Here is an 89,008-nt window from a genome sequence, read left to right as displayed (position 1 = left end):
CAGGTCCGGTACAGGGCGTAGGCCCTCCACCACGGCCCGTAGCGGGATGGTATGTCGCGCCAGGGCGCCCCCACTCTGGTTCTCCACCGTACGGCGTTGATCATGTCCCGCAGCGGATACACCCGCGGCCTGCCACGAGCAGGCGGGGCGGGCAGCAGGGGCGCAAGCAGCCCCCACTGGGCATCGGTCAGGTCATGGCGGGCACAGGCGTCTATACTCAACGGCCGAGGCCTTTGGCGGTGTCACGGTCTGCTTTCACACCACCCGTGATACCCCGAAGGCCTCACCCCGTCCCGCACCCCACGCCGACCACCCCACCCGACTTACGCAACACGCCCTAGCGGGGGGACGAGTGGCCGAAGCGCTTGTGCGCGGCTCTCCCGGGGCCTTCGGGCCGATAAGCTCGTCTGCGGGTGCGGGTAGCGGCCGGTGCGTGAGTCCGGATGAGGCGGGCTTGCGGGTTCATGTATTCGTGCATGCCCGCCGCTCGATTTCAACCCCGAGCCAGTTGGGAGACTCGCTGGGTACTGACACCCATGAGGGTGGCGATGTCGCGCAGCGGTAGGCCGTCGGCGCGCAACAGGGCGACGGCGCGGCGTGAGGCGACTGCCGCGGCCGCACCGGCTTTTGCGGATGCTTGCGCTGCTGCCTTGTACTGTTCTACGGCATCTACGTAGTCGGCGTTGCGAACCTTGCAGTGCACCTCGAAGTCGTCGGCGGGCTGTCCTGTCATGAGGGCGGCATCTGCGACCATAGGAACGACCTCATCGAGGCGGCGCGCCTGGGTGGAGTACTCATGCCCTTGGAGGGTGAACTCCACTGCCCACCAGCTGTCGCAGTACTGCGCTGTGGCTTCAATCCTGGTCATCGTCTGCTCCTTCGTCTGTCCCTTCTGACGGGCGACCTCCTCCAACTGCCGGATGAGATCTCTGCGCGTTATTGCTCAATCCCCCTTTCGGTGAGTAGTCAAGAGGTATTGCGGGTGGTTCCTCCTTTCAACTCGAGTGTCCGCCAGGGGGCCGACATGAATTCGGGTGCATCGACGTCCTGCGCCTGGATGCCGGGCAGACCATTCTCATCACCGCTGGAGCGGGGGGAGTGGGCGGCTACGCCGTGCAGATCATCCACCACCTCGGCGCCCGCGTGCTCGCCACCGCCTCGCCCGATAATGTCCAGGCCGTCCGCGCCCTCGGCGCTGAGGAGGTCATCGACTACCGCGCCGCCGGCGGTCCCGACGCCGTCGCCGCGGCGGCTCGACACCCGCGTGGCCGAGGTGGTGCCGCTTGACGTGGTGCCCGCCGCCTACGCCCGCTTGGCTCAGGGGCACCAGGCCGGCAAGCTCGTGTGCTGCGTGGCCGGATCGGTTTGGCGGCGGCCTCCTGAAGTCCGGCGGTAATGAGGACACCGCACGTATCCTTCGACTCGTCAATAGTCGCGCAGGAGGGGCGAGATGGGCACGCGGGGTCGTAGGCGGGCCGGGAGCCCGGATGCTCGGCGGGCGATTCTGGGCGCGGCCCGCGCCGCCTTCGCCCGCGACGGCTACAACGCCTCGCTGCGCGGTATCGCCCGGGCGGCCGGCGTCGACCCCGCTCTGGTGCACCACTACTTCCCGGAGCGCTCCCAGCTGTTTGTCGAGGCGGTCTATGACGGGCCGGACGGGCCCGCCATGGATCCTGCGGTACTGGACGAAGTGCGCCACCTGCCCGCCTCCCGGCAGGGAATCGCACTGGTGCGCCTGTTCGTGACCCAGTGGGACCGCATGGGGGCGGACCGTTTCGCCGCGGTGGTGCGCGCGGCGCTGGCCAACGAGGGCGTCGTCGCCCGCATTCGGGATCTGGTGGTCGGCGCCCTGGTGACTCCGCTGGTCGAGCGCGTGGCGCCCGATCGGGTCCGGCTGCGGTCCCAGTTGATCGCCGGACATCTGGTCGGGCTGGGTATGACCCGCTGGATCGCCCGCCTTGACGCCGTCTCCGCCGCGGAGCCGGATGAACTCGCCGCCGCCGTCGGCCCGGTGATCCAGCACTACCTGACCGGCGACCTGGGCGAACCGAGCGGCCGTTCCGCCTCGCCGCTGGGGGCACCCGAGTAGATCAATGCCGGGCAGTAGGTCTTGTCTTGATGAGTCAGCCGCGATATATTCATCATATGATGAAAAACGGGCGGGGTGCCGAGGTGGGCCGACGTGTGCTCGCCGACGCGGCCGCACCCCCGAGCGCCGTCCACGCTCGTGGGCTGCGAGTCTCACGCGGCGGCAGCGAGATCCTCCGGGGTCTGGACCTGGATCTGCGACCCGGTTCAATCACCGGCCTGCTCGGCCCCTCGGGCTGCGGCAAGACCACGCTGATGCGGGTGCTCGTTGGGGTACAGCGCTACGCCGGTGAGGCGAGGGTCCTGGGGGAGCGGCCGGGCGCGCCCGCAGTACGCGGGAGGGTTGGCTACGTCACCCAGGCGGCGGCCGTATACCGGGACCTGACCGCCCGCCAGAACCTGCGCTACTTCGCCGCACTTGCAGGAGCGCGCGCCCGCGACCTCGACGAGGTACTGGACGCGGTAGGACTGACCGCGCTGGCCGACCGGCGGGTGAGCACCTACTCCGGGGGCGAGGTCGGCCGGGTCTCGCTCGCCTGCGCCCTGGTGGCCGGGCCGGAGCTGCTGGTGCTTGACGAGCCGACCGTCGGCCTGGACCCGCTGACCCGGGAGGGGCTGTGGAAGGTGTTCCGGAACCTGGCCGACGCGGGCGCGACCCTCCTGATCTCCAGCCACGTCATGGACGAGGCCTTCCGTTGCGACCGCGTGCTGCTCATGCGGGAGGGGCGCTTCTTAGCCTCCACTACAGCGGACGAGTTGCTGGCGCGCACCGGCGCCGACACGCTCGATGCCGCCTTCCTCGATGTGGTCCGGCGGGCGGAGCGGATGGCGGCCGACGCACAGGCGGGCGCCATCCCGCTGGGCGACCACGGCGGGGAGGGACGCCGGTGAACGCGCGCACCTACGCCGCCACCGTCCGCCGAGTGCTGGAGCAACTGGCGGCAGACCGTCGCACGCTCGGGCTGATCATGATCGTGCCCGCCGCCCTGCTGACCCTGCTGTACTTCGTCTACCACGACTACCCGCACGGAGCGCAACTGTTCAACCGGATCGCCGTGGCCATGATGGCGATCCTGCCGATGCTGGTGATGTTCCTGGTCACCAGTGTGGCCATGCTGCGCGAGCGCAGTTTGGGGACGCTGGAGCGGCTGTGGACCACGCCACTGCACCGCGCCGACCTGCTGCTCGGCTACGCCACCGCCTTCACCGCCACGGCAGCGGGGCAGTCGCTGGTGCTGTGCGCGGTGGCGGCCTGGTGCCTGGGTGTGGAGATCGGCGCCTCCTGGGGGTGGGTGGTGCTGGCCGCGCTGGTGGTCGGCTTCCTGGGCGTGGCGCTGGGGCTGTTCGTATCCGCCTTCGCCCGCACCGAGTTCCAGGCCGTGCAGTTCTTCCCGGTGGTAATCGGCCCGCAGATCTTCCTGTGCGGGCTGCTGGTGGCCCGCGACCAGCTGCCGCGCGCGCTGGAGCTGTGCAGCAATGTGCTACCGATGAGCTGGGCCGTCGACGCCGTCGGCGAGCTGAGCACGAATACCGAGCCGACCGCCGCCTTTGCCGCCGGCCTGGGACTCGTGGCCGGGGTGGGAGTGGCGATCCTCGCGGTGGCCGCCCTGACCGTGCCGCGGCGGGTGCGATGATAAGCGGCTGCGGGTGGCGGCGTAGCTGGGACGGCCGGGTTCATTGGCTCTTCTGATTGGGAGTGTGTTCGCGTTCCCACGTACCTGCTCGACGATGTAGGTAGCGGTAATGGTCCACCCGGGCGGCGTCGTCCTCGCCTCCGTCGTGGGTCTGCACACTCAAGAAGTCAGCCCCGAGGATGAATCCGCGAGACTGTGCGGATTTGATCTGCGGCCCTGGTGTCATGACAGTGCTCCTGTGTGCAATGAGGAGCTCGTTGCACACGGGAGCAGGGCCACTCGATTTGGGCCGAGAAGCGGTTTTCGCGTGCTTCCAAGGAAAAACGGGTATCAGTCGAGTTGGCTCGGACAGCTCCCGTGTGCAAACGCGCTGCGGCGATCCAGTCACGTCGGGCAATGTGCAGCATCGGACCAGGCCTGACACCGCTGATCTCGGTACGCAAGCGCTGGCGGCCCCGACGTGGGCCGCCAGCTGTGGCTGGCGGCCCCGACGTGGGCCGCCAGCTGTGGCTGGCGCCACCGACCACATCCCCAGACCGGAAGAGCCTCATTCGGCATCTCCCGTGAGGGTGCTCAGGTAGGCGCGGCCGGCTTCGGTGATCCGGTAGCGCTGAAGGCGGCTCTGGGACTTGTCCGGGATCGTGCGTTCGACTAACGCGGCGGCGAGCAGAGGGTCAAGATGGCGACGCACATTGCGCGTCTCGTTGCTCAGCCCAATTTGGGATAAAACCTCTGCACGAGTCCTGTCTCCGGTGCTAAGAAACGAGAGAATCGCGGCACGGTAGGCTTCAGGGTCTATGTCTGACTGACTTGGTGACTCGACTTGGTGATCCGACTTAGTGACTTGGTGCTCCGACTTAGTGACTCGACCCGCTCGCTTGGGAGACCGCCGTCCGCGCCCGATTTGCTCGCTTGCTCACTGACCTTGGCCGGGTCGTGGCTGGGCACGTAGATCGTTACCCTCACACGGTCCTGGACCTCTTCGATCACAGGCTCGGGCAGGTCGGCCTCGGCCACCTGCGCGAAGACGCGCTGGACGCCGGTGCCCCACTGCTCCATGATCCCGGCCTCGCGGAAGATGCGCGCGAGGGCGGGGTTGCATAGGCGGGACACGTGCCGGATGGAGTCGATGGTCATACCCGTAAGCAGCAGTCCCAGACGGTCCACCTGGATGCGATCGTCGTAGAAGCTGATACGGATGGGCGTGCCGCGTTCCGCGTATGAGGCGTGCACGAGGGCGTCGACGATCACCTCGCGGATCGGCTCGATGGGGATCGAGTAGACATCCCGGCGCCGAACCTCTCCGAAGACCGCGGTCTTATAGGCGTCCTTGAGCAGGAACTCCACGGCGCGATCAGCGGCCAGGGGTATTGGTCCGTGAATCTCGGTCTGGACGAAGATGTCAGTGCCGTGCGGACCGCGCAGGCGCCCGCACTGGGCCCAGGCGGAGGGGAGGAAGCGGGCGGGATCAGAGCAGGCGGCGAGGATGCCCGCATAGCTGGCGCGTGGTTCGGGCAGGTCTTCGAAGGCGATGCCGCGCGTGTTGCGTTCGAGCTCGGCACTAGCGCCGGGTCCGCCTGCCTCGTGGTGGAACCGAACTGCACGTAGACACCGGCTTCCGCACCCTGGCGGGTGATGTAGTGAGGACGGCGAGTACTGAGCGGCACACCGACGACGAGCACCGTCTTGTCTCCCAGCGTCACCAGGTCTATGGCAGGAACGAGCTGGGGCGAGAGCCGGTCATAGATGAGGTCGGCGAGCATTTGTTCTCGGAAAGCTGGGCGTATTGACAGCAGGACATCGGTAATGACCTAGCCGTGACCGGCAGGTGGCTGGTTATCGGCTAGCCGACCTGTGCCAGCACCTCGCCGTGGACGACGACGAACCAGCCGTCGTCCGCCTCGGCCCAGGCGTGCCAGGCCTCAGTCATTTCCTGCAGCCCCTCCAGCGTGGTAAGGCCCAGCTCGACGGCCTGCGGACCGAAGGAGGACAGGCACCGCTGTGCCCACGTGCCTCCCCACCAGCGGCGCTGCGACCGCGTGGCGAAGCACCAGGTGGAGGTGGAGCAGGTGACCTCGGTGAGCCCGGCCTCCCGGCACCAGGACAGGAGGCAAGCACCTGCGTCCGGGTGCCCGCCGTTGTGGCGCGCCGTGGCGGTATACACGCGCCGCCACTCCTCCAGGGGGCCGGGCCGGGGGAACCATGCCATGGCCGAATAGACAGCGTCGCGGGCCGCGACCATTCCGCTGGGACGGGTTACTCGGGCCATCTCACGCAGGGCGGCCACCGGGTCAGCCACGTGCTGGAGTACCTGGTGGGCGTGGACGACGTCGAAGGAGACGTCGTCGAAGGGCAAGCTGAGCACATCCCCGGCGAAGAGCTCCACACTGCCTGCCGCTGCGCCGTCAGCCGTGCCGCCCTGTTCACGTGCGGCCAGAGTAGCGCGTGCCGCCTCCAGCGCCGCCGGGGCCGGGTCCAGACCGACGACGCGCCCGGGAGCAACGGCCTGGGCGAGGTCCGCAGTGATCGTCGCCGGCCCGCAGCCGACATCCAGCAGGTCCTGGCCCGCTCGCAGGTGGGGCAGGAGGTACGCGGCACTGTCCTGCACCGAACGGCGGGAGTGATTGTCCAGGACCGCCGTGCCATGCCCATGGGTGTAGCTCATGGGGCCAGCCTATTGGGGCCTGCACGCAGTAAGATCGGGCCCACGATGACGAAATCGCCCATCACACCAGTAGCCGCTACGGCGGCGATGACCTCCTCAACAACCAGCAACTTGACCGCTACCGATCAGACCAGCAACGCCGCCGGACCCGCCGACGTCACCCGTACCCTGGCCGTGCCCGACGACCTCGCCCCCGTCGCCCTGCTGGGCGCCCGCGACGAGGTGCTGCGCGCCGTCGAGCGCGGCTTCCCCGACGTCAACGTTCACGTGCGCGGCACCACCGTCACCGTCACCGGCCCCGCCGCCCGCGTGGATGTCGTGATCGTGCTGCTGTCCGAACTGATCGACATCGCCCGCGCCGGCACGCCCCTGACCGCCGACGCCGTCGACCGCGCCATCCTCCTCCTGGACGCCTCCGCCCGCCCGGCCGAGGTCCTCACCGACGAGGTCCTGACCACCCACGGGCGCTCCATCCGCCCCAAGTCGCTCGGCCAGAAGGCCTACACCGACGCCATAGAGAACTCCACCATCACCTTCGGCATCGGTCCGGCCGGCACCGGCAAGACCTACCTGGCCATGGCCAAGGCCGTCGACGCCCTGGCCCGTCAGCGGATCTCCCGCATCATCCTCACCCGCCCGGCCGTGGAGGCGGGGGAGAACCTGGGCTTCCTGCCCGGCACCCTCACCGACAAGATCGACCCCTATCTGCGGCCTCTGTACGACGCCCTGCACGACATGCTCGACGCCGAGGCCCTGCCGCAGTTGATCGCCGCCGGCACCATCGAGGTCGCCCCGCTGGCCTACATGCGCGGGCGTACCCTGAACGACGCCTTCATCATCCTGGACGAGGCACAGAACACCAGCCCCGAGCAGATGAAGATGTTCCTCACCCGCCTCGGCTTCGGCTCCAAGATGGTCATCACCGGGGACGTATCCCAGATCGACCTGCCCGGCGGGCGCCCCTCCGGGCTGCAGGTGGTGCGCCGCATCCTCGACGGCCTGGACGACATCAGCTTCTGCGAGCTGACCGCAGCCGACGTGGTGCGCCACCGGCTCGTTGGCCAGATCGTCGACGCCTACGCCCGCTACGACGCAGACCGTGCCGAACACGCCGACCGGTCCGGAGCCGCCCCGGCAGCCCGCCGCGCCGGCCCCCGCCGCCGCACCCCCTCCGAATTCCGAGACAGGAACCGCCCATGACCACCGAGGTCGTCAACGAGACCACCACCCCCATCGACGCCGCCGAGTTCGCCGCCCTGGCCGACCACGTGCTGTCCGCCATGCACGTGAATCCCTTGGCCGAGCTCAACATCCTGTTCATCGACCCCGAGCCCATGGCCGAGCTTCACCTGCGCTGGCTCGACCTGGAGGGGCCCACGGACGTGATGAGCTTCCCCATGGACGAGCTGCGCCCCGGCACCGCCGAGAACGAGACCCCGCCGGGCACGCTGGGCGACGTGGTGCTGTGCCCGCAGGTGGCCGCGAAGCAGGCCCTGGAGGCCGGTCACAGCGCCGTGGAGGAGATGCTGCTGCTGACCGTCCACGGCATCCTGCACCTGCTCGGCTACGACCACGCCGAGCCGGAGGAGAAGCGGGAGATGTTCGACCTCCAGCGCAGGCTGCTGCTGACCTTCCTGGCGGAGCGGGGCAAGTGACCACCGCTCCCGCCGCGCTGCTCCTGATCACCGGCGTGGTCGTCCTCGGCTTCGGGGCGGTGCTGTCGGCGGGGGAGGGGGCCCTGACCCACATGACCCGGGCCGCCGCCGAGGACCTGGCCGAGGCCGGACGCCGTGGCGCCGGCCGCGTGGTCTCCCTGACCGCCAAGCGCAACCAGGTGCTGGGCGCCATCGTCGGCCTGCGCGCCGGCGTCGACATGCTCGCCGCCGTGCTGATCACGCTGGCGGTCGCGGGCTGGTTCCGCCAGTGGTGGCAGGTGCTGCTGGTTGCCGCCGGGGCGAACCTGGTGCTGCTCGGGCTGCTGGTCGGCATCTCCCCGCGCTCCGCGGGACGCCGCAATCCCGCCGGCACCCTGCTGGCACTCGCCGGCGTTCTGGAGAAGGTCTATGCGCTGGGAGCACCCTGGCGGTGGGTGGAGTCGAGGTTCGGACACTCCTCCACCCTTACCGACGCCGAGGTGCGCGCCGAGATCACCGAGGACCTGCGCGAGATGATCGACGAGATCGGCGACTCCGAGACCATTGAGGACGAGGACCGCGAGATGCTGCGCAGCGTGGTCGAGCTCGGCCAGACCCTCGTGCGCGAGGTCATGGTGCCCCGCACCGACATGGTCACCATTGATGAGCACAAGCCCGCCTCCGCCGCCATGCGCCTGTTCATCCGCTCCGGCTACTCGCGCGTGCCCGTGATCGGGGAGGACGCCGACGACGTGCGCGGCATCCTCTACCTCAAGGACGTGCTGCGGCGCCTGTCCGACCACCCCGAGCACGGGGAACGCCCCGTGTCCGCGTTCGTGCGCGAGGCCGTCTACGTGCCCGAGACCAAGCTCGCCGACGACCTGCTGCGGGAGATGCAGCTCGGCCACTTCCACATCGCGCTGGCCGTGGACGAATACGGTGGCATCGCCGGCCTGGTCACCCTGGAGGACCTGCTGGAAGAGGTCGTCGGCGAACTCACCGACGAGCACGACCACGCCGAGCCGGTGGCCGAGGACCTCGGGGACGGCACCTTCCGGGTGCCCGTCCGCCTGGGCCTGGACGCCCTCGGCGAGCTCTTCGACCTGGAGATCGAGGACGACGACGTCGACACCGCCGGCGGCCTGCTCACCAAGGCCGTGGGCCGGGTGCCGCTGCCCGGCGCCAGCGGCGACGTGCAGGGCATCCACCTGGTGGCCGAGGAGGCCACCGGCCGCCGTCGACAGGTCGCTACCCTGCTGGCCTCCCGCAGTGACACCGGCCCCACCGCAGCGACCCCGGCCGCCCCCGACCAAATCGAAGACTCCGAGGAATGAGGCACAAGCGATGACCAACATGACCGACGCCGACGGCTTTCCCATCCTGCCCGACGACCCGGATACCGACGTCGACGACCCCGCCCGCGCACCGATCGCCGTGCCCGACTACCCCGAGGACTTCCGGGCCGGCTTCGTCTGCCTGCTCGGCCGCCCCAACACCGGCAAGTCCACCCTGACCAACGCGCTGGTCGGCACCAAGATCGCCATCACCTCCGGGCGGCCCGAGACCACCCGCCACAATGTGCGCGGCGTGGTCAGCCGGCCAGACTCTCAGCTGGTGCTGGTGGACACCCCCGGCTTCCACCGCCCCCGCACCCTGCTCGGCAAGCGCCTGAACGACCTGGTGCGCGAGACTCTAGCCGGGGTGGACGTCATCGCCTTCTGCATCCCCGCCGGCGACAAGATCGGCCCCGGCGACCGCCTCATCGCCCGGGAGCTGGCCGACCTGGGCAAGCCGGTCGTCGCCGTCGTCACCAAGACCGACACGGTCTCCCGCCCCAAGCTGGCCCAGCAGCTCCTGGCAGTCAGCGAGCTCGGCGACTGGGCCGACATCGTGCCCGTATCCGCCCTCAAAGGGGAGCAGATCGACGTCCTGCAGGAGGTGCTGACCTCCCACCTGCCGCCCTCCCCACCCCTGTACCCCACCGACTCCGTCACCGACGAGCCCCAGGCCGTCATGGTCGGCGAGCTGGTGCGCGAGGCCGCCCTCGAGCGCCTGCGCGACGAGCTGCCGCACTCCCTGGCCGTCGTGGTCGACGAGATCGTCGACCCGGCCACCGCCGAGCACGCCGGCCGCATCAAGGGCACCGGGAACCGCCTGCAGGTGCGCGTCAGCCTGCTGGTCGAGCGCGACTCGCAGAAGGCCATCGTCATCGGCCGGGGCGGGGCGAATCTCAAGGCAATCGGCACCGAGGCCCGCCGCGGCATCCAGCAGCTCCTGGGCCGCAAGGTCTACCTCGACCTGCATGTGCGCACCCTCAAGGACTGGCAGTCCGATCCAAAGGCCCTCGCCAAGCTCGGATTCTGAAGCCCCCGCCTATGCACCCGCTCCCCGACTCCCACAACCGGCCCGAACGCGAGACGCGTCGCGAGCGCCCTAAGGCTCTCCTGCCCCGCCGTGTAGGGCCCAAGCGGCAGCCCGCACGCATTACCAGGGCTGAATTGCGCTCCGGCTGGGCCTGGCTGCGCGAGTTCCCCCACCGCGCCTGGGTGCTGCTGGCCTGGCTGTGGCGCACCGAGCGGCGCCGCACCCTGATCGTGCTGGCGGCCGCCATCGGCGTCGCCGCGTTCATGGGGCTGCTCGGGACCGGCGGCCGCGAGATCTGGGAGATCCTGCTCACCCTCGCTCTGGGCGCCCTGGTGCTGGCGGTATCCACCGACCACCGCATCATCGGCGGCGTCGTGGTCACGGTTCTCGCCCTCAGCCTCGTCGGCACGCTCGCCGGGCCGCGCTGGAACCCCCAGCCGGTCACCGACTCCCTCACCCCGGTCACCGCCGACACCACCATCGGCGGGACGGTCGCGACCGCCGCCGTCGGCACCTACGAGTTCGAGACCACCACCATCACCATCACCCAGGCCGACGGCGAGGAGGTTCCCGCCCTGCTGCGCCGCCCGATCGGCGTCGAGGGGGACACACCCGGCGTCGTCTTCATGCACGGCGCCGGCACCCACGGCATCTGGGGCTTCACCGAGCAGGGCGAGGCCCTAGCCTCCGCCGGCGTCACCACGCTCGTGCCCTCCAAGCCCATGGAGGACTACTCGACGACCGAGCGCAACTACCTCACCATGGCCGCCGACTACCAGCGCAGCCTCGACTACCTGATCGCCCTGGACGGCGTGGACAGCGAGGCCGTCGGCATCTACGGAGAATCCGAGGGCGCCATCCCCGGGGTGGTGCTGACCGCCGAGGACGACCGCGTGGCCTTCCTCATTCTGGCCAGCGCCCCCGTGGTGCGGCTGCGCGAGCAGGCGGCGCTCGCCGTAGACACCTACATGCGCAATGTCGGAGTGCCCGAGGCCATGCTCACCCTGATCCCGCGAGTGCTCGGCTCCGCGAGGATCCCCGGCGGCGGCTTCGAGTACGCCGACTTCGACTCCGTGGCCTACCTGGAGACCATCTCCGTTCCCATCCTCATGCTTTACGGCACCGCCGACGCCTCCATGCCCCTGGTGCAGGGGCCGACCACGGTCTGGAACGCCCTGCAGACGGGCGGCAACGATCAGTTCACCGTCCGCTACTACGACGGCGCCAACCACGGCCTCAAACTCGGCATCACCACGGACGGTTCCCTCGCCCCGGGAGTGACCCGCGACCTGTCCCGCTGGGTGGCGGGCCTGCCGGAGACCGCCGACGCCGAGCCCCACGTAGCCGGCGCCACCCCCACCCAGGCGTACTGGGCGCAGACGCCCGACCCCACCCGCTGGTACGCCTCCGGGGACCTGATGCTGGCCACCCTCATCGTCGGCTTCGGGCTGATGGTGCTGGCGGGACTCGTCTGGCTGCTCGGCCAGGGGCCGCGGCTGCGCGGTCGCCGCGGCCTGCACCTGCCCGACCCCATCGGCCGCTGGGCCGTGTCCCTGTGCCTGAGCGTGACCGCGGCCTGGGTGCTGTACGTGGTCTACATCCTTGGTGTGGCCTCCCTGGCCACCAGTTACCGCACCAACCACCTGTTCTCCTACGGCGGCTGGGTGGTGGTCCAGCTGGTGGCGGTGCTCGCCGTCGTGATGCTGGTCAAGGTCGTCTACCGCGCCCGGCTTATGCGGGCGGCGGCGCACGCCGCCAACCGGGAGCGCGGTGAGAAGGGCCGCTGGCTCACCATCCCCGCGGCGGGGGTGCTCACCGCCGTACTGATCGGCGCCGCCGTGCTGCTGGTGGCAATCGCCTACTGGGGCCTGTTCCCCATGCTGGTATAGGTGCCTCCGGACGGGGAGGAGGATGCACCCTTGAGAGCGCTTACGCCTGATAGGCGTCGTTTGCAGGCTGCGACGCCCCGGCGTGGTCTTGACCCGCGCGGTGCGCTCGCTGATGGTGGTGCTGGTCTGCGTCTTGGTCTGGGCTGCCACTTGGGGCGCAGTCATGGTGACCGGGGGTATTTCCCAGTCGCTGACGGTGGCGGGAATCGCCGTGGTTGTCGCGGTGATGAACGCATCGGTTTTGCTGCGGGATCTCGATCCCATCAGGCGTGGGGCGCTGCGTTACTACGGATTCACCGGGACGGATTTCTGTGTGCTGTACGCAGTCATGTCCCTGCCGCTGACGGTGTTGGAGGCCGCGTGCGGAATGCTCGCACTGGGCTTCCCGGAATGGTCCGACGCGAGCCGCTTCGGTCTGTTGCTGGCGGCGTGGACGGTGACGACGGCGCTGGTGACGGTTGCCGTGGACTGGCTTGGACGCGTCGGCATTGCACCTGGGCTCCCAATGCTGCGTCTAAGGCTGCGGATTGGTGGCGGGCCGCGGAACCGCATCGCTTCGCTGCGCATGGTCTACCTGTGTTCGGCCTCCTGGTTGCCGCCGATTCTGGTGGCAGCTGTGGGCGTGGTGATCGCATACGCGCTGGGACGCTTCGGTCAGTCGGCCTCCGTCGGCGTGTTCGTCGCGGGCGGCTACCTGGCTGCGACGGTGATCGGCGTTCTCGCCGAGGTCGATGACACGCCCGCGGCCCGCTATGCCAGGAGCCGCTACGCCGTCGCCGACGCGGAGTTGCGGCGAGTCAAGCTCACGCTGGCGCTGCCGCTGCTGGCCGCCGAATGCCTGGCGGCGGGCTCGCTCGGCGTGGTCGCCGGGGCCCGCACCGACGCCGTCCACCTGCTGGCGTGCCTGGTATACCTGCCGCTACTGGCGATGGCGCTGGCCGACGCCGCCACCGCCTACACCCGGCGGCATCGCATGCTGCCGGCCGCAGAGATCGGTGGGATGCTGATCGCGTTGACTCCGGGCCTGCCCCTGGTGCTGTTCCCACTCACCGCCCGCCTGTTGCGCAGGAGCGAACATGCTTGAAGTCATCGACGTACAGCGCCGCTACCGCAGCGGGCGCGGCACCGGGCCGCTGACCCTGGAGGTGGCAGCGGGGGAGGTGCTCGGTGTCGTCGGGCCCAACGGGGCGGGCAAGACCACGCTCTTCGGCGCCCTGTGCGGAGCGGACGACTTCCAGACCGGCACCGTCCGCCTGGACGGACGCGAGCTGGGGCGGCGCCTGCCCGCCGAGGCCTGTGGCTTCCTGCCCGAGCAAAGTCGGCTGTTCCCACAGCTTACCGCCCGTCAGGCGTGCCGCTTCGAGGCCGCCATGCGGGTCCTGGACCTGGACGACACTGCGCTGGAGGAGCAGCTGGACCGCTTCGGCTGCGCCGACTTCCGCGACACCGAGGTACGGCACCTGTCCCAGGGAATGACCCGCCGCCTGGGGATCGCCTGCGCCTTCCTCGGCACCCCGCGGGTGGTGGTGCTCGACGAGCCGCTCAACGGGCTCGACGTGGAGGGCGTGCTGCTGTTCCGACGCGCCCTGGCCGACTACCTGGACAGCGGCGGCATCGCCCTGATGTCCAGCCACATCCTCAGCGTGCTCGACGAGGTGTGCGAGCGGATGGTGCTGCTCAAGGACGGGCTGGTGGCCGCCACCGTGGACGTGCGCGAAGGCGGCGCCGAACGGGCCTACCTCGAGATCTTCGGGCACTGATCCAGTGTCAGCGGCGTTCCAAGCGGTCAGGTCAGGGGCGGGAACTCCTCCAGGGAGAACACCGACTCCACAGGCACGTCGAAATAGCGGGCGATGCGCAGCGCCAGGTACAGGGACGGCGCATACTCGCCGCGCTCCAGATAGCCGACCGTCTGGTAGTGGACGCCGAGCGCCTCCGCCAACTGCCGCCTGCTGACCCTACGGTCCGCGCGCAGCACGGCGATCCGGTTGTGAACGACCTCTCCGGACATCTCACAGCCCACTTTGGGAGCGGAGCTTCGACTGGGTGCGGCTCAGCCCGCCGATCGTCTCCGTGCGGAAGCTGCGGCGGATGACCGGCGGCACCAGCGCGAAGCCGACGACGACCCAGGCCAGCAGCACCCCGACGCCGAGCACCGGATGGAAGCTGCCGCCGATCTCCCAGGACGGATCGCCGACTAGAGTCCACCGGGTCAGGTGCCCGGACCAGTAGGTGGGCAGCAAAGCCTGAATCGCCTGGACCCAGGCCGGCATCGCTGAAACCGGATAGCAGAAGCCGGTCACAAGGAGTGCGCCGCAGATCAAGAAATTCACCATGAAACTGTAAATGCCACGTACGAATGCGCTGAGGATGAATCCGAGGGGCGCGCACGCCAGCGAGGCCAGTGCGGCAATGAGCAGGCAAAGCAGTGCGTTTCGGGGCGAGGGCATGGTGATATCGACGAAGACCGCGGCGCCCAGAAGGATCATTACCTGCATGACGACCACGAGTGCCACGGTGGACAGCGTCTTGCCGATCGCCCAGGTGAGCGGTCCGTGCGGAAGGATGCGCACCCGCAGTAGTGCGCCGCCGATGCGGTCGGTATAGGTCTCCCCGCCGATCTGCATCATGACGAGACTGGCGAAGCCGCCGACGGCGCTGGCCGCGAACATGGTGCCGAAGGCATTAGTGGAGTCTAATCCCTGGAGCGGGCCATCGTTTATCCGGGAGACGACCAATATGGCGGCCACTGTAAACAGGATAGACGCCGCTCCGGCTCCCATGAGGTTCGGTCGCAGATCGCCGTAGGCCTGACGTGCCGCCGCGCGCAGTACGGACAGGGGTAGGGAACGAGTGGGGGTCATGGTCTAGGCTCCTTGGCGGTGGTGGTTGCCGGATCGCTCTGGATGGTCAGGTGATCTATGCCGCTTTGCTCGGCCTCCGCGGGTTGGGAGACCAGGGCGAGGTAGGCCTCCTCCAAGGTGGGGCGGGTGACGGTCAACCCGCTGATCGCGTCCAGGTCCAGCTGCTGCAGGAAGCGCTCGGGGGACGCGGTGGCATGCACGTGGTGCTCGCCGTCCTGCATCCAGGTCACCTCTGCCTTCCTGCCGACGCGCTCGCGCAGCTCGGTGACGGGGCCGTCGGCAATGATCCTGCCTGCCGCCATAATGATCACCCGGGAGGCCAGGCGTTCGGCCTCGGACAGGTCGTGCGTGGTCATGAGCACTGTGGCATCGTCGTCGACGCGCTCCATGATCAGATCGTGCAGGCGCGCCTTGGAGGCGGGGTCCAATCCCGTCGTCGGCTCGTCAAGAATCAGCAGGTCCGGACGGCCCATCAGCGCCGCCGCGAAGTCAAGCGTGCGCCGCTGTCCTCCCGAGAGCCGGGACAGGCGCGAGCCCGCTTTGTCAGTCAGGCCGACGGCGTCGAGTACCTCGGCCACGTCGGCCACCTGCGCCGATGCCGTCAACTGCATGGAACGGATCCACTCCAACTGATCCTTGACCCGCCACTTGGCGTGATCGGACCAGTTCTGCTGCACCAGCCCGATCCGCGCCCAGAAGGCGGCGCCAGCGCGGCGCGGATCGGTGCCAAACACGCGGACGCTGCCCGTGCGCGGGCGCAGTGAGCCGAGCAGATTCTCCACCAAGGTGGTCTTGCCGACGCCGTTGGGGCCCAGCAGGCACACGACCTCGCCGGGATGCACCGTGAGGGTGACGTCGTGCAGCACCGGGAGCTTGCCGTAGGCGAAGTCGACGCCCCGGGCGGTGATGACGGGCGGGGCAGGGGACATGTCCGCTCCTTCCTGGTAGGTACGCTACTGAATATAGCAGATCTACTACATAATGCGTGCGTTGATGACGACTGTTGTGGCCGTGAGTCGCGAGAGGTGCTCGCCGTCGCGCCGTCCACACTGTGACCTGGCATGGCATTGCCGCCGATTCGGGGTACGGTGTCCCCGTGCGCGCGACCTGTGTCCGGGAGCGGAGCCTCCTGCTTAGTCGCCGCGGCGGGGCCTGACCAGGCCGGCACCCCGACCGCGGCTTACTTCGCGTAGCCAGCCACCCCGGCGCGCCGGGCCCCGGCGCCGGGAATCAGCAAACCCGCACAGGAGAACCCATACTCATGCGTACCGCCCGCCCCGCACCCCAGCAGCCCTCCGGCATGCCCTTCACCAAGTACCGGCCCTTCCTCGACACCGTCGACACCTCTCTGCCGGACCGCACCTGGCCGAACCAGCGCCTGACCCACGCCCCCCGCTGGCTGACCACCGACCTGCGCGACGGCAACCAGTCCCTCATCGAGCCCATGGGCCCGGACGCCAAGCGCGCCATCTTCGACCTGCTCGTGCGCATGGGCTTCAAGGAGATCGAGGTCGGCTTCCCCGCCGCCTCCCAGACCGACTACGACTTCGTGCGCTCCCTGGTGGAGGACGACGCCATCCCCGCCGACGTCACCATCTCAGTGCTCACCCAGTCCCGGGGAGACCTGATCGACCGCACCCTGGACGCCTGCGTCGGCGCCCCGCGCGCCACCGTCCACCTGTACAACGCCCTGTCCCCGCTGTTCCGGGAGGTCGTCTTCCGCATGGACCGGGACGATATCCGCGAGCTCGCCGTCGAGGGCACGCGCCAGGTCATGGCCCGGGCGGAGAAGGTGCTCACCGATGACACCATCTTCGGCTACGAGTACTCCCCGGAGATCTTCGTGGACACCGAGCGCGAGTACGCCCTGGAGGTCTGTGAGGCCGTCATGGGCGTGTGGCAGCCCGAGGGCGACCGCGAGATCATCCTCAACCTGCCCGCCACCGTCGAGCGCGCCACGCCCAACGTCTACGCCGACCAGATCGAGTGGATGAGCCGCAACCTCTCCCACCGCGACGCCGTGTGCCTGTCCATCCACAACCACAATGACCGCGGCTCCGGCATCGCCACAGCCGAACTGGGCATGCTCGCCGGCGCCGACCGCGTGGAGGGCTGCCTGTTCGGGCACGGCGAGCGCACCGGCAACGTCGACCTGGTCACCCTGGCGCTCAACCTCTTCAGCCAGGGCGTCGACCCCATGCTCGACCTGTCCGACATCGACGAGGTGCGTCGCGTCGTCGAGCAGTCCACCCAGATGGACGTGCCCCCGCGCACGCCCTACGCCGGCGAACTCGTCTACACCTCCTTCTCCGGCTCCCATCAGGACGCCATCAAGAAGGGCTTCGCCGCCCGCGCCGAGAAGGTCGCCGCCAAGATCGCAGGCGGCCTGAGCCAGGCCGAGGCCGAAGTGGCCGTGCCCTGGTCCATGCCCTACCTGCCCATCGACCCGCACGACGTCGGCCGCTCCTACGAGGCCGTCGTGCGCGTCAACTCCCAGTCCGGCAAGGGCGGGGTCTCCTACCTGCTGCGCACCACGCGCAACCTGGACCTGCCGCGCCGCCTGCAGATCGAGTTCTCCAACATCGTCCAGCGCCACGCCGACACCTACGGCGGCGAGATCGGCGCCGACGACCTGTGGTCGATCTTCGCCGACGAGTACCTGCCCGCCGCCTCCGCGCCCGGCGCCGACCTGCCCACCTGGGGCCGCTACAGCCTCAAGGGTGCCACCCTCACCTCCGTCGGCGACGACGAGTCCATCCTCACCGTCACCATCTCCGACGGCGACGAGCGCAAGCTGCTGACTGCCTCCGGCTCCGGCCCGCTCGACGCCTTCGTCACTGCCCTGGAGCAGACCGGTGTGCAGGTGCGCATCCTCGACTACGCCGAGCACGCGCTCAGCGAGGGTCGCGACGCCCGCGCCGCCTGCTACGTAGAGTGCGAGGTTGGCGGCCAGGTGCTGTGGGGCGTCGGCATCGACCCCTCCATCACCACCGCCTCCTTCAAGGCCGTCATCTCCGCCGTCAACCGCGCCATGCGCTGACCGGGGGCGCCGTTGGGGAACAGGCTCTACCGGGACGAGGCGATCGTCCTGCGCACCTACAAGCTGGGTGAGGCCGACCGCATCATTGTCATGCTCACCCGCGCCCACGGGCAGGTGCGCGCCGTCGCCAAGGGAGTGCGGCGCACCACCTCGCGCTTCGGCGCCCGCCTGGAGCCCTTCTCCATGATCGACGTGCAACTGCACGCCGGACGCAACCTGGACGTGGTTACCCAGGCGGAGACCATCGACCCCTTCGGCCGCGCCATTGCCGCGGACTACGCCATGTTCACCTGCGCCGAGACCATGGCGGAGACGGCCGAGCGTCTCACCCGCGACGACGGCGACCTGGGCACCACCGACTCCCCCCAGCAGTTCCTGCTGCTGTACGGGGCACTGTCCGCCCTGGCACGCCGCCGCCACGCCCCGGGGCTCGTGCTCGACTCCTACCTGCTGCGGGCCCTGGCCCTGGCCGGGTGGGCGCCGTCGTGCTACGACTGCGCCCGCTGCGGTGCCACCGGGCCCCACACCGCCTTCCACGTGCAGGCGGGAGGCGCCGTCTGCCCCGGCTGCCGGCCCGCCGGCGCCGTCGACGTCGAACCGGGCAGCATGGCCCTGCTCGGCGCCCTGCTCTCGGGCGACTGGGGGCTGGCCGACGCGTCCACTTCGCGCCAGCGCGCCCAAGCCTCCGGGTGCGTGTCCGCCTACCTGACCTGGCACCTGGAACGGCGCCTGCGTTCCCTCTCCCTCGTAGAAAGGGCCTGACATGCCTGACACGACGGACTCCGCCCCCGGCGGGGGTGCCGCCCCGGATCCGCGCCCGCTCGACGTCGTCCCCCTGCACCGCGAGGGACTCACCCCGCCGGCGCTGGACCCGGCGGCCGTGCCCGCACACGTCGCCTGCGTCATGGACGGCAACGGCCGCTGGGCCAATGCCCGCGGCCTGCCCCGCACCGAGGGGCACCGGGTGGGGGAGTCGACCATGATGGACGTGATCGCCGGCGCCGTCGAGCTGGGCGTCAAGGAACTGAGCGTCTACGCCTTCTCTACCGAGAACTGGAAGCGCTCACCCGCCGAGGTGCGCTTCCTGATGGGCTTCACCCGCACGGTGCTGCGCGCCCAGACCGACGATCTGCTGGAGTGGGGCGTGCGCGTGAACTGGGTGGGGCGCGAGCCGAAGCTGTGGAAGTCGGTGCTCAAGGAGGTGCGCCGCTCCGAGCGCATCACCGCCGGCAACGACACCATGGTGCTGAACATGTGCCTGAACTACGGCGGCCGGGCCGAGATAGCCGACGCCGCCCGCGCCATGGCCCGCGACGTGGAGGCGGGGCGGCTGCGGGCAGGGTCGATCAACGAGAAGACCGTGCAGCGCTACCTGTACTCCCCGCACATGCGGGACGTGGACCTGTTCATCCGCACCGGCGGGGAGCAGCGCACCAGCAACTTCCTGATGTGGTCCTCGGCCTACGCGGAGCTGTACTTCTCCGACCTGCCCTGGCCCGAGTTCGACCGCACCGAGCTGTGGCGCGCCTGCGAGGCCTACGCGCACCGGGAGCGCCGCTTCGGCGGCGCCGTCGACCGGGTCGCCGGCGCCTAAGCACCGCGGCGCTACTCCGACCGATCTCGGCACGTAACTTCTACCGATCTCGGCGGTTATCTGGAGCAGGCGGGGCACAGGCCGAAGAACTCCACCGTGTGCTCCATGTCGGTGTAGCCCTGTTCGGCCGAGACCCGCCGGATCCACTCCTCCAGTTCGCCGCCGGCCACCTCCACGGTGCGCCCGCACGAGCGGCACACGATGTGGTGGTGGTGCTCGTGGCGCTCGCACTCCCGGTACAGGGCCTCGCCGTCGGCGCTGCGGATCTGGTCGACCTCCCCGGCCTCGGCCATGGCGGTCAGGTTGCGGTACACGGTCGCCAGCCCCACCTTGGTGCCCTCAGCCTGCAGGGCGGCGTGAATCTGCTGGGCGGAGCGGAACTCGTTGGTGCGGGCCAGTATGTCGGCCACCGCGGCTCGCTGCCAGGTGGACCGATGCCGCGACGAATTGCCTCCGGCTGCATTCACACTCATGCACGCACCTCCTGCTCGCTGTGGTCGCTGACTTCCGAACGGTGCCGGTGCCTGCCGCGGATCGCACGTGCCAGGCCGCCCAACAGCGCGACGAGCGCGTAGGCTCCGACGAGGAGCACGACGATCATGGCCCCCGGCGAGGCGGCGAGGAAATAGGTGATCGTCAGCCCGGCCACGCAGGCGACCACGCCGATTCCCATCGCCAGGTGCATGGTGCGTCCGAAGGAGTAGGAGACCAGCTGGGCGATCGCCACCGGCACGATCATCACCGCCGACACCAGCAGCGCGCCCACCACCCGCATGGAGACCGAAACGGTCAGTGCCGCCACTACGGCCACCGTCACGTTCAGTACACCCGTGGGCAATCCGATGGCGCGGGCGAATTCCTCGTCGTGGCACAGGGCGAACAGGGGGCCGCGCAGGCCGAGCCCCACCGCCAGCACAACGGCGGCGAGCACCACCGTGAACCAGGTATCGGAGGCCGACACGGTCGCGATCGAGCCGAACAGGTAGCTGGTCAGGTTCGTCGTCGTCCCGCCGGCCAATTTGATGAGGATGACGCCGCCGGCGATGCCCCCGTAGAACAGGATCGCCAGGGCCACGTCGCCGCGCGTGCGGCCCCGGGCGCGGATGACCTCGATGAGCACGGCGCCGACCACGGAGGCGACGATGGCCCCCGGAATGGCCCAGGCATCGTGGGGGGTGACGTTCGCAGCGGCGCCGGCGATCCAGCCCAGCGCCACCCCGGTCAGGGCGATGTGGCCGATGCCGTCGCCCAGCAGTGCCAGGCCCCGCTGCACCAGGTAGGTGCCCACCACCGGCGCCGACAGCCCTACCAGCACCGCCACGATGTAGGCCCGCTGCATCAGCGGGCTGGCCAGCATCTGGCCGAGTGCGGTGATGAGGTCGCTCACTTCACTCCTCCTGCCTGCCGCACGGAAGTAGTCAGCACCGGAGCGTGGTGGGCGGCCGGCTCGGTGGCGCCGTGCTCATGCTCGTGCTCGCAGTCATCGGGGCGGTCGTGACCGAGCTCGTCGTGGCGGGCGTGGTCATGGGCGAGCTCGCTCTTCGGTCCGTCGAAAACCACCCTGCCCTCGGCCAGGACGACGGCGCGCTCGATGACGTCGCTCAGCTCACCCATCTCATGCAGGACGGTCAGCAGCGTCAGTCCCCGGCGGCGCAGGTCGGCCAGGGTGACGGCCAGGGACTCGCGGGAGGCGCGGTCGATGCCGGCCAGCGGCTCGTCGAGCAGCAGCAGCTCGGGGGAGCGCACCAGTGCCCGGGCGATCAGTACCCGTTGGGACTGGCCGCCGGAGAAGACCTGCACATGGTCCCGGGCGCGGTCGGCCAGGCCCACGGCGTCCAAGGCCTCCAGTGCCCGGCGTCGGGCACTCCGGCCGCGGTCGGCGAAGGGGCGCCCCGGCGAGAGTAGTCCGGAGCGGACCACTTCCAGTGCGGTGGCCGGCACACCCGAGGACGCCCCGACCCGCTGGGGAACGTATCCGACCCGCCCCCACGGCACCGTGCGGCGCTCGCGGGCGTCGTGCCCGAACAGCCGCACTGTGCCCGAGCGGACCGGCAGCAGCCCCAGGATCGTCTTGACCAGGGTGGACTTGCCCGATCCGTTGGCACCCAGCAGCGCGACCGACTCGCCCCCGTACACCGTCAGGTCGACCGCGTCCAGGATGAGGTTGGATCCGAGCACAACCGAGGCGTCATTCACTTCGATCGGTGGGGCGCTCGCGCGTGCGGGAACCGATGGCGATGTGGAGGTCATGAAGTCCTTCTGGCGATGATGGGAACCGTGATCACTGGCAGGATAGCGCGGTGCGCAGCTCCTGCAGGTTCGTGGACATGGCGTCGGCGTAGTCTCCGGAGGCAGGGGCGGACTCGATCGGGTCGAGCACGGCGGTGGTAGTGCCGGTCTCGGAGGCGAGTGCCTCGGCGGTCTTGGCCGAGACGAGCTCCTCGGTGAAGATCGTAGTGGTCCCAGTCTCCTGCACGATCTGCTTGACGGCCGCGAGCTCGGCAGGGCTGGGTTCGGACTCGGGGTCGATGCCGGATACAGATGCCTGGGTCAGCCCGTAACGGTCGGCCAGGTAGCCGAAGGCGGCGTGCGAGGTGACGAAGGTGGTGCGCTCGCACTGGGCCAGGCCCGTGGAGTAGTCGCTGTCCAGGCCGCTGAGGGTCTCGGTGAGGGCGGCCAGATTCGCCTCGTAGTCCGCCGCGTGGTCGGGGTCGGCCTGGGTCAGGGCGGTCTTGATCGCCTGCGCGGCGGACTGCATGCGCACGGGGTCGAGCCAGAAGTGTGGGTCGGCGGCGTCGTCGGAGTGGCCAGCGGCGTCGGCGTCCTGGGTGGCGGCCCCCGCGTCGTCCGCGTCCTGTGCGTCGCCGTCCTCGTGATCGTGTTCCACGCCGTCGTGATGGGTGAGATCGACCGCGTCGGACAGGTCTATAACGGTGGGGCCGGACACCTCCTTCAGGGCGTCGTCCAGGGACGGCTGGAATCCGGCCACGTAGGCCACCAGATCGGTTCCCGACAATGCGGTGACGTCCTTGGGGGCGAGTTCGTAGTCGTGCGGCTCCACATTGGTGGGCGTGACCGAGCTGACGGTCACGTGCTCGCCGCCGATGGCCTGCGTCAAGTACTGGATCGGGTAGAAGGAGGTGGCGACGGACAGGCCTTGCCCGCCGTCGGCGTCGCTGCCGGAGTCGGTGGAGCAGGCGGCCAACGGAAGACAGGCGAGTCCGAGCACGGCGGTGGAGATCGTGGCGAGTCCACGACGGCGGCGGGAAGAAACGTTCATGGGAACCATTTTCATCTCGTGGTGAGCGGATCGTCAAATCATGCGGCGTTGACCCGTAGACTGGCCCCCGTTCGTCCCACCGACCGCGTGCGGACAGTAGACGACATCAGCATCAGGACCTACGGAGAAACACAGTGGCAGCAACTCCCTCAACGCTCGACCGCGTCATCAACCTTGCCAAGCGGCGTGGTTTCGTCTTCCCCTGCGGCGAGATCTACGGCGGTACGCGCTCGGCCTGGGACTACGGGCCGCTCGGCGTGGAGCTGAAGGAGAACATCAAGCGCCAGTGGTGGCAGTACATGGTCCGCTCCCGTGACGACGTCGTCGGCCTGGACTCCTCCGTCATCCTGCCGCGCGAGACCTGGGTCGCCTCCGGGCACGTCGCCGCCTTCACCGACCCGCTGATCGAGTGCACCTCCTGCCACAAGCGGCTGCGCGAGGACGAGCTCCAGGAGGCCTACGCGGCCAAGCACGGGATCGACAACCCCGACACCGTCACCCTGGAACAGCTGGTGTGCCCAAACTGCGGCACCCGGGGCGCCTTCACCGAGCCCAAGGCCTTCTCGGGCCTGCTCAAGACCTTCCTCGGCCCGGTCGACGACGAGGCCGGCCTGCACTATCTGCGCCCCGAGACCGCCCAGGGCATCTTCATCAACTTCACCAATGTGATGAGCGTCGCCCGCAAGCGGCCGCCCTTCGGCATCGGCCAGGTGGGCAAGTCCTTCCGCAACGAGATCACCCCCGGCAACTTCATCTTCCGCACCCGCGAGTTCGAGCAGATGGAGCTGGAGTTCTTCGTTGAGCCGGGCACCGACGAGCAGTGGCACCAGTACTGGATCGACTACCGCAAGGCCTGGTACACCGACCTCGGCATCTCCGAGGACAACCTGCGCCTGTACGAGCACCCCAAGGAGAAGCTCTCCCACTACTCCAAGCGCACCGTCGACCTGGAGTACCGCTTCGGCTTCGTCGGCGGCGAGTGGGGCGAGCTGGAGGGCATCGCCAACCGCACCGACTTCGACCTGTCCACTCACGCCGAGCACTCCGGCAAGGACCTGTCCTACTTCGACCAGGGCAAGAACACGCGCTGGACCCCCTACGTCATCGAGCCGTCCGCCGGGCTGACCCGCTCGCTGATGGCCTTCCTCGTGGAGGCCTACACCGAGGACGAGGCCCCCAACACCAAGGGCGGGGTGGACAAGCGGGTGCTGCTGCGCCTGGACCCGCGCCTGGCTCCGGTCAAGGCCGCCGTTCTCCCGCTGAGCCGCAAGGAGGAGCTGACCACTCCCGCGCGCGAGCTGGCCGCCCGGCTGCGCCGCAGCTGGAACGTCGAGTACGACGACGCCGGCGCCGTGGGCCGCCGCTACCGCCGCCAGGACGAGGTCGGCACCCCCTTCTGCATCACCTACGACTTCGAGTCGCTGCAGGACGGCGCGGTCACCGTGCGCGAGCGCGACACCATGGCCCAGGAGCGCATCCCGCTCGAGGGCGTGGAGCGCTACCTGGCCGAGCGCCTGGTGGGCTGCTGAGCGCGGCGCGTCTTATGACCCCGGTGGCACTGCACGACCTTGGGGTACAGATCACGACCACCCGGGGGTCGTGGAACGTACCCCAAGGTCGTGATTTGCAGGAGGCGGGACGATTCGGGTGCGGCTGCTGACGGCTCGCTCAGCGACGGCGTATCCCCAGCATCGACCCCTCGCGCAGTCCGGACTCCAGGCTAGTCCCGGGCCACAGCAGATCGCGGTTGGGCCTGAGCGAAGCGACAGCTCCGGCGGGGAAGGCCGCGAGAACCTTGTCGGCCAGTGCACGCAGATCGCGGAACTCGCCGTAAGTCACGCGAACAAGGCGCCACCCCATCGCCTGGATGGAGTCCTGACGCAGCTTCTCCTGCCAGGCGTCCTCACGGGTGCTGTACTTGAGGCGCCCGTCCACCTCGATGACGATCCTGTAGTCGGGCCAGCACAGATCGACCCACCACCTATTCGCGCCGGTGTCTATCCGGTACTGCACCTGGGCCGGCACGACTCCGAGCACGAGCGTCAGCCAGCGCATGACGGACTCACCCGGCGAATCGGCCAGTGGCGTCGCCGCGCTCAGTACGGCGCGCGCCTGGGCGATACCGCGCCTGCGGGGTGAGCGTCGCAGCCACTCCTGCCAGGTGTCCCGGGCCCTCTCCTCGGCATCCGCGAACGCGTGGCGGTCGCCCGGCTGCGATCGGCAGTACAAGCGCAGTGCGGCATCCGCGATCGACAGGGCGTTGTGTGCGGGCTCGTCAAAGGCACAGTCGAAAGCGGTACGCAGCACAGTGGTGACCGGGACTCCGCCGACTACGGTGACCTCTTCCTCGGACAGGTCCAGCTGGCGCCGCCAAAGCATGATCTGGCGGCAGTAGAAGTCCTCGTGCGCATTCGGGCGGGGCGGCCCCGAGGGCGGCACGCTGATCAGCGGCAGTCGCATGCCGACCTGCTTGGGGGTGCTGGGGACCGCCAGGTACACGTCCGGCTCCTGCGTCATCATCGGCAGGCCGAGGACTAGCGCTGCGGAAGTGTGGGTGAGGCAGCGCGCGGACCGGTGCGCGGTCTGCGCGGTTATAGCGCGCGCCAGCGCCAGGGTGTATCGGTGCTGCCAGCGCTTGGCATCCGGAGTGGGAACCCAACGAATGCCGGGAGCCAGTCGCAATGTCGAATCGAGGACGCCCGCGCCGGTTCGGGCACTGCGCCCGGAGCGGACCAGGACGGGGAGCAGGCTGCGGTCGAGCGGCTGATGGAGCGGGGAGGACATGCCTTGAGCATCCGCCGCGGGTCGATTGGGAGCCACCTCGGAGGCTTCCACCTGTGGATCGGATGGTGCCTGGGCTGCTTCGAACGCCGCCTGTGGACTTCGGCGTCCGTGAGGGCCTCCGGGTTTTCGCTGCGCTCCGCGACCCCGGTGGCACTGCACGACCTTGGGGTACGTTCCACGACCCCCGGGTGGTCGTGATCTGTACCCCAAGGTCGTGATTTGCGGGATGAGGTGCCGATGGGTCGGCCAGTGCCTGCGCGGCACCCGTGCTCCGGCGCCGACGACGGGCATGATGGCCGCGTGAACGACGAGACGACGCCGACCGCCGCCCCGACTCCGCACCACCACTCCGGGCCCCTTGACCTGGATGCGGTCGAGGCCCGGCGGGTGCGCCTGGTACTGGCCGCGATCGTCCTGCCCCTGGTGGCGGCTACGCTCATCGGCCTGATCGTGTTGTGGCCGGGCGGGAGCTCACTGGTCGGCTCCCAGTCCTTCACGGCAGAAGGCGCCACGCTCGAGTCCGCCACCATCACCTCCCTGGATTCCTCCGCCTGCGCCGATGCCACCGACGCGCTGGTGGGGGTGTCCAACGACGCTCTGCTGGCCGACGCCGTCTGCGCCGAGATCACCTCTGGCGACGGCGCGGGGCTGATCATGCCGGTGCACATCCCGGCCGAGTCCCTGACCGCGGCCGACGTCGGCGACCACCTGCAGGTGATGTACACGCCCGCCGCACTGGCCTCCGGCACCCCCTACGTGTTCGTCGACTACGCCCGCCAGGTGCCGGTTGCCGCGTTGGCGGTGGTGTACCTGGTGCTCGTCGTCGCCGTCGCCGGGCGCAAGGGGGCGCTCAGCGTGCTGGGCCTGCTGCTGGCCACGGCCGTACTGCTCGGCTTCATGATCCCGGCGCTGCTGGACGGCGCCTCACCCATGTGGGTGACGCTGGTAGGCGCCTCGGCCATGATGCTGCTGGCCGTATACGTCGCCCACGGCATCTCCGTGCGCACCACCACCGCGCTGTTGGGCACCTTCGCCGGCGTGGTCATCACCGTGCTGCTGTCCCTGTGGGGTGTGGGAGCCGCCAACCTGACCGGCGCCACCGAGGAGACCGCCCTGACTCTGACGGCCATGGTCGGCGGCATCAACCTGCAGGCACTGCTGACCTGCGGCATGGTGGTGGCGGCCCTGGGCGTCCTCAACGATGTGACCATCACCCAGGCCTCCGCCGTTTGGGAGCTGCACGCCGCCAACCCCGCCCTGGGCCGCGCTCGCCTGTTCACCGGGGGCATGCGGATCGGCCGCGACCACATCGCCTCCACCGTGTACACCCTCGCCTTCGCCTACGCCGGCACCGCCCTGCCGCTGATCCTGTCGGCCTCCCTGATCGACCGGTCCTTCGCCGCCACGCTCCTGTCCGGGGAGATCGCCGAGGAGGTCGTGCGCACCCTGGTGTCATCCATCGGATTGGTGCTGGCCATTCCGGCGACGACGGCGATCGCCGCGGCCCTGTGCCGCACCGGCGAGCCGACCGGTCGGTAGTCCCGCTCAGCCGCCGGAGACGTCCAGTTCGGCGTCGGCCAGCAGTGCCCGATCCGCCTCGCCCAGGCGGGGGGAGTCGAGCCAGCCGTCGGGCAGATGCGGCGCGCGCGGGTTGCCGGCCCGCCCCCGCGGCCCCTCGGCCGCCGCTCCCGGGAAGGGCACGTCCTGCGGCAGCCGCTGCCGCATGCGCGCCAGGGCGGCGTCGAGCTCGGCGAGGCTGGACACGCGCATCAGCTCGGCGCGCGCCGACCCGCCCACCGGATAACCCTTTAGGTACCAGCCGATGTGCTTGCGCAGGTCGCGCACGCCTCGCTCCTCTCCCAGCTCCGCGGCCAGCAGCCGCCCGTGCTCCTTGATGACCGCAATGACGGCGTCCAGGTCGGGCCGGGTGCGCTCGGCCCGACCGTGCATGGCCGAGACGATGTCGGCGAACAGCCACGGGCGCCCCTGACAGCCGCGCCCCACCACGACGCCGTCGCAGCCGGTCGCGTCCAGCATCGCCACGGCGTCGTCCCCGCTCCACACGTCCCCGTTGCCGAGTACCTGCAGCTTCGTGGCCGCCTTGAGCCGGGCGATCTGCTCCCAGCGGGCCTTGCCGGAGTAGTGCTGCCGGGCGGTGCGCGCGTGCAGCGCCAACGCCGCGATTCCGGCGTCGGCGGCGATGCGGGCCGCATCCAGAAAGGTCTCGTGGGCGTCGTCGATCCCCAGACGCATCTTGACCGTCACCGGCACCTCGCGCTCCCGTCTGGTGGCGGCCGCGGCGGACTGGCAGGCCTGCACCGCCGCGCGCATGATCGCCTCCAGCAGGTCGCGCTTCCACGGCAGGGCGGCGCCCCCGCCCTTGCGGGTCACCTTGGGAACGGGGCAGCCGAAGTTGAGGTCGATGTGGTCGGCCAGGTCCTCGGTCACCAGGATCCGCACCGCGGCCGCGACCGTGGCCGGATCCACCCCGTACAGTTGGATGGACCGCACCCGCTCCGTGGGGTCGGTGCGCACCATCGCCAGGGTCTTGGCATTGCGCTCTACTAGCGCCCGGGTGGTCACCATCTCGGTGACGTACAGTCCGGCGGGCGCCGCCAGCCCGCCGTCGGCGGTGGGAACCGGACCCTCATGCGCCGGGCGCAGCGCCTCGGGCAGTGCCCGCTCCCCGTAGCGGCGGCACAGGCGGCGGAACGACGCGTTGGTCACCCCCGCCATCGGTGCGAGCACCACTGGCGTGGCGATCTCCAGCGGGCCGATGCGCAGCGGCGGAGCGGCGGGACTGCGCCGACCTGTCTGCGTGGGGGAGGGGTACGCCGGAGCGGGCAGGTCGGTCAGCGGCGGGAGCGGGTCGGGCGATGCGGTCACCGGCACATGCTGGCACATCCGGGCCGTGGTCGCCGCCGCATGCGAGGCTGGTGCCATGAGCGAGCAAACGGCCCGGACTGCGGGCCTACTCCAAGGCCGCACCGTCCTCATCACCGGGGTGCTGCGGCCCGCCTCCATCGCCGCGGCCATCGCGGTCGTCGCCAGGGAGCAAGGGGCGCGCGTGGTGCTCACGGGACATCCCCGCACGCTGGCGCTGACCCGGGCCACCGCCCGCCGCATCGGCGATGCTCATGCGGTCCTCCCGCTGGACGCCGCCGACGCCGCCTCTCGGGCCGCACTCCTGCCGCGGTTGGCGCGTGAGGGAGTGGAGCGCCTGGACGGCGTCGTCCACGCCATCGCCCACGCCGATCCCGCCCTGCTCGGCACGCTGCTGCCCGCCGGGGCCGACACCGACGCCGCCGCGGGTGTGGATGCGGACGCGCACAGCCGGGTGCTGGCCGAGGCCTTCACCGCCTCGGCCGCCTCTCTGCCCGCGCTCGTCGATGCCGTGCGGTCCCTGCTCACACCCCGCGCGTCGGTGGTTGCCCTCACCTTCGACACCGGGCACGTCCACCTCGGCTACGGCTGGATGGGGCCGCTCAAGGCCGCCCTGGAGGCGAGCGTGCGCGGCCTGGCCGTGGAGCTGGGGCCCGCGGGCGTGCGCGTGAACGCCGTCAGCGCCGGGCCCCTGGTGACCCCCGCCGCCTCCGCCATCCCCGGCCTCGAGGCCCTGGCAAGTCGTTGGGAGGCAGCGGCTCCGCTCGGCTGGGACCGGCACGACGCCGCCGCCGTCGCCCGCACGGCTGTCGCACTGCTGTCCGACTGGCTGCCGGCCACCACCGGCCAGGTCATCCACGCCGACGGCGGCGCCGCCCTGTGCCTGCGCTAGAGACCGCGCCCTCGTACGCAGCCGTATCGACCAATCTGGTTGCGGTACCGGCGCCGTTTGGGCATTTTGCCGGAGCCGGTCTGGTGGAGACGGGGGTCGAGTGCCGTTGGGCATCCGCCTGACGGTAGGGTATCCGCGTGACGACTGACTCCCCCGGGAAGATCCTCGTGCTGGTCCGGCACTCGAAGGCGTCCCACAACGCTCCCACCGATCTTGAGCGTCCGCTCACCTCGCGCGGACGCCTCCTGGCCGACGAGCTCGCCCGCTCCCTGGAGCGCCGGGTGCCCAGCCTGGATCTGCTCCTGGTCTCGCCGGCCGCCCGCGCTCGGCAGACCGCCGGTCCCATGCGTGAGCGCCTGGTTCCCACGCTCACGCGGGTGGAGCCCGAGATCTACCACGAGGGCCCCGGCGGCATCCTCCGCCTCCTGCAGCCCCTGCCGGAGACGACACGGCAGGTGCTGGTAGTCGGCCACGAGCCGACCGTTTCGGTGCTGGCGCACCTGCTGCACGACACGGTCGACGACCTGGCCAACCAGGTCTCCTTCGGCGTCCCCACCGCGACCGCGCTCGTACTGCGCGTGTCCGGCGTGTGGGCCGCCCTCGGACCGCAGACCGCCCACCTCAGCGAGATCGTCACCGCCCCGCGCTGAGCGCCCCGCGCGGCGCCATTTCTACCGATCTGGGCACGTAACTTCTACCGATCTCGGCGGGGTTGGGTTAGAGCAGGTCCAGCACCGCCGTCAGGTCGCGCACGTGCACCGCGGCGGGCGCCGCCTCGGCGACCACCGGCTTGGCGCAGAACGCCACCCCCAGGCCCGCCTCGGCGATCATGCCCAGGTCGTTCGCGCCGTCTCCCACCGCCACGGTGCGGGCCATGGGAACCCCGTCGGCCTCCGCCCAGGCGCGCAGGCAGCGGATCTTCTCCTCACGGTCCACGATCCGCCCCAGCACCCGCCCGGTGAGCACGCCGCCCGACACCTCCAGCCGGTTGGCGGCCACGTGGTCTATGCCCAGGCTCCGGGCCAGCGGGCACACGACCTCCTCGAAGCCGCCGGAGACCACCCCGACCCGGCAGCCGCGCGCGTGCAGCGCGGCGATGAACTCGCGCGCTCCGGGGGTCAGCTCGACCTCCTCCAGCACCTCGGCGAACACGGTCTGCGGCACCCCGGCGAGCGTCGCCACGCGCTCGCGCAGGGAGGCGGCGAAGTCCAACTCGCCGCGCATGGCCCGCGCGGTCACCTCGGCGACGCGCTCGCGGGTGCCGGCGCGCTCGGCGATCAACTCGATCACCTCCTGCTCGATCAGGGTCGAGTCGACGTCCATCACCAGCAGGCCGGGCCCCAGAGATGCCAGCTCGCCGTCGGCGCGGGCACCGGACACGCGCGGCGCGTCTGCGGTGCGGGTGGGCGGGGGCGTGTAAGAACGCATGGCCGGATGCTAACCAATGCCCGCCGGCCGCATACGACGCCGCCCCGGGACCCAGGGTCCCGGGGCGACGCGGTCGATCGGTGGTCGTCCTGAGGCAGGCCCGTCAGCGCACGACCCGGTGGCCCTTGGCGACTACGGTGATGCCGGACTCGGTCACCGTGAAGCCGCGCTCGCGGTCGTGCTCCGGGTCGATGCCGACCATGGCGCCCTCCTCGACGACGACGTTCTTGTCCAGGATGGCGCGGTTGATCACCGTGTTGCGGCCGACGTTGACGCCGTCCATCAGCACCGACTCGCGCACCGAGGACCAGGAGTTCACTCGCACCTCAGGGGAGAGCACCGAGGAGATGACCTCGCCGCCGGAGACGATCACGCCGGGGGAGACGATGGAGTCGACGGCGTGTCCCAGGCGCTCGTGGTGCCCGTAGACGAACTTCGCCGGCGGCATGGAGCCCGAGTAGCCGGCGAACAGCGGCCACCGGCTGTTGTAGAGGTTGAACACGGGACTGACGCTGATGAGGTCCTGGTGGGCCTCGTAGAAGGCGTCGACCGTACCCACGTCGCGCCAGTAGTCGCGGTCGCGCTCGGTGGCGCCGGGCACCTCGTTGTCCTTGAAGTCGTAGACGCCGGCGGCGCCCTGGCCGACGAACCAGGGCACGATGTTGCCGCCCATGTCGTGCTTGGAGGACTCGTCGGCGGCGTCGATGGTGACCGCCTCGGTCAGGGCGTCGGCGTCCATGATGTAGTTGCCCATGGAGGCGAGCACCTCGTCGGGGGAGTCGGGCAGGCCCGGCGTCTCCTTGGGCTTCTCAACGAAGGCCTTGATCTTGCCGCGGGAGTCCGGGTCCGACTCGATGATGCCGAACTGGTCCGCGAGCGCGCGCGGCTGCCGGATGCCGGCGACGGTGCACGGCAGTCCAGAGGCGATGTGGTGGTCGAGCATCTGGGAGAAGTCCATGCGGTAGATGTTGTCCGCACCGGTGATGACCACGTAGTCCGGGCGCTCGTCCTCAACCAGGTTGAGGGACTGGTAGATGGCGTCGGCGGAGCCGAGGAACCAGTGCTTGCCCACGCGCTGCTGCGCGGGGACCGGGGCGATGTAGTTCCCCAGCATGTCGGACATGCGCCAGGTCTTGGAGATGTGCCGGTCCAGCGAGTGCGACTTGTACTGGGTGAGCACGACCACCTTCAGGAAGCCCGAGTTGATCATGTTGGACAGGGAGAAGTCGATGAGCCGGTAGATGCCGCCGAAGGGCACTGCGGGCTTGGCACGGTCGACCGTAAGCGGCATGAGGCGCTTGCCTTCACCGCCGGCGAGGATGATTGCGAGGACGCGAGGAGAAGCCATGAGCCCACCTTACGGTGATTTTCGTCATCTCGGGAGTCGATTGGGCCGATTGGAATGAAGTGCTTCGGAACAGCCTGCGCCGATCAACCGGCAGATCGACCGGCGTGTCCCCGGATGCAGCCGGGCGGCTCGGCGCCCGGACCCCGCCACGCCAAAACTGCGCGCCGGGCCCCGGTCGGCGATACTGTGTGACCTACGACAAGGCCCGCCGGACGTGCATGGGTGCACGACCAAGAAGGAGAGCGCTGTGACCGAGGAAACCACCATCAGTGACGGACTGCGAGTCGACCTGCTGACCAAGGAGTATCCGCCCTTCATCTACGGCGGTGCCGGCGTCCACGTCAACGAGCTCGCCAAGGTGCTGCGGCCGTTGGCCGACGTGCGCGTGCACGCCTTCGGGGGCCCGCGCGAGCCCGGCACCGAGGGCGCCGACGCGGGCGTGACCGGCTACCCGGAGGTGGCCGAGCTGGAGGGCGCCAACGCCGCCCTGCGCACCTTCGGCGTGGACCTGGAGATGGTCCCCGGAGTCGAGGGCGCCGACATCGTCCACTCCCACACCTGGTACGCCAACCTCGCCGGGCACCTGGCGGGTCTGCTCTATGGCATCCCCCACATCCTGTCCGCACACTCCCTGGAGCCCATGCGTCCCTGGAAGGCCGAACAGCTGGGCGGGGGCTACGCGCTTTCCTCCTGGGCGGAGCAGCAGGCCTACGAGGGCGCTGCTGCGATCATCGCCGTGTCCAACGGCATGCGTGCGGACATCCTCAAGTCCTACCCGAACGTCGACCCCGAACGTGTCAAGGTCGTGCACAACGGCATCGACCTGGCCGGCTGGGCCAAGCCGGACGACGCCGAGTTCGAGGCGCTCGCCGCGGAGGTACGGGACCGCTACGGCATCGACACCTCCCGGCCCACGGTCGTGTTCGTCGGCCGCATCACCCGGCAGAAGGGACTGCCGCACCTGTTGCGCGCGGTGGAGAAGCTGCCCGAGCAGGTCCAGGTCATCTTGTGCGCCGGTGCCCCGGACACCCCGGAGATCAAGGCCGAGGTGGACGCCGCCGTCGCCGCCCTGCAGGGCCAGCGCACCGGTGTGATCATGATCGAGGAGATGCTCCCGCACCGCGAGCTCCAGGCGGTCCTGGCCGCCTCGGACGTGTTCGTGTGCCCCTCGGTCTACGAGCCCCTCGGCATCGTGAACCTCGAGGCCATGGCCATGGGTCTGCCCGTGGTCGGCTCGGCGACCGGCGGCATCCCGGACGTCATCGTCGACGGCGAGACCGGCTACCTGGTCCCGATCGAGCAGCTGCAGGACGGCACCGGCACGCCCATCGACCCCGAGCAGTTCGCCACCGACCTGGCCGAGCGCCTGAGCGACCTGGTTATGGATGCGGACAAGGCCCAGCAGATGGGGCGGGCCGCACGCAAGCGGGTGGAGGAGCACTTCTCCTGGACCGCCATCGCCGACCGGACCATGGAGGTCTACCGGTGGGCGCTGGCCAACCCGCGCTGACGCCGCCGCGCTGACGGCCCGCAGGGCGCCGCGCCGCGTCGAGGGCGCCGCCACCGTTCACGGGTGGCGGCGCCCTCAGTGCCATCGGAGTACGGATGAGCGCCCCGGGCCATAATGGTTGATCTGTTAAACAAATACCTATAGGGTGGCTTCGTCCGGCACAGCAGCCGGAAGCGCAACGGAGCGAGCGATGGAGACGTGTTATGACAGCACCCGCGCAGGCCACCCCGGCAACGGCATTCACCAAGGCGGTAGACGCGGTCAAGTCCGGGACCGATCCCTTTGACGAGGCCGCCGCCCTGTACGACCTGCTGACCGACGATGAGCGCCTGGGGCTGCTCGACGGCGACCAGCCCTTCTGGGAGGGCATGGCGCAGATGATGCAGGTCGGCTACAACACCGTCCCCTATGTTCACGGAGCCGTCGACCGCCTCGGCATTCCCGGCACGCGCTTCGTGGACGGTCCACGCGGCTGCGTAGCCGGACAGGGGACCGCCTTCCCCGTGTCCATGGCTCGCGGCGCCACCTGGGACGTCGGACTGGAGGAACGCATCGGCGGCGTGATCGGCACCGAGGTGCGTGCCGTGGGCGGCAACTTCTTCGGCGGTGTGTGTATCAACCTGCCCCGCCACCCCGCCTGGGGCCGCGTCCAGGAGACCTACGGCGAGGACACCTGCCTGCTGGGCGAGTTCGGCGCCGCCCTCACTCGCGGCGTCCAGCGCCATGCCATGGCCTGCGCCAAGCACTACGCCCTGAACTCCATGGAGAACAAGCGCTTCCAGGTGGACGTCACCATCGACGAGGCAACACTGCACGAGCAGTACCTGCCGCACTTCAAGCGCGTCGTCGACGAGGGCGTGGCCGCCATCATGAGCGCCTACAACTCCGTCAACGGCCAGTGGGCGGGGCAGAACCGCTACCTGCTCCACGAGGTCCTGCGCGAGCAGTGGGGTTGGGACGGCATCACGGTGTCCGACTTCATCTGGGGCCTGCGGGATGCCGCCGCCTCGCTCAACAATGGGCTCGACCTCGAGGAGCCCTTCGCGCAGCAGCGTGCCCGGGACCTCGGGCGGCAGCTTGAGAGCGGTGAGACGAGTTGGGAGATGGTGCGGCGTGCCGGGGTGCGGCTGCTCGCCGCCCAGCTCCGTTCCTACGCCTCGCGGGACCGCGTCCCCGAGGATGCGGCCCTGCTGGCATGCCCCGAGCACCGCGCCCTCGCCCGCGAGGCCGCCACGCGCGCCATGACGCTGCTCAAGAACGAGCGGGTCGACGGCGCCCCGGTGCTGCCGCTGCCCGCCGACCTGCGGACGATCGCCGTCATCGGCAGACTGGCGACCGCCGAGAACATGGGCGACTCGGGCTCGTCAATGGTCCGTCCGCCCAGCTACGCCACCCCGCTGGAGGGCATCACCGCGGCCTACCCGGACGCCGAGATCCTCCTGGTCGAGGAGGACGACCCGGACGCTGCCGCCGGTGCCGCGGCCCGGGCGGACGTCGCGATCGTCGTCGCCGGGTTCGACAAGCACGACGAGGGCGAATGGGTCGGCGGTGACACCATGAACGACCCGGTACTGACCAGTCTCTTCCCGGCCCTGCCCGACGGTGCCGCGGCGCCGACCGGGCAGGCCAACGCGATCATGACCGCCGGCTACGGAGGCGATCGCTCCCGCCTGACTCTGCGCGACGTCGACGAGGAGATCATCAAGGCCGTCACGGCCGTGAACCCGCGCACCGTCGTCGCCCTCGTCGGAGCCGGCACCACCATGATGGAGAACTGGCGCCACAGCGTCCCGGCGATCCTCATGATGTGGTACGCGGGCATGGAGGGCGGACACGCCCTGGCCGACGTGCTCACCGGCAGAGCGAACCCCTCCGGCCGACTGCCCTTCTCCATCCCCACCAGCGAGGCCCACCTGCCCCCATTCGATCGCGAGTGGACGGCGGTGACCTACGACCGCTGGCATGGGCAGCGCCTGCTGGATCGACTCGGCGTCAAGGCGGCCTACCCGCTGGGCTGGGGCCTGTCCTACACCACCTACCGTCTGGAAGGCGCAGAGGTCACCGCCTCGACCGGCGAAGGCGCCGAGCGCGTGCTCTCCGTCCGTGCACGCGTGGCGAACACCGGCGCGCAGGACGGAATCCAGGTGGTCCAGGTCTACGGCCGCGGCGGGGCACACGCCGAGGAGACCCAGCTGCTCGGCTTCGCGACGGTGGAGGTCCCCGCCGGAACGACTCAGGAGGTGGACGTACCGGTGCGCCTGACGCAGCTGGGCTCGTGGGACCCGCGGGCCCAGCGGATCGTCCTGGCTGACGGTCCCGTATCGCTCGATGTCGCCTTCCACGCCCACGACCCCGGCGCCATCACGTTCACCGTCTGATTACGGGGCGGCGGCTCAGCGCGCCCACCACTCGGTGGCCGCCGCCACCCCGTGCCGGGCGGTGGCCAGCAGCGGGCGCAGAATGGCGGCCCGCCGGTCGGCCTGCTGCGCCGTGGTCGCCGCGCCGTCGTCCTCCAGCGCCAGGGTGCAGATCGCCCGCAGCCGCAGGGACCGCTCCAGCAGGGTGCGACGGCGGGAGTCCAGGCCGGGCGGCAGCAGCCGGGGATCGACCACGGCGGTGATCAGGTCGTTGAGCGCGTCGGCCAGTTCGGGTCGCTCACGGGCCAGGTCCAGTTCGATCAGTGCGTCGATCGCCGCCTCGGTGGCGGAGTGCACGTCGCGTCGCGCCTGAGAGGCGTCCAGCGGCGGCAGCGGCGCCAGCATCTCCTCCACCCGCCAGCTCACCGACGTACCGGCGGCCCACGGCACCAGCAGCACGCTCCGGCCGGTAACGGCCTGCAGGACGACGCCCTCGCCGACCTCGACGGCGGCCGCCAGGCCGGGCAGCGGATCCGCGGGGGAGGGCAGCACCGCGCTGGCGCGTGCGAGCGGACCGAAGTCGGCCACCCACTGCTCCAGGGGCGAGCGCCCCAGACCCCACGGGGAGGCATCGTCCACGGCCTCGTGCACGACATCGGGGCCCTGTACGACGGCACGCCCCTGTGAGGAGGGCAGCGGCGCCCACAGGGCCAGCAGGACGGACAGCGGCGGCGCGAGAGGATCCACGACATCGCACCCTAGCGCCAAATGGCGGGGAGCCGAACCGTTGCGCAGGATAGGGTGGGCGCATGACCAGCGTGCTCCGTTTTGACGACGTCTCGCTCCACCGCGGAACCACCCAGATCCTGTCCCATGTGACCTGGAGCGTGGAGGAGGGCCAGCACTGGGTGCTGCTCGGCCCCAACGGCGCCGGCAAGACCACCATCTCGCGCATCGCCTCGGCCCGCCTGTTCCCCTCCTCGGGCGGGGTCGAGATCCTCGGAGAACGGCTGGGACGCGTCGACGTGGCCGAACTGCGCCCCCGCATCGGCCTGGCCTCCACCGCCCTGGCCGGCCGGGTCCTGGGCGGCGAGACCGCCCTGTCCGTGGTCCTGTCCGCCTCCTACGGCAGCATCGGCGTGTGGCGCGAGGAGTACGACGACTTCGACATCGAGCGCGCCCGGGCGCTGCTGACGGCGCTCGACGCCGGCCACCTCGCGAAGCGGACCTGGGCGAACCTGTCCTCGGGGGAGCGCAAGCGCATCGAGCTCGCCCGCGCGCTCATGCCCGACCCCGAGCTGCTGATCCTGGACGAGCCCGCAGCCGGACTCGACCTGGCCGGCCGCGAGCAGCTGCTGGCGGCCCTGACCGACATCCTGTCCGCCCCGGGCGCGCCCTCCATGCTGCTGGTCACCCACCATCTGGAGGAGATCCCCGTAGGCTTCACTCACGGCCTGGCGCTGCGGCGGGGAGAGGCCGTCGCCGCCGGCCCGCTGGACGCCGTCCTCACCGGCGACGTCGTCACCACCACCTTCGGTCTCCCGCTGGAGATCACCAAGGACCGTGGACGCTACACCGCCCGTGGCGCTTGACACGCCCGCATCAATACCGCCCCGGGTCGCCGGGGCGCAGCAGACCAGAGGAGAACACGATGATTTGGCTGTGGTGGATCGGAGCCGCCCTCATCCTCGGCGTCATCGAGATGGCGACGGCGGACCTGACGTTCCTCATGCTTGCCGGCGGCGCCCTGGGCGGCGCCCTGACCGCAGCCCTGGGCGGCCCGGTGTGGGTGCAGGTGATCGTTTTCGCGGTTGTCGCCACGGCGCTGCTGGTAGCCGTACGCCCCTGGGCCAAGCGGCACCTGGCCGCCACCACCCCCGAGATGCGCACCAACGCCGAGGCGCGCATCGGGCGCGAGGCCACCGCCCTGACCGTCGTCGACGCCCGCGACGGCCGCATCAACCTCGACGGCGAGGAGTGGAGCGCCCGCCTGGCCGAGGCCCCGGAGGCCTACGGCACCAACGCCACGGCCCACGTGGAGCCCGGGGCGGGCGTGCGCGTGGTCGCCATCGACGGCGCCGTCGCCGTCGTCGTGCCGCTGCCGCCCCGCCGATAGCGATCAGCGGGCGGTAACGATTCGCCCCGCATTCACGTATGCTGCCGCTCACAACCGAACGAAAGGCCCGCCAGTGCTAGAGACCACAATCCTCGTCATCCTCCTACTGATACTGCTACTCGTGATCGTAGCCCTGTTCCGGGCGGTGCAGATCGTCCCCCAGTCCTACGCGATCATCGTCGAGCGCCTGGGCAAGTTCCAGGCCGAGTACGGGGCGGGCATGCACCTGCTGGTGCCATTCATCGACCGGGTGCGCACCACCGTTGACCTGCGCGAGCAGGTCGTCTCCTTCCCGCCGCAGCCAGTGATCACCTCCGACAACCTGGTGGTGTCCATCGACTCGGTCATCTACTACCAGGTAACCGACCCCAAGCGCGCCACCTACGAGATCGCCAACTACCTGCAGGCCATCGAGCAGCTGACCGTCACCACACTGCGCAACGTCATCGGCGCCATGGACCTGGAGCAGACCCTGACCAGCCGCGACCAGATCAACGGTCAGCTGCGCGGAGTCCTGGACCAGGCCACCGGCCGCTGGGGTATCCGCGTATCCAACGTGGAGCTGAAGTCCATTGACCCGCCTGCATCCATCCAGGGCGCCATGGAGCAGCAGATGCGCGCCGAGCGCGACCGGCGCGCCGCCATCCTGACCGCCGAGGGCGTAAAGCAGTCCCAGATCCTGACCGCCGAGGGCGACAAGCAGTCCGCGATCCTGCGCGCCGAGGGACAGGCCCAGTCCGCGATCCTCAAGGCCCAGGGCGAGTCCCGCGCCATCCTCCAGGTCTTCGACGCCATCCACCGCGGCAACGCCGACCCGAAGCTGCTGGCCTACCAGTACCTGCAGACCCTGCCGAAGATCGCCAACGGCTCCTCCTCGAAGATGTGGATCGTCCCCACCGAGTTCACCGCCGCGCTGGACGGCATCGCCGGTGCCCTGGGCGGCAAGTCCGCCGCCGACGGCCCCGGATCGGCCGCCTTCAGTGGCGACGCCGACGTGAAGGTCGATGTCTCCGGCATGGAGTCCAGCCTCGACATCGCCGGCGACCTCGCCGAGACCAGCCTGCAGGCCCCCGAGGAGGCCCTGGCGCAGGCCCGCGGCGAGGCCGCCTCCGCCTCCCAGGAGGCCGAGGCCGCGGACACCCCGGCTCCGAGCCGCTCGGCCAACCCGCCCGCCGCCGCCCGGGCGGCGGGAGACCAGGGCGACCAGACCACGACGCTGCCGGCCCCGGGGCGGCACGCGGATCCCGGTCCGGCAGACGTGCCGCCGTCCATTCCGCCGTCGGCCCGTCCGGAGTGAGACGCGCCCGAGCCGTGTGCCGACAGTGAAATAGGCGCCTGTCTCCCGGGGCAGAGGTTGTAGCCTCTGCGGGTGCTGCTCAAGACACTGCGTCACTACCTGCGGCCCTACGCGGGTCCTCTGACGATCGTCTTCCTGCTGAAGATTGTTGAGACGATCGCCGTTTTGTCGCTGCCCACCCTCAACGCCGACATCATCAACGATGGTGTGGTCACGGGTGATACGCACAAGATCTGGAGCCTGGGCGGGGTGATGCTGGCCATCACCGTGCTGCAGGGCATAGTTGCGATCGTCGGCACCTACCTGTCCGCCAAGGCGGCCATGGGGCTGGGGCGCGAGATGCGCAGGGACATCTTCAACCACGTCCAGCACTTCAACCTGGAAGAGGTATCCCGCTTCGGGGCGCCCTCGCTGATCACCCGCTCCACCAACGACATCCAGCAGGTGCAGATGGTGGTGTTCATGGCCTCCACCATGATGCTCATGGCGCCGATCATGCTGGTGGGCGGCACCATCATGGCGCTGCGGGTAGACGTTCCCCTGTCCGGCCTGCTGCTGGTGCTCATCCCGCTGCTGCTGGTGGTGGTCGGATCGATCATGGGGCGGCTGCTGCCGCACTTCCGGGTGATGCAGAGCCGCATCGACCGCGTCAACCTGGTCATGCGCGAGCAGATTCAGGGTGTGCGCGTCATCCGCGCCTTTGTGCGGCAGAAGCAGCGGCGGCAGGTGTTCACCGAGGCCAACGACGCCCTGACCGACACCTCGCTGCGTATCGGCCGCCTGTTCGCCATGCTGTTCCCGTCGGTGACGGTGATCATGAACCTGGCCTCCATCGGCGTGATGTGGTTCGGCGGGCTGCGCATCAACGACGGGCAGATGGAGGTCGGCGACCTGACCGCCTTCCTCAACTACATCATGCAGATCCTCTTCTCGGTGATGATCGCGGTCATGCTGGTGACGATCCTGCCGCGCGCCCAGGTAGCCGCCACCCGCTTCCAGGAGGTCATGGCCGTCGACCCGGCCATCAAGGCCCCCGCCCAGCCGCTGCACCTGCCCGCCCCCGGAGGTGCCGCCGCGGGCGCCCGCGGCCGCCGGGTGCGCCTGGACAACGTCACCTTCCGCTACCCGGGCGCGGACTCCCGGGTGCTGGCCGAGATCAACGTCGACATGCCGCCGGGCACCACCACCGCCTTCATCGGTTCCACCGGCTCCGGAAAGACCACCCTGGCCAACCTGCTGCCGCGGCTGCTCGACGTGACCGAGGGCTCCGTCAGCGTCGACGGCGTCGACGTGCGCGACCTGGACCCGCACGAGCTGCGGGAGAATGTCGCCACCGTGCCGCAGAAGGCCTACCTGTTCTCCGGCACCATCCGCTCCACCCTGCTGCACGGCCGGCAGGACGCCACCGACGCCGAGCTGTGGGACGCCCTTGAGGCCGCCCAGGCCGCGGGCTTCGTGCAGGCCCTCGACGACGGCCTGGACCACAAGGTCGACCAGGGCGGCGTCAACTTCTCCGGCGGGCAGCGCCAGCGGCTCGCCATTGCCCGCGCCCTGGTGCGCCGGGCCGGCGTGTATGTCTTCGACGACTCCTTCTCCGCCCTCGACTACGCCACCGACGCCCGCCTGCGCGCGGGCCTGCCGCGGGCCACCGGCGGGGCGACCATCGTCGTCGTCGCCCAGCGGGTCGCCTCCGTGCGCAACGCCGACCAGATCGTGGTCCTGGACGAGGGGCACATCGTCGGCATCGGCACCCACAGTGAACTCATGGACGCCTGCCCCACCTATGCGGAGATCGTCCTGTCCCAGATCAGCGCCGAGGAGGCCGCATGAGCCACGGACCCGGGCCTCGGCAGGCCCCCAACCAGAAGGCACAGAACTTCCGCGGCACCTGGCGGCGCCTGCTGGGCGAGTTGCGCCCGGAGCGGCTGCGCATCTTCGTCGTCATGTTGCTGACGACGGCGGCGGTAGTCCTGAACGTGGCTGCGCCCAAGGTGGTCGCCCGCGCCACGAACGTCATTTTCGAGGGCGTCCTGGGCAAGCTGCTCGCCTCCTTCGGGCTGCCCGACGGGCTCTCCGGGCAGCAGCTCGAGCGGGTGCTGCGCGGCGCCGGCCAGGACACCTACGCCGACATGCTCTCCGCCTACGACGTCGTCGTCGGCCAGGGCCTGGACACCCACGCCCTGATGATGATCCTGGCCCAGACCCTGTCCCTGTACGTGCTCTCCGCCCTGTTCCTGTGGCTGCAGGCCCGTATCCTCGCCGGCGTCATCCAGCGCACCGGACGGCGCATGCGCGCCGAGGTGGCCGCCAAGCTCGACCGGATGCCGCTGTCCTACATCGACCATGGCTCTCGCGGCGACATGCTCTCCCGCGTCACCAACGACGTCGACAACATCACCCAGACCCTGCAGCAGACCATCTCCCAGGCGCTGAACTCCATCATCACCGTGATCGGCGTATTCGCCATGATGCTGACGGTCTCCGTGCAGCTGTCGCTGGTGTCGCTCGCGACGCTGCCGGTGGCGCTGATCATCACGCTGCTGATCGCCTCCCGCGCCCAGCCGCACTTCACCGAGCAGTGGGACGCCACCGGTGACGTCTCCGGCGTGGTCGAGGAGGCCTTCACCGGACACGAGGCGGTGACGCTGTTCAACTCCGAGGAGACCTTCAACGCGCTGTTCGAGAAGGAGAACAACCGGCTGTACCACGGCTCCTACAAGGCGCAGTGGATCTCCGGCACCATCCAGCCGGCCATGCGCGTGGTCTCCAACCTGAACTTCGTCATCATCGCCGTCATCGGCGGCGTCAAGATCACCAGCGGCCAGATGACCCTGGGCGATGTGCAGGCCTTCATCCAGTACTCCCAGCAGTTCACCCAGCCGATCACGCAGCTCGCCTCCATGGCGAACCTGCTGCAGTCGGGCGCGGCCAGCGCCGAGCGGCTGTTCGAGATCATGGACGCCCCCGAGGAGGCGGAGACTGCCACCCGCGCCCTGCCCGAGCGGGTAGCCGGCCGGGTCGTCTTCGACCATGTGCGCTTCTCCTACAGCCCCGATACGGAGCTGATCACCGACCTCAACCTGACGGTGGAGCCGGGGCAGACGATCGCCATCGTCGGCCCCACCGGCGCCGGCAAGACCACGCTGGTCAATCTGCTGCTGCGCTTCTACGACCCGCAGTCCGGGTCGATCACGCTCGACGGCATCGACACCCGGGAGCTGTCCCGCGACGAGCTGCGCGAGCAGATCGGCATGGTGCTGCAGGACACCTGGCTGTTCGAGGGCACGATCGGGGAGAACATCGCCTTCGGCGCCTCCCACGCCACTGCCGAGCAGGTGCGCGAGGCCGCCCGGGCCGCCAGCGTCGACCACATTGTGCGCTCCCTGCCCGACGGCTACGACACCATCATCGACGACTCCGGGGCGGGCGTGTCCGCGGGCGAGAAGCAGCTGATCACCATTGCCCGCGCCTTCCTCGCCGACCGGCAGATCCTGGTGCTGGACGAGGCCACCTCCTCGGTGGACACCCGCACCGAGCTGCTGGTGCAGAAGGCCATGGTGCAGCTGCGCCAGGGACGCACCAGCTTCGTGATCGCCCACCGCCTGTCCACCATCCGCGACGCCGACACCATCCTGGTGATGGAGCACGGCGACATCGTCGAGCAGGGCAACCACGAGGCGCTCATGGCCGCCCGGGGCGCCTACTACGAGCTCTACCAGAGCCAGTTCGCCGGCCCGGAGGCGGAGGAGGAGGCGGCCGTCGAGGCCGACCCGCTGCTGGCGGCGGTGGGGCGGGACGCCCGGGGCAAGACCCGCTCGTGATCGTCCCCCTCGAAACGCTCGACGACGCCGCAGACCCCCGCCTGGCCGACTACACCGCCCTGACCGACGTGGCCCTGCGGCGCCGCCTGGAGACCGAGCGCGGCCTGTACATGGCCGAGTCCACCAAGGTGATCACCCGGGCGGTGGCGGCCGGGCACGCCCCACGCTCATTCCTGATGGCACCGCGCCACCTGGAGCAGATGCGCCCGGTGATCGCCGCCGCCACCGGCTGCGGCGGGCGCGAGGACGGCGGCCAGGTGCCGGTGTTCGTAGCCCCGGAGGAGCTGCTGGAGTCCATCACCGGCTTCCACCTGCACCGCGGCGCGCTGGCGGCCATGCACCGTCCCGCGCTCGCCTCCGTCACCGAGCTGCTGGCCGGTGCCCGCAGCGGGGCGGGGGCACGGCGCATCGCCATCCTGGAGGATCTGGTCGACCACACCAATGTGGGCGCCGTCTTCCGCAGCGCCGCCGCCCTGGGAATCGATGCCGTGCTGGTAACGCCACACTGCGCCGACCCGCTGTACCGGCGCAGCGTGCGCGTGTCCATGGGCACCGTCTTCCAGGTGCCGTGGACGCGCATCGGGCGCTGGCCCGCCCTGGATGAGCTGCACGCGGGCGGCTGGACGGTGGCGGCCCTGGCCCTGACCGATGCCGCCGTGCCCCTGGACACCTTCGCCGCCTCCCCGGCGTGTACCGGCCCCGCGGCGAAGGTGGCCGTGGTCCTGGGCACCGAGGGCGACGGGCTGAGCCGGCGCACCATTGCGGCGGCCGACACCGTGGTGCGCATCCCCATGGCCGGAGACGTGGACTCCCTCAACGTCGCCGCGGCCGCCGCCGTCGCCTTCTGGGAGCTGCGGGCGCGGGCCTGAGGGGCCGGGCGCAGAGAAGTGCAGTTGGCCGGCGTCCTTGAAGGACGCCGGCCAACTGTTCGTGCTGAGCACTGGGCCAGTCCCGTCGAAGACGGGAAGCAGCCCGGATCAGGCGGTGATGCGCAGCAGCGGGTCGCCCGGGGCCACCTCGCCGGAGGCGATCGTCTCCACGGAGGCGAAGGCCGCCGTGTTGGTGATCAGGATCGGCGTGGTCAGCGGGTGCCCGGCCTGCTCGACGGCGGCCCGGTCCACGCGCGCCAGCTCCTGGCCCGCCTCGACGCGGTCGCCCTGCTTGACCAGGACCTCGAAGCCCTTGCCCTCCATCTCGACCGTGTCCAGGCCGACGTGGATGAGCACCTCTACACCCGAGTCCAGGTTGATGCCGTAGGCGTGCCCGGAGTCGGGCGCCACCACCACGGTACCGGCCGCCGGGGCGACGACCACGATCTGCTGCTCGGAGGGTTCGATGCCCGCGCCCTGGCCTACGGCGCCCCCGGAGAACACCGGGTCGGCCACTTCGGCGAGCGGCACCACAGTGCCGCGCACGGGGGAGACGAGCTCGGTGACCGCGCCCGCGACCAGCGCCGGCTTGGGCTCGGTGGCGGCCTTGGCGGCCTCCTCGAGAGCCAGGTCCGCGGCGGTCTCCTCCGGGGAGGCCTCAACCACGCCGCCGGCGGCGGCACGGGCCTCCGCCTTCTGCTCCGGCGTACGGTAGTCGGAGACGAGGATGAGGATGAAGGCGGTGAAGAAGGCTCCGGCGATGGCGATCGCGTACAGGGCCATGGGGGAGAAGATCGGGATGGTAAGCAGCGAGGTGAAGGCGAAGGTGCTCGCGTTCACGCCGCCACCCAGGCCGACGATCAGACCACCCACGGCGCAGCCGACGAGCATGCGCGGGTAGATGCGCTTGAACCGCAGGTGAATACCGTAAAGGCTCGGCTCGGAGATACCGCCGAACAGACCGGCCGCCAGCGCACCGGAGGCGGTCTGACGCATCTCGTTGTCCTTCTCCCGGATGGAGATGGCCAGCACCGCCGCGGTGGCGCCGAAGCAGGCGAAGTTCCAGGTACCCATGGGGCCCTGGATGAAGTCGTACCCGAGGTTGTTGATGTTGGCCAGCATCAGGGCGTTCAGCGGCCAGTGCAGGCCCAGCGGTACCAGGAACGGGTACAGCAGCGGAATGATGATCGCGAAGACGATCGGGGCAGTGTTGTTCAGCCAGGCCAGCCCCGTACCCAGGGCGGTACCGAGCCAGATGCCGAGGGGGCCCAGGAGGAAGGCGGTGATCGGCATCATGATCACGAAGGACAGGAAGGGTACGAAGACCATCTGCAGGTTGGGGGAGATGATCCGGGTCAGGCCCTTGTAGATCGGGGCGAGGATCGCCACCATGATCAGTGGCACGAACACCTGGCCGCCGTAGTCGTTCAGCTGCATGGTGATGCCGAATACGTTGGCGGTGCACATGTCGGTGCCGAGCGTCTCGTTGACGGTGCAGGTGACGCCGCTCGTAATGCTGGGATCGCTGAGGGCGAGGTAGTTGGGGGTGAGCAGGGCGGCCATGATGGCGGTGCCCACCCACGGGTCGATCCTGAGCTTGTTGGAGGCGTTGTACGCCACCATGATCGGCAGGAAGTAGAACACCGACCTGAACATCGCGTCGACAAAGGTGAGCGATGCCGGTTTGACGGCGGCGTGCGTGTCGATCAGCCCGAAGGCCTCGCACACGGCCTCGCCGGCGATGATCAGAGAGGTGCCCAGCAGCACCGGCAGCAGTGGCCGGAAGGAGTCGGACAGGTACTCGAAGAATGCGTCCACAAAGGCGTTCTTGCCGCGGGCCTTGGCCCGGGCGGCGGCCTTGACATCGGCGTTCGAGGGGCTGCCGCCGCCATTCTTCATGGCGGGCAGATTCATGATCTCGTCGTAGACGCTCTGAACGGCACCGCCGATGATGATCTGGTAGCGGTCGCCGCCCTGGGGGACCGCGCCCATCACGCCGGGGATCTTCTCAACCGTGTCCTTGTCGACGACGGAGGCGTCATTCAGCTGGAACCGCAATCGGGTTGCGCAGCGCGTGAGGCTGACGATGTTCTCGGGCCCGCCTACGGCCTCGAGAATCGCTTCTGGAGCGGATGTGGTAGTTGCCATGTTGACCTTACCGTCGGCCGCCGACCTCGCCCCGAGGACAGGGAGCGGCGGGCTGGGTGGAGGGGTCCAGTCGCATAAGACCCTGCACGCCAGCGTAGCGCCCCTGAAGGTGATCCGGTGCGTATTGCCGACCCCGTCCGTGCGAGGCCGGGCAACACGCCTGAGAAGCCTGGAAGCCAGCATGTAAGAGGGATGGCTTGTTCTGATCGCTGGCCGACGCTCCACCGAAATCCACCGTCATGCTCGGGCACACCCCCCAGAAGTCCCATTCACAGGCGGTCGGCGAAACAATGCCGACTCGGCGCACGCTGAAGCCGACGGCGAAGCCGCCGTCGCCCAGACAAGCCGACGCCGCGCCCCGGGCAGCGCTGGATTCAGCAACCGCCCACGCCGCTGCGGCGCCCAGCCAGAGGAGACCCGCTATGACTACGCTCTCATCCACCACTCCCGCAGCGGACCCGAGCGCCCTTGCTGCCGGCTCGCCGACGCCGCGCCCCGCCCCGAGCCCTGTGCGGGACCCGGAAGCCGAAGCCGGCCTGTACGGGCCACGCGGCTGGACGGTGCGAGCCGGCGTGTGGCACGCGCTGGCCGACTGCCGCGACGAGCTGCGCTCCACCGTGATCCCCGCGCAGTTCGGCTTCGCTCCCGCCGGCATCATCACCGCCGACGGCACCCCGGAGGACGACTACACGCCCTTCCACGACCTGGGTCCGGCCACTGCGCGCCGCCTGCTCGAGATCCTGCCCGCCCAGCAGCTGACCGACCGGCAGAACCTCGGCCCCACCCTGGGGGCATTGCTGCGCGCCTGTGTACGCGCCGACGGGCGGGTCCGCCTGTCCGGCTACGGCATCGGGCCACAGCGCCGGGACGAGCGCATCAGCGTCGAGGGGCTGTGGATCGAGGACCCCGACCTGCTTGACACTCTTTTCGATGCGGTCGATGCGCTCGTCGGCGATGACTGCGACTACCGCGACGGCTATGACGAGTGCGATGAGTGGGAGGACCGTGACCCCGCCGACGCCGAGGAGCTGGAGGCGCTGGTGGCGCTGGGCCTGCAGGAGGTATGGCGCTGCGTGGCCGAGCGGTACGAGCTGGACGCCCGCAGCGGTCCCGACGAGCTCAAGCCGCTGCGCCGACACTGGACTCACGGACCAATGGGCACCTGGCTGTGGTGGGACTGAGGCGATCCGGGAGACGGTGCTGTCCGGCCCGCCTACGGCCGGTGTGACGCACAACCGTCCTGGGTGACCGCCGTCGGCGAACGGAGCGCGGCCCGGATGCCCGTAGCATGCGGGCGTGATCAACGTCCAGGACCTCACCATGCGCATCGGCGCCCGGCAGCTGGTGTCCGGTGCCTCCTTCCGGGTGGACAAGGGCATGCGCATCGGGCTGGTCGGGCGCAACGGGGCCGGCAAGACCACCATGACCAAGCTTCTGGCCGCCGCCTCGGTGGCGCAGGGCACCAGCCAGGCGGTCGCCGACGCCGACGAGCGCCACGGGCTTGAGGCCGTAGAGCACGAGGGCCTGATCACTTGCAACGGCTCGGTCGGCTACCTGCCGCAGGACACCCGGGTCGGCGACTTGAATGAGATCACGCGTGACCGCGTCCTGTCCGCCCGCGGGATCGATGCGCTGCTGGCCCGCATCCGCCGGGCCGAGCAGAAGATCGCCACCACCAGCGGCAACGCCCAGGCCAAGGCCCTGGACCGCTACACCCGGCTGGATCACGAGTTCACCATGGCCGGTGGCTACGCCGCTGCCAGCGAGGCCGCCCGTATCTGTGCCTCCCTGGGGCTGCCCGACAGGGTGCTCGACCAGCCGATCGGCACCCTGTCGGGCGGGCAGCGGCGCCGGGTCGAACTCGCCCGCGTACTGTTCCAGCAGCCCGACACGCTGCTGCTGGACGAGCCCACCAACCACCTGGACTCGGACTCGATCCTGTGGCTGCGCGACCACCTGCGCACCTATGCGGGCGGCTTCATCGTCATCAGCCACGACGTCGAGCTGCTGCGCGACACCGTCAACCAGATCATGCACCTGGACGCCGGCCGCGGCATCCTGGACGTCTACCACCTGGGGTGGGACGCCTACCTGAGGCAGCGCGCCGACGATGAGAATCGCCGCCGCCGTGAGCGCGCCAATGCCGAGAAGAAGGCCGCGGCGCTGCGCGCCCAGGGGGAGAAGATGCGCGCGAAGGCCACCAAGGCGGTCGCCGCCCAGCAGATGCTCAAGCGCGCCGACCGCCTGATGGAGGGCCTGGATGCCGAGCGCGCCCAGGAGAAGGTCGCCCACCTGCGCTTCCCCGACCCCGCCCCCTGCGGCAAGGTGCCGCTGCGCGCGGCCGGACTGTCGAAGGCCTACGGCTCGCTGGAGGTGTTCGCCGGCGTCGACCTGGCCATCGACCGCGGCAGCCGCGTGGTGGTCCTCGGGCTCAACGGCGCCGGCAAGACCACGCTCCTGCGCCTGCTCGCCGGCATCGAGGAGCCCGACTCCGGGCGGGTCGTGGCCGGTACCGGGCTGAAGCTCGGCTACTACGCCCAGGAGCACGAGACCATTGACGATTCGCGCACCGTGGTGGAGAATCTGCGCAGCGCCGCCCCCGGGCTCAATGACACCGAGGTGCGCAGCGTGCTGGGCTCCTTCCTGTTCTCCGGCTCCGACGCCGACAAGCCCGCCCGCGTCCTGTCGGGCGGGGAGAAGACCCGCCTGGCCCTGGCGCTGCTGGTGGTCTCCAGCGCCAACGTGCTGCTGCTGGACGAGCCGACCAACAACCTCGACCCCGCCAGCCGGGAGGAGATCCTGCGCGCGCTGGGCACCTTCACCGGCGCCGTCGTCCTGGTCACGCACGACGAGGGCGCCGTCAAGGCGCTGGACCCCGACCGGGTGCTGCTCCTCCCCGACGGCGACGAGGACCTGTGGAACGAGGACTACCTCGAGCTGGTCACGCTCGCCTGACCCGCCCGCCACGGTGAGTGCCATCACGCCCGCCGGTATTCCCGTCCGCCATGCGGCACGACGTAGGGTGAGGGGAACATTCTGGACCGTCGGCGTGTTCGCCCCGGTGCAAGGCACCCCTTAGGAGGAGACAGATATGGCTCAGACCACCGTGACCGACGCCGGCGGCGACGCAACCACCGATGCCCCCGCCCACGAGGTCATCCTCACCGAGACTGCCGCCGCCAAGGTGGCCAGCCTGCTGGTCCAGGAGGGACGCGACGACCTGCGCCTGCGCGTGGCCGTGCAGCCGGGCGGCTGCTCCGGGCTCGTGTACCAGCTCTACTTCGATGAGCGCGTACTCGACGGCGACGCCATCCGCTCCTTCGCCACCGATGACGCCGAGCTGGCGACCGTCGAGGTCGTGGTGGACCGCATGAGCGTGCCGTACCTGAACGGCGCCACCATCGACTTCTCCGACACGATCGAGAAGCAGGGCTTCACCATCGACAACCCCAACGCCGTGGGCACCTGCGCCTGCGGCGAGTCCTTCCACTGAGCGCTGACCACCCAGCCCCACGTGCAGCCGGCCCTGCGGGCGCCGGTGCCGTCAAGCGCCGGGGTGGCGCAGCGGACGCACGTCTCCCGCCTCACCCCGTCGCCATCCGCACGCACCCGAGGAGAACTACATTGCGCCGTGCCGCAACCGTCCTGCCCGCACTGGCTGTTTCCGCCTGCTTGGCCCTGGCGGGCTGCTCCGACTCGTCCGGGGGCGCCAGCGCCTCCGCCTCGGCCGAGGCCACCGTCACTCCCTTGAGCGCCGTCGACTGCTCTACGTTGACCATTGACGACGACGCCGACTCCCTGCCCACCCTGGAGGGGGAGGCCGGAGCCGAGCCGACCATCACCTGGGGTGACGGCGACGCCCCCGCGAACCTGACCGTCAAGACGCTTCAGACGGGTGACGGTGCGGAGGTGACCGAGGACTCCATCGTCGTGGCCGACTACGCCGGCTGGGAGTGGGGCGCCACAGAGGTATTCGACTCCTCGTATGCACGTGGAGAGTCGACGCCCTTCAGCCTGAGCGGGCTGATCTCCGGCTGGCGCTGCGGGCTTGTCGGGCGTCATGCCGGGGACCGGCTGGAGCTGTCCATCCCCGCCGAGCTCGCGTACGGGAGCTCGGTCGCCGAGGGCTACCCCTCGGGCGATCTGGTGTTCGTAATCGAGATCAAGGGCGTGGTGACCGCCGATGAGGCCGTGTCCGCAACCAAGGACGCGCAGGTCGTCGCCGAGGCGCAGCAATTGCTGGCCGACCGCGGCGTCACCGTCAGCGGCGATCTGGGCGCAGCAGCCACCGTCTCCGTGACCGACGGCGCCGAGGCGCCTACCGAGCAGGAGAACATCGTCCTGGCGCGCGGCAGCGGTGATGAGGTGGCCGAGGGAGACCAGGTGGTACTGGAACTGGCTTTCGTCAACTGGGGCGACAACGGCTCGCTGCAGTCCTCCTGGGAGGCTGGTACACCTCAGCTCATGACCGTCGCGTCGGGTGCGCCGGTCGGTGGCCTGGCCGGCGTGCCGGTCGGCTCACGCGTCGTCATCCTCATCCCCGGGGACGAGACGCAGGGGACCAAGGCTTCCGCCTACGTGGTTGACGTCGCCAAGATCCTGTAGGCGCCCACCGCAAGCGTCGGTATAGCGAGGGCCGCCCGGGCACCACTGGTGCCGGGCGGCCCTCGCGCGCATGCGGCTACAACGGCCGCGCTTCCCTCAGGCGGCGTGGAGCGTCAGCGCACGATCAGGCCCTCGGCGTGGGCGACGGCGTTCGCCAGGCGCTCGGCGACGTCCTCCCAGTTGACAATCTGCCAGATGGCGGCCAGGTAATCCGCCTTGACGTTGAGGTAGTCGAGGTAGAAGGCGTGCTCCCACATGTCGATCTGGAACAGCGGGATCGTGCCCACGGGCACGTTGCCCTGCTGGTCGAACAGCTGGAAGGTGACCAGGCGGCCGGAGACCGAGTCGTAGGCCAGCACCGCCCAGCCGGAGCCCTGAATACCCAGCGCGGCGGCGTTCAGCTGCTGCTTGAGGGCGGCGAAGGAGCCGAAGGAGTCCTTGATGGCCTCCGCCAGCTCGCCCTCGGGCTCGCCGCCGCCGCTGGGGGACAGGTTCTTCCAGAAGATCGAGTGGTTGAGGTGTCCGCCGAGGTTGAAGGCCAGGTTCTTCTCCCACAGGTTGATGGCGGCGAAATCCCCCTCGGCGCGGGCCGCGGCCAGCTGCTCCAGGGCGGCGTTCGCGCCGGTCACGTAGGCGGCGTGGTGGCGGTCGTGGTGGAGCTCCATGATGCGCCCGGAGATGTGCGGCTCGAGCGCGGCGTAGTCGTAGGGGAGCTCGGGAAGCGTGTACTTGGCGGTATCGGTCGGTGTGGTCATGGCGGTCCTGCCTCGCGGGTAGTGCGGTTCGTATGACGGTGTTGCTGACTGCTATTGACAGCCGCAGATACTTGCTGTCGGTCCCGGAGCAACAGAATCATGAGTGAGACTGAAGTCCTAGACAAGATTCATCGTAGACGGTGATCGGTCGGCATAGAAGAGTACGACGTGCCTCGGCGGCACGATTACACTGACCGCTAAAGCCCCGTCGTCCACTGGAGGACCGCATGACCGACCAGGCAGATGCCGCCACCCTCGACCTCCTCGTCTTCTCCGATGACGCCACCGTGCGCCGACAGGTGATCGACGGCGTCGGCCGTCGGCCCGCCAAGGGACTGTCGCGCGTGTCCTGGACCGAGGCGGCGACCGCCGAGGGCGTCCGCCTGGCCATCAAGGATCGCGAGAAGGCCGGCAAGGCGCCCTTCGCAGCGCTAGTGCTGGACGCCGAGACCAAGAAGCTGGGCGGCATGGGTCTGGCCCACGAGCTCTTCACCGAGCTGGAGCGGCGGCCCCCGGTGGTGCTGCTGACTGCCCGCCCCCAGGACGACTGGCTGGCCGCCTGGGCCAAGGCCGAGGTCGTGGTGCCGCGGCCCCTGGATCCGCTCAGCCTCCAGGAGGGCGTCGCCAGGGCGCTGCGGGTGCGCCGCGGCTCTGTCACCCCCGCAGGCTGACGGCCGACCGACGCCGACCACCGGGAGACCCGGGGCCCAGCGGAGGCGACCGCCTCACCCCTCGGCGTCAATGACGCGCCGGTGCCTCGCTGCGGCTCCCACCGGCCAGCACAGCGTCGCGGGCTCCCCACCCGCGTCGCCGTCGTCGCCTTCAATCTCCACCAGCCGCGCCCCGGCATCCAGCACCCAATCGGCCAGCAGCGCGGTCTCCTCCACGCTCGTGTCGGCCCCGACACGCGCGGGCCGGTCCACTACCTGTGCGGTGGCGCGCAGCGTGGCGATGGTGGGGCGCGGGTCCGCCCCGGGTGGGGTGACGGCCGAGCCGGCCAGTCGTCCCCAGCGCACGTCCACCAGCTCCCAGCCGCCGCCCTCGCGGCGTCGGGCCGCCAGCAGGTGCGGGCAGGTCAGCAAAGGCCGCGCCTTCTCCGCCCGGCACGCCCCCAGCAGCAGCGCGCGCAGCCGCCGGGTCCACAGCCCCGCCTCCTCATAGCGCTCCGCCGCGGACAACTCCGCGATCCGTGCCAGCAGCGGGCCGGCCACCAGGTCTATCTCGCCGGACAGGGCCCGCAGCGCAGTGTCGGCGTCGGCGGGGGAGTCGTTGCGGCGCACGGAGCGGGCGGCGCGCCCGTCCCAGGCATCCAGCCGCAGCACCGACTCGGCGGCACGTTGCGCCTCCCGGGCCGCTGTGCGCGAGGGGAAAGGGCCGACGGCGCAGCCGGCCTCGGCCAGGGGCAGCGCAGTGGTCAGCGCCAAATGCGGGTGCGGCGTGGCGGACAGGCACAGCCAGGGGCGGCGCCGCGGGGAGCGCGAGCGCCGGTTGACCGGCGGGTCCAGCTCGGCGATCAGCCGCAGCTCGCGCACGCGGGCCTCCAGCTCGGTGGGCGTCTCGATCGTCCGTACCGCCACGGTCGTGTCCAACATGCGGGCCACCTTGGTGCGCTTCTCCGCGGCCGTGAAGTAGGAGCGCACCCGGCGGTGCAGGTTGACCGCGCTGCCCACGTACAGCACCTGCCCGGCGGGGGAGAGGAACTGGTAGACGCCGGGTGCGGCGGGCAGGCCGTCGGCCAGGCGACTCTTGACCCGGCGGGAGGAGGGCACCGGGTCGGTGGCGGTGGACAGGTCCTCAAAGTGGGTGACTCCCTGGGGGCCGAGCGCCTCCAGCGCGGCGTGCAGCACGTCCATGGTGGCGCGGGCGTCGTCCAGGGCCCGGTGCGCGGGCGTGGTCGGCGAGCCCACGAAGGCGGCGAGTGTGCCCAGCTTGTGGTTGGGCACACTCGTGCGGGGCCAGGCCCGGCGGGCCAGCGCCAGCGTGTCCAGCACGGCGGGCTCGTGCCAGTCCAGGCCGAGGGCGCGGGCCGCGCCGCGCAGGTGGCCAAGGTCGAAGCGCGCGTTGTGGGCCACCGCCACCGTGGTCGGAGCGGTCAGATCGGCCCAGTCCAGGAATGCCGCCAGTGCCTGGCCGACCGGCGGGGCCCCGGCGACCATCGCATTGGTGATGCCGGTCATGACGGTGATCTGCGCGGGGATCGCCGCCCCCGGGTTTACGAGCGTGGAGAACTCCGAATCCACCACGCCGCCGCGCACCTTCACCGCGCCGATCTCGGTGATGGCGTGGGCGCCCGGTCCGCCCCCGGTGGTCTCCAGGTCGACGACGACGAAGGTGACTTCGCGCAGCGGCGTGCCCATGTCGGTGAAAGAGGCCTGAACCGGGTGCGGTCCGCCCGGCGCACTGGCGTCGCCCGGGAGCCGGCCGGCGCGGGCAATACCGGGCGGTCGGGTCGAGAGCGCATCAAGGGGCACATCGCGAGGCTAGACTTTGTGCGCAGCCGATCCAGCCGTGGACACGCCCGGCGGGCGTACCCGGACGGCCCGGCGACTTCCCGCCCGCCGCAGCACAGGAGGTCCCACATGGGATACCGAGGTATCAAGGCCGCCGTCGGCCCGGCCATGGAGATGCTGTACCAGCCCTGGATCCGGGGTGAGGAGAACATTCCCGCCGAGGGTCCCGCCATCCTCGCCTCCAACCACCTGGCGGTCATCGACTCCTTCTTCCTGCCGCTGCTGATGGACCGCGAGGTGGCCTTCATCGGCAAGTCCGACTACTTCACCGGCAAGGGAATCAAGGGCTGGGCGGTGAAGAACTTCATGACCGCCGTCGGCACCATCCCCGTGGACCGCTCCGGGGGCAAGGCCTCCATGGCGGCGCTGCAGGCAGGCATCGACCGACTGCGCTCGGGGGAGCTGTTCGGCATCTACCCCGAGGGCACGCGCAGCCCCGACGGGCGCCTGTACCGCGGTAAGACCGGAGTGGCGCGCGTCGCCCTGGCCACGGGCGCGCCCGTGATCCCGGTTGCCATGATCGGCTCCAACCTGGCTCAGCCCATCGGCCAGGTGGTGCCCTCGACCCGGCACCGGGTGGGCATAGTCATCGGTGAGCCGCTGGACTTCTCCCGCTACAAGGGCCTGGAGAACGACCGCTTCGTGCTGCGCTCCATCACCGACGAGATCATGTACGCGCTGATGTCGCTGTCCGGCCAGGAGTACGTGGACCTGTACGCCGCGGACGTCAAGAAGGCGATGGACGCGGAGAAGAAGACGGCCGAGGAGGTCGTCAACGAGATGCTTGAAGAGCTGGCCGCCAAGCGTCCCGCCGCCGCGCCGGTCCAGGCCCCCGGCGGCCGCCCCGCCCCCGACGTCGAGGTCCCCGAGCCCCCGGCCGAGCCCGATGAGGCGGGAGCAGGGGAAGAGGCGGAAGACGCCGAGGAGGCGCCCGAGGCGAACGCGGCGGAGGGTATGGAGCAGACCGACGAGCCGCATGCCGGGCCCCTTCCCAGCGGCGACTGACGGTCTGCGGAGCCGGAATGTCCGAGATCGGCACAAACGCCGGGTCTGACCGCCCAGCCCGACAACGAAACCGCATGATTCCAACGATTGCCGCGATGCCGTTCGGCGCGAACGGCGCGTTTGTGCCGGATTCGGACACTTTCACCCGGGCATGGCCGCGAGCTTGCGCGGTAACCGAGTGAACATGGCGGTGGAGAGCACCAGAAGACTTGCCATCGCTAGGCAGGCGGGAGCGAAGCCGATCCGCTCGGTGAGTGTGCCACTCAGGGTAGGGCCGATGAATAGACCTCCGGCGTAAGCCAGGTTGTAGAGGGAGTATGCGCCGCCGATGGCGGGAGGTGTGGCCTTGGCTCCTTGGACGCCTACCAGTGCACTTGCCGGCGCCACTAGGAGCGCGATTGCAGCGCCGAGGCACACAAGCCCGGCGGCTATTACCGGGAGGTTCGGTCCAGCCCCGACCAGCAACAGGCCTGTGGCCGCGGCGGCGACGCCTGTCAGTGCCGGCAGCCTTGGCGATACGCGTGGTAAACAGGCACCGACCAATGGGTTGAGACAGGCGCCGACGAGGGTCAGCAGCGCGAACAGCAGGCCGATGCCGGTAGCACCTACACCGAACCCCTGAGCCAGTTGCATAGGGAGCACCGGCTCAATGCAGGAGGTAACGGCGGCACCTATGAGAATCAGTGCGACGACTGACCAGCATCCGGGCGTCCGCAATACATCCATGGCGGTGGCGGGGTCGTCGCAGGGCGGTGGGGTTGGTCGGACGAAGGCGAGTCGGAGCGCGCCGTCGATCATGAGCAGCGTCGCCGCGAAAAGGAAGGGGGCGGAGTGTCCACCGAGTTCAGCCAACCAACCCGCTAGGGGAGGGCCTGCCAACACGCCGACCGAAACCATACTCATCGCCAGTCCGAGGCAGGCCCCGCGTCGCTGTAGCGGAACGGTTGCGGCGATCAGTGACAGCCCGGCCACCCAGCTCAACCCGGCGGCGGCTCCTTGGAGGGACCGCGCGGTCAGAAGCAGCCAGTAGGGACCCCCTATCGTGAACAGCAGACATGCGCATGCCAGGCCCGCTAATGCGGCGAGCAGCGGCCCGCGAGGACCGCGTCTGTCCACGACTCGCCCGGCGACCGGCGTGACGATGACCAGTGCGGCTGCATAGGCGGCGAAGAGCAGACCGGTTGCCGAGGGGCCGACCTCAGTCACGGTGGGAAGCAGGGGGAGCACCGGGATGAGAATCCCGTAGACGAGCATATCGGTGAACAGGGCGACGCAGGCGACCACGACGGCCATGCGTGGGCTGGTTGTGGTGTCGGATGACGATGGTTGCATGTGTGGTCCCTCTTCTCTCTGCGGTGGGTGTCAGGCTGTTTCCACGGCAATCAGTCCCGCGACTAGGGCATGCGCCGTCGCCCAGCAGCACTTGGGCTCGGGCAGGTCGCCTGGCGTGAGCGCCGCGGTCAGCGTGGCGCCGTGCAGGAACGCCGTGATGCTGAATCGGGCTACGTCAAGCGGAGCGCGCAGCTGTGGCTCGCACTCGGGCAGGAGCCGGGCGACCCGCTCCGACCACTGCGCGAGCACCGCCGTCTTCTGCTCCAATCCGGACTTGAGTGCCGGTGCCTGTGGCGCGACGACGACGGTGACGACGGCGAGCTCGCGGAAGGCGGTGTCCTCACTGAGCCTGCGCAAGTAGTCCGCCAGGAGCATTGTGAGCCGTTTCTCTGGCGGAGCGGAGGCGTCGAGCACGGCGAAGAGCGCCTCGCCCTGGCGGCGCCAGTGCTCGGACAGGACGGCATCAAGCAGGTCGCGCTTGCCGGTGAAGTGGTGGTAGATGGCGCCACGAGTCACATCGGCGCCGCGCGCCACCTCGACGAGAGAGCACGCCTCCCAGCCGTCCTGTGCGAAGCGGTGCAGGGCGGAGCTAATGATGGCTTTACGGGTCTCGGCGGCCTCGGCGGCGGTGCGGCGCATGCTTACAGACAAGCCTGTATGTATAACTTCGTCAAGTGTCCGTACGGCGCACGAGTCGCGCACACGCCGGTGCTGTGGCTGCCGCTGCTGCCACGGCGGTTGACGCTGTCATGCCAAGGCGTGAGGTGAAGAACCGCCTGTCCAGGGTGTCGGCTCCAGCGGCCGGTTTGGGCGGGTACGCACTTGTTGCGCCGTGTTGTTGAGCCGTCTTAGTTGCACCGTGACTGGCGGGGCCGTGGCCGGGTGCGTCTGCTACGCCAGTTGGCCGTCGGCGACGCCGGTTAGCGGTCTGCTGTATACCTCGGAGGCCTTCAGCAGACGGAGAAGTGGCGTAGTAGACCCCGAACAGGCGTAGCAGACGAATTCGCCGGCGGGGCCGGGCCCGCCGGGTGCAGGCAAGCCGAACCGCCGAGCGTGCCCCGCAGGGGTCTGCCGCGCGGGCCGTAGCGGGACGGCGTCGCGGAGCGCGAGGGTGGGCGTGCTCGCTGAGGCACTTCAGTGACGGTTCGTCTGGTAGCGCTGACGATTCGCTGTGAACGCGACGGTTCGTGCACCTACCCCGCGAACCGTCGCTGCAAGTGGTCAGCCGTCGCCCCGAGCAGACGCGCCGCCACCCCTGATCCACCGTGGTTTACCGCGCACGTCCCCACCCATAGCGCCATGTACCGCGCCCGCCGGGACGCGCACGCCAGACACCACCCGCCATACCACGACACCCTCAGACACGAAGAGCCGGCATAGCGGGCCTCGGCGACCCCAGCGGCGGTGCGGCGCATGCTTACAGACAACTCTGTATGTATATGATCTACTTCCGGCGAGGTTCGTAAGTGGTGGGTTGGCCAGGCGTGGATGATTCGGGCGTGGGACGGGGCGAGGCTCCAACGAGGATGAGCTGCTTGATTTGTTGAAGGGATGAGCCTGTGCTTTGCGAGACCGTTCTGGCAACAGGCGCGGCAGTCTGAGTTACGGTCCGAGGCGTGCCAGTTTGGTTGGAACTCGGGTCGCCAGGGCGTGGAACATCAGGTCGTCGTTGACCCTGTCGCGGTGGTGCGTGATCAGGTTGCGCATGCGCATGATCCCAACCCAGCCGACGTGCGGAAACTGTTTCTTGTAGCTCTGGGGCAGCTGCTCGACGACGAAGGCGGCCTCGTTTCCGAAGCGTCTCAGATCCGCAAGTCGTCGCTCAAGCCGATCCGCGGGCGATGGCGTTGTGCTCATATCCTCACCGGTTCTGGGGAAGCTCCGGTCGTCGTGGCTGGGCCGCCCTCGCCGCCGGCTATGGAGCCGAACACGCCGACAACCGCGCATCCATGCGAATCGGCCAACGCGATGACCTCTTCGCGCGCAGCACGCAGCAGGGCTGAGGGGCGCGCCTGTAACGCCTTTCGCAGCCGCTCGCGTGTGTCATCGGACGGGCGGTGCGCGCCGGACTCGATAGCGGCAATGAGTTGCTTGCTGACACCAGTGCGATCCGCGAGCTCACGTTGGCCAGCCGCGCCGCGTGCCGACGGAAGCGGATCCAGTCACGCTCGGTGCGCTGCGTCACGTACCCATGATGAGGCACGTGTGATCGGCGGTGGCGCTCGGCTAGGTATCAGGTGTAGGTAGCAGGGCGAGCGCGTCGACCGCTCTCGGCATGTAACTTCCGCCGGTCTCGGTGTGTTAGTTGTGCCGGTCTCGCGGGATGTTGGGTCTGGGGTGGAACGATCTGGCCGCGCGGCGGCGGCATCCCGGTAGGATGACCGCGTCAAGCCCCATCAACTGACGAAAGGTTTCCGATGTCGATCCGTCGCGTCGCCCTTCTCACCGCGGGCGGCTTCGCCCCCTGCCTGTCCGCCGCCGTCGGCGACCTCATCGAGCGCTACACCGAGGTCGCCCCCGAGGTGGAGATCATCGCCTACCAGTACGGCTACCACGGCCTGCTCACCGGCAACTACGTCGTCATCGACGACGAGGGCCGTAAGAACGCCGGTGTGCTGCGCCAGTACGGCGGCTCCCCGATCGGCAACTCCCGGGTCAAGCTGACCAACGCCAAGAACCTGGTCGAGCGCGGCCTGGTCGAGGAGGGCGTGGACCCGCTCGCCTTCGCCGCCGAGCGGCTGCGCGAGGACGGCGTCGACGTGCTGCACACCATCGGCGGCGACGACACCAACACCACCGCCGCCGACCTGGCCGCCTACCTGCACGAGCACGACTACGACCTCACCGTCGTCGGCCTGCCCAAGACCATCGACAACGACGTCATCCCGATCCGCCAGTCGCTGGGCGCCTGGACCGCCGCCGAGCAGGGCGCCGGCTTCGCCCTCAACGTCATCGGTGAGCACCGCTCCAACCCGCGCATGCTGATTGTCCACGAGTGCATGGGCCGCAACTGCGGCTACCTCACCGCCGAGACCGCCCGCCGCTACCACGAGCTGCTCAAGGACCGCCAGTGGGCCCCCTCGCTCGGCCTGACCAAGGAGCGCTGGGACGTGCACGCCGTATTCGTGCCCGAGGCCAAGCTGGATATCGCCGCCGAGGCCGAGCGCCTCAAGGCCATCATGGACGAGCAGGGCAACGTCAACATCTTCCTGTCCGAGGGCGCCGGCGTCCCGGAGATCATCGCGGAGATGGAGGCCAAGGGCGAGGAGGTCCAGCGCGACCCCTTCGGCCACGTCAAGCTCGACACCATCAACCCCGGCCAGTGGTTCGCCCGCCAGTTCGCCGAGCTGATCGGCGCCGAGAAGGTCATGGTGCAGAAGTCCGGCTACTACTCGCGCGCCTCCGCCGCCAACGCCGAGGACCTGGCACTGATCAAGCAGATGTGCGACCTCGCCGTCGACTGCGCGCTGCGCGGTGAGCCCGGCGTCATCGGCCAGGACGAGGAGAACGGTGACCAGCTCGGCGCCATCGCCTTCGAGCGGATCGCCGGCGGCAAGCCCTTCGACATCACCCAGCAGTGGTTCGTCGACCTGATGGCCGAGCTCGGCCAGAACCTCGAGCCCGCCGCCCCCAGTGACGGCGAGGCCTGAGCCAACGCCTCCGCGCACCACCGATAGACGGCTCGGCCGGACGCAACCCAGCGCGTCCGGCCGAGCCGTCTATCGGTTCAGTTCCCTCCTCGCCCGGAGCACCCCGCCGTGCCACGCCTTCCTCGGCCGGTCCTGGACGTGCCCTGCGTCCCACCTGGTGGTGCGACGCCCAGGCGGACGCCGCGCTCGCCTATGCTGGCCCCGTGATGAACGAGCTCCAGGTTCCCGGTGCGGCGGCCGGCTGGCGCCAGCACCACGCCGCCCAGCAGCCCCGCTACCCGGACCCGCAGGCGCTCGCCGCCGCCGCGGCCGACCTGCGCACCCGCCCGCCGCTGGTATTCGCCGGCGAGGTGGACTCGCTGCGCGAAAAAATGGAGTCGGCCTCGCAGGGGCGCGCCTTCGTACTCATGGGCGGAGACTGCGCGGAGTCCTTCCATGACAATACCGCCATCAACATTCGGCTCAAGCTGCAGACCATCCTGCAGATGGCGGCGGTCCTGACCTACGGCGCCTCCACCCCGGTGGTCAAGATCGGCCGTATGGCCGGCCAGTACGCCAAGCCGCGCAGCTCGGACACCGAGACCCGCGGCGGCGTGACCCTGCCCTCCTACCGCGGCGACTCGGTCAACGACCACGCCTTCACCGCCGAGGCCCGCGTCCCCGACCCGCAGCGCATGGTCGACGCCTACCTGCGCGCGGGCACCACCCTGAACCTCATCCGCTCCTTCACCATGGGCGGCTACGCGGACCTGCGCGAGGTCCATTCCTGGAACCGGGGCTTCACCGCCAACCCCGCCTACAAGCGCTTCGAGTCCTTCGCCGAGGAGATCGACCGGGCCATGCGCTTCATGGAGGCCGCCGGCGTGGACTTCGACGCCCTGCGGCAGGTCGACTTCTACGCCGCCCACGAGGCCCTCCTGCTGGAGTACGAGGACGCCATGACGCGTGAGGACTCCCGCAGCGGCCGCCTGTACGACACCTCCGCCCACTTCCTGTGGGTGGGGGAGCGCACCCGCGGCGCCGACGACGCCCACGTGGCCCTGCTCGCGGGTGTCCACAACCCGGTCGGTGTCAAGATCGGTCCGACGACGACGCGTGACGAGCTCCTCGCCCTCGTGGATCGCCTCAACCCCGAAGGCGACCCCGGTCGGCTCAGCCTCATCACCCGCATGGGCGCCGACCGCATCCGGGACGTGCTGCCGCAGCTGGTGGAGATCATCCGCGCGGACGGCCGGCCCGTCACCTGGATCACCGACCCCATGCACGGCAACACCATCACCTCGGACAACGGCTACAAGACCCGTCGGTTCGACACCATCATGGAGGAGGTGCGCGGCTTCTTCGAGGTGCACCGCTCCCTGGGCACGGTGCCCGCCGGCATCCACGTGGAGCTCACCGGCGACGACGTCACCGAGGTCCTCGGCGGCGGCGAGCACATCGACGAGGCCGGCCTGGCCCGCCGCTACGAGACGCTCGTGGACCCGCGACTGAACCACCAGCAGTCCCTGGAGATGGCCTTTGAGGTCGCGGAGATGCTCCGCAGCTGACGCCTGCGTCCTGACGGAGAAGCACCGGGTCCGTCGCCCGGCGCTCCGCGCTCCCCATGGCGGGAGCGCTAGACCACGTTCAGGGTGACCTTCGAGCCCTTGCGCACGCTGGTCCCGGCGGCCGGGTCGGTGGAGTGGGCGGTGCCGAACAGGCCACCTAGAACCCGGGACACCTCCACCTCCAGCCCGGCATCCTTCAGCGCGGTGGTGGCCTCCTGCTCACTCATGCCGGCGACGTTCGGCACAGTGACCATTTCCGGGCCCTTGGACACGGTCACGTCCACAGAGTCGCCGTGGTAGTAGCCCTCGGCGCCGGAGGCGGGGCTGGAGGAGATGACCAGCCCGGAGGCGACGTCGTCGGAGAAGGCCTCCGACTGCGCGCCGAGCGTGAGACCGGCCGCCTCCAGCGTGGTGGTGGCGTCCTCCACGCTCATGCCGGTCACGTCCGGGACGACTGCGGGCTGGCGTCCCAGGGACACCACGATCGCAACGGCCGAGGAGTGATTGACGGTGGTGCCCGCAACCGGCTCAGAGGAGATGACCATGCCGGAGGCCACCGAGTCGGAGTAGGTCTTGGTGACCGCACCGAGCGACAGGCCCGCGTCCGTGATGGCCGTGGTGGCGTCGTCCTGGCTGGAGCCGACGACGTCGGGCACGGTCTTCTGCTCAATGCCGCGGGAGATGACCGGCGTCACCGCATCGCCCGGATGCAGGCGGGTGGCGGCATCGGGCGAGGAGGAGATCACCGAGTCGGCCGGCACCGTGTCGGAGTAGGCGCGGGTGGGGGCGCCCCACACCAGCCCGGCCGCCTCTACCTCCGCCTGTGCGTCGGCCGCTGTCATCCCGGCGATCTGCGGCACCGGGACCGTGCGCCCCGGGCCAGTGGTGAAGTACCAGGCGCCGCCACCGGCCGCGGCCGCCAGCAGCAGGGCGGCGGCGACTACCGTGCGCCGCCGCGGGCGCCGTCTGGAATGGCGCGCCACCTTCGCGGTCTCCTCCTGCGCGCCCGCCGCGCGGGCCGCCTGACGTCGGTCCAGGGAGCGGGTCGTGCCGTCCCGGCTGCCCGCGGCCTCGTCCGGGGCGATGGAGCCGATGGGCAGGGACACCGTGCGCAGGCCGGCCCCCGGTGTGGCCGCATCCGCGGGGGCGTCGACGTCGTCGGGCTCGTTCTCAGCCCCGTCCGTTGCCAGCATGGCGGTGCGGGCGGCCTCGGCATTCGCCGCCAGCACCTCCTGGGTGCGCACCGAACCGGTGGCGCCCCCGCGCTTGACGGCCAGTTCGGCGTCGCTCAGGGCGGAGACGACCTCCCGCAGCCGCGTCAGTGCCGCATCGGCGTCGGCCAGGCGGTCCTGGGGGGAGCGGCGCGTCATCGCCGCCACCAGGGCGTCCACGCGCTCGGACAGGTCGGGCAGCTGCAGCGACGGCGCGGGCACGTCCTCGTGCACGTTGCGGAAGGCGATCTGGATCGGGGTGTCCGCCGCGAAGGGCTGGCTGCCGGTGAGCAGCTCGTACAGGATCACGCCGACGGAGAAGACGTCCGCACAAGGGGCGGAGGAGCCGGTGGTGATCAGCTCCGGCGCCAGGTAGGCGACGGTACCCAGCACATTCCCGGTGGTCGTCTGGGTGACCTCGGTGACGGCGCGGGCGAGACCGAAGTCGGCGACCTTGGCCACCGAGCCGTCGGCGGGCAGTAGCACGTTCTCCGGCTTGATGTCACGGTGGACCAGGCCGGCGCGGTGGGCGGCGCCCAGGGGCCCGAGCACCTGTGCCGTCAGTCCGAGCGCCTCGCGCACGGTCAGCGGGCCCGCCGCGATGAGATCGCGCAGGTTGGGGCCCTCCACGAGTTCCATAACCAGGTAGGCGACCCCATCCAGGCTGCCCTGGTCGTAGACCGCCACCACTCCCGGGTTGGACAGCCGCGCCGCCGCCCTGGCCTCCCGCCGGAACCGGGCCACGAAGTCGGGGGAGTCCGCCAGGTGCGGGTGCATGAGCTTCAGCGCCACCAGGCGATCCAGGCGACGGTCCTGTGCCCGGTAGACGGTGGCCATGCCCCCGCGGGCCACCCGGTCGACGATCTCGTAACGAGAGTCGACCAGTCGGCCGATGAGAGGATCCTTGGTCACGGGGCCGAGTGTACGGGGCCGTCGACCTCCCGGCGCATTACGCCGCCCGGTGGCGCCCACAATCAGCTCCGGCGGGCCGTCAGCAGGTGGGCGAGGGCGGTGAGTGTTTCTCGCGGGGCGTCGCTCAGTGCGGAGGGGACAGCGTCCAGGGCGCCGAGGCCGGTAGCCGTGTGGGCGGCGATCTCCTCCTCGTGGGCGGCCAGGGCGCCGCAGTCGCGAATGATGTCGGCGGTGGCCGCCACATCCGCAGCGGAGGCCGCGGCGCCCTGCGTCAGCACTCGGGTCAGGAGCGCGCGACCGGCGTCATTGCATCGCTGCCAGGTCAGGGCCAGCAGCACCGTGCGCTTGCCCTCGCGCAGATCGTCGCCGGCCGGCTTACCGGTCAGGGCGGGGTCTCCGAATACTCCCAGGACATCGTCGCGCAGCTGGAAGGCGATCCCGATCTCCTCGCCGAAGACCTTTAGCGCCTCCAGTAGTTCGCTGCGCGGATCCACCCCGGCCAGCAGCGCCCCGACCACCAGCGGGTACATCACCGAGTACCGCGCCGATTTGTGGCGTACCACTTCCAGTGCGGCCTCGCGCATGGCGGTGCCCGCCGCCACCGGATGATCCGTCGGGTCCGGCAGGGGCAGCACTTCGTGGTGCACATCGAGGAACTGGCCGACGGCGACCTCCGTGGTCATGGCGTCGAAGGCGTCCCGGGCGGCTCGTGCGGCGCCGCGCTCAGCGGTAGCGGCCGCGGCGCCCATCTCCGTCGCGGACGCCGCCATGAGCAGGTCGCCCAGGAGGATCGCGGCGCTCACCCCGTAGCCATCCGCTGAACCGCGCCAGCCGGCCTGACGGTGGCGGGACGCGTACCGGCGATGTGCGGAGGGCTGGCCCCGGCGGGTGTCGGCGGCGTCGATGACGTCGTCGTGCACTAACGCGCTCGCCTGGTACAGCTCCAGCGCAGCGCCCAGCCGGGCCGCCGTCGGGCCGGCCAGCACCGCGACGCGGTCGGCGGTCCCGCTGCTGTCGTGGCGCTCGCGGCTGACCTGGTCCACGCTGCCCGCATGGTCCTCATTCAGCAGGGCCAGTCCCACGGCGCCCAGCACCGCCCGCATGCGCTTGCCTCCGGTGAGGGCGGTGGCGGCGGCGTCGAACAGCTCGTCCGCCGCAGTGGACGGGGCAGGCCACTGGGCGCGCAGCCGCGCCAGTACGTGCTCCAGGCGGGCATCGACGGCCCCGCGCACGAGTGGCAGCAGTACGTCAACCTCGGTCATGGGCCCAGGCTAGATGATTGATTCCGAAGGCGCGGGTTGTGGCGTTGTTCCGGGGCGGGGCTGAGGCGGAAGGCACGAATCGCCGAGGGAGCGCGTCCGCGGCCTCCGGTGGGGGCGTGGCGTCGGCTCCTCCGGCGGTGGATCGAGTGCACTAGTTTGCGTCGGGGACACGGGTTCTGCTCGATGACACGAGTTTTGGAGGTGTGCATGGGTTATGCCCGTGTAGGTCGTCAGGAACTCGTGTTGGTGGCGTGAACTCGTGTTCATGACGGCTCCGGGCGGGCGCGTCCGCGGCCGCGTCCGGGCCCACGGCCTGGGCAACGGGGGGCCGGGCACCGCATCAACCGATCTGGGCACGTAACTTCTACCGATTTGGGCACGTGACTTCTACCGATCTCGGCGAAGGGGGCAGGCGGGGGTGGCGGGCGTTCCGTCTCGGCGCTGTCCCCGTGGCCGGGCACGCCCCGACCCCAACGGTGCCGCCCCGCGGCAATGAGCTGGATGCGTGCCGTGGGAATAGACGGGCTGTCATCATCGTTGATCTTCGCGCTGGTGGTGGTAGCCGAGGTCTTGCTCGAAGTCTCTTGGCGTGCTGCGAGCACGCCTGCGGGACCGCTTGAGATCCTCGCGTAGACTTCTCCACGGCTTTGTGCGCCCCTCCGGCTTAACCGTCCGCCCCGTGAAAGGAAATCCGTGGCTACTTCCACAGTTGCTCCTACTCCCAGAACCACGCGGGAGCGTGTCGAACTCGCCGACGACGTCGACGAGGTCCTTGAGGACAAGGAGGAGGTCGACCTGGACGAGGAAGACGACCTCGACGCCGAGGACGACTTCGACGCCGAGGATGAGGACGAGGACGAGGACGACTTCGACGGCGACGCGGATGAGGCGGAGACCGAGGACAACGACGAGGACGAGGAGGATGACGCCGCCGACGCCCCCGCCCCCGAGCTGCGCGACTACTACCTGGACGTCTCGCTCGAGGAGAACGGCGACGGCACCAAGCGTCACCCCTTCAACACCCCCGCGGCTCTGAAGGACGTGCGGCTCGCCCCCGGCGCCACCCTGTTCGTGCGCAGCCGTACCGTCGTCGAGGGCCTGGAGATCTCCGGCGACGGCACCCTGGAGGACCCGATCACCCTGGCCCCCTACGGGCACGGCCCGGTGCCGCGCTTCATCATCCCCGGCGAGGAGGAGCCCGTCGTCGCCCGTGAGTTCCTCACCCACAACGGCTACATCTTCCGCGGCTGGGTCATCAAGGGCATCAAGATGAACCCCTCCATCGCCGCCCTCACCGGCGAGCTGGACCGCCTTCGCCGCGAGGAGGCGGAGAAGGCCGCGGGCAAGAAGTCCAAGAAGTCCAAGGGCGGGGAGAAGAACAAGGACGGCTCCTTCACCGTCTCCGACTCCGACGAGGGCGACGAGCCCGCGCAGAAGGTCGTCACCGCGGGCGCCACCGCGGACCCGGTCAAGGACTACCTCAAGCAGATCGGCAAGGTAGCGCTCCTCAACGCCGCCCAGGAGGTCGAGCTCGCCAAGCGCATCGAGGCGGGCCTGTACGCCGAGCACCTGCTGGCCACCGAGGGCAACGACCTTGATGCGAAGTACCGCCGCGAGCTGCACTGGGTGGCTCAGGACGGCCAGCGCGCCAAGAACCACCTGCTGGAGGCCAACCTGCGCCTGGTCGTCTCGCTGGCCAAGCGCTACACCGGTCGCGGCATGCTCTTCCTGGACCTCATTCAGGAGGGCAACCTCGGCCTGATCCGCGCCGTGGAGAAGTTCGACTACACCAAGGGGTACAAGTTCTCCACCTATGCCACCTGGTGGATCCGCCAGGCCATCACCCGCGCCATGGCGGACCAGGCGCGCACCATTCGCATCCCCGTCCACATGGTCGAGGTCATCAACAAGCTCGCCCGCGTCCAGCGGCAGATGCTGCAGGACCTGGGGCGCGAGCCCACCCCGGAGGAGCTCGCCGTCGAGCTGGACATGACGCCCGAGAAGGTCGTCGAGGTGCAGAAGTACGGGCGCGAGCCCATCTCCCTGCACACCCCGCTCGGGGAGGACGGCGACAGCGAGTTCGGGGACCTGATCGAGGACTCCGAGGCCGTCGTTCCTGCGGATGCCGTCAGCTTCACGCTGCTGCAGGAGCAGCTGCACGCCGTCCTGGACACCCTGTCCGAGCGGGAGGCGGGCGTGGTCTCCATGCGCTTCGGCCTGACCGACGGCCAGCCCAAGACCCTGGACGAGATCGGCAAGGTCTACGGGGTGACCCGTGAACGGATAAGGCAGATAGAGTCCAAGACCATGAGCAAGCTGCGCCACCCCAGCCGCTCCCAGGTGCTGCGCGACTACCTGGACGACTGAGCCTCCCGGGAGCGGCCGTACGGCCCGGTCCCGTCCGCCGCCCGCTTCGCCGCCCCGGAACCGCCCGGTTCCGGGGCGGCGAGCTGTTTGCTACCGTTGAGCCCACGACACGGGGTGCCGCAAGGCTGAGAACAGACCCGTAGAACCTGTCCAGATAATGCTGACGAAGGGATGTCGCATGATGCGGTGCACGCACCAGACTGCTGTACCTTCCGCCTCGACCGGATCCGCGGCCTTGCTGGAGGCCCTGCGCTCCACCGGCCCATTGGTGGCCTGCATAACCAACTCGGTGGTCACGAACTTCACCGCCAATGTCCTGCTGGCCGCGGGCGCCGTCCCCGCCATGGTTGACATCACCGGGGAGGCCGGGCCCTTCGCCGCCGTCGCCTCGGCGCTGCTGATCAACCTGGGCACGCCCCAGCCCGAGCAGCGCGCGGCCGCCGCGGAGGCCTGCTCCGCAGCACGGGCGGCGGGCGTGCCCTGGGTGCTGGACCCCGTCGCAGTCGGCACCCTGGTGCACCGCACCGAGCTCGCCCAGCGGCTGGCGGAGGAGCGCCCCACCGTCATCCGCGGCAACGCCTCGGAGATCATCGCCCTGGCCGGTTCCGGTGCGGGCGGCCGAGGCGTGGAGACCGCCGACGCCGTGGACGCCGCGCTCGACGCCGCCCGCGCACTGTCAACCCGCACCGGTGCGGTCGTCGCCGTCTCCGGGCCCGCGGATGCCATTGTGGACGGCGAGTGCCTGGCCCGCGTGGGCGGCGGCTCGCCGCTGCTGACCCGCGTCACCGGGGGCGGGTGCGCCCTGGGCGCCCTGGTGGCCGGTTTCGTTGCCGCCGGGCGCTCCGTGGGTGCCGACGCCTTCACCGCAACCGTGGCCTGCCACGCCGTCTACAGCGCCGCCGCGGAGCTAGCGGCCGAGACCGCCTCGGGCCCCGGCTCCTTTCAGGTCGCCGTGCTCGACGCCCTGTACTCCCTGGACGCCGACGACGTCGCCAGGATCCCCGTCTCATGAGGCCCGTACCCGACCTGCGGATCTACCTGGTCACCGATGCCGGCCAGTGCCGGCGCCGCGGCCGCACCGTCACCGACACCGTCAGGGACGCCGTCGAGGGCGGAGCCACCTGCGTACAGGTGCGAGACAAGCATGCCGACGGCGCCGAATTCCTGTCTCAGGTGGTCGATGTCGCCCGTACCGTCGGCGAGGTGGTTCCGGTGATCGTGAACGACCGCATCGACGTGTTCCTCGCCGCCCGCCGTCTGGGCGCCCCGGTCGCGGGCGTGCACGTGGGCCAGAGCGATCTGCCTGCCGCCGTGGTGCGCGATCTCATCGGAGACGATGCCTATCTGGGCCTGTCCGCCGCCACTGCCGAGGAGCTGATCGCGGCGCAGGAACAGGGCGCGTGTGATCACGTGGGCATTGGCGCGGTGCGGGCGACCGCCACCAAGACCGACGCTCCGGCCGGGCTGGGCGTAGGCGGTATCGCGCAGCTGGCCGCCTCAACCGCACTGCCCTGCGTCGCCATCGGCGGCGTCGGCGCCGCCGACCTGCCCGCGCTGCGCGCCGGGGGACTGTCCGGGGCCGCCGTCGTCTCCGCCATCTGCCTCGCGGACGATCCGCGCGCGGCCGCCCGAGCGCTGCGCCGGGCCTGGGAGGAGGGCCGATGAACGCCGCGATTCCCAAGGTTCTCACGATTGCCGGCTCGGACCCCGCCGGCGGCGCCGGCATCCAGGCCGACCTGAAGACCATGGGGGCGCTGGGCGCCTACGGCATGAGCGCGGTCACCGCACTGACCGCCCAGTCCACCCGCGGGGTGACCGGCGTGCACGCGGTTCCAGCGGACTTCGTGCGCCTGCAACTGGACACGCTGCTGGCGGACATCGCTCCCGACGCCACCAAGATCGGCATGCTCGCCACCGCCGAGCTGGCCGACGCGGTGGGGGAGTACCTGCCAGCGCTGCGCCACACCGTTCTGGACCCGGTGATGGTGGCCACCTCCGGGGACCGGCTGCTCGACGCCGACGCCATGGACGCCGTCAGGCGCCTGTGCGCCCGGGCGGAGCTGATCACCCCGAATCTGCTCGAGGCGGCCGCCCTGCTGGGCCGCGCCCCGGCGGCGGACCTCGACGAGCTGTGCCTACAGGCGGAGCTGCTGCTCGCCGCCGGCGCCCGCCGGGTGCTGCTCAAGGGCGGGCATCTGGACGCCGGGGCCACCGACGTGTACGCGGACGCCGACTGCACGGTGCCGCTGCCGGGGCGGCGGGTGCACACCCGCAATACCCACGGCACCGGCTGCACGCTGTCCTCGGCGATTGCGGCGCTGCGCGCGCAGCGGGACAGCTGGATCGCGGCCGTGCGCGACGCCAAGACCTACCTGACCGGGGCGCTGGAGCACGCCGACTGCCTCGCAGTGGGCGGCGGGCACGGCCCCGTCCACCACTACTACGCCCTCTGGCCGAATCGGCCAGAGGGCGAAGGGACAAAGCGAAGGATGGATGAGGAATCCGGTTAGTCGGCCTCCGGGCGGCTCAGCCGCGCGGACTCGTCCTGGATGAACAGGGCCTGGCGCTCCAGCGCCTCCCGGTGGGCACGGCCGTGGTGGGCGCAGAACAACAGCTCGCCGGAGGCGAGCACCACGCGCAGGAACGCCTGCGCGCCGCAGAGGTCGCAGCGGTCGGCGGTGGTGAGCGGACGCGTCTCGGTTGCCGCGGCGGGGCCGACGGTCTGCTCGGGTGCGGCCGCCGGATCGGCGACCGCGGGGGAGATGGGAGTTGTCGTGCTCATGGCTCAATCCCACCACCACCGGAGAGCCGCGCCAACGGCCCCGGGCCGCTTTCCGCCCCCGGCGCACCGCCTGCGCCCACGGCGAACGGTGGGAATCGGGCGCGGTGCCGGCCTGTAGCGCAGGCCGGCCTCCGGCAAAGACCACATTCGCTCCGGCGGCGCGGGATGCCGGACCGGCTGCCGCCATCGGCTAGATTTCAGCTGTGCCGGACTCCTCCCAGTCATACTCCGCCCGCCACCTCTCCGTGCTGGAGGGGCTCGAGGCCGTACGCAAGCGCCCGGGCATGTACATCGGCTCCACCGACCAGCGGGGCCTGATGCACTGCGTGTGGGAGATCATCGACAACGGCGTGGACGAGGCCCTGGAGGGTTACGGGGACCACATCGCCGTGGTCGTGCACGCCGACGGCTCCCTTGAGGTGCGCGACACCGGGCGCGGCGTGCCCGTGGACGTGGAGCCCTCCTCCGGCCTGACCGGCGTCGAGCTGGTCTACACCAAGCTGCACGCGGGCGGGAAGTTCGGCGGCGGCTCCTACGGCTCCGCCGGCGGCCTGCATGGGGTGGGCGCCAGCGTGGTCAACGCCCTGTCCGCCCGTATGGACGTGGAGGTCGACCGCGGCGGCAAGACCTACGCCATGAGCTTCCGCCGGGGCGTGCCCGGCGTCTTCACCGATCCTTCGACCGGCCCCACCCCCGCCGCCCCATTCGCGGAGTACACCGAGGCCACCCAGTTGCGCGTGGTCGGCAAGGTGCGCCGTGGCGTCACCGGCACCCGGGTGCGCTACTGGGCAGACCCGGAGATCTTCCCGGCTCCCGCCCAGTACGACATCACCGCCCTGCGCGCCCGGCTGCGGCAGACCAGCTTCCTGGTGCCCGGGCTCACGCTCACCCTGACCGACGAGCGCGCCCCGGACGCCGTCGCCGCCGCGGCCAGCGGTCCTGCGGCCGGAGACCCGGCCCTCAGCGCCAAGGCCGCCCACGCCTCAGCGCCCGCGGGCGACCTGTTCACCTCCGGCGCCCCGGAGGAGGAGGGCACGGAGGTCTTCCGCGCCGAGGGCGGCACCGCCGACTTCGTCGACTTCCTGGCCACCGACGGCTCCGTCACCGACACCTTCCGCCTGACCGGCGAGGGCACCTACACCGAGACCGTGCAGCAGCTCGACAAGCGCACCGGTCACCTGCGGCCCACCGAGGTTGAGCGCACCTGCACCGTGGACGTCGCCCTGCGCTGGGGCATCGGCTACGACACCACGGAGCGCTCCTTCGTAAACATCATCGCCACCCCCATGGGCGGCACCCACCTGACCGGCTTCGAGCAGGCCGTCACTAAGGTGCTGCGCAAGCAGATCGACGCCAACTCCCGCGCGCTGAAGGTCACCAGCCGCGACGGGCGCATCGAGAAGGACGACATCCTCGCCGGGCTGACCGCAGTGGTGACGGTGCGTGTGCCCGAGCCCCAGTTCGAGGGGCAGACCAAGGAGGTGCTCGGTACCGCCCCCGTGCGGCAGATCGTCGCGCGAGTGGTGGAGAAGGAGCTCACCGCACTGCTGACCTCCTCCAAGCGGGATCTGAAGACTCAGTCGCGCGCCCTGCAGGAGAAGATCGTCGGGGAGATGCGCGCCCGCGTGTCTGCTCGCATGCACAAGGAGATCACCCGCCGCAAGACCGCCCTGGAGACCTCCACGCTGCCCGCGAAGCTGGCGGACTGCCGCTCCGACGACGTCGCCTCCTCCGAGCTGTTCATCGTTGAGGGCGACTCCGCCCTGGGTACCGCCAAGAACGCCCGCAACAGTGAGTTCCAGGCGCTGCTGCCCATCCGCGGCAAGATCCTCAACGTGCAGAAGGCCTCCCAGGCGGACATGCTGCGCAATGCCGAGTGCTCGGCGATCATCCAGGTGGTCGGGGCCGGCTCCGGGCGCACCTTCGACCTGGATGCGGCCCGCTACGGCAAGGTCATTCTCATGACCGACGCCGACGTCGACGGCGCCCACATCCGCACCCTGCTGCTGACCCTGTTCTTCCGCTACATGCGCCCCATGATCGAGGCCGGCCGGGTCTTCGCCGCCGTCCCCCCGCTGCACCGCATCGAGGTAAGCGCCCAGGGGCGCCGCAAGAAGGAGGTCATCTACACCTACTCAGACGACGAGTTGGTGACCACGCTGCGCAGGCTGGAGAAGCAGGGGCGCAGCTTCAAGGAGCCGCAGCGCTACAAGGGCCTGGGGGAGATGGATGCCCACCAGCTGGCCGAGACCACCATGGAGCCCGAGCACCGCACCCTGCGGCGCATCACCTTGAGCGATGAGGCCGAGCTGGCCGAGGCGGAGAACGTCTTCGAGCTGCTCATGGGGTCCAACGTGGAGCCGCGGCGCGACTTCATCATCGAGGGTGCCGCCGACATCGACCGCGAGCGCATCGACGCTTAGGACGTGCACCCGGCTCGGGTACCGGCACCGCTGGCGCACGTCGTGACCGGGTCGGCTCGGGTAACCTGGCCGCAGCCATTTGCTCGCATGCCGAAGGTCGGGCCCTGTCCCGTCGAAGGAGACGCATATGACACCGGTTTACGGCTCAACCCGCCGCACCGGCCCGGGCGGCCCGTGGGCCATGTTCCGCCCTGGCCCGCGCTCCGCGTTGCCCCGCATTCTCACCTGGGCGCCGCTCGGTCCGCGCGACAATGCCGAGCTCGCTGACCTGATCGCCCGCTCGGAGGAGGTGGACAATCCGCCCTACCGCACCACCGCCCAGGAAACCGCCGAGTACTTCGTGGATCCCACCTACTCCGGGGTGGCCGGCCGGGACGAGCACGGCGTCATGCGTGCCTTTGGACTGGTGCGGCTGCGGCCGGCGGCGGAGATCTACGCCTCTATGACGGGGACGGTGGATCCGGAATGGCGCCACCGCGGCATCGGTGTGGCGCTACTGCACTGGCAGACCGAGCGGGCCCGCCATCTCATCGGTGCCGAACGTGCCGGCGAGCCTTCCGGCTCCCTCGCCGCCACCGCGCCCGCTCACATCGTCACCACCGTCCTTGAGGATGACGAGCGCATGAAGGACCACCTGGCAGAGCTGCGCTTCGAGCCGCGCCGCTGGTACCGGGAAGTGCGTCGTCCCCTGGCAACGCCGATCCCCGAGGCGGACCTGGACGGCTTCCTGAGCATCGAGCCCTGGTCGGAGGAGCTCGACGACGCCGTGCGCCGCGCCCACAACCAGGCCTTCGCCGATTCCGGCGGCGGCTCCATGAGTCCGGAGGAGTGGCGGGCCGGGCGCGCCTACTTCGCCCCCCAGTGGAGCTTCGTGGCACTGGACCGATCGGGTGACCGCGCTCGAGTAGCGGGATATGCGCTCTCCAGCCGCTACGAGCAGGACTGGGAGGCGCTGGGTTGGTGCGAGGGCTACACCGACGTCATCGGGGTGCTCGCCGATTATCGGTCCCGCGGGGTCGGCCGGGCGCTGTTGAGCGCGGTAATGCAGGCCTATGCCGCCGACGGCATGGAGTATGCGGCGGCCGGCTTTGAGTCCGACGATCCGAGCGGCGCCGTGGACCTGTTCCGGGAGCTGGGCTATACCGCTACTCGTGGCACCATCCTGTACGGCCTGGACGTGTGAGTCGGCCCCGACGGTGAATGCGACGGGTGCGTTTCGCGGCATCAGCTACGTTGAAGGTCCGTGAACAACGCACCTGCACGTCCGGGCGGAAAGAAGTCCGCCGTACCCCGCCATGTCTTCGTCACCGGTGGCGTCGTCTCCTCTCTCGGCAAGGGCCTTACCGCCTCGAGCCTGGGCCGCCTGCTGCGCTCCCGCGGCATCAGCGTGGCCATGCAGAAGCTGGACCCCTACATCAACGTCGACCCGGGCACCATGAACCCCTTCCAGCACGGGGAGGTGTTCGTCACCGAGGACGGCGCGGAGACTGACCTGGACATCGGTCACTACGAGCGCTTCCTCGATGTCAACCTGTCCGGCCGGGCCAACGCCACCACCGGCCAGATCTACTCCACGGTCATCGCCAAGGAGCGGCGCGGAGAGTACCTGGGGCACACCGTGCAGGTCATCCCCCACATCACCGACGAGATCAAGCGGGTCATGCGCGCCCAGGCCGAGCCGGACGCGGACGGGGCCGCCCCCGACGTGATCATCACCGAGATCGGTGGCACGGTGGGCGACATCGAGTCCCAGCCCTTCCTGGAGGCCGCCCGACAGGTCCGCGCCGACCTGGGCCGGGAGAACGTCGCCTTCGTCCACGTCTCCCTGATCCCCTTCCTGCCCGCCGCCGGCGAGTTGAAGACCAAGCCGACCCAGCACTCCGTGGCGGCACTGCGCAGCATCGGCATCCAGCCCGACGCCTTGGTGCTGCGCACCGACCGCCCCCTGTCCGAGGGAATCAGGGGCAAGGTCGCGCTGATGTGCGACGTCGAGCGCGACGCGGTGATCGAGTGCCGGGACGTGGCCAGCATCTACGAGGTGCCGCCCACCCTGCACCGGGAGGGCCTGGACGCCTATCTGGTCCAGCGCCTGGGACTGACCTTCCGGGACGTCGACTGGACCGAGTGGAACGCCCTGCTGGAACGGGTCCACACCCCGAAGCACCGGCTGGAAGTGGCCCTGGTCGGCAAGTACATCGACCTGCACGACGCCTACCTGTCCGTCACGGAGGCGATCCGCCACGGCGGCTTCGCCTGCGACGCCCGAGTGGACATTCGTTGGATCGCCTCAGACACCTGCGAGACCCCCGAGGGCGCGCAGCGGTCGCTGGCCGGGGCCGACGCCGTCGTGGTCCCGGGGGGCTTCGGGGTGCGCGGCATTGAGGGCAAGGTCGGCGCTCTGCGCTGGGCGCGTGAGCACCAGGTGCCCACGCTCGGACTGTGCCTGGGACTGCAGTGCATGGTCATTGAGGCGGCTCGCAACCTGCTGGGCCTGAGCGGCGCCTCCTCCACCGAGATGGAGCGCGACACGCCGGACCCGGTCGTCACCACCATGGACTCTCAGCGCCGCTTCGTGACGGGTGGGGGAGACCTGGGCGGCACCATGCGTCTGGGCGCATACCCGGCTGTGCTCACACCGGGCTCACTGGTTGCGGAGGCCTACGGTGCCACCGAGGTCTCCGAGCGACACCGTCACCGCTTCGAGGTCAACGGCGCCTACCGCGAGCGGCTGGAGGAGGCGGGCCTGCACATCTGCGGTACCTCTCCCGATGGGCACCTGGCCGAGTTCGTTGAACTCGACCGTGAACTGCATCCCTACTACGTGGCCACCCAGGCCCACCCCGAGTTCAAGTCGCGTCCCACCCGCGCACACCCCCTGTTCGCCGGACTTGTCCGGGCCGCCCTGGAGCGGCGGCGGGGTGTGTGCGCCTCCCATCGGGCGGCCGACGTCGTGCCGGCAGGCCGCCACGGCCGAGCCGGCGCCGGAGGCGGGCAGTAGCGCAGTGACGGGGCGGAGCCCCCGGAGTTAAGGGCACGATACAGGGACTGCGCCGACGGGTACCTTCTACGGCCGCACGCCCCGCCCCACACTCATAATGGGTATATATATCCGTGACGTTAATCGATTGACTTAACGTCGGCGGAGACCGCACACTCGTGTCAACGGGCGAATCAGCCCGGCTCACTGATGAGCTGACAGGAGGGGATGATGACGACTCTCGCCGATGTCGCGGACGCCGCGCACGTCTCCACCGCCGCCGCCTCCCTGGTGCTGTCCGGTAAGGCGAAGGGGCGGGTCTCCGAGGCGACTGCCGCGCGTGTGCGCGCGGCGGCCGAGGACCTCGGCTACGTGCGCGACGCGCTCGCCGGCGGCATGCGCAACCGCCGCACCCACACCGTCGGCGTGCTCGGCGAGAGCGTGCTGTCCACCCCCTACGCGGTCGCCATGATCGACGCCATCCTCACCGCGAGCCGGGAGCTCGGCTGGTCCGTGCTGCTCACCGACTCCGGGGGAGAGCCGGAGCAGACCCGCCGGGCCGTGCGCGAACTGCGCTCCCGGCGCGTCGACGTCATTGTCCACGCCGCCATGTACCACCAGCAGGTGCACATTCCCGCTGAGGCGGCCAACGTCGCCGTGCTGAACGGTTTTGCGGACCGGGACGGCGTAATCGGTGTCGTACCGGATGAGGAGACCGCTGCCCGAGACGCCGTCACTCACCTGCTGGACCTGGGGCACCGCCGGATCGGGCACATCACCCATGACGACACCACCATCGCCATCGGGCTGCGGCGCACCGCCTACGAGGACGCGCTGCGCGAGGCGGGGATTACCCCGGATCCCTCGCTGGTGGTCAGCGGCGGCAACGACCCCGCAGGGGCCGACGCCTCCGCCGGGCGTCTGCTCGAGCGGGCGGATCGCCCCACCGCCGTGTTCTGCTACAACGACGGCATGGCCGCGGGCGTGTATCGCGTGGCCGCCGCGCTGGGCATCTCCATACCGGGGGACCTGTCCGTGGTCGGCTTCGACGACCTGAGGCTGATCTCCACCAACCTGTCGCCGCAGCTGACCACCATGCGGCTGCCGCACTACCAAATGGCCGACTGGCTCGTGCGCCGCCTGATCACGGGCGACCTGCCCAGCCCCGCCACCACCCACCGCTTCCACTGCGACTTGATCGTCCGCGGTTCCACCGCGCCCGCATCCGCCTAAGTTTCGGGCGGGACCCACAAGCCCCGGGATCACCCCGATCCCGGTCAACCATCCCGGTCAACCATCCCGGTTAACCATCGCAATGACACACGAAGGAGTGTCCATGTCCACCTCCCGCCGCACCTTCCTCGGCCTCGGCGCCACCGCCGCCGTGGCCGCCACCCTTGCCGCCTGCTCCTCCCAGCAGGGCGGCTCCGGATCCGCCTCCTCCGGCACCATCAGCCTGTGGACCCACAACGGCGGCAACGAGGAGGAGCTCGCCGTCGTCAATAAGGCGGTCGCCGCCTTCAACGCGGCCAACCCCGACACCCCCGTTGAGGTGAAGCCCTTCCCGCAGGCCTCCTACAACGACGCCATCGCCGCCGCGGCCGTGGCCGGCGACCTGCCCGACATCCTCGACCTGGACGGCCCGATCATGCCCAACTGGGCCTGGGCGGGCTACCTGGCGCCGCTGCAGATCTCCTCCGAGCTGGAGGAGAGCATCATCGACTCCGCCAAGGGCTACTGGAACGACACCCTGTACTCGGTGGGCCCCTACGACACCTCCCTGTGCTTCCTGGGTCGCAAGTCCGCCTTCGAGGCCGCGGGCGTCCCGATCCCGACGATTGACAAGCCCTGGACCAAGGACGAGTTCGACGACGCCCTGGCCAAGCTCTCCGAGCTGCCCGACTACGAGTACGCCATCGACTTCTCGGTAGCGGACACCGCCGAGTGGTGGCCCTACGCCTACGCCCCCATGCTCCAGTCCTTCGGCGGCGACCTCATCGACCGGGAGACCTTCGAGACCGCCGAGGGCTTCCTCAACGGCGACGCCGCCGTGCAGTGGGGCGAGTGGTTCCGCTCCTGCTTCACCAAGGGCTATGCCTCCGAGACGCCCGCAACGGACGGGCAGGACTTCCTGCAGGGCAAGGTCCCGCTCTACTACGCCGGTGGCTGGAAGGTGCTCCAGTCGCAGGAGACCTTCGGCGAGGACGAGGTCCTCATCCTCCCGCCCGTCGACTTCGGCCAGGGCGCGCACGTCGGCGGCGGCTCCTGGCAGTGGGGCGTCTCCGCCACCAGCTCCAACCCGACGGCGGCCAACGCCTTCATCGAGTTCCTCATGCGGGACGAGTACCTGGTCGAGTACTCCAATGCGATCGGCAACTTCCCCTCCGTGCCCTCGGCTACGCCGGGCACCGACTACTACAAGGAGGGCGGCGCGCTCGAACCCGTCTACGAGATCGGCACCAAGTACGCGCTGCTGCGCCCCGCCACGCCCGGCTACAAGGTCATCTCCTCGATCTTCGACAAGGCCGCCCGCGACATCGTGTCCGGCGCCGACGTGAAGTCCACGCTCGACCAGGCGGTCAAGGACATCGACGCCGATATCAAGTCCAACAACGGCTACCAGCAGGGCTGACGCTCATGTCCAACGCATCCGCGAAACCTACGAAGACGCGCGGCAGTCGCTCCGCCGCGCTGCGCAAGGAGGCACGCACGGCCTGGCTGATGTCCTCGCCGGCCCTGCTGCTGCTCCTGCTGTTCCTGGGCATCCCCATCGTGCTGACATTCGTGCTGAGCTTCACCAACGCACGCCTGATCTCACCCAACCCGCCCGAGTTCATCGGACTGAACAACTTCATCCGCGCCTTCAGCGCGGACCCGACCTTCATCCGCTCACTGACCAACACGGCCTTCTTCGCGCTCATCGTGGTGCCGTGTCAGTCGGGGCTCGCCTTGGCACTGGCGATCCTGGTCAACCAGAAGGTCAAGGGGGTGACCGCCTTCCGCACCATGATCTTCATGCCGGTGGTCACCTCCATGGTGGTCGTCTCCATCCTGTGGAGCTTCTTCTACCAGGACAACGGCCTGTTCAACTCCGTGCTCAACACCCTCACCGGCGGCGGCTGGTCCGCCGTCGCCTGGCTGAACAACCCCGGCACGGCGATGCCCGCCATCATCGTGCTGTCCATCTGGCAGGCCGTCGGCCTGCACATGATCATCTGGCTGTCAGGGCTGCAGGGCATTGACCCGGCCCTGTACGAGGCCGCCGCGCTGGACGGCGTCAACGGCTGGCAGCGCTTCCGCTACGTGACCTGGCCCGGACTCCACTCCACCATGGTGTTCATCATCGTCACCATCACCATCGCCGCACTCGGGCTGTTCGTGCAGGTCGACGTGATGACCTCCGGCGGCCCGCAGGACGCCACCTCCACACTCGTCTACCACGCCGTGCGCAAGGGCTACCGCGAGCAGGACATGGGCTACGGCAGCGCGATCTCACTGATCTTCTTCATCGCCGTGCTCGTGATCAGCCTGATCCAGCGGCGCCTGACCCGGGGGGATGACTGACATGACCACGGCAGTGACCACAAGTAGCACCGCTCCCTCCGCGGGGCGTGCCCCGCGCCGGCGCGGCCGCCAGGCCACCAAGCGCCGCTCCAAGATCCTGACCTACATCGGGCTGACCGCGGCCGCCGTCGTCGCCGTCTTCCCCCTGCTGTTCATGATCTTCTCCTCCTTCAAGAGCGACAGCCAGATCTTCGCCGACCTCGGCTCGCTCAAGGCCTTCCTGCCCGTGGGCGACCTCAGCCTGGACAACTACGCGGGCGTATTCGAGCGCGTTCCCGCCGGGCGCTTCATCGCCAACTCGGTCATCGTCACGGTGGCGATCGTCGGCCTCGGGTTGATCGTCAACTCCATGATCGGCTTCGCCATCTCGCGCATGCGGTGGAAGGGCAAGAACATTGTGCTCTCCCTGGTGCTGGCAACGCTGATGGTCCCCTTCGAGACCATCGCCGTCCCGCTGGTGTTCTGGGTGGCGAAGCTGCCCTCCATCCAGTGGGCCGTCGACGGCTTCCTGCTCAAGCAGGGCATGCTCAACACCTACCAGGTGCAGATCCTGCCCTACATTGCCAACGCCCTGGCGATCTTCCTGTTCGCCCAGCACTTCGGCGACATCCCCAAGGAGATTGACGAGGCGGCGCGGGTGGACGGCGCGAGCTGGTGGACCATCTACCGCAAGATCATCGTGCCGCTGTCAGGCCCCACCTTCGCCACGGTAGCGATCATCACCATGCTGCCCGCCTGGAACTCCTACCTGTGGCCGCTGATGGTGGTGCAGCAGGAGTCCATGCGGCCGGTGAGCGTCGGCATGCAGTACTTCTTCCAGCTCAACCCCGTATGGGGGCAGATCATGGCCTACGGCACCCTGATCACCCTGCCGGTGCTGGTCATCTTCGTCATCTTCCAGCGGTCCTTCGTGCAGTCGCTGGCCGGCACCGCGGTCAAGGGGTGAGCTATGGCGCTGGCACTGGCAGACCACTGGCTCTGGGATCACTGGTTCGCCGACGACGGCGAGCACTACCACCTGTTCTTCCTGCGTGCCTCCCGGGCGCTGCATGACCCCAACCGGCGCCACTGGCGCGCCGCCCTGGGGCATGCCGTCTCCGACGATGCGCGTACCTGGCGGCTGCTTCCCGACGCCCTGGTGCACTCAGACGGCCCGGCCTTCGACGACCAGGCCATCTGGACCGGCTGCACCGTCATCAAGCCCGACGGCGGCATGCGCGTGTTCTACACGGGCATCTCGCGCGCGGAGGGCGGCATGGTGCAGCGGATCGGCTGGGCGGACTCCTCCGACGGCGTCACCTTCGAGCGCTGCTGCGTGCAGCCGCTCGAGGCGGATGGGCGCTGGTACGAGAAGTGGAATCCCGGCTACGCCTTCGACGAGCCGTGGCGGGACCCCTTCGTGTTCCGCCACGACGGGCGCTGGCACATGCTGATCACCGCCCGCGCCCGCGGCGTGGACCGCAAGCGTGCTGGGGTGATCGGCCACGCCGTCTCTGACGATCTCGATCATTGGGAGGTACTGCCCCCGCTGACCGAACCGAGCGCCTTCGGCCAGCTGGAGGTCAGCCAGTCCCGTTGTGTGAATGGCCGGCACCTGCTGGTGTTCTCCTGCGGGCAGGACATGCAGGCCGACCCGGGTCCCGGGTGCGTGTGGATCGCCGAGGGAGAGGGGCCGCTGGGCCCCTGGAACGTCGGCGCCGCGCGGTACGTGCGCCCCGAGCACCTGTACGCCGGCCAGCTGTTCCGGCTGCGTGACGGGCAGTGGATTCTCACGGGATTCAACGACGTCGTCGACGGCGCCTTCGTCGGCACCGCGCCCGATCCGATCTCATGGCAGGACATCGAGCTCACAGCACGCACGTAGCGCAACCGCGCTGCCGCGCACCCGCCGTGTGCTCGCCGCGACCCAGGATGAGGATTCCCGGCCCCGGACGATCCGGGGCCGGGAATCCTCGTCGCTACGGCGGGGCGACGGCGCACTCAGCCGACGAGCGCGTCCTGTTCGACCGGCTCGTAGATGCGCTCACGCTCGGGCCGAGGCGGAGCGGAGGCCAGGTCGTGGCGGTCATGAGCGGTCTGCGTGTGCGCACGGACCGGTATAGGAAGCCGGTTACGGGCACCATGATGGCGGCGGCGAGGTGCTGCTCGAGGGGCGCCCGCCTTCGGGCGGGCAGACCATCGCGCCCACCGAGCAGCACAACCACTTGGGGTGAAATGCCTAATGCCGGTGGGTCAGCGCCAGTGGACGCCGGCGCAGGAACCGGGCGGGGGTGCCGACGTCGAGGCTGCTGCCGGGCGGAAGGGCCGCTCCTCCCGGGCGCGTGAATCCGTTGAGAACTCGACAAAACCTGCAACGTGCTCCATCGCACGTCCCGCCGCGGCGCCAGGAACTTGCCATCACGGAATTTCGGAACAAAGATGTTCGTTAAAGTCTGGTGTGCGCAGACGGACCCGCCGACGGCCCGTCGCCCGCCCCAAGCAGCAGCGGAGAGGAGTAAACCATGAGCCCGGTCGACGACGACTCCACCCGCTCACGGGTGCTCGACCTCATCGCCGAGAAGGGGCCTGTATCCGCCGCACAACTGGCCAAGGTCCTTGACCTGACTCCCGCCGCCGTGCGCCGTCATCTGACCGCTTTGGAGCAGTCCGGCGAGATCGAGGTCCACAATCCGGCCGTGAGTGGCAAGCGTCGCCGGGGCCGCCCCGCGCGCTTCTACGTCGCCACCGCGCAGGCGCACACCAGCTTCGGCGAGGGCTACTCCGAACTGGCCAACCGCGCCCTGTCCTACCTGTCGCAGGTCGGCGGAGACAAGGCCATCGACTCCTTCGCCGCCTCCCGCGGTCGCGACCTGGAGCGCCGCTACATGCCGGTCGTGGAGGCCGCCGGCAAGAACCCCGCCGACCGGGCGCGCGCACTGGCGGACGCCCTGACCCTGGACGGTTACGCCGCCACCGTCCGTGCTGTCGGTGACGGCACCTACGCCGTTCAGCTGTGCCAGGGCCACTGCCCGGTGCGCGATGTCGCCGGGCACTTCAGTGCGCTTTGCGACGCCGAGACCCGCACCTTCGCGCGCCTGCTCGGCGTCCCCGTGCAGCGCCTGGCCACCCTCGCCGGCGGCGAGCACGTGTGCACCACCCATGTGCCGATCGCCATGCCCACGCTGCGCAAACGCGCGGTGCGGGCGGCGGATCAGCGCAGCCGCAAGCCCCAGAGAATGGAAGGAAACTGATGACAGCGCCCGTGACCGAGACTGTGCGCAGCAGCGACGACGAGATCATCGAGTCGATTTCGGAGACGTACGAGTACGGCTGGCGTGACTCCGACGCCGCCGGCCTGTCTGCCAGGCGTGGTCTGGACGAGCAAGTTGTCCGCGAGATCTCCGCACTCAAGGGTGAGCCCGAGTGGATGCTGCAGAAGCGTTTGAAGGCCTACGAGATCTTCCAGCGCAAGCCCATGCCCACCTGGGGTGTGGACCTGTCCGACCTGGACATGGACCAGGTCAAGTACTTCGTGCGCTCCACGGACAAGCCCGCCAACTCCTGGGAGGACCTGCCCGAGGACATCCGCAACACCTACGACCGGCTCGGCATCCCCCAGGCGGAGCGCGACCGCCTCGTCGCCGGCGTCGCCGCGCAGTACGAGTCCGAGGTCGTCTACGAGCAGATCCGTGAGGACCTTAAGGAGCAGGGCGTCATCTTCCTGGACACCGACTCCGCCCTGAAGCAGCACCCCGAGCTGGTCAAGGAGTACTTCGGCACCGTGGTCCCCGCGGGCGACAACAAGTTCGCCGCCCTGAACACGGCCGTCTGGTCGGGCGGATCCTTCATCTACGTGCCGCCGGGCGTGCAGGTGGAGATCCCGCTGCAGGCCTACTTCCGCATCAACACCGAGAACATGGGCCAGTTCGAGCGCACCCTGATCATCGCCGACGAGGGCTCCTACGTGCACTACGTGGAGGGCTGCACCGCCCCCATCTACTCCACCGACTCACTGCACTCGGCCATCGTGGAGATCATCGTCAAGAAGAACGCGCGCGTGCGCTACACGACGATCCAGAACTGGTCCAACAACGTCTACAACCTGGTCACCCAGCGCGCCACCTGCGCCGAGGGCGCCACCATGGAATGGGTGGACGGAAACATCGGCTCCAAGCGGAACATGAAGTATCCGGCCGTCTTCCTCATGGGCCCCCACGCCCGCGGCGAGGCCCTGTCCATCGCCTTCGCCGGCGCCGGGCAGCACCAGGACACCGGCGCCAAGATGGTCCACATGGCTCCCCACACCTCCAGCCACATCGTCTCCAAGTCGATCTCCCGCGGCGGCGGCCGCTCCGGCTACCGCGGCCTGGTGCAGGTGCAGAAGAACGCCCGGCACTCCAAGTCCAACGTGCTGTGCGACGCCCTGCTGGTCGATGAGATCTCCCGCTCGGACACCTACCCGTACGTGGATGTGCGGACCGACGACGTCGAAATGGGGCACGAGGCCACCGTCTCCAAGGTGAGCGCAGACCAGCTGTTCTACCTCATGCAGCGCGGACTGACCGAGACCGAGGCCATGGCCACCATCGTGCGCGGCTTCGTCGAGCCGATCGCCCGCGAGCTGCCCATGGAGTACGCCCTGGAGCTCAACCGGCTCATCGAGCTGCAGATGGAGAACTCCGTCGGCTGACCTCGCGGCCGGCTCAATGGCCGACGCCGCCGCCCGCCCGCATTCCTTCCCGACCACGAGCCGCCGGAGCAGATCCGGCAAGGAGCACCAATGCACGAACTGAAAACCGACCACTCGCGAGCGTCGCTGGAGGGCGCCCACGCACACGGTGCGCGCCGCTATGTCTCCTCGCGCGCCGAGAGGCCCACCTCCTTCGACCCGGCCGACATCCCCGTCCCCCGCGGCCGTGAGGAGGAGTGGCGGTTCACCCCGATCAGGCGCTTCGCCCCCCTGTTCGACCTCGACGCCGTCGCCGTCGGCACCGCCTCAGGCGCGCTCACCGTCGACGTCGACGCCCCCGCGGGAGCCGACGTCGAGACCGTCAGCCGTGAAGACCCGCGCCTGGGCGTAGTCGGCGCCCCCGCGGACCGCACCGGCGTGGTCGCCTGGGCCGCCTTCCGGTCCGCAACCGTGCTGACCCTGCGGCCCGGCGCGGTCCTGGAGCGGGCCGCGCGCGTGACCACCACCGGAGGCGACCCGGACCTGGCCCACCCCGCCGCCCAGCACATTCTCGTGGAGGCGCAGCGGGACGCCGTCGGCACCGTCGTACTCGACCACCGCGGCACCGCCGCACTCACCCAGACGGTTGAGGTGACCGTGGCCGCCGGGGCCGAGCTGACCCTGGTGACCATCCAGGGATGGGAGGACGCCGCCGTCCACGCCTCCAGTCACCGCGTGCGCGTGGAGGGCCGCGGCATCCTCAAGCACGTCGTCGTCTCCCTGGGCGGGGATGTGCGCATCAGCTCCGACCTCGGCTTCAAGGGTGAGGGCGGACACATCGACGCCTACGGCGTGTACTTCACCGATGCCGGCCAGCACCAGGAGCACCGCCCCTATGTGGCCCACACCGAGCCCCACTGCTACTCCCGGGTCGCCTACAAGGGCGCCCTGCAGGGGGAGGGGGCCCACTCCGTGTGGGTGGGGGACTGCTTCATCGGGGCCGGCGCCCGCGGCACCGACACCTATGAGCTCAACCGCAACCTGGTGCTCACCGAGGGCGCCAAGGCGGACTCCATCCCCAACCTGGAGATCGAGAACGGCAACATCGAGGGCGCCGGCCACGCCTCCGCCACCGGTCGCTTCGACGACGAGCAGCTGTTCTACCTGCGCGCCCGGGGCATCCCGGAGAAGGAGGCCCGCCGCCTGGTGGTGCTGGGCTTCTTCAACGAGATCGTCGCCGAGATCCGCGTGCCCGAGGTGGAGGAGCGGCTCATGGCCGCCATTGAGAAGGAGCTCGAGCTGACCGGACTCGTCTCCGCCCGTGAGCAGACCGCGCAGGCTCTCTGAGCCGTACCCCGACCAGTTTCCCCGAAGACCTCAACCCAAAGAAGAAGACAAACACCAATGAGCACCCTCGAGATCAAGAACCTTCACGTCCAGGTAGACACCAACGACGGCCCCAAGCCCATTCTCAAGGGCGTCGACCTGACAGTCGCCTCCGGCGAGGTGCACGCCATCATGGGGCCCAACGGCTCGGGCAAGTCCACCCTGGCCTATTCCATCGCCGGTCATCCCGACTATGAGGTCACCGAGGGGGAGGTGCTGCTCGACGGCGTGAACATCCTGGACATGAGCGTTGACGAGCGCGCCCGCGCCGGCCTGTTCCTGGCCATGCAGTACCCCGTCGAGGTCCCCGGCGTGACGGTGGCCAACTTCCTGCGCACCGCCAAGACCGCCATCGACGGCGAGGCCCCGAAGGTGCGCCAGTGGATCGGCCAGGTCAACCAGGCCATGGAGAACCTGCGCATGGATCCCGCCTTCTCCCAGCGCGATGTCAACGCCGGCTTCTCCGGCGGTGAGAAGAAGCGCTTCGAGATTCTGCAGATGGAGCTGCTGCGCCCCCGTTTCGCCATCCTGGATGAGACCGACTCCGGCCTGGACATCGACGCCCTGCGCATCGTCTCCGAGGGCGTGAACCGGCTCCACGACGCCTCGGACGCGGGTTTCCTCCTGATCACCCACTACACGCGCATCCTGCGCTACATCAAGCCCAGCCACATCCACGTGTTCGTTGACGGCCGGGTCGCCGAGGAGGGCGGCCCCGACCTGGCCGACCGCCTGGAGGAGGAGGGCTACGACCGCTTCCTCGCCTGAGGCGCCATGCCGACGCCCCGCCGCAAACCAGCACCATTATCCTCAGGGGGCACCAAACACATGACTGAACCGACCCGGTCCCAGCCGCGGGCGGCGGCCTTGCCGCTGACCGCCGGGGAGATCGCCGCCGTGCGCGCCGACTTCCCCTATCTGGAACGGCCGGCCCGCAACGGGCAGACACTGGCCTACCTGGACTGGGCGGCCACCAGCCAGAAGCCGGCCGGAGTCATCGCGGCGGAGGCGGACTTCTACCGCCGCTCCAACGGCGCCGCCGGACGCTCGACTTATCAGCTGGCCGATGAGGCCACGGCCGTGTGGGAGGACGCCCGGAAGGCCGTAGCCGGCTTCGTCGGCGCCCGGAGCGGCCAGCTGGTGTTCACCAAGAACGCCACCGAGGCGGTCAACCTGGTGGCGCTGGCCATCGGGCACGCCAGCCTGGGGCGACCCGCAGGGCGCGGGGGCGGTGCCGCGGCCGCCACGGATGCCAGCGCCCGCCTGCGCCTGGGGGCTGGCGACGAGATCGTGGTGACCGTGGCCGAGCACCACGCCAACCTGGTGCCCTGGCAGGAGCTGGCCGCCCGCACCGGCGCAACCCTGCGCTGGCTCGGCCTGACCGAGGACGGCCGCATCGATCCGCAGACCGCAGGTGTGATCAACGATCGCACCCGGGTGCTCGCGCTCACCCACGCCTCCAACGTGACCGGGGCAATCACGCCCCTGGAGCGGATCCTGCCCGCGGCCCGCAGTGCCGGCTCCCTGGTGGTGCTGGACACCTGCCAGTCCTCCCCGCACCTGCCCCTGGACTTCGCGGCACTTACCGCCGCCGGGGTGGACGCCATGGTGCTGTCCAGCCACAAGATGCTGGGGCCCACCGGCGTCGGCGCCCTGGTGGCCACCGAGGAGCTGCTGGACGCCATGCCGCCGGTGCTCACCGGCGGCTCCATGATCGAGACGGTCACCATGACCTCGTCCACCTATATGCCCGGCCCCGCCCGCTTCGAGGCCGGCAGCCAGCCGCTGGCCCAGGCCGCAGGCTGGCACGCCGCCGTGGACTACCTGGCTGCGGTGGGTCTCGACCGGCTCCACGCCGGGGAGCAGGTCCTGCTCGACCGCGCTCTGCGGGGCACGCGCGAGATTACCGGCCTGCGCATCCTCGGGCCGACCACCGCACGGGACCGCCTCGGCGTCATCGCCTTCACCCTTGAAGGGGTGCACCCGCACGACGTCGGCCAGGTGCTGGACGCCGCGGGCGTGGCGGTACGCACCGGCCACCACTGCGCCCAGCCGATCCACGCCCATTTCGGGGTGCCCTCCTCCTCACGCATATCCTTCGGTCCGGTGACCACGCCCGAGGAGATCGACCGCTTCCTCGACGCCGTCGCCTCAGTCCGCGGCTACTTCCAGAGGTGAACATGAACGACCTCGACCAGCTCTACCAGCAGGTCATCCTCGACCACTCGCGCGAGCGCCACGGCTTCGGCGCCCTGGAGGCGCCCGACGCCACCTCCCACCAGGTCAACCCGACCTGCGGTGACGACGTCACCGTGGGCGTGCGGCTCGACGACGGGCGCATTGCAGCCGTCGGCTGGGAGGGCGACGGCTGCTCGATCTCCCAGGCGTCCATCTCGGTTATGCACGACCTCGTCGACGGGGCGGACCTGGCCACCGTGGCCCGGCTCGAGGCGGACTTCGATGCGCTCATGCACTCGCGCGGACGCGGCGTGGACGCCGCCGTCCTGGATGACTTGGAGGATGCCGCCGCCTTCGAGGGCGTGTCCAAGTACCCCAACCGGGTCAAATGCGCCCTGCTGGGATGGATCGCGCTCAAGGACGCGTTGCTCAAGGCGGGCGTCCCACTGGACGCCACCCAGGCCGGCTGACCGCCGCGGCCCCACGAACAACCCGGCCCACCAGCCACCCACCCTGCCAGACCCCAACAGGAGGAGACATGAGCGAGTCATCCGCGCAGACCAATCCGATGGCTGCGCAGCAAGCGCCCACAACCGTCGCCGACGTCGATGTTGCCGCCATCGAGGAGGCGCTGCGCGACGTGATCGACCCTGAGCTGGGCATCAACGTGGTGGACCTCGGCCTGCTGTACGGCATCTCGATCGAGCCGGACGGCACCATCGTGCTCGACATGACCCTGACCACCGCCGCCTGCCCGCTCACCGACGTCATCGAGGAGCAGGCGCAGCAGGCCCTCGGACTGATCGCGGACAAGGTGCGCGTGCAGTGGGTGTGGCTGCCGCCGTGGGGCCCGGACAAGATCACCCCCGAGGGCCGCGAGCAGCTGCGCGCCCTCGGCTTCAACGTCTGAGCCGCGGGCTCTTCGCGTCGAGGAGCGGTGGATTCGCTCCTGCCGAGCCTAGATGGTGTCCATCTGTCGCCACTTTCACGGTCATGGCGCACGGCGACTTGCCCGCAGAATCGCATTTGCCCAGGTCAGCGCCGGTTTCTGTCGGATACCTGACCCGTGCCCGTGTTGAAAGTGGTCACGGATGGACACTTTTGGCGCCGGGACCGCCGCCCGTTCCCGGGTGCAGATCGCGGTGGTGCGCCGCCACCGCGCCCAGCACGACCCCGGCCGCGCCGATCAGCAGCAGCCAGGTAGACGCGGCCTTGCCCGCCTGCGCGAACAGCCCGGCATCGACGACCCGCTGCGGCAGGTCCAGACTGGGACCGAGCTGGGCGATTCCCAGGCCGACTAGGGCGTGTTATGTAAGTCGTTTGAGCCAGTGGTCGATGCTGGCGATGTGGGTGGTGGCTTGGTAGCGGACGGCGAGTTTGTCGTATCTG

81 protein-coding genes and 1 riboswitch are annotated in these 89,008 nt (G+C 69.9%); of the genes, 53 read left to right on the top strand and 28 right to left on the bottom strand.

What is annotated here, in order from left to right:
* The 3 genes from BLR49_RS09945 to BLR49_RS13300 form a co-directional block, all read right to left on the bottom strand.
* Positions 1 to 221: transposase (locus BLR49_RS09945; RefSeq protein ID WP_143013744.1), on the bottom strand; the 221-nt coding region annotated here is incomplete at its 3' end.
* 272 nt (positions 222 to 493) lie between these two features.
* Positions 494 to 868 (bottom strand): hypothetical protein, encoded by a 375-nt coding sequence (locus BLR49_RS09940; protein ID WP_092537192.1) that lies wholly within the window; start codon positions 866 to 868, stop codon positions 494 to 496.
* A 98-nt stretch (positions 869 to 966) separates the two neighbouring features.
* Complete coding sequence (locus BLR49_RS13300; protein WP_176765840.1) at positions 967 to 1,260, bottom strand: hypothetical protein; 294 nt, start codon at positions 1,258 to 1,260, stop codon at positions 967 to 969.
* 190 nt (positions 1,261 to 1,450) lie between these two features.
* Here BLR49_RS13300 and BLR49_RS09930 point away from each other — a divergent pair, with 190 nt between their 5' ends.
* Genes BLR49_RS09930 through BLR49_RS09920 form a run of 3 tightly spaced genes read left to right on the top strand, consistent with a single transcriptional unit; the run spans position 1,451 to position 3,722 of the window.
* Positions 1,451 to 2,089, top strand: coding sequence for a TetR/AcrR family transcriptional regulator (locus tag BLR49_RS09930; protein WP_092537187.1), 639 nt, complete (start codon positions 1,451 to 1,453; stop codon positions 2,087 to 2,089).
* A 56-nt stretch (positions 2,090 to 2,145) separates the two neighbouring features.
* Entirely contained in the window at positions 2,146 to 2,979 is an 834-nt protein-coding gene (locus tag BLR49_RS09925) for an ABC transporter ATP-binding protein (protein WP_245690598.1), read from the top strand.
* On the top strand, positions 2,976 to 3,722 hold the full coding sequence (locus BLR49_RS09920; protein ID WP_092537184.1) for an ABC transporter permease: 747 nt from the start codon (positions 2,976 to 2,978) through the stop codon (positions 3,720 to 3,722). Before BLR49_RS09925 ends, BLR49_RS09920 begins: the two co-directional genes overlap by 4 nt.
* 547 nt (positions 3,723 to 4,269) lie before the next feature.
* On the opposite strand, the gene BLR49_RS13940 is transcribed toward BLR49_RS09920, so the two are convergent.
* From BLR49_RS13940 to BLR49_RS09910, 3 genes are all read right to left on the bottom strand, one after another.
* The gene (locus BLR49_RS13940) at positions 4,270 to 4,440 is read right to left on the bottom strand and encodes a Fic family protein (RefSeq protein WP_342706651.1); all 171 of its coding nucleotides are present in this window, start codon (positions 4,438 to 4,440) and stop codon (positions 4,270 to 4,272) included.
* 77 nt (positions 4,441 to 4,517) lie between these two features.
* Positions 4,518 to 5,069, bottom strand: a complete 552-nt coding sequence (locus BLR49_RS13700; protein WP_245690597.1) for an ATP-binding protein — start codon at positions 5,067 to 5,069, stop codon at positions 4,518 to 4,520.
* 496 nt (positions 5,070 to 5,565) lie between these two features.
* Positions 5,566 to 6,387: a methyltransferase domain-containing protein gene (locus BLR49_RS09910; protein WP_092537181.1), complete on the bottom strand. Its 822-nt coding sequence runs from the start codon at positions 6,385 to 6,387 to the stop codon at positions 5,566 to 5,568.
* Positions 6,388 to 6,474: 87 nt separating this feature from the next.
* Here BLR49_RS09910 and BLR49_RS09905 point away from each other — a divergent pair, with 87 nt between their 5' ends.
* The 7 genes from BLR49_RS09905 to BLR49_RS09875 all read left to right on the top strand — a co-directional run bounded on the left by BLR49_RS09905 (position 6,475) and on the right by BLR49_RS09875 (position 14,034).
* The gene (locus BLR49_RS09905; protein ID WP_245690596.1) at positions 6,475 to 7,587 is read left to right on the top strand and encodes a PhoH family protein; all 1,113 of its coding nucleotides are present in this window, start codon (positions 6,475 to 6,477) and stop codon (positions 7,585 to 7,587) included.
* Positions 7,584 to 8,042 carry an rRNA maturation RNase YbeY gene (ybeY, locus tag BLR49_RS09900; RefSeq protein WP_092537175.1) on the top strand — a complete coding sequence of 153 codons (459 nt, stop codon included), beginning with the start codon at positions 7,584 to 7,586 and terminating at the stop codon, positions 8,040 to 8,042. Before BLR49_RS09905 ends, ybeY begins: the two co-directional genes overlap by 4 nt.
* Positions 8,039 to 9,355, top strand: coding sequence for a hemolysin family protein (locus BLR49_RS09895; RefSeq protein WP_092537172.1), 1,317 nt, complete (start codon positions 8,039 to 8,041; stop codon positions 9,353 to 9,355). Before ybeY ends, BLR49_RS09895 begins: the two co-directional genes overlap by 4 nt.
* 19 nt (positions 9,356 to 9,374) lie before the next feature.
* A complete protein-coding gene (era, locus tag BLR49_RS09890; protein WP_092537204.1) occupies positions 9,375 to 10,385 on the top strand; it encodes a GTPase Era in 1,011 nt (336 codons plus the stop codon).
* Between the two features lie 11 nt (positions 10,386 to 10,396).
* Complete coding sequence (locus tag BLR49_RS09885; protein WP_245690594.1) at positions 10,397 to 12,274, top strand: alpha/beta hydrolase family protein; 1,878 nt, start codon at positions 10,397 to 10,399, stop codon at positions 12,272 to 12,274.
* A gap of 82 nt (positions 12,275 to 12,356) precedes the next feature.
* A complete protein-coding gene (locus tag BLR49_RS09880; protein WP_092537166.1) occupies positions 12,357 to 13,358 on the top strand; it encodes a hypothetical protein in 1,002 nt (333 codons plus the stop codon).
* Positions 13,351 to 14,034 (top strand): ABC transporter ATP-binding protein, encoded by a 684-nt coding sequence (locus BLR49_RS09875; protein ID WP_092537163.1) that lies wholly within the window; start codon positions 13,351 to 13,353, stop codon positions 14,032 to 14,034. Before BLR49_RS09880 ends, BLR49_RS09875 begins: the two co-directional genes overlap by 8 nt.
* Before the next feature lie 26 nt (positions 14,035 to 14,060).
* Here BLR49_RS09875 and BLR49_RS09870 read toward each other — a convergent pair whose 3' ends face one another.
* From BLR49_RS09870 to BLR49_RS09860, 3 genes are read right to left on the bottom strand one after another with little or no spacing between them, the layout of a single operon-like run.
* Positions 14,061 to 14,285, bottom strand: coding sequence for a helix-turn-helix transcriptional regulator (locus BLR49_RS09870; protein ID WP_092537160.1), 225 nt, complete (start codon positions 14,283 to 14,285; stop codon positions 14,061 to 14,063).
* Between the two features lies 1 nt (position 14,286).
* Positions 14,287 to 15,138, bottom strand: a complete 852-nt coding sequence (locus BLR49_RS09865) for an ABC transporter permease (RefSeq protein WP_092537157.1) — start codon at positions 15,136 to 15,138, stop codon at positions 14,287 to 14,289.
* The gene (locus tag BLR49_RS09860) at positions 15,135 to 16,067 is read right to left on the bottom strand and encodes an ABC transporter ATP-binding protein (RefSeq protein WP_092537154.1); all 933 of its coding nucleotides are present in this window, start codon (positions 16,065 to 16,067) and stop codon (positions 15,135 to 15,137) included. Before BLR49_RS09860 ends, BLR49_RS09865 begins: the two co-directional genes overlap by 4 nt.
* 332 nt (positions 16,068 to 16,399) lie before the next feature.
* On the opposite strand from BLR49_RS09860, the gene leuA reads away from it, so the two are divergent.
* Genes leuA through uppS form a run of 3 tightly spaced genes read left to right on the top strand, consistent with a single transcriptional unit; the run spans position 16,400 to position 19,772 of the window.
* On the top strand, positions 16,400 to 18,178 hold the full coding sequence (gene leuA / locus BLR49_RS09855; protein WP_092537151.1) for a 2-isopropylmalate synthase: 1,779 nt from the start codon (positions 16,400 to 16,402) through the stop codon (positions 18,176 to 18,178).
* Between the two features lie 12 nt (positions 18,179 to 18,190).
* On the top strand, positions 18,191 to 18,940 hold the full coding sequence (gene recO / locus BLR49_RS09850) for a DNA repair protein RecO (RefSeq protein WP_092537148.1): 750 nt from the start codon (positions 18,191 to 18,193) through the stop codon (positions 18,938 to 18,940).
* A gap of 1 nt (position 18,941) precedes the next feature.
* Positions 18,942 to 19,772 carry a polyprenyl diphosphate synthase gene (gene uppS / locus BLR49_RS09845; protein ID WP_092537145.1) on the top strand — a complete coding sequence of 277 codons (831 nt, stop codon included), beginning with the start codon at positions 18,942 to 18,944 and terminating at the stop codon, positions 19,770 to 19,772.
* Positions 19,773 to 19,828: 56 nt separating this feature from the next.
* Here uppS and BLR49_RS09840 read toward each other — a convergent pair whose 3' ends face one another.
* Genes BLR49_RS09840 through BLR49_RS09825 form a run of 4 tightly spaced genes read right to left on the bottom strand, consistent with a single transcriptional unit; the run spans position 19,829 to position 23,061 of the window.
* The gene (locus BLR49_RS09840; protein ID WP_092537142.1) at positions 19,829 to 20,245 is read right to left on the bottom strand and encodes a Fur family transcriptional regulator; all 417 of its coding nucleotides are present in this window, start codon (positions 20,243 to 20,245) and stop codon (positions 19,829 to 19,831) included.
* The gene (locus tag BLR49_RS09835; RefSeq protein ID WP_176760841.1) at positions 20,242 to 21,129 is read right to left on the bottom strand and encodes a metal ABC transporter permease; all 888 of its coding nucleotides are present in this window, start codon (positions 21,127 to 21,129) and stop codon (positions 20,242 to 20,244) included. Before BLR49_RS09835 ends, BLR49_RS09840 begins: the two co-directional genes overlap by 4 nt.
* A gap of 26 nt (positions 21,130 to 21,155) precedes the next feature.
* Complete coding sequence (locus BLR49_RS09830) at positions 21,156 to 22,022, bottom strand: metal ABC transporter ATP-binding protein (protein ID WP_092537136.1); 867 nt, start codon at positions 22,020 to 22,022, stop codon at positions 21,156 to 21,158.
* A gap of 31 nt (positions 22,023 to 22,053) precedes the next feature.
* The gene (locus BLR49_RS09825; RefSeq protein WP_425425769.1) at positions 22,054 to 23,061 is read right to left on the bottom strand and encodes a metal ABC transporter substrate-binding protein; all 1,008 of its coding nucleotides are present in this window, start codon (positions 23,059 to 23,061) and stop codon (positions 22,054 to 22,056) included.
* Positions 23,062 to 23,186: 125 nt separating this feature from the next.
* Here BLR49_RS09825 and BLR49_RS09820 point away from each other — a divergent pair, with 125 nt between their 5' ends.
* Positions 23,187 to 24,581 (top strand): glycine--tRNA ligase, encoded by a 1,395-nt coding sequence (locus tag BLR49_RS09820; protein ID WP_092537130.1) that lies wholly within the window; start codon positions 23,187 to 23,189, stop codon positions 24,579 to 24,581.
* A gap of 139 nt (positions 24,582 to 24,720) precedes the next feature.
* On the opposite strand, the gene BLR49_RS09815 is transcribed toward BLR49_RS09820, so the two are convergent.
* On the bottom strand, positions 24,721 to 25,836 hold the full coding sequence (locus BLR49_RS09815) for a hypothetical protein (RefSeq protein ID WP_092537126.1): 1,116 nt from the start codon (positions 25,834 to 25,836) through the stop codon (positions 24,721 to 24,723).
* Positions 25,837 to 26,136: 300 nt separating this feature from the next.
* On the opposite strand from BLR49_RS09815, the gene BLR49_RS09810 reads away from it, so the two are divergent.
* Positions 26,137 to 27,375, top strand: coding sequence for a YibE/F family protein (locus BLR49_RS09810; protein WP_245690592.1), 1,239 nt, complete (start codon positions 26,137 to 26,139; stop codon positions 27,373 to 27,375).
* Positions 27,376 to 27,381: 6 nt separating this feature from the next.
* On the opposite strand, the gene dusB is transcribed toward BLR49_RS09810, so the two are convergent.
* Positions 27,382 to 28,740 carry a tRNA dihydrouridine synthase DusB gene (dusB, locus tag BLR49_RS09805; RefSeq protein ID WP_092537120.1) on the bottom strand — a complete coding sequence of 453 codons (1,359 nt, stop codon included), beginning with the start codon at positions 28,738 to 28,740 and terminating at the stop codon, positions 27,382 to 27,384.
* Positions 28,741 to 28,777: 37 nt separating this feature from the next.
* Between dusB and BLR49_RS09800 the strand changes: the two genes are divergently transcribed.
* Entirely contained in the window at positions 28,778 to 29,611 is an 834-nt protein-coding gene (locus tag BLR49_RS09800) for an SDR family oxidoreductase (protein ID WP_092537117.1), read from the top strand.
* Positions 29,612 to 29,748: 137 nt separating this feature from the next.
* Positions 29,749 to 30,261, top strand: coding sequence for a SixA phosphatase family protein (locus tag BLR49_RS09795; protein ID WP_092537114.1), 513 nt, complete (start codon positions 29,749 to 29,751; stop codon positions 30,259 to 30,261).
* 67 nt (positions 30,262 to 30,328) lie between these two features.
* Here BLR49_RS09795 and serB read toward each other — a convergent pair whose 3' ends face one another.
* Positions 30,329 to 31,039 carry a phosphoserine phosphatase SerB gene (serB, locus tag BLR49_RS09790; RefSeq protein WP_092537111.1) on the bottom strand — a complete coding sequence of 237 codons (711 nt, stop codon included), beginning with the start codon at positions 31,037 to 31,039 and terminating at the stop codon, positions 30,329 to 30,331.
* A 103-nt stretch (positions 31,040 to 31,142) separates the two neighbouring features.
* On the bottom strand, positions 31,143 to 32,387 hold the full coding sequence (glgC, locus tag BLR49_RS09785) for a glucose-1-phosphate adenylyltransferase (protein ID WP_092537108.1): 1,245 nt from the start codon (positions 32,385 to 32,387) through the stop codon (positions 31,143 to 31,145).
* 277 nt (positions 32,388 to 32,664) lie between these two features.
* Here glgC and glgA point away from each other — a divergent pair, with 277 nt between their 5' ends.
* Entirely contained in the window at positions 32,665 to 33,897 is a 1,233-nt protein-coding gene (glgA, locus tag BLR49_RS09780; protein ID WP_092537202.1) for a glycogen synthase, read from the top strand.
* 203 nt (positions 33,898 to 34,100) lie between these two features.
* Positions 34,101 to 36,275, top strand: a complete 2,175-nt coding sequence (locus tag BLR49_RS09775; protein WP_092537104.1) for a beta-glucosidase family protein — start codon at positions 34,101 to 34,103, stop codon at positions 36,273 to 36,275.
* 15 nt (positions 36,276 to 36,290) lie between these two features.
* Here BLR49_RS09775 and BLR49_RS09770 read toward each other — a convergent pair whose 3' ends face one another.
* Positions 36,291 to 37,001 (bottom strand): hypothetical protein, encoded by a 711-nt coding sequence (locus tag BLR49_RS09770; RefSeq protein ID WP_092537101.1) that lies wholly within the window; start codon positions 36,999 to 37,001, stop codon positions 36,291 to 36,293.
* Between the two features lie 62 nt (positions 37,002 to 37,063).
* On the opposite strand from BLR49_RS09770, the gene BLR49_RS09765 reads away from it, so the two are divergent.
* The 6 genes from BLR49_RS09765 (at position 37,064) to BLR49_RS09740 (ending at position 44,357) form a co-directional block, all read left to right on the top strand.
* Positions 37,064 to 37,846, top strand: a complete 783-nt coding sequence (locus BLR49_RS09765; protein ID WP_092537098.1) for an ABC transporter ATP-binding protein — start codon at positions 37,064 to 37,066, stop codon at positions 37,844 to 37,846.
* A 59-nt stretch (positions 37,847 to 37,905) separates the two neighbouring features.
* On the top strand, positions 37,906 to 38,370 hold the full coding sequence (locus BLR49_RS09760; RefSeq protein ID WP_092537095.1) for an NfeD family protein: 465 nt from the start codon (positions 37,906 to 37,908) through the stop codon (positions 38,368 to 38,370).
* A 73-nt stretch (positions 38,371 to 38,443) separates the two neighbouring features.
* Positions 38,444 to 39,667, top strand: a complete 1,224-nt coding sequence (locus BLR49_RS09755; RefSeq protein WP_092537092.1) for an SPFH domain-containing protein — start codon at positions 38,444 to 38,446, stop codon at positions 39,665 to 39,667.
* A gap of 72 nt (positions 39,668 to 39,739) precedes the next feature.
* The gene (locus tag BLR49_RS09750) at positions 39,740 to 41,497 is read left to right on the top strand and encodes an ABC transporter ATP-binding protein (protein WP_092537089.1); all 1,758 of its coding nucleotides are present in this window, start codon (positions 39,740 to 39,742) and stop codon (positions 41,495 to 41,497) included.
* Entirely contained in the window at positions 41,494 to 43,488 is a 1,995-nt protein-coding gene (locus tag BLR49_RS09745) for an ABC transporter ATP-binding protein (RefSeq protein WP_092537086.1), read from the top strand. The genes BLR49_RS09750 and BLR49_RS09745 overlap by 4 nt, the downstream gene beginning before the upstream one ends.
* Positions 43,485 to 44,357, top strand: a complete 873-nt coding sequence (locus tag BLR49_RS09740; protein WP_092537083.1) for a TrmH family RNA methyltransferase — start codon at positions 43,485 to 43,487, stop codon at positions 44,355 to 44,357. The genes BLR49_RS09745 and BLR49_RS09740 overlap by 4 nt, the downstream gene beginning before the upstream one ends.
* A gap of 108 nt (positions 44,358 to 44,465) precedes the next feature.
* Here BLR49_RS09740 and BLR49_RS09735 read toward each other — a convergent pair whose 3' ends face one another.
* On the bottom strand, positions 44,466 to 46,505 hold the full coding sequence (locus BLR49_RS09735) for a glucose PTS transporter subunit IIA (RefSeq protein ID WP_092537080.1): 2,040 nt from the start codon (positions 46,503 to 46,505) through the stop codon (positions 44,466 to 44,468).
* Positions 46,506 to 46,927: 422 nt separating this feature from the next.
* On the opposite strand from BLR49_RS09735, the gene BLR49_RS09730 reads away from it, so the two are divergent.
* The 4 genes from BLR49_RS09730 to BLR49_RS09715 all read left to right on the top strand — a co-directional run bounded on the left by BLR49_RS09730 (position 46,928) and on the right by BLR49_RS09715 (position 51,110).
* Positions 46,928 to 47,686: a hypothetical protein gene (locus BLR49_RS09730; protein WP_245690591.1), complete on the top strand. Its 759-nt coding sequence runs from the start codon at positions 46,928 to 46,930 to the stop codon at positions 47,684 to 47,686.
* A gap of 115 nt (positions 47,687 to 47,801) precedes the next feature.
* Positions 47,802 to 49,460, top strand: a complete 1,659-nt coding sequence (locus BLR49_RS09725) for an ABC-F family ATP-binding cassette domain-containing protein (RefSeq protein ID WP_092537074.1) — start codon at positions 47,802 to 47,804, stop codon at positions 49,458 to 49,460.
* A 136-nt stretch (positions 49,461 to 49,596) separates the two neighbouring features.
* Positions 49,597 to 49,998, top strand: coding sequence for a HesB/IscA family protein (locus tag BLR49_RS09720; RefSeq protein ID WP_092537071.1), 402 nt, complete (start codon positions 49,597 to 49,599; stop codon positions 49,996 to 49,998).
* Positions 49,999 to 50,129: 131 nt separating this feature from the next.
* Positions 50,130 to 51,110, top strand: a complete 981-nt coding sequence (locus BLR49_RS09715; RefSeq protein ID WP_092537068.1) for an FKBP-type peptidyl-prolyl cis-trans isomerase — start codon at positions 50,130 to 50,132, stop codon at positions 51,108 to 51,110.
* Between the two features lie 113 nt (positions 51,111 to 51,223).
* Here BLR49_RS09715 and BLR49_RS09710 read toward each other — a convergent pair whose 3' ends face one another.
* Entirely contained in the window at positions 51,224 to 51,865 is a 642-nt protein-coding gene (locus BLR49_RS09710) for a superoxide dismutase (protein ID WP_092537064.1), read from the bottom strand.
* 227 nt (positions 51,866 to 52,092) lie between these two features.
* Here BLR49_RS09710 and BLR49_RS09705 point away from each other — a divergent pair, with 227 nt between their 5' ends.
* Positions 52,093 to 52,536 carry a hypothetical protein gene (locus tag BLR49_RS09705; protein WP_092537061.1) on the top strand — a complete coding sequence of 148 codons (444 nt, stop codon included), beginning with the start codon at positions 52,093 to 52,095 and terminating at the stop codon, positions 52,534 to 52,536.
* 54 nt (positions 52,537 to 52,590) lie between these two features.
* Here BLR49_RS09705 and BLR49_RS09700 read toward each other — a convergent pair whose 3' ends face one another.
* A complete protein-coding gene (locus BLR49_RS09700; RefSeq protein ID WP_281241816.1) occupies positions 52,591 to 54,300 on the bottom strand; it encodes a DEDD exonuclease domain-containing protein in 1,710 nt (569 codons plus the stop codon).
* A 144-nt stretch (positions 54,301 to 54,444) separates the two neighbouring features.
* Between BLR49_RS09700 and BLR49_RS09695 the strand changes: the two genes are divergently transcribed.
* Positions 54,445 to 55,380 (top strand): 1-acyl-sn-glycerol-3-phosphate acyltransferase, encoded by a 936-nt coding sequence (locus tag BLR49_RS09695; RefSeq protein ID WP_092537054.1) that lies wholly within the window; start codon positions 54,445 to 54,447, stop codon positions 55,378 to 55,380.
* Positions 55,381 to 55,521: 141 nt separating this feature from the next.
* Here the strand turns inward: BLR49_RS09695 and BLR49_RS09690 are convergent, their stop codons facing one another.
* From BLR49_RS09690 to BLR49_RS14010, 4 genes are all read right to left on the bottom strand, one after another.
* Positions 55,522 to 56,712 (bottom strand): MFS transporter, encoded by a 1,191-nt coding sequence (locus BLR49_RS09690; protein WP_245690590.1) that lies wholly within the window; start codon positions 56,710 to 56,712, stop codon positions 55,522 to 55,524.
* A gap of 30 nt (positions 56,713 to 56,742) precedes the next feature.
* Positions 56,743 to 57,351, bottom strand: coding sequence for a TetR/AcrR family transcriptional regulator (locus BLR49_RS09685; RefSeq protein ID WP_092537049.1), 609 nt, complete (start codon positions 57,349 to 57,351; stop codon positions 56,743 to 56,745).
* 963 nt (positions 57,352 to 58,314) lie between these two features.
* Positions 58,315 to 58,569, bottom strand: coding sequence for a ribonuclease HepT family protein (locus tag BLR49_RS09680; protein ID WP_092537046.1), 255 nt, complete (start codon positions 58,567 to 58,569; stop codon positions 58,315 to 58,317).
* Positions 58,566 to 58,874: a helix-turn-helix domain-containing protein gene (locus BLR49_RS14010; protein WP_092537200.1), complete on the bottom strand. Its 309-nt coding sequence runs from the start codon at positions 58,872 to 58,874 to the stop codon at positions 58,566 to 58,568. The genes BLR49_RS09680 and BLR49_RS14010 overlap by 4 nt, the downstream gene beginning before the upstream one ends.
* A gap of 255 nt (positions 58,875 to 59,129) precedes the next feature.
* Here BLR49_RS14010 and BLR49_RS09670 point away from each other — a divergent pair, with 255 nt between their 5' ends.
* On the top strand, positions 59,130 to 60,362 hold the full coding sequence (locus BLR49_RS09670; protein ID WP_092537043.1) for a pyrophosphate--fructose-6-phosphate 1-phosphotransferase: 1,233 nt from the start codon (positions 59,130 to 59,132) through the stop codon (positions 60,360 to 60,362).
* Positions 60,363 to 60,568: 206 nt separating this feature from the next.
* On the top strand, positions 60,569 to 61,909 hold the full coding sequence (locus tag BLR49_RS09665) for a class II 3-deoxy-7-phosphoheptulonate synthase (RefSeq protein ID WP_092537040.1): 1,341 nt from the start codon (positions 60,569 to 60,571) through the stop codon (positions 61,907 to 61,909).
* Between the two features lie 68 nt (positions 61,910 to 61,977).
* On the opposite strand, the gene pknB is transcribed toward BLR49_RS09665, so the two are convergent.
* Positions 61,978 to 64,032 (bottom strand): Stk1 family PASTA domain-containing Ser/Thr kinase, encoded by a 2,055-nt coding sequence (pknB, locus tag BLR49_RS09660; protein ID WP_092537037.1) that lies wholly within the window; start codon positions 64,030 to 64,032, stop codon positions 61,978 to 61,980.
* Positions 64,033 to 64,094: 62 nt separating this feature from the next.
* Positions 64,095 to 65,294 carry a polyprenyl synthetase family protein gene (locus BLR49_RS09655; protein ID WP_092537034.1) on the bottom strand — a complete coding sequence of 400 codons (1,200 nt, stop codon included), beginning with the start codon at positions 65,292 to 65,294 and terminating at the stop codon, positions 64,095 to 64,097.
* A 693-nt stretch (positions 65,295 to 65,987) separates the two neighbouring features.
* On the opposite strand from BLR49_RS09655, the gene BLR49_RS13695 reads away from it, so the two are divergent.
* The 4 genes from BLR49_RS13695 to thiD all read left to right on the top strand — a co-directional run bounded on the left by BLR49_RS13695 (position 65,988) and on the right by thiD (position 70,171).
* Positions 65,988 to 67,661: an RNA polymerase sigma factor gene (locus BLR49_RS13695; RefSeq protein WP_092537031.1), complete on the top strand. Its 1,674-nt coding sequence runs from the start codon at positions 65,988 to 65,990 to the stop codon at positions 67,659 to 67,661.
* Between the two features lie 100 nt (positions 67,662 to 67,761).
* A riboswitch (TPP riboswitch) is annotated at positions 67,762 to 67,850 on the top strand.
* Entirely contained in the window at positions 67,843 to 68,673 is an 831-nt protein-coding gene (gene thiM, locus BLR49_RS09645) for a hydroxyethylthiazole kinase (RefSeq protein WP_092537198.1), read from the top strand. It overlaps the preceding riboswitch by 8 nt.
* A complete protein-coding gene (gene thiE, locus BLR49_RS09640) occupies positions 68,670 to 69,326 on the top strand; it encodes a thiamine phosphate synthase (RefSeq protein WP_092537028.1) in 657 nt (218 codons plus the stop codon). Before thiM ends, thiE begins: the two co-directional genes overlap by 4 nt.
* Positions 69,323 to 70,171 carry a bifunctional hydroxymethylpyrimidine kinase/phosphomethylpyrimidine kinase gene (gene thiD / locus BLR49_RS09635; RefSeq protein WP_092537024.1) on the top strand — a complete coding sequence of 283 codons (849 nt, stop codon included), beginning with the start codon at positions 69,323 to 69,325 and terminating at the stop codon, positions 70,169 to 70,171. The genes thiE and thiD overlap by 4 nt, the downstream gene beginning before the upstream one ends.
* Here thiD and BLR49_RS09630 read toward each other — a convergent pair.
* Positions 70,168 to 70,443 (bottom strand): DUF7455 domain-containing protein, encoded by a 276-nt coding sequence (locus tag BLR49_RS09630; RefSeq protein WP_092537021.1) that lies wholly within the window; start codon positions 70,441 to 70,443, stop codon positions 70,168 to 70,170. The two genes, thiD and BLR49_RS09630, sit on opposite strands and share 4 nt — an antisense overlap.
* A gap of 203 nt (positions 70,444 to 70,646) precedes the next feature.
* On the opposite strand from BLR49_RS09630, the gene BLR49_RS09625 reads away from it, so the two are divergent.
* The 16 genes from BLR49_RS09625 (at position 70,647) to BLR49_RS09550 (ending at position 88,920) form a co-directional block, all read left to right on the top strand.
* On the top strand, positions 70,647 to 72,866 hold the full coding sequence (locus tag BLR49_RS09625; protein ID WP_245690589.1) for a DNA gyrase/topoisomerase IV subunit B: 2,220 nt from the start codon (positions 70,647 to 70,649) through the stop codon (positions 72,864 to 72,866).
* A 127-nt stretch (positions 72,867 to 72,993) separates the two neighbouring features.
* The gene (locus BLR49_RS09620) at positions 72,994 to 74,049 is read left to right on the top strand and encodes a GNAT family N-acetyltransferase (protein ID WP_092537018.1); all 1,056 of its coding nucleotides are present in this window, start codon (positions 72,994 to 72,996) and stop codon (positions 74,047 to 74,049) included.
* A gap of 60 nt (positions 74,050 to 74,109) precedes the next feature.
* Positions 74,110 to 75,864 carry a CTP synthase gene (locus BLR49_RS09615; protein WP_092537015.1) on the top strand — a complete coding sequence of 585 codons (1,755 nt, stop codon included), beginning with the start codon at positions 74,110 to 74,112 and terminating at the stop codon, positions 75,862 to 75,864.
* Between the two features lie 210 nt (positions 75,865 to 76,074).
* The gene (locus tag BLR49_RS09610) at positions 76,075 to 77,076 is read left to right on the top strand and encodes a LacI family DNA-binding transcriptional regulator (RefSeq protein ID WP_092537013.1); all 1,002 of its coding nucleotides are present in this window, start codon (positions 76,075 to 76,077) and stop codon (positions 77,074 to 77,076) included.
* A 103-nt stretch (positions 77,077 to 77,179) separates the two neighbouring features.
* On the top strand, positions 77,180 to 78,475 hold the full coding sequence (locus BLR49_RS09605) for an extracellular solute-binding protein (protein ID WP_092537010.1): 1,296 nt from the start codon (positions 77,180 to 77,182) through the stop codon (positions 78,473 to 78,475).
* A gap of 5 nt (positions 78,476 to 78,480) precedes the next feature.
* Positions 78,481 to 79,407, top strand: a complete 927-nt coding sequence (locus BLR49_RS09600; protein WP_092537008.1) for a carbohydrate ABC transporter permease — start codon at positions 78,481 to 78,483, stop codon at positions 79,405 to 79,407.
* 13 nt (positions 79,408 to 79,420) lie between these two features.
* Entirely contained in the window at positions 79,421 to 80,353 is a 933-nt protein-coding gene (locus BLR49_RS09595; protein ID WP_245690588.1) for a carbohydrate ABC transporter permease, read from the top strand.
* Between the two features lie 3 nt (positions 80,354 to 80,356).
* A complete protein-coding gene (locus tag BLR49_RS09590; RefSeq protein ID WP_092537002.1) occupies positions 80,357 to 81,271 on the top strand; it encodes a glycoside hydrolase family protein in 915 nt (304 codons plus the stop codon).
* 637 nt (positions 81,272 to 81,908) lie between these two features.
* Positions 81,909 to 82,637, top strand: coding sequence for a helix-turn-helix transcriptional regulator (locus tag BLR49_RS09585; protein ID WP_092536999.1), 729 nt, complete (start codon positions 81,909 to 81,911; stop codon positions 82,635 to 82,637).
* On the top strand, positions 82,637 to 84,076 hold the full coding sequence (gene sufB, locus BLR49_RS09580) for a Fe-S cluster assembly protein SufB (protein ID WP_092536996.1): 1,440 nt from the start codon (positions 82,637 to 82,639) through the stop codon (positions 84,074 to 84,076). Before BLR49_RS09585 ends, sufB begins: the two co-directional genes overlap by 1 nt.
* Before the next feature lie 90 nt (positions 84,077 to 84,166).
* Positions 84,167 to 85,402 carry a Fe-S cluster assembly protein SufD gene (gene sufD / locus BLR49_RS09575; protein WP_092536993.1) on the top strand — a complete coding sequence of 412 codons (1,236 nt, stop codon included), beginning with the start codon at positions 84,167 to 84,169 and terminating at the stop codon, positions 85,400 to 85,402.
* Positions 85,403 to 85,459: 57 nt separating this feature from the next.
* Entirely contained in the window at positions 85,460 to 86,209 is a 750-nt protein-coding gene (gene sufC / locus BLR49_RS09570) for a Fe-S cluster assembly ATPase SufC (protein ID WP_092536990.1), read from the top strand.
* Positions 86,210 to 86,269: 60 nt separating this feature from the next.
* Positions 86,270 to 87,619, top strand: a complete 1,350-nt coding sequence (locus BLR49_RS09565) for an aminotransferase class V-fold PLP-dependent enzyme (RefSeq protein WP_092536987.1) — start codon at positions 86,270 to 86,272, stop codon at positions 87,617 to 87,619.
* 2 nt (positions 87,620 to 87,621) lie between these two features.
* On the top strand, positions 87,622 to 88,089 hold the full coding sequence (sufU, locus tag BLR49_RS09560) for a Fe-S cluster assembly sulfur transfer protein SufU (protein WP_092536984.1): 468 nt from the start codon (positions 87,622 to 87,624) through the stop codon (positions 88,087 to 88,089).
* Between the two features lie 68 nt (positions 88,090 to 88,157).
* On the top strand, positions 88,158 to 88,529 hold the full coding sequence (locus BLR49_RS09555) for a metal-sulfur cluster assembly factor (RefSeq protein WP_092536981.1): 372 nt from the start codon (positions 88,158 to 88,160) through the stop codon (positions 88,527 to 88,529).
* A 181-nt stretch (positions 88,530 to 88,710) separates the two neighbouring features.
* Positions 88,711 to 88,920, top strand: coding sequence for a hypothetical protein (locus tag BLR49_RS09550; protein ID WP_092536978.1), 210 nt, complete (start codon positions 88,711 to 88,713; stop codon positions 88,918 to 88,920).
* Positions 88,921 to 89,008: the final 88 nt, after the last annotated feature.

It is taken from the genome of Actinomyces ruminicola, assembly GCF_900103885.1.
Taxonomy (GTDB): domain Bacteria; phylum Actinomycetota; class Actinomycetes; order Actinomycetales; family Actinomycetaceae; genus Actinomyces; species Actinomyces ruminicola.
Note: the sequence above shows the minus strand (reverse complement) of the source record. Positions and strands in the feature narration are given on the sequence as shown.

Bases quoted from the DNA above. Each gene is read 5' to 3' on its own strand.
- BLR49_RS09940 (WP_092537192.1), bottom strand. From the start codon at position 868: ATGACCAGGATTGAAGCCACAGCGCAGTACTGCGACAGCTGGTGGGCA.
- BLR49_RS09705 (WP_092537061.1), top strand. From the start codon at position 52,093: ATGACCGACCAGGCAGATGCCGCCACCCTCGACCTCCTCGTCTTCTCC.
- BLR49_RS09620 (WP_092537018.1), top strand. From the start codon at position 72,994: ATGACACCGGTTTACGGCTCAACCCGCCGCACCGGCCCGGGCGGCCCG.
- BLR49_RS09870 (WP_092537160.1), bottom strand. From the start codon at position 14,285: ATGTCCGGAGAGGTCGTTCACAACCGGATCGCCGTGCTGCGCGCGGAC.
- BLR49_RS09720 (WP_092537071.1), top strand. From the start codon at position 49,597: ATGGCTCAGACCACCGTGACCGACGCCGGCGGCGACGCAACCACCGAT.
- BLR49_RS09925 (WP_245690598.1), top strand. From the start codon at position 2,146: ATGATGAAAAACGGGCGGGGTGCCGAGGTGGGCCGACGTGTGCTCGCC.
- BLR49_RS09690 (WP_245690590.1), bottom strand. From the start codon at position 56,712: ATGCAACCATCGTCATCCGACACCACAACCAGCCCACGCATGGCCGTC.
- BLR49_RS09775 (WP_092537104.1), top strand. From the start codon at position 34,101: ATGACAGCACCCGCGCAGGCCACCCCGGCAACGGCATTCACCAAGGCG.
- BLR49_RS09800 (WP_092537117.1), top strand. From the start codon at position 28,778: ATGAGCGAGCAAACGGCCCGGACTGCGGGCCTACTCCAAGGCCGCACC.
- BLR49_RS09930 (WP_092537187.1), top strand. From the start codon at position 1,451: ATGGGCACGCGGGGTCGTAGGCGGGCCGGGAGCCCGGATGCTCGGCGG.
- serB (WP_092537111.1), bottom strand. From the start codon at position 31,039: ATGCGTTCTTACACGCCCCCGCCCACCCGCACCGCAGACGCGCCGCGC.
- BLR49_RS09825 (WP_425425769.1), bottom strand. From the start codon at position 23,061: ATGGTTCCCATGAACGTTTCTTCCCGCCGCCGTCGTGGACTCGCCACG.
- BLR49_RS09585 (WP_092536999.1), top strand. From the start codon at position 81,909: ATGAGCCCGGTCGACGACGACTCCACCCGCTCACGGGTGCTCGACCTC.
- BLR49_RS09565 (WP_092536987.1), top strand. From the start codon at position 86,270: ATGACTGAACCGACCCGGTCCCAGCCGCGGGCGGCGGCCTTGCCGCTG.
- BLR49_RS09905 (WP_245690596.1), top strand. From the start codon at position 6,475: ATGACCTCCTCAACAACCAGCAACTTGACCGCTACCGATCAGACCAGC.
- BLR49_RS09885 (WP_245690594.1), top strand. From the start codon at position 10,397: ATGCACCCGCTCCCCGACTCCCACAACCGGCCCGAACGCGAGACGCGT.
- BLR49_RS09840 (WP_092537142.1), bottom strand. From the start codon at position 20,245: ATGAGTGTGAATGCAGCCGGAGGCAATTCGTCGCGGCATCGGTCCACC.
- BLR49_RS09600 (WP_092537008.1), top strand. From the start codon at position 78,481: ATGTCCAACGCATCCGCGAAACCTACGAAGACGCGCGGCAGTCGCTCC.
- BLR49_RS09630 (WP_092537021.1), bottom strand. From the start codon at position 70,443: ATGAGCACGACAACTCCCATCTCCCCCGCGGTCGCCGATCCGGCGGCC.
- sufB (WP_092536996.1), top strand. From the start codon at position 82,637: ATGACAGCGCCCGTGACCGAGACTGTGCGCAGCAGCGACGACGAGATC.
- sufD (WP_092536993.1), top strand. From the start codon at position 84,167: ATGCACGAACTGAAAACCGACCACTCGCGAGCGTCGCTGGAGGGCGCC.
- BLR49_RS09875 (WP_092537163.1), top strand. From the start codon at position 13,351: ATGCTTGAAGTCATCGACGTACAGCGCCGCTACCGCAGCGGGCGCGGC.
- BLR49_RS09835 (WP_176760841.1), bottom strand. From the start codon at position 21,129: ATGCTGGCCAGCCCGCTGATGCAGCGGGCCTACATCGTGGCGGTGCTG.
- BLR49_RS09765 (WP_092537098.1), top strand. From the start codon at position 37,064: ATGACCAGCGTGCTCCGTTTTGACGACGTCTCGCTCCACCGCGGAACC.
- BLR49_RS09550 (WP_092536978.1), top strand. From the start codon at position 88,711: ATGGACACTTTTGGCGCCGGGACCGCCGCCCGTTCCCGGGTGCAGATC.
- glgC (WP_092537108.1), bottom strand. From the start codon at position 32,387: ATGGCTTCTCCTCGCGTCCTCGCAATCATCCTCGCCGGCGGTGAAGGC.
- BLR49_RS09670 (WP_092537043.1), top strand. From the start codon at position 59,130: ATGTCGATCCGTCGCGTCGCCCTTCTCACCGCGGGCGGCTTCGCCCCC.
- thiM (WP_092537198.1), top strand. From the start codon at position 67,843: ATGCGGTGCACGCACCAGACTGCTGTACCTTCCGCCTCGACCGGATCC.
- BLR49_RS09910 (WP_092537181.1), bottom strand. From the start codon at position 6,387: ATGAGCTACACCCATGGGCATGGCACGGCGGTCCTGGACAATCACTCC.
- BLR49_RS09745 (WP_092537086.1), top strand. From the start codon at position 41,494: ATGAGCCACGGACCCGGGCCTCGGCAGGCCCCCAACCAGAAGGCACAG.
- BLR49_RS09590 (WP_092537002.1), top strand. From the start codon at position 80,357: ATGGCGCTGGCACTGGCAGACCACTGGCTCTGGGATCACTGGTTCGCC.
- era (WP_092537204.1), top strand. From the start codon at position 9,375: ATGACCGACGCCGACGGCTTTCCCATCCTGCCCGACGACCCGGATACC.
- BLR49_RS09605 (WP_092537010.1), top strand. From the start codon at position 77,180: ATGTCCACCTCCCGCCGCACCTTCCTCGGCCTCGGCGCCACCGCCGCC.
- thiE (WP_092537028.1), top strand. From the start codon at position 68,670: ATGAGGCCCGTACCCGACCTGCGGATCTACCTGGTCACCGATGCCGGC.
- dusB (WP_092537120.1), bottom strand. From the start codon at position 28,740: ATGTGCCAGCATGTGCCGGTGACCGCATCGCCCGACCCGCTCCCGCCG.
- BLR49_RS09730 (WP_245690591.1), top strand. From the start codon at position 46,928: ATGACTACGCTCTCATCCACCACTCCCGCAGCGGACCCGAGCGCCCTT.
- thiD (WP_092537024.1), top strand. From the start codon at position 69,323: ATGAACGCCGCGATTCCCAAGGTTCTCACGATTGCCGGCTCGGACCCC.
- sufC (WP_092536990.1), top strand. From the start codon at position 85,460: ATGAGCACCCTCGAGATCAAGAACCTTCACGTCCAGGTAGACACCAAC.
- BLR49_RS09695 (WP_092537054.1), top strand. From the start codon at position 54,445: ATGGGATACCGAGGTATCAAGGCCGCCGTCGGCCCGGCCATGGAGATG.
- BLR49_RS09610 (WP_092537013.1), top strand. From the start codon at position 76,075: ATGACGACTCTCGCCGATGTCGCGGACGCCGCGCACGTCTCCACCGCC.
- BLR49_RS09685 (WP_092537049.1), bottom strand. From the start codon at position 57,351: ATGCGCCGCACCGCCGCCGAGGCCGCCGAGACCCGTAAAGCCATCATT.
- BLR49_RS09655 (WP_092537034.1), bottom strand. From the start codon at position 65,294: ATGACCGAGGTTGACGTACTGCTGCCACTCGTGCGCGGGGCCGTCGAT.
- ybeY (WP_092537175.1), top strand. From the start codon at position 7,584: ATGACCACCGAGGTCGTCAACGAGACCACCACCCCCATCGACGCCGCC.
- BLR49_RS09830 (WP_092537136.1), bottom strand. From the start codon at position 22,022: ATGACCTCCACATCGCCATCGGTTCCCGCACGCGCGAGCGCCCCACCG.
- BLR49_RS09815 (WP_092537126.1), bottom strand. From the start codon at position 25,836: ATGTCCTCCCCGCTCCATCAGCCGCTCGACCGCAGCCTGCTCCCCGTC.
- BLR49_RS09710 (WP_092537064.1), bottom strand. From the start codon at position 51,865: ATGACCACACCGACCGATACCGCCAAGTACACGCTTCCCGAGCTCCCC.
- BLR49_RS09865 (WP_092537157.1), bottom strand. From the start codon at position 15,138: ATGACCCCCACTCGTTCCCTACCCCTGTCCGTACTGCGCGCGGCGGCA.
- BLR49_RS09680 (WP_092537046.1), bottom strand. From the start codon at position 58,569: ATGAGCACAACGCCATCGCCCGCGGATCGGCTTGAGCGACGACTTGCG.
- BLR49_RS09760 (WP_092537095.1), top strand. From the start codon at position 37,906: ATGATTTGGCTGTGGTGGATCGGAGCCGCCCTCATCCTCGGCGTCATC.
- leuA (WP_092537151.1), top strand. From the start codon at position 16,400: ATGCGTACCGCCCGCCCCGCACCCCAGCAGCCCTCCGGCATGCCCTTC.
- sufU (WP_092536984.1), top strand. From the start codon at position 87,622: ATGAACGACCTCGACCAGCTCTACCAGCAGGTCATCCTCGACCACTCG.
- BLR49_RS09555 (WP_092536981.1), top strand. From the start codon at position 88,158: ATGAGCGAGTCATCCGCGCAGACCAATCCGATGGCTGCGCAGCAAGCG.
- uppS (WP_092537145.1), top strand. From the start codon at position 18,942: ATGCCTGACACGACGGACTCCGCCCCCGGCGGGGGTGCCGCCCCGGAT.
- BLR49_RS09735 (WP_092537080.1), bottom strand. From the start codon at position 46,505: ATGGCAACTACCACATCCGCTCCAGAAGCGATTCTCGAGGCCGTAGGC.
- BLR49_RS09860 (WP_092537154.1), bottom strand. From the start codon at position 16,067: ATGTCCCCTGCCCCGCCCGTCATCACCGCCCGGGGCGTCGACTTCGCC.
- BLR49_RS09665 (WP_092537040.1), top strand. From the start codon at position 60,569: ATGAACGAGCTCCAGGTTCCCGGTGCGGCGGCCGGCTGGCGCCAGCAC.